The organism is Bacillus sp. ISL-46 (assembly GCF_018613205.1).
In genome coordinates, this window is the sequence record NZ_JAGGQR010000004.1 from 1 (window position 1) to 115,343 (window position 115,343).

Annotated in this window: 106 protein-coding genes and 2 pseudogenes (1 of these 108 running past the window's edge); 31 read left to right on the forward strand and 77 right to left on the reverse strand. The window is 40.5% G+C overall.

Going from position 1 to position 115,343, the window contains the following annotated elements; genetic code table 11:
- Positions 1-117 precede the first annotated feature (117 nt).
- Complete coding sequence (gene speE / locus J7E67_RS01415; protein ID WP_214730737.1) at positions 118-945, reverse strand: spermidine synthase; 828 nt, start codon at positions 943-945, stop codon at positions 118-120.
- Positions 946-1,160: 215 nt separating this feature from the next.
- Between speE and J7E67_RS01420 the strand changes: the two genes are divergently transcribed.
- Entirely contained in the window at positions 1,161-3,230 is a 2,070-nt protein-coding gene (locus J7E67_RS01420) for a transglycosylase domain-containing protein (protein ID WP_214730738.1), read from the forward strand.
- Between the two features lie 122 nt (positions 3,231-3,352).
- Here J7E67_RS01420 and J7E67_RS01425 read toward each other — a convergent pair whose 3' ends face one another.
- Both J7E67_RS01425 and J7E67_RS01430 read right to left on the reverse strand, forming a co-directional pair.
- Positions 3,353-3,862 carry a YwhD family protein gene (locus J7E67_RS01425; RefSeq protein ID WP_214716057.1) on the reverse strand — a complete coding sequence of 170 codons (510 nt, stop codon included), beginning with the start codon at positions 3,860-3,862 and terminating at the stop codon, positions 3,353-3,355.
- 15 nt (positions 3,863-3,877) lie between these two features.
- Positions 3,878-4,528 (reverse strand): site-2 protease family protein, encoded by a 651-nt coding sequence (locus tag J7E67_RS01430; protein WP_214716059.1) that lies wholly within the window; start codon positions 4,526-4,528, stop codon positions 3,878-3,880.
- Between the two features lie 203 nt (positions 4,529-4,731).
- Here J7E67_RS01430 and J7E67_RS01435 point away from each other — a divergent pair, with 203 nt between their 5' ends.
- A complete protein-coding gene (locus J7E67_RS01435) occupies positions 4,732-4,917 on the forward strand; it encodes a 2-hydroxymuconate tautomerase (protein WP_088084780.1) in 186 nt (61 codons plus the stop codon).
- A 192-nt stretch (positions 4,918-5,109) separates the two neighbouring features.
- Here the strand turns inward: J7E67_RS01435 and J7E67_RS01440 are convergent, their stop codons facing one another.
- The 3 genes from J7E67_RS01440 to J7E67_RS01450 all read right to left on the reverse strand — a co-directional run bounded on the left by J7E67_RS01440 (position 5,110) and on the right by J7E67_RS01450 (position 7,364).
- Positions 5,110-5,613 (reverse strand): YwgA family protein, encoded by a 504-nt coding sequence (locus tag J7E67_RS01440; protein WP_214730740.1) that lies wholly within the window; start codon positions 5,611-5,613, stop codon positions 5,110-5,112.
- A gap of 60 nt (positions 5,614-5,673) precedes the next feature.
- Positions 5,674-6,972 (reverse strand): HD domain-containing protein, encoded by a 1,299-nt coding sequence (locus J7E67_RS01445; protein WP_214730741.1) that lies wholly within the window; start codon positions 6,970-6,972, stop codon positions 5,674-5,676.
- Positions 6,973-7,142: 170 nt separating this feature from the next.
- A complete protein-coding gene (locus J7E67_RS01450; RefSeq protein ID WP_066248771.1) occupies positions 7,143-7,364 on the reverse strand; it encodes a YuzB family protein in 222 nt (73 codons plus the stop codon).
- A 273-nt stretch (positions 7,365-7,637) separates the two neighbouring features.
- Here J7E67_RS01450 and J7E67_RS01455 point away from each other — a divergent pair, with 273 nt between their 5' ends.
- On the forward strand, positions 7,638-8,429 hold the full coding sequence (locus J7E67_RS01455; protein ID WP_214716068.1) for an RsfA family transcriptional regulator: 792 nt from the start codon (positions 7,638-7,640) through the stop codon (positions 8,427-8,429).
- Between the two features lie 82 nt (positions 8,430-8,511).
- On the opposite strand, the gene lipL is transcribed toward J7E67_RS01455, so the two are convergent.
- Together lipL and pta are read right to left on the reverse strand one after the other, a co-directional pair.
- The gene (gene lipL, locus J7E67_RS01460; protein ID WP_214730742.1) at positions 8,512-9,342 is read right to left on the reverse strand and encodes an octanoyl-[GcvH]:protein N-octanoyltransferase; all 831 of its coding nucleotides are present in this window, start codon (positions 9,340-9,342) and stop codon (positions 8,512-8,514) included.
- A 272-nt stretch (positions 9,343-9,614) separates the two neighbouring features.
- Positions 9,615-10,586 carry a phosphate acetyltransferase gene (gene pta / locus J7E67_RS01465; RefSeq protein WP_214716070.1) on the reverse strand — a complete coding sequence of 324 codons (972 nt, stop codon included), beginning with the start codon at positions 10,584-10,586 and terminating at the stop codon, positions 9,615-9,617.
- A gap of 248 nt (positions 10,587-10,834) precedes the next feature.
- Between pta and hemQ the strand changes: the two genes are divergently transcribed.
- Positions 10,835-11,578, forward strand: a complete 744-nt coding sequence (hemQ, locus tag J7E67_RS01470) for a hydrogen peroxide-dependent heme synthase (protein WP_168241325.1) — start codon at positions 10,835-10,837, stop codon at positions 11,576-11,578.
- A gap of 232 nt (positions 11,579-11,810) precedes the next feature.
- Entirely contained in the window at positions 11,811-12,296 is a 486-nt protein-coding gene (gerQ, locus tag J7E67_RS01475) for a spore coat protein GerQ (RefSeq protein WP_251026500.1), read from the forward strand.
- A 99-nt stretch (positions 12,297-12,395) separates the two neighbouring features.
- Here the strand turns inward: gerQ and J7E67_RS01480 are convergent, their stop codons facing one another.
- From J7E67_RS01480 to J7E67_RS30990, 9 genes are all read right to left on the reverse strand, one after another.
- A complete protein-coding gene (locus J7E67_RS01480) occupies positions 12,396-12,770 on the reverse strand; it encodes a DUF423 domain-containing protein (protein WP_214730743.1) in 375 nt (124 codons plus the stop codon).
- 19 nt (positions 12,771-12,789) lie between these two features.
- Positions 12,790-13,110 carry a YwdI family protein gene (locus tag J7E67_RS01485; protein WP_214730744.1) on the reverse strand — a complete coding sequence of 107 codons (321 nt, stop codon included), beginning with the start codon at positions 13,108-13,110 and terminating at the stop codon, positions 12,790-12,792.
- Positions 13,111-13,285: 175 nt separating this feature from the next.
- A complete protein-coding gene (locus J7E67_RS01490) occupies positions 13,286-14,305 on the reverse strand; it encodes a thiazole biosynthesis adenylyltransferase ThiF (protein WP_214730745.1) in 1,020 nt (339 codons plus the stop codon).
- Between the two features lie 183 nt (positions 14,306-14,488).
- Positions 14,489-14,722, reverse strand: coding sequence for a molybdopterin converting factor subunit 1 (gene moaD / locus J7E67_RS01495; RefSeq protein ID WP_214716074.1), 234 nt, complete (start codon positions 14,720-14,722; stop codon positions 14,489-14,491).
- Positions 14,715-15,179, reverse strand: a complete 465-nt coding sequence (locus tag J7E67_RS01500) for a molybdenum cofactor biosynthesis protein MoaE (protein WP_088084792.1) — start codon at positions 15,177-15,179, stop codon at positions 14,715-14,717. Before J7E67_RS01500 ends, moaD begins: the two co-directional genes overlap by 8 nt.
- 5 nt (positions 15,180-15,184) lie before the next feature.
- Positions 15,185-17,116 carry a molybdopterin biosynthesis protein gene (locus tag J7E67_RS01505; RefSeq protein ID WP_214716076.1) on the reverse strand — a complete coding sequence of 644 codons (1,932 nt, stop codon included), beginning with the start codon at positions 17,114-17,116 and terminating at the stop codon, positions 15,185-15,187.
- A 13-nt stretch (positions 17,117-17,129) separates the two neighbouring features.
- Positions 17,130-18,362, reverse strand: a complete 1,233-nt coding sequence (locus J7E67_RS01510) for a molybdopterin molybdotransferase MoeA (protein WP_214716077.1) — start codon at positions 18,360-18,362, stop codon at positions 17,130-17,132.
- Positions 18,363-18,379: 17 nt separating this feature from the next.
- Positions 18,380-19,009 (reverse strand): molybdenum cofactor guanylyltransferase, encoded by a 630-nt coding sequence (gene mobA / locus J7E67_RS01515; protein ID WP_251026501.1) that lies wholly within the window; start codon positions 19,007-19,009, stop codon positions 18,380-18,382.
- Between the two features lie 12 nt (positions 19,010-19,021).
- On the reverse strand, positions 19,022-19,330 hold the full coding sequence (locus J7E67_RS30990) for a hypothetical protein (RefSeq protein ID WP_251026502.1): 309 nt from the start codon (positions 19,328-19,330) through the stop codon (positions 19,022-19,024).
- Between the two features lie 157 nt (positions 19,331-19,487).
- On the opposite strand from J7E67_RS30990, the gene pdxK reads away from it, so the two are divergent.
- The 3 genes from pdxK (at position 19,488) to bshB2 (ending at position 21,554) form a co-directional block, all read left to right on the forward strand.
- Complete coding sequence (gene pdxK, locus J7E67_RS01525; protein ID WP_214730747.1) at positions 19,488-20,330, forward strand: pyridoxine/pyridoxal/pyridoxamine kinase; 843 nt, start codon at positions 19,488-19,490, stop codon at positions 20,328-20,330.
- A 193-nt stretch (positions 20,331-20,523) separates the two neighbouring features.
- The gene (locus J7E67_RS01530) at positions 20,524-20,856 is read left to right on the forward strand and encodes a YojF family protein (protein ID WP_098932519.1); all 333 of its coding nucleotides are present in this window, start codon (positions 20,524-20,526) and stop codon (positions 20,854-20,856) included.
- 29 nt (positions 20,857-20,885) lie between these two features.
- On the forward strand, positions 20,886-21,554 hold the full coding sequence (gene bshB2, locus J7E67_RS01535) for a bacillithiol biosynthesis deacetylase BshB2 (protein WP_214716080.1): 669 nt from the start codon (positions 20,886-20,888) through the stop codon (positions 21,552-21,554).
- A gap of 40 nt (positions 21,555-21,594) precedes the next feature.
- Here bshB2 and J7E67_RS01540 read toward each other — a convergent pair whose 3' ends face one another.
- Complete coding sequence (locus J7E67_RS01540; protein WP_214730748.1) at positions 21,595-22,338, reverse strand: Crp/Fnr family transcriptional regulator; 744 nt, start codon at positions 22,336-22,338, stop codon at positions 21,595-21,597.
- Positions 22,339-22,582: 244 nt separating this feature from the next.
- Here J7E67_RS01540 and J7E67_RS01545 point away from each other — a divergent pair, with 244 nt between their 5' ends.
- The 7 genes from J7E67_RS01545 (at position 22,583) to J7E67_RS01575 (ending at position 29,235) form a co-directional block, all read left to right on the forward strand.
- On the forward strand, positions 22,583-23,026 hold the full coding sequence (locus J7E67_RS01545; protein ID WP_214730749.1) for a cytochrome c: 444 nt from the start codon (positions 22,583-22,585) through the stop codon (positions 23,024-23,026).
- A gap of 17 nt (positions 23,027-23,043) precedes the next feature.
- Positions 23,044-24,909: a Sec-dependent nitrous-oxide reductase gene (nosZ, locus tag J7E67_RS01550; protein WP_214716099.1), complete on the forward strand. Its 1,866-nt coding sequence runs from the start codon at positions 23,044-23,046 to the stop codon at positions 24,907-24,909.
- An 81-nt stretch (positions 24,910-24,990) separates the two neighbouring features.
- On the forward strand, positions 24,991-25,560 hold the full coding sequence (locus J7E67_RS01555) for a hypothetical protein (RefSeq protein WP_214730750.1): 570 nt from the start codon (positions 24,991-24,993) through the stop codon (positions 25,558-25,560).
- Complete coding sequence (gene nosD, locus J7E67_RS01560) at positions 25,561-26,901, forward strand: nitrous oxide reductase family maturation protein NosD (protein ID WP_214730751.1); 1,341 nt, start codon at positions 25,561-25,563, stop codon at positions 26,899-26,901.
- Complete coding sequence (locus J7E67_RS01565) at positions 26,865-27,662, forward strand: ABC transporter permease (protein WP_214730752.1); 798 nt, start codon at positions 26,865-26,867, stop codon at positions 27,660-27,662. Before nosD ends, J7E67_RS01565 begins: the two co-directional genes overlap by 37 nt.
- The gene (locus J7E67_RS01570) at positions 27,659-28,336 is read left to right on the forward strand and encodes an ABC transporter ATP-binding protein (protein WP_214730754.1); all 678 of its coding nucleotides are present in this window, start codon (positions 27,659-27,661) and stop codon (positions 28,334-28,336) included. Before J7E67_RS01565 ends, J7E67_RS01570 begins: the two co-directional genes overlap by 4 nt.
- Positions 28,333-29,235, forward strand: a complete 903-nt coding sequence (locus J7E67_RS01575; protein ID WP_214716111.1) for a FixH family protein — start codon at positions 28,333-28,335, stop codon at positions 29,233-29,235. The genes J7E67_RS01570 and J7E67_RS01575 overlap by 4 nt, the downstream gene beginning before the upstream one ends.
- Before the next feature lie 61 nt (positions 29,236-29,296).
- Here J7E67_RS01575 and J7E67_RS01580 read toward each other — a convergent pair whose 3' ends face one another.
- The 3 genes from J7E67_RS01580 to J7E67_RS01590 all read right to left on the reverse strand — a co-directional run bounded on the left by J7E67_RS01580 (position 29,297) and on the right by J7E67_RS01590 (position 31,977).
- On the reverse strand, positions 29,297-30,367 hold the full coding sequence (locus J7E67_RS01580) for a PQQ-dependent sugar dehydrogenase (RefSeq protein WP_214730756.1): 1,071 nt from the start codon (positions 30,365-30,367) through the stop codon (positions 29,297-29,299).
- Between the two features lie 15 nt (positions 30,368-30,382).
- Positions 30,383-31,237, reverse strand: a complete 855-nt coding sequence (locus J7E67_RS01585; RefSeq protein WP_214730758.1) for a Cof-type HAD-IIB family hydrolase — start codon at positions 31,235-31,237, stop codon at positions 30,383-30,385.
- Positions 31,238-31,308: 71 nt separating this feature from the next.
- Positions 31,309-31,977 (reverse strand): DNA alkylation repair protein, encoded by a 669-nt coding sequence (locus J7E67_RS01590; RefSeq protein WP_214730760.1) that lies wholly within the window; start codon positions 31,975-31,977, stop codon positions 31,309-31,311.
- Between the two features lie 138 nt (positions 31,978-32,115).
- Here J7E67_RS01590 and J7E67_RS01595 point away from each other — a divergent pair, with 138 nt between their 5' ends.
- Positions 32,116-32,271 carry a hypothetical protein gene (locus tag J7E67_RS01595; protein ID WP_214716119.1) on the forward strand — a complete coding sequence of 52 codons (156 nt, stop codon included), beginning with the start codon at positions 32,116-32,118 and terminating at the stop codon, positions 32,269-32,271.
- Positions 32,272-32,365: 94 nt separating this feature from the next.
- Here the strand turns inward: J7E67_RS01595 and J7E67_RS01600 are convergent, their stop codons facing one another.
- The 5 genes and pseudogenes from J7E67_RS01600 to J7E67_RS01620 form a co-directional block, all read right to left on the reverse strand.
- Positions 32,366-32,932, reverse strand: coding sequence for a hypothetical protein (locus J7E67_RS01600; RefSeq protein WP_214730762.1), 567 nt, complete (start codon positions 32,930-32,932; stop codon positions 32,366-32,368).
- A 99-nt stretch (positions 32,933-33,031) separates the two neighbouring features.
- Positions 33,032-34,135 (reverse strand): PRK06851 family protein, encoded by a 1,104-nt coding sequence (locus tag J7E67_RS01605; RefSeq protein WP_214730764.1) that lies wholly within the window; start codon positions 34,133-34,135, stop codon positions 33,032-33,034.
- A gap of 100 nt (positions 34,136-34,235) precedes the next feature.
- Positions 34,236-34,712 carry a Cys-tRNA(Pro) deacylase gene (ybaK, locus tag J7E67_RS01610; protein WP_214730766.1) on the reverse strand — a complete coding sequence of 159 codons (477 nt, stop codon included), beginning with the start codon at positions 34,710-34,712 and terminating at the stop codon, positions 34,236-34,238.
- 129 nt (positions 34,713-34,841) lie between these two features.
- The gene (locus tag J7E67_RS01615; RefSeq protein WP_214730768.1) at positions 34,842-37,301 is read right to left on the reverse strand and encodes a S8 family serine peptidase; all 2,460 of its coding nucleotides are present in this window, start codon (positions 37,299-37,301) and stop codon (positions 34,842-34,844) included.
- Positions 37,298-37,435, reverse strand: a pseudogene (locus J7E67_RS01620) (response regulator transcription factor); the annotation flags it as partial. The gene J7E67_RS01615 and the pseudogene J7E67_RS01620, both read right to left, overlap by 4 nt.
- An 845-nt stretch (positions 37,436-38,280) precedes the next feature.
- Here J7E67_RS01620 and J7E67_RS30995 point away from each other — a divergent pair.
- Together J7E67_RS30995 and J7E67_RS01625 are read left to right on the forward strand one after the other, a co-directional pair.
- A complete protein-coding gene (locus J7E67_RS30995; protein WP_251026504.1) occupies positions 38,281-38,598 on the forward strand; it encodes a hypothetical protein in 318 nt (105 codons plus the stop codon).
- A complete protein-coding gene (locus J7E67_RS01625) occupies positions 38,583-40,088 on the forward strand; it encodes a B12-binding domain-containing radical SAM protein (RefSeq protein WP_251026505.1) in 1,506 nt (501 codons plus the stop codon). The genes J7E67_RS30995 and J7E67_RS01625 overlap by 16 nt, the downstream gene beginning before the upstream one ends.
- 42 nt (positions 40,089-40,130) lie before the next feature.
- Here J7E67_RS01625 and J7E67_RS01630 read toward each other — a convergent pair whose 3' ends face one another.
- From J7E67_RS01630 to J7E67_RS01680, 11 genes are all read right to left on the reverse strand, one after another.
- Positions 40,131-40,838, reverse strand: coding sequence for an ABC transporter ATP-binding protein (locus J7E67_RS01630; RefSeq protein ID WP_214716131.1), 708 nt, complete (start codon positions 40,836-40,838; stop codon positions 40,131-40,133).
- Positions 40,838-41,617, reverse strand: coding sequence for an ABC transporter ATP-binding protein (locus J7E67_RS01635; protein WP_214716133.1), 780 nt, complete (start codon positions 41,615-41,617; stop codon positions 40,838-40,840). Before J7E67_RS01635 ends, J7E67_RS01630 begins: the two co-directional genes overlap by 1 nt.
- Positions 41,614-42,567: a branched-chain amino acid ABC transporter permease gene (locus J7E67_RS01640; RefSeq protein WP_214716135.1), complete on the reverse strand. Its 954-nt coding sequence runs from the start codon at positions 42,565-42,567 to the stop codon at positions 41,614-41,616. The genes J7E67_RS01635 and J7E67_RS01640 overlap by 4 nt, the downstream gene beginning before the upstream one ends.
- A gap of 15 nt (positions 42,568-42,582) precedes the next feature.
- Positions 42,583-43,461, reverse strand: a complete 879-nt coding sequence (locus tag J7E67_RS01645; RefSeq protein WP_214716137.1) for a branched-chain amino acid ABC transporter permease — start codon at positions 43,459-43,461, stop codon at positions 42,583-42,585.
- Positions 43,462-43,648: 187 nt separating this feature from the next.
- On the reverse strand, positions 43,649-44,821 hold the full coding sequence (locus J7E67_RS01650) for an ABC transporter substrate-binding protein (RefSeq protein WP_214716139.1): 1,173 nt from the start codon (positions 44,819-44,821) through the stop codon (positions 43,649-43,651).
- A gap of 319 nt (positions 44,822-45,140) precedes the next feature.
- A complete protein-coding gene (locus tag J7E67_RS01655) occupies positions 45,141-46,346 on the reverse strand; it encodes an MFS transporter (RefSeq protein WP_214716141.1) in 1,206 nt (401 codons plus the stop codon).
- Positions 46,347-46,817: 471 nt separating this feature from the next.
- Positions 46,818-48,632: an ABC transporter ATP-binding protein gene (locus tag J7E67_RS01660; RefSeq protein ID WP_214730840.1), complete on the reverse strand. Its 1,815-nt coding sequence runs from the start codon at positions 48,630-48,632 to the stop codon at positions 46,818-46,820.
- Between the two features lie 50 nt (positions 48,633-48,682).
- Positions 48,683-50,413 (reverse strand): ABC transporter ATP-binding protein, encoded by a 1,731-nt coding sequence (locus J7E67_RS01665; protein WP_214716143.1) that lies wholly within the window; start codon positions 50,411-50,413, stop codon positions 48,683-48,685.
- A 178-nt stretch (positions 50,414-50,591) separates the two neighbouring features.
- Positions 50,592-50,942, reverse strand: coding sequence for an ASCH domain-containing protein (locus J7E67_RS01670; protein ID WP_214716145.1), 351 nt, complete (start codon positions 50,940-50,942; stop codon positions 50,592-50,594).
- 76 nt (positions 50,943-51,018) lie between these two features.
- A complete protein-coding gene (locus J7E67_RS01675; protein ID WP_214730770.1) occupies positions 51,019-52,734 on the reverse strand; it encodes a GMC family oxidoreductase in 1,716 nt (571 codons plus the stop codon).
- A 17-nt stretch (positions 52,735-52,751) separates the two neighbouring features.
- Entirely contained in the window at positions 52,752-53,492 is a 741-nt protein-coding gene (locus J7E67_RS01680; protein ID WP_214730772.1) for a gluconate 2-dehydrogenase subunit 3 family protein, read from the reverse strand.
- Between the two features lie 131 nt (positions 53,493-53,623).
- Between J7E67_RS01680 and J7E67_RS01685 the strand changes: the two genes are divergently transcribed.
- Positions 53,624-54,328, forward strand: a complete 705-nt coding sequence (locus J7E67_RS01685) for a hypothetical protein (protein ID WP_214730774.1) — start codon at positions 53,624-53,626, stop codon at positions 54,326-54,328.
- Between the two features lie 38 nt (positions 54,329-54,366).
- On the opposite strand, the gene J7E67_RS01690 is transcribed toward J7E67_RS01685, so the two are convergent.
- The 4 genes from J7E67_RS01690 to J7E67_RS01705 are packed head-to-tail and all read right to left on the reverse strand — an operon-like array spanning position 54,367 to position 57,513.
- The gene (locus J7E67_RS01690; RefSeq protein ID WP_214730776.1) at positions 54,367-55,167 is read right to left on the reverse strand and encodes an ABC transporter permease subunit; all 801 of its coding nucleotides are present in this window, start codon (positions 55,165-55,167) and stop codon (positions 54,367-54,369) included.
- Positions 55,168-55,190: 23 nt separating this feature from the next.
- On the reverse strand, positions 55,191-55,988 hold the full coding sequence (locus tag J7E67_RS01695; RefSeq protein ID WP_214730778.1) for an ABC transporter permease subunit: 798 nt from the start codon (positions 55,986-55,988) through the stop codon (positions 55,191-55,193).
- 4 nt (positions 55,989-55,992) lie between these two features.
- The gene (locus J7E67_RS01700) at positions 55,993-56,877 is read right to left on the reverse strand and encodes an ABC transporter ATP-binding protein (protein WP_214730780.1); all 885 of its coding nucleotides are present in this window, start codon (positions 56,875-56,877) and stop codon (positions 55,993-55,995) included.
- Positions 56,878-56,889: 12 nt separating this feature from the next.
- A complete protein-coding gene (locus J7E67_RS01705) occupies positions 56,890-57,513 on the reverse strand; it encodes a TetR/AcrR family transcriptional regulator (protein ID WP_214730782.1) in 624 nt (207 codons plus the stop codon).
- A 220-nt stretch (positions 57,514-57,733) separates the two neighbouring features.
- Between J7E67_RS01705 and J7E67_RS01710 the strand changes: the two genes are divergently transcribed.
- Positions 57,734-58,666, forward strand: coding sequence for a nuclease-related domain-containing protein (locus J7E67_RS01710; protein WP_251026506.1), 933 nt, complete (start codon positions 57,734-57,736; stop codon positions 58,664-58,666).
- 221 nt (positions 58,667-58,887) lie between these two features.
- Positions 58,888-60,120, forward strand: a complete 1,233-nt coding sequence (pepT, locus tag J7E67_RS01715) for a peptidase T (RefSeq protein WP_214730784.1) — start codon at positions 58,888-58,890, stop codon at positions 60,118-60,120.
- 83 nt (positions 60,121-60,203) lie between these two features.
- Here pepT and J7E67_RS01720 read toward each other — a convergent pair whose 3' ends face one another.
- Positions 60,204-61,145: a phosphotransferase gene (locus tag J7E67_RS01720; RefSeq protein WP_214730786.1), complete on the reverse strand. Its 942-nt coding sequence runs from the start codon at positions 61,143-61,145 to the stop codon at positions 60,204-60,206.
- A gap of 162 nt (positions 61,146-61,307) precedes the next feature.
- On the opposite strand from J7E67_RS01720, the gene J7E67_RS01725 reads away from it, so the two are divergent.
- Positions 61,308-61,433: a DUF4023 domain-containing protein gene (locus J7E67_RS01725; protein WP_214716164.1), complete on the forward strand. Its 126-nt coding sequence runs from the start codon at positions 61,308-61,310 to the stop codon at positions 61,431-61,433.
- A 64-nt stretch (positions 61,434-61,497) separates the two neighbouring features.
- Here J7E67_RS01725 and J7E67_RS01730 read toward each other — a convergent pair whose 3' ends face one another.
- The 3 genes from J7E67_RS01730 to J7E67_RS01740 all read right to left on the reverse strand — a co-directional run bounded on the left by J7E67_RS01730 (position 61,498) and on the right by J7E67_RS01740 (position 65,722).
- Positions 61,498-62,103 (reverse strand): hypothetical protein, encoded by a 606-nt coding sequence (locus J7E67_RS01730; protein ID WP_214716165.1) that lies wholly within the window; start codon positions 62,101-62,103, stop codon positions 61,498-61,500.
- Positions 62,104-62,116: 13 nt separating this feature from the next.
- A complete protein-coding gene (locus J7E67_RS01735; RefSeq protein WP_214716166.1) occupies positions 62,117-63,292 on the reverse strand; it encodes a ParM/StbA family protein in 1,176 nt (391 codons plus the stop codon).
- A gap of 1,242 nt (positions 63,293-64,534) precedes the next feature.
- Positions 64,535-65,722: a L,D-transpeptidase family protein gene (locus J7E67_RS01740; RefSeq protein WP_214730788.1), complete on the reverse strand. Its 1,188-nt coding sequence runs from the start codon at positions 65,720-65,722 to the stop codon at positions 64,535-64,537.
- 404 nt (positions 65,723-66,126) lie between these two features.
- On the opposite strand from J7E67_RS01740, the gene rluF reads away from it, so the two are divergent.
- Together rluF and J7E67_RS01750 are read left to right on the forward strand one after the other, a co-directional pair.
- Positions 66,127-66,834 (forward strand): 23S rRNA pseudouridine(2604) synthase RluF, encoded by a 708-nt coding sequence (rluF, locus tag J7E67_RS01745; RefSeq protein ID WP_168241370.1) that lies wholly within the window; start codon positions 66,127-66,129, stop codon positions 66,832-66,834.
- Positions 66,835-66,878: 44 nt separating this feature from the next.
- The gene (locus J7E67_RS01750) at positions 66,879-67,418 is read left to right on the forward strand and encodes a helix-turn-helix domain-containing protein (RefSeq protein ID WP_214716169.1); all 540 of its coding nucleotides are present in this window, start codon (positions 66,879-66,881) and stop codon (positions 67,416-67,418) included.
- A gap of 86 nt (positions 67,419-67,504) precedes the next feature.
- On the opposite strand, the gene J7E67_RS01755 is transcribed toward J7E67_RS01750, so the two are convergent.
- On the reverse strand, positions 67,505-69,052 hold the full coding sequence (locus J7E67_RS01755) for a flavin monoamine oxidase family protein (RefSeq protein ID WP_214730790.1): 1,548 nt from the start codon (positions 69,050-69,052) through the stop codon (positions 67,505-67,507).
- A 330-nt stretch (positions 69,053-69,382) separates the two neighbouring features.
- Between J7E67_RS01755 and J7E67_RS01760 the strand changes: the two genes are divergently transcribed.
- Together J7E67_RS01760 and J7E67_RS01765 are read left to right on the forward strand one after the other, a co-directional pair.
- Positions 69,383-70,300 (forward strand): aldo/keto reductase, encoded by a 918-nt coding sequence (locus J7E67_RS01760; protein ID WP_214730843.1) that lies wholly within the window; start codon positions 69,383-69,385, stop codon positions 70,298-70,300.
- Positions 70,301-70,665: 365 nt separating this feature from the next.
- Positions 70,666-71,445 (forward strand): LysM peptidoglycan-binding and 3D domain-containing protein, encoded by a 780-nt coding sequence (locus J7E67_RS01765; RefSeq protein WP_214716173.1) that lies wholly within the window; start codon positions 70,666-70,668, stop codon positions 71,443-71,445.
- A 104-nt stretch (positions 71,446-71,549) separates the two neighbouring features.
- Here the strand turns inward: J7E67_RS01765 and J7E67_RS01770 are convergent, their stop codons facing one another.
- The 5 genes from J7E67_RS01770 to J7E67_RS01790 all read right to left on the reverse strand — a co-directional run bounded on the left by J7E67_RS01770 (position 71,550) and on the right by J7E67_RS01790 (position 78,441).
- A complete protein-coding gene (locus J7E67_RS01770; RefSeq protein ID WP_214730791.1) occupies positions 71,550-72,317 on the reverse strand; it encodes an IclR family transcriptional regulator in 768 nt (255 codons plus the stop codon).
- 165 nt (positions 72,318-72,482) lie between these two features.
- Positions 72,483-73,670 carry an amidohydrolase gene (locus J7E67_RS01775; RefSeq protein WP_214730792.1) on the reverse strand — a complete coding sequence of 396 codons (1,188 nt, stop codon included), beginning with the start codon at positions 73,668-73,670 and terminating at the stop codon, positions 72,483-72,485.
- Between the two features lie 278 nt (positions 73,671-73,948).
- Positions 73,949-75,547, reverse strand: a complete 1,599-nt coding sequence (locus tag J7E67_RS01780; protein WP_214716177.1) for a glucose PTS transporter subunit IIA — start codon at positions 75,545-75,547, stop codon at positions 73,949-73,951.
- Between the two features lie 369 nt (positions 75,548-75,916).
- A complete protein-coding gene (locus tag J7E67_RS01785; protein WP_214716179.1) occupies positions 75,917-77,395 on the reverse strand; it encodes a tagaturonate reductase in 1,479 nt (492 codons plus the stop codon).
- A 161-nt stretch (positions 77,396-77,556) separates the two neighbouring features.
- Complete coding sequence (locus J7E67_RS01790; protein WP_214716181.1) at positions 77,557-78,441, reverse strand: AraC family transcriptional regulator; 885 nt, start codon at positions 78,439-78,441, stop codon at positions 77,557-77,559.
- A 196-nt stretch (positions 78,442-78,637) separates the two neighbouring features.
- On the opposite strand from J7E67_RS01790, the gene J7E67_RS01795 reads away from it, so the two are divergent.
- From J7E67_RS01795 to J7E67_RS01805, 3 genes are all read left to right on the forward strand, one after another.
- Positions 78,638-80,143 (forward strand): UxaA family hydrolase, encoded by a 1,506-nt coding sequence (locus J7E67_RS01795; RefSeq protein WP_214730793.1) that lies wholly within the window; start codon positions 78,638-78,640, stop codon positions 80,141-80,143.
- Positions 80,144-80,214: 71 nt separating this feature from the next.
- Positions 80,215-81,228: a zinc-binding alcohol dehydrogenase family protein gene (locus J7E67_RS01800; protein ID WP_214716184.1), complete on the forward strand. Its 1,014-nt coding sequence runs from the start codon at positions 80,215-80,217 to the stop codon at positions 81,226-81,228.
- A gap of 153 nt (positions 81,229-81,381) precedes the next feature.
- Complete coding sequence (locus J7E67_RS01805; protein WP_214716281.1) at positions 81,382-82,647, forward strand: MFS transporter; 1,266 nt, start codon at positions 81,382-81,384, stop codon at positions 82,645-82,647.
- Positions 82,648-82,777: 130 nt separating this feature from the next.
- On the opposite strand, the gene J7E67_RS01810 is transcribed toward J7E67_RS01805, so the two are convergent.
- From J7E67_RS01810 to J7E67_RS01845, 8 genes are all read right to left on the reverse strand, one after another.
- Complete coding sequence (locus tag J7E67_RS01810) at positions 82,778-83,479, reverse strand: GntR family transcriptional regulator (RefSeq protein WP_214716185.1); 702 nt, start codon at positions 83,477-83,479, stop codon at positions 82,778-82,780.
- Positions 83,480-83,704: 225 nt separating this feature from the next.
- Complete coding sequence (locus tag J7E67_RS01815; RefSeq protein ID WP_214716186.1) at positions 83,705-84,718, reverse strand: sugar kinase; 1,014 nt, start codon at positions 84,716-84,718, stop codon at positions 83,705-83,707.
- On the reverse strand, positions 84,718-85,368 hold the full coding sequence (locus J7E67_RS01820) for a bifunctional 4-hydroxy-2-oxoglutarate aldolase/2-dehydro-3-deoxy-phosphogluconate aldolase (protein ID WP_214716187.1): 651 nt from the start codon (positions 85,366-85,368) through the stop codon (positions 84,718-84,720). Before J7E67_RS01820 ends, J7E67_RS01815 begins: the two co-directional genes overlap by 1 nt.
- Before the next feature lie 81 nt (positions 85,369-85,449).
- A complete protein-coding gene (locus J7E67_RS01825; RefSeq protein ID WP_214730794.1) occupies positions 85,450-87,087 on the reverse strand; it encodes a mannitol dehydrogenase family protein in 1,638 nt (545 codons plus the stop codon).
- Entirely contained in the window at positions 87,053-88,165 is a 1,113-nt protein-coding gene (gene uxuA / locus J7E67_RS01830) for a mannonate dehydratase (protein ID WP_214716190.1), read from the reverse strand. Before uxuA ends, J7E67_RS01825 begins: the two co-directional genes overlap by 35 nt.
- 21 nt (positions 88,166-88,186) lie before the next feature.
- A complete protein-coding gene (locus J7E67_RS01835) occupies positions 88,187-89,209 on the reverse strand; it encodes a zinc-binding alcohol dehydrogenase family protein (protein ID WP_214716192.1) in 1,023 nt (340 codons plus the stop codon).
- 168 nt (positions 89,210-89,377) lie between these two features.
- Complete coding sequence (locus J7E67_RS01840) at positions 89,378-90,640, reverse strand: MFS transporter (protein ID WP_214716193.1); 1,263 nt, start codon at positions 90,638-90,640, stop codon at positions 89,378-89,380.
- Positions 90,641-90,981: 341 nt separating this feature from the next.
- The gene (locus J7E67_RS01845) at positions 90,982-91,950 is read right to left on the reverse strand and encodes an SIS domain-containing protein (protein ID WP_214716195.1); all 969 of its coding nucleotides are present in this window, start codon (positions 91,948-91,950) and stop codon (positions 90,982-90,984) included.
- A gap of 223 nt (positions 91,951-92,173) precedes the next feature.
- On the opposite strand from J7E67_RS01845, the gene J7E67_RS01850 reads away from it, so the two are divergent.
- The gene (locus tag J7E67_RS01850) at positions 92,174-92,902 is read left to right on the forward strand and encodes a UTRA domain-containing protein (protein WP_214716196.1); all 729 of its coding nucleotides are present in this window, start codon (positions 92,174-92,176) and stop codon (positions 92,900-92,902) included.
- Between the two features lie 137 nt (positions 92,903-93,039).
- Here the strand turns inward: J7E67_RS01850 and J7E67_RS01855 are convergent, their stop codons facing one another.
- From J7E67_RS01855 to J7E67_RS01940, 18 genes and pseudogenes are all read right to left on the reverse strand, one after another.
- Positions 93,040-94,008 (reverse strand): SIS domain-containing protein, encoded by a 969-nt coding sequence (locus tag J7E67_RS01855; protein ID WP_214716197.1) that lies wholly within the window; start codon positions 94,006-94,008, stop codon positions 93,040-93,042.
- Between the two features lie 54 nt (positions 94,009-94,062).
- Positions 94,063-94,908, reverse strand: coding sequence for a fructoselysine 6-kinase (locus J7E67_RS01860; protein ID WP_251026508.1), 846 nt, complete (start codon positions 94,906-94,908; stop codon positions 94,063-94,065).
- A gap of 11 nt (positions 94,909-94,919) precedes the next feature.
- On the reverse strand, positions 94,920-95,642 hold the full coding sequence (locus J7E67_RS01865; protein WP_214716198.1) for an amino acid ABC transporter ATP-binding protein: 723 nt from the start codon (positions 95,640-95,642) through the stop codon (positions 94,920-94,922).
- Complete coding sequence (locus J7E67_RS01870; protein WP_168241379.1) at positions 95,629-96,291, reverse strand: amino acid ABC transporter permease; 663 nt, start codon at positions 96,289-96,291, stop codon at positions 95,629-95,631. The genes J7E67_RS01865 and J7E67_RS01870 overlap by 14 nt, the downstream gene beginning before the upstream one ends.
- A 110-nt stretch (positions 96,292-96,401) precedes the next feature.
- Positions 96,402-97,211, reverse strand: coding sequence for a transporter substrate-binding domain-containing protein (locus tag J7E67_RS01875; protein ID WP_214716199.1), 810 nt, complete (start codon positions 97,209-97,211; stop codon positions 96,402-96,404).
- Between the two features lie 518 nt (positions 97,212-97,729).
- Positions 97,730-98,086 (reverse strand): MaoC/PaaZ C-terminal domain-containing protein, encoded by a 357-nt coding sequence (locus J7E67_RS01880; RefSeq protein WP_214716200.1) that lies wholly within the window; start codon positions 98,084-98,086, stop codon positions 97,730-97,732.
- Positions 98,083-98,478: an FAS1-like dehydratase domain-containing protein gene (locus J7E67_RS01885; RefSeq protein ID WP_214716201.1), complete on the reverse strand. Its 396-nt coding sequence runs from the start codon at positions 98,476-98,478 to the stop codon at positions 98,083-98,085. Before J7E67_RS01885 ends, J7E67_RS01880 begins: the two co-directional genes overlap by 4 nt.
- Positions 98,475-99,569 carry an acetyl-CoA C-acyltransferase gene (locus J7E67_RS01890; protein WP_214730845.1) on the reverse strand — a complete coding sequence of 365 codons (1,095 nt, stop codon included), beginning with the start codon at positions 99,567-99,569 and terminating at the stop codon, positions 98,475-98,477. The genes J7E67_RS01885 and J7E67_RS01890 overlap by 4 nt, the downstream gene beginning before the upstream one ends.
- Positions 99,565-101,031, reverse strand: a complete 1,467-nt coding sequence (locus J7E67_RS01895) for an AMP-binding protein (protein WP_214716203.1) — start codon at positions 101,029-101,031, stop codon at positions 99,565-99,567. The genes J7E67_RS01890 and J7E67_RS01895 overlap by 5 nt, the downstream gene beginning before the upstream one ends.
- Positions 101,032-101,078: 47 nt before the next feature.
- Complete coding sequence (locus tag J7E67_RS01900) at positions 101,079-101,657, reverse strand: biotin transporter BioY (RefSeq protein WP_214730796.1); 579 nt, start codon at positions 101,655-101,657, stop codon at positions 101,079-101,081.
- Positions 101,658-102,192: 535 nt separating this feature from the next.
- The gene (locus J7E67_RS01905; protein WP_214730798.1) at positions 102,193-103,041 is read right to left on the reverse strand and encodes a BglG family transcription antiterminator; all 849 of its coding nucleotides are present in this window, start codon (positions 103,039-103,041) and stop codon (positions 102,193-102,195) included.
- A 33-nt stretch (positions 103,042-103,074) separates the two neighbouring features.
- Complete coding sequence (locus tag J7E67_RS01910) at positions 103,075-104,535, reverse strand: glycoside hydrolase family 1 protein (RefSeq protein ID WP_214730800.1); 1,461 nt, start codon at positions 104,533-104,535, stop codon at positions 103,075-103,077.
- A gap of 19 nt (positions 104,536-104,554) precedes the next feature.
- Positions 104,555-106,399, reverse strand: coding sequence for a beta-glucoside-specific PTS transporter subunit IIABC (locus tag J7E67_RS01915; protein WP_214716212.1), 1,845 nt, complete (start codon positions 106,397-106,399; stop codon positions 104,555-104,557).
- 264 nt (positions 106,400-106,663) lie between these two features.
- Positions 106,664-107,245 carry a zinc-binding dehydrogenase gene (locus tag J7E67_RS01920; RefSeq protein ID WP_214730802.1) on the reverse strand — a complete coding sequence of 194 codons (582 nt, stop codon included), beginning with the start codon at positions 107,243-107,245 and terminating at the stop codon, positions 106,664-106,666.
- A gap of 161 nt (positions 107,246-107,406) precedes the next feature.
- Positions 107,407-108,486, reverse strand: a complete 1,080-nt coding sequence (locus J7E67_RS01925; RefSeq protein WP_214730804.1) for an iron-containing alcohol dehydrogenase family protein — start codon at positions 108,484-108,486, stop codon at positions 107,407-107,409.
- A gap of 710 nt (positions 108,487-109,196) precedes the next feature.
- Entirely contained in the window at positions 109,197-110,981 is a 1,785-nt protein-coding gene (locus J7E67_RS01930; RefSeq protein ID WP_214730806.1) for a response regulator, read from the reverse strand.
- Positions 110,953-111,788, reverse strand: a pseudogene (locus J7E67_RS01935) (CheR family methyltransferase). Before J7E67_RS01935 ends, J7E67_RS01930 begins: the two are co-directional and overlap by 29 nt.
- Before the next feature lie 39 nt (positions 111,789-111,827).
- Positions 111,828-114,512 (reverse strand): response regulator, encoded by a 2,685-nt coding sequence (locus J7E67_RS01940; RefSeq protein ID WP_214716216.1) that lies wholly within the window; start codon positions 114,510-114,512, stop codon positions 111,828-111,830.
- Between the two features lie 291 nt (positions 114,513-114,803).
- Between J7E67_RS01940 and J7E67_RS01945 the strand changes: the two genes are divergently transcribed.
- A protein-coding gene (locus tag J7E67_RS01945) for a circularly permuted type 2 ATP-grasp protein (protein ID WP_214730808.1) crosses the window boundary here: on the forward strand, positions 114,804-115,343 show its start. Its footprint extends 975 nt past the window's final position; only the first 540 of its 1,515 coding nucleotides appear in the window; it begins with the start codon at positions 114,804-114,806; its stop codon lies off the right edge, out of view.

The window sequence follows — 115,343 nt, forward strand, 5'->3', positions numbered from 1 at the left end:
AAGGCTTCTTTTTCTTCGAGTTCGGTCGATTAGAGACTTTATTGGCGACACTTTGATGCTTTTTTAGCCCCTTTTTGTCTCCAATAATCTCTATAACGGGGACTGCCCCCCTCGATATTACTTCAATAAATCGCCAACAAATTTAGGCAGTACGAATGCTGCTTTGTGAAGTTCTTTTGTGTAGTATTTTGTTTCGATTTCGTGGAAGCGGTCTTCGCTTACTTCTAATGGATCGTATTTCTTTGATCCGATCGTGAAGGCCCATAAGCCGCTTGGGTATGTTGGGATATTTGCAACATATAGACGTGTAATTGGGAAGATTTCACGAACATCGCGCTGTACGTTGCGAATTAAATCCGCTTTAAACCACGGATTATCAGACTGAGCCACAAAGATTCCGTCTTCTTTCAACGCCTTCGAAATTCCTGCATAGAATCCTTTTGTAAATAGGTTAACCGCTGGTCCGACTGGTTCGGTTGAGTCAACCATAATAACGTCATACTCATTTTCGCTGTTGGCAATGTGCATGAATCCGTCGTCGACTTGGACATCCACGCGCGGGTCATCAAGCATCCCGGCAATCTCCGGAAGGAATTTCTTTGAGTACTCAATTACTTTGCCATCAATATCAACAAGCGTTGCTTTCTTCACGCTTGGGTGCTTTAACACTTCACGAATCACACCGCCATCACCGCCGCCGACAACAAGAACGTTCTCAGGGTTCGGGTGTGTAAATAAAGGAACGTGTGCCACCATTTCATGGTAAACAAACTCATCGCGGACAGAAGTCATCACCATGTCGTCTAATAACAGCATGTTGCCCCACTCTTCTGTTTCAATCATATCGAGCTTTTGAAATTCCGTTTGTTCTGTATGTAAGGTTTTATTTACTTTCATAATGATTCCAAAGTTTTCGGTTTGCTTTTCTGTAAACCAAATTGACATGTTCATCTTCCTTTCACTTCATTCTATTTAAACCTCTAGTTAATTACAAAGTAATCACTTCAATTTTATAGTACCCAAACTATTGAATTACAATCACACCAAAAAGTCTAGCAAAATTTAAATAAATCCTACATTAAATGTTTAAAATGACTCTATTTTTTCAATACTATTACTATCTATTTTTTTAAAATCTGGAAATATGGTGGTGAGATATAGTGGAAATCATGACTGATCAAGGGTTTCGGAAGACGATTAAATATTTGCGGGCAGCTATTATCATCAGTTTGATAGGCATGATTTGTATGCTAATTCTCTTCCTTGGGATTCTGGCCTATGCAAAAATCCTCGGTGCACCGCCGCTCGCCGTGCCGCAATCGACACTTTTCTTCGCGGATGACGGGACATTGATTGGTGAAAGTAATAGTGGCCAAAAACGGTATTGGGCCCGGTTAGAGGATATTTCACCGGATATTGTCGCGGCAACGATCTCGATTGAGGATAAAAATTTTTACGAGCACCATGGCTTCGATTTTAAGCGTATTGGGGGTGCTGTCCTAGCCGATATTCAAGCCTTCGCAAAGGTACAGGGGGCAAGCACAATTACCCAGCAATATGCCCGAAATCTATTTCTCGAACACGATAAAACGTGGACACGGAAGCTGCACGAGGCTTTTTATACGATCCGCATTGAGATGAATTATTCAAAAAAGGAAATTCTCGAAGGCTATTTAAATACGATTTATTATGGCAACGGTGCCTATGGTGTACAGGCGGCCAGCCAATATTATTTTGGAAAAGATGCAGCTGACTTAAACCTCGCGGAAGCGAGCATGCTCGCTGGAATTCCAAAGGGGCCGGGAATCTACTCTCCGCTTGCCTCGATGGAACATGCGAAAAAGCGCCAGACGATTATTTTGAAAAGCATGGTGACGAATCATTACATCAAGAAAAAGGAAGCAATAGATGCTGCCATGCAGCCGCTGACAATTGTCGGCGCTCATAACACACAAAAAGTGAAGGTAGCTCCTTATTTTCAGGATGCTGTCAGAAATGCCTTAAAAAATCAATTACATTTAGATGACCGCACGATTGCCCTTGGCGGATTAAAAGTCTATACCACGCTTAATCGCAAACAGCAGGAGGCAGCTGAAAATCAGGTTCATAAAAATGTCGCGAATCTCTCGGAAATTCAAGTGGGACTCGTGGCAATGGATCCAAAAAACGGTTATGTGAAAGCGATGGTCGGCGGCAGGGATTATGAAAAGAGCCCATTTAACCGCGCTGTTCAGGCGATCAGGCAGCCAGGCTCCACGATCAAGCCGCTGCTTTATTACGCAGCCCTTGAGCAGGGGTTCACTCCATCCTCGACGATGCGCAGTGAGTTTACGACCTTCCATTTTGACGATGGCCAGGCTGATTATACCCCGCATAACTTTAACAATAAGTATGCCGACGGAGAAATCACCCTCGCCCAAGCGCTCGCTGTTTCTGATAATATTTTTGCCGTCAAAACGCATTTATTTTTAGGAGAAGAGACCTTAATTGAAACGGCTAGGAAATTTGGCCTTTCATCAAAAATGGCTCGTGTTCCCTCACTCGCATTGGGGACTTCAGGAGTACGGGTTATTGAAATGGCGAATGCCTATAGTCTATTGGCAAACGGTGGGAAAAAGGTGAATCCAACCTTAATTACCAGAGTGGAAGACTACAATGGCAATGTCATTTTTGAAAAAGAAAATGAGACGGAAAAGGTCTTGGACCCAGCAAAGGCCTTTGTAATGACGCAGATGTTGACGGGGATTTTTGATCCGAAGTTAAATGGCTATGCCAAGGTAACCGGCAGCACGGTCATTAAGGATATTTCGCGCCCCTATGCAGGTAAATCAGGCTCAACGGAAACGGATAGCTGGATGATCGGCTACTCGCCGCAGCTGGTTACCGCCGTTTGGGCCGGCTACGATATGGGAAAACCGATTGAGCTGGTCGCAGAAAAAACATACGCCAAGAATATCTGGGCAAATTTTATGGAAGAAGCCTTAAAAGGGAAGCCCGTGAAGGCGTTTAAAGCGCCGAAAGAAGGTGTCAAAGGGGTGTATGTCAATCCAGAAAATGGCAAACTGGCGACAAATGATTGTCCAGTGCGCCGCTTTACCTATTTTGTCGCTGGAACGGAGCCAACCGAATACTGCACGGAGCATCTCAACCATCATGAATCCGCGCCTGCAAATCATAAGGACTCTAACAAGAAAGTGCCATGGTATAAAAAAATCATGCCATGGAGTTAAACAAATCTAAATATAGAAAAGCTCCGGAAAATTTTTCCGGAGCTTTTCTTGTCCTAGTTTTAAAGCGTTTTTACACTGCTTATAATACTATACCTTTTGAAAAAACTACAAGCATTTATTTTTTATTCGGCCAATAAACCACGTTTTAGCTCATCCGTCGAGTTGTTCCACAAGACCTCATTGTGACTGCGTAAGAAATCGGCTAACACCTTTTTCGAATTCGCATCCATGTCGTCCACAATGATATGGCGTTTCAAAGACTTATCCATGCGGTTCACGTGTTCAGGCAAGGATTTGTAGCCGCGCCGAATCTCCCGGTCAACCGTCATAAAGCAGGCCGTCACACCGGCGTAGTACGGACCTTCTTGCTTGCGGTCAATCGTTACCCACACAAGCCAATACGGTTTCCCGTTCGGAACCTCTTCTTGCGTTTTCAAAAATTTAATTCCCTTTTCCACGACGCTGCGGGCATGCATCGCACCGACATCAATCTCAGCTTCACCTGCATCGACATCAATTATGACCGGCGACACATTATCAAGGCTCAAAGCACCTTTTCCATAGCCTTTATGGCCATCCGTCGGGTCACTTTTTATAATATTAAAACCAAGCTTCTTCTTTTTTTCATCCATTAAAACGCAAGCCTCCTAAAAAAACAACATACTAAAGAAATTACTTAACCCATCCCACACCCAAGGGATGACCACCCCAAAAATAGGCTCAATTGTAAATTTATCAAGGGGTGTAAAAACTAAAATTAAGAAGATCAACGCACCGTACTGTTCATACTGGGTCATTTTTGCCCGAACATGGGTGGGGGCTAAATCCTCAACAATCCGGTAACCATCGAGCGGTGGAAAGGGTAACAGGTTAAAAATAAATAGAACAATATTAAGCCGGATAAATATTTCGAGGAAATCATAGAAACTATCTGGTGCGATGACCCCGGATCGGTTTAATCCAAACGCAACAATGAAGCCTAACGAAGCTAAAATAAGATTGCTGAGCGGCCCTGCAATGGAAACGAGAATTCCTGCCAGGCGAGGCTTTTTAAAGAAAAAGCGATTAACCGGAACCGGACGAGCCCAGCCAAAGCCGGCAATGAAAATTAAAATCGTTCCAATCGGATCCAGGTGCTTGAGTGGATTCAGCGTCAAGCGTCCTTGGTTTTTTGCCGTCATGTCCCCGAATTTATAGGCAACAAACGCGTGAGCAAATTCGTGAAACGTAAAGGCAATCATCAGGGTTATTGCCAAATAGGGAATCATGCTAAGTGGATAGGCAAGAAAATTTTCCAACGCGTATCTCCTTCCATCTCTAACGGATGGCACACTTTGTATGGTGCACAAACTCCGTTTTTCTATCTAAACTATATTCCTTTTAGTATACATGAAACCGTTTATAAAAAGAAAATCAAAAGCGTCATCTATTATTGCACTTTTCGTCGAATTATGGAAAACTAAAATAGAAAAGCGAAAGCGTTATATAGGAGGAAAAAAACATGCCATATGTTACCGTAAAAATGCTTGAAGGACGTACCGATGAACAGAAGCGTGAACTTGTTTCAAGAGTAACCGAAGCAGTCAGCGAAACAACAGGAGCACCCAAAGAAGCCATCCACGTAATGATCGATGAAATGAGCAAAAGCAATCTTGGAATTGCCGGCGTCAGAAAAAGCGACCAATAAAGATAGCGGTGTCAGGCACCATGTGAAAATCTCACATGGTGCCTGACACCTTTTTGGTTCGGACCGGTTCCGATGGACAAAACCTCAAAAGTGAACAGGTGAAATGTCCTTCGAAAGGTTCTTCCGAAGGACTCAAAAAAACACCCCCCGGACCCCCGTGCACGCAGCTGTCCAAGCGGTGTTTAACATAACTTATTGAATTTTACCTTTTAAGGATTCGATATATTGATAGGCCTCATCGATTTCCGCTTCCGTATAGCGCTGACTTGCTTTTAATGTAAACACCTTGTTCGATACTTCTTCTTTTGAAAGATTATCAAAATATAAAATCGTGGAAACTAACTCCAAGAATCTAGCATTCTGCTCATTCATATCCACCAGGAAATCCTGCAAAAACGGCATCTCAACCTCATTCACACTTAAAAATTCTTTTCCCGGCTCCGTCAATGTATAGCGATACTGAAAATAACCGCCCTTTTTCTCCTTCACCTCATTGAGAAATCCCATATTACATAGCTCTTCGACCCGTAACGTCAATTCCTCTGAGTAGGGGCCATAAAAATGAAACTGGAACCGCTCATGAAAAGGGAATGCCACCTTTTTGGCAATATATATCATCTTTTGCAGCTTTTTTCGTCCGATAATTTCACCGGAAACCATAACCGCCTGCATCAGCTTCGCGTGATCATTTAACAACGTTCGTCATCTCCTACTCCATCTCAACAGATCAATATTGGGTGTCAGGCACCAATCGTTCTATAGCTCTAAAAGGGCACGGATTTGCTTTTTGACATTCTTTTTGGACGAGTCATCCTCTAGGAAATCAGCCGGGTAATAGAGCTTGTGATCCGTTCTTCTTTTCCCCGAGATCGCATCAACGATCTCTGACTCTCTAGAAAGCTCCTTCAATTCCCCATTATGCATCAACAAATGAATCGGCAGCCGTTCCTCTTCCTCTCCAGGACGGTAGAAATCATACGGCAAATCCGACGAGGAATCGACAACTAAATAGTATTCAGGATCAATCCCTGCCTTTTTGAATAAGGAACCTAATTCGGCGAGCTTTTTGTATTCTTTCGCAGGATCAAATTCGGCATACTTAAATAGATTGCGATTCACAAACCGCCGGCAGAGGTCACTTATAATCGGGTCAGTTTCCTCTTGCCAAATTTGAAAATAATATAAAATCACGGATTCATCTAATTTTAAATAGTCTTCTAAGGTTACTTTTTCATTGAAGATCGAAGTAAAGTGGATCGGTTCATATTTAAAAGAATAGTTTTCTTCAAATAATTGCTTGGCGCGGTGGAGAATTTTTGTCAAAATAACCTCCGCACTGCGCGAAACCGGATGAAAATAGACCTGCCAATACATCTGGTAGCGGCTCATTATATAATCTTCCACCGCATGCATCCCGCTTTTTTTGATCACCACTTGATCCTCGCGCGGCCTCATCACCCGCAGGATCCGTTCCATATCAAACTGACCATAGCTGACACCCGTAAAATAGGCATCTCGCTGCAAATAATCCATCCGATCGGCATCAATTTGACTGGAAATAAGGCTGACTACTAGCTTTTTCTCTGAAGTTTTCCCAATCACTTCTGCTACTTTTTCAGGAAAATCTTTACCAACCTTCAACAGTACCTTATTCACTTCGGTGTTTCCTAAAATAATCTTCCGGGTGAACTCCTCATGATCGAAATCAAACACTTTTTCAAAGGAATGAGAAAACGGTCCGTGGCCGAGGTCATGGAGCAGGGCCGCGCATAGGGTCAACAGGCGTTCGTCATCGTTCCATTCCGGCCTTCCCGCAAACACATCATCAATGATACGGCGGACAATTTCATAGACACCTAGTGAATGGTTGAAGCGGCTGTGCTCTGCGCCGTGAAAGGTTAAAAAAGTGGTTCCGAGCTGTTTGATGCGCCGCAAGCGCTGAAACTCTTTTGTGCCAATTAAATCCCAGATGGCCAGGTCACGTACATGGACGTAGCGGTGGACGGGGTCTTTAAATACTTTTTCTTCACTTAGCTTTTCCGCCGAATATGCCATAGACTTCCCTCTTCCTCGTATACTAGTTCCTGGCGCGTAGGGCTTCCAGAGCCCTTCGCCTATATATTTCCTATTATATCCCAAAAACCACCCAGTTTTCAGCAAAATTCAACAGGATTTTTCGACATTGATGAGAAAAAAAATCACCTAAGTTTATTTGACAAAGGTGACTATTTTATCTTTTTATTCACTTTTTCCATTAATTCCTCTTCCGTTAATGCGGCAACCGGGCGGTTATTAACGAAGGCAAAGGTCTTTTTCCGGCCTGGTCCGCAATAGGATTGGCAGCCAATTTTCACTTCAGCATCCGGATCCAGTTCTTTCAACCGAGGGATTAATGTCTTCAAATTCACGGCCTGACAATCATCACAAACGCGAAATTCATTGGACATTTGTTACAACCCTTTCTTTTGTCACTCTCTATCTATATTTTATCCAGTATGGATTACTTAAAACAACCGATTAACTCCTATGGTATTTTACATTTTCTTGTTTTCGAATGCAAGTTGCAATCTTTACTAAACTCGCGAAAAAAATCTACTATCCTTGCAACCATTTTGGTATAAAGGCTCATAAACTTGTCCATCCTAAGACTAGAACTTTTAAAAACTCGTCAAGATACATTGGCGGGTTCATCAAAAAAACTATAATAGGGAGTTGAAAATATGAAAGTTCGTCAAGATGCATGGACAGATGAGAATGATTTGCTTTTAGCCGAGACTGTCCTTAGGCATGTAAGAGAAGGAAGTACCCAGCTGAACGCTTTTGAAGAAGTGGGCGATAAACTGAATCGTACTTCTGCCGCGTGTGGGTTCAGATGGAACGCTGTCGTCCGTCACCGCTATGAAAAGGCATTGCAGTTAGCCAAAAAGCAACGGAAACAAAGACAAAGAGTTTTAGGAAAAGATCAGGGCGGCAAGAAGAAGCTGCTGTATAGTCCGCCGCTCACGGGAACACCGGAGTTTGAAACGATGCCAATGGAAGTTGAAATGCCGCTCGAAACTTCGTTTGAACTGCCAGATATGACGGCAGAAATGGCAGAAGAAACTTATGTAAAGCCTGCTGCTTCCGTCCAAACACAAGCGCCAGTTCAAGCACAGGCACCCGTTCAACCATCCGTCCAAACGTACCGGCAGGCAAATACCACAGGGCTTTCGCTTGATTCCGTCATTACTTATTTGCAAAACTTTCATCATGCCAATCTGCAAAATGAAGCATTAAAAAGTGAGAATGAAAGATTGAAAAGAGAGCTGGCTGAGGTAAGGCGTCACAATGAAGAAATGTCAGCAAAAATCGCGGGGCTTGAGCAGAATACCGAAACAATTCAGGAAGATTACGAGACCTTAATGAAGATTATGAACCGCGCCCGCAAGCTTGTTTTATTTGAAGAAGAAGAAAGACCAGCGACTAAATTCAAAATGGACCGTAACGGGAATCTTGAAAAAGTAGCAGAATAAATAGAGAATAGGGAGAAGAGCAAACGCGCAACATCTCTTTGAAAAAAAGCCGCAATTCCACTCGGGTGGGATTTGCGGCTTTTTACATGGCGGCGATTTTTTCATTACGATCAATGACCCTTTGATAATAACCGGGAAATAACGCCAGCTCATAGTCATTCAATGGCCCAGCATATAAAAATTCACTATTTTCCTTTAACTGGTTTAATAGACGGAGCATTACATCGCCGATAGTCAAATCGGTCCCGAGCAATTCCGCAAGTGATGCCATGACAGAAGGGACAATTTCCGGATAGGCAAATTTTGTTTCCTCCTCTTGTTTTGCTAGTTTGTAAAATTGCCTGACCAGCTCGGCCCGTTTTTGGCCGCTGCCATTCACACAAAGATAGATCTGAACGGCAACCCCTTTTTTAAGGCGGCGCTGAGAGATACCGGCAAACTTTTTCCCATCGATACTCAGGTCGTAACTTCCTGGGCAATATGAGCCGATAATTTCCCTGGCCTCAATCTGGTGCGGGAAGTCCGCAAACATGTTTTGAATGAGCTGCCACATCGTCTCATAGCCGCGATTAATATCAATCCCTTTTTCCGCCTCTGGAAAAATTAACGAAACGTTGAGGACGCCTTCATCCAGGACGACAGCGAGGCCGCCGGAATTTCTAACAATTGATTGATAACCTTGCTCCTGTAGAAATTGAATGCCTGCTTGTAAAAATGGCAATTTGGTATCCTGGATGCCGAGGACGATGGTATTGTGGTGGACCCATGTCCGTGCGGTTGCCGGTGCCTGCCCCGATCCGACCGATGCACACAGGGTATCATCCGTTCCAAACGATTGTAATGCTTGAAAATGAATGCCCACAGCTGATTGATCGATGATTCGCCATTGCGGTTGACGTAGTAACCCTTCCATTTGAGTAACTCCTTACTGATTTGATAGACTTATTTTAACAAAAAGAAGGAAAATAAAACAGATTGGACCTCGTTCGGTCACTAAAGCGGCTTTTCATTTACCGTTAGAGCTATTTTTTTCTCCTTTCGGTAAATGTAACCCTTTTTCATTTACCGTTAACGCTCTTTTTCACTCTTTTCGGTAAATGCAGCGCTCTTCTTTTATCAATAAAGTATTTACAATCACTAAAAAAAGCCAGTCCACCACCCGTGGACAAGCCCTTCTCAAACCTCTTATAATCCTTGCGCCGCTGTAATTAACGCCAGTTTGTAGACGTCTTCTTCATTACAACCGCGTGATAGATCGTTTACTGGTGCATTTAAGCCCTGTAAAATCGGTCCGACCGCTTCAAAGCCGCCTAAGCGCTGTGCAATTTTATAGCCGATATTTCCTGCTTCAAGGCTAGGGAAAATGAACACATTCGCATCCCCTTGCAGCGGTGAATTCGGTGCCTTACTTTTTGCAACAGACGGAACAAACGCTGCATCAAACTGAAATTCTCCGTCCAAGACAAGTGATGGGTCACGACGCTTGGCTTCTTCTACTGCCGCTGCCACTCGTTCCGTTTCCGGTGATTTTGCTGAACCCTTCGTCGAAAAACTGAGCATCGCAATGCGCGGTTCGATATCAAACATATTGGCTGTCTTCGAGCTTTCAATCGCAATTTCAGCTAAATCATTGCTGTCTGGTGCAATATTAATTGCACAATCGGCGAACACATACTTTTCATCCTCACGAACCATGATGAACACACCCGACGTTTTCTTGACGCCTTCTTTTGTCTTGATAATCTGTAACGCAGGGCGCACCGTATCCGCTGTGGAGTGGGCCGCACCGCTGACAAGGCCGTGTGCTTTATTTAAATAAACAAGCATCGTGCCGAAATAGTTTCCATCGAGCAAAATTTTCCGGGCATTCTCTTCGGTTACTTTCCCTTTGCGGCGGTCCACAAACGCAGCCACCAACTCGTCCATGCCCGCATAGCTCGCAGGGTCATAAATTTCCGCATCGTCGAGCGATACGCCAACCTCTGCCGCTTTGGCCTGAACCTGTTCGATGTTGCCAATCAAGATCGGTGTCATTAATTTTTCTGAAGCCAAACGACCTGCAGCTCTGACAATCCGTTCGTCTAATCCTTCTGGAAAAACGATTCTCAAATCACGTCCAGAAACTTTTTGCTTTAATCCTTCAAATAAATCACTCACGACTAAAATCCTCCCTTAATAAACCTACCTAATTAGCATACTTAACCTTTTTTAAATTTCAAGGATATCACTCACACCAGCTAAAAGTTTATCTTTTCAAAAAATTACACTCTAGGTTTTAGAATTTACTTTTTCCCATAAAAATATCCATTTGCCTATTTAGAAAGGTTTATTCGCACGCCACTGGGTCAAACTATGATATAGTAATGAATGTAAATAAGAAGAATGATTATTTAGGAGTGATTATAATGAGTGAAGCAGCAGTAACGCTTGATGGCTGGTATTGCCTCCATGATTTCCGTACCGTTGATTGGACAACTTGGAAAATGCTCCCTAGTGATGAGCGCCAGGCAGCCATCCACGAGTTTTTAAGTCTCGTTGAGAAGTGGAATGCTACACAGGAACGTAAAGAAGGCAGCCATGCTTTATATACAATTGTTGGTCAAAAGGCAGATTTTATGATGATGATTCTGCGTCCAACAATGGAAGAACTAAACCAAATTGAAACCGAATTTAATAAAACAAGATTGGCTGAATTCACGATGCCTGCACATTCTTATGTTTCAGTGGTCGAGTTAAGTAACTATTTACCTGCTGGTGAGGATCCATATCAAAACCCGCAAATTTTAGCCCGTCTGTACCCGACGCTGCCTAAGACCAAATATGTCTGCTTCTATCCAATGGATAAGAAACGCGAGGGCAACGATAACTGGTACATGCTGCCGATGGAAGAGCGCAAAAGTTTAATGCGCAGCCACGGAATGATTGGTCGTACATACGCTGGTAAAGTAAAGCAAATTATCACTGGTTCCGTTGGTTTTGATGATTATGAATGGGGCGTTACTTTGTTTGCGGAGGATGTCCTTCAATTTAAAAAGCTTGTCTATGAAATGCGTTTTGATGAAGTAAGTGCTCGATACGGAGAATTCGGCTCGTTCTTTGTTGGTAACCTGCTAGAAGAAGAACGCGTGGCAAATTTCTTACATGTGTAATATATAAAAGTCCTCAGCTTCGGCTGGGGACCTTTTTGCTGTTTCCCCCTCATTAGCTAGTCATATTTCGCCCTGTGTGCTCATACTATTTAAACAGCGAGTCTAAGAAAGAACACCACTAATCTCAAGGGGAAAAAAGTTTATTTTCCCCCGTTGGCACATATTTGGGATTAAGGGAGTATTAATAGGATGTTGGGCCACTTGTTTTATTCACTTTTTAGGAGGGAAAAAGATGAATCAATACTACAATCCACAGGGATATCAGCCTTTTACTGGAGCTGCAGGGCAACAACAGGGAGCTCAAGGGATGCCGGGGGGCGGGCAAAGCTTTTATCCCGCACCTGGTGCACAAGGATTCCCACAATTTCCACCCGCCGGGGCAGGAGCAGGAGCAGGGGCACCATCTGCACCGCCATCGCAAGCACCAGGCATGCTGCCAATTGAGCAGTCGTACATCGAAAATATTTTACGCTTAAATAAAGGGAAATTGGTAACTGTCTTTGCCACATTCGAGGGGAACAATCAATGGAATGCTAAGGAATTTAAAGGGATTATTGAAGCAGCAGGAAGAGACCATGTTATCTTAAGTGACCCACAAACCGGGGCCCGTTACCTGATCCCAATGGTAGCCGTCGATTACGTCCAATTTTCTGAGGAAATTGAGTATGAATACCCTTACGGCAGCGCTCCGCCATTAGCTACTTACCCGCCAAGATAAAAGAATACACGTGAACACCAATTGTCACCCAATTGGTGTTTTACTTTTTCTGGCCTAAAAAAAAGTCATTGGGAGCGTTGCCCAATGACTTCCTTTCCATTACAGATGTTTTACCGCACCGATTACCATGAGGATCCAGGCGGCTAAGAAACATACCCCGCCGATTGGTGTAATCGCCCCTAAGATGCCAATCTTCGTCAAGCTCAATACATACAAACTGCCGCTAAAAAAGATAATACCGGCCAGCATTAACCATCCTGACCAGGTGAATTGCGGACTGGCGGCGGCTACTTTACCAATCAGCAGTCCGATCATTAATATACCTATCGCGTGGAACATTTGATAGGTGACCCCTGTTTTCCAAATATCTAAATAATGTGCATCCAGTTTGTCTTTTAACCCATGGGCACCAAAGGCACCCAAAGCAACCGCTATAAAGGCGTTGATGGCTCCTACTATAATAAATACTTTCATCTATAAATCTCCCCCTTTGTTAAAAATCAAATAACGAATCCCCGTTTGCTTCGTCTTCCATGTCAAGTTTTTTCGGTTGCTGTAATGTTGGTGCTTGTTGAACGATTGGTTGGTTCATTACAGGCTGTTGGTAAGCCTGGAACGAGATGGCAGGTTGAACTGCAGGCATTGGGGCCGCCGGAACCTCGCTTGTCTGTGACGGTTTTTCGTCTAGCAGCAACTCGCATAATATTTTAATAGAGTAAACTTTTTCCCGCAAGCTTTCTTCCTTCGTGCTGGTTTTCGCCAGCTTCAATTCTGCTTCTATTTTCGTTAATAGTTTTTGGACGGATATATTCACTTATCAAGCACCTCAAATTTCAGTCTCGTTTCTATTCTACATGAGTATGACCTTTTTTTCGAAAAATTAGCCCGAGAGATTGACAGACACTTCGACATAATCTCTATTGTTTCACGTGAAACACCTCGAATGTTGACAAAGAAAAACCCGTACCACTAAAGGTACAGGTCATAGCTTATCCTAAGATCCGCTGGTAAATCGATTTGGCATGGGTCAAATCCTTTGTCCCGTGAATAAGGGCACGGCAATCTTGAAAAATAACCATCCGTTCTTCGCCCATTTCAACCGACACCAAATAGGGGTTTCCCTTCACCACATAACCAAGTGTACTAAGTTGTCCAGCAAGGCGCTCCAACGATATCTCCCCTTTGGTCGAAGGGCGGATTTGCACCGTATCACGGCCGCACAGTACCGTAGTTTTCGTCATATTTTCACGATCAAGATATGGATACGTCCGTTCCTCGCCGCACGACAAGCAGCCGGCAAACTTTGCCTTAGACATCTTTAAGCTTGTATATTGATTTCTCCATAAATCAAAGCTGACAAACGAAGTCCGCACCGCATCCCAATCCTCGACTAGCATCTTCAGCGCTTCCGCTGTCTGATGGGCGATTACCATTTGCACGGCAGGAGAAATAATCCCGCCCGTATCGCAGGTCATCCCCTGAAGCGGAACCTGGCGCAACAGACAATTTAAGCACGGCGTTTTTCCTGGGATCATTGAAAACGTCATTCCAAAGCTGCCGACGCAGGCCCCATAGATCCACGGGACCTTGTATTTTTGTGAGACATCATTCATCGCCATCCGGGTTTCGAAATTATCCGTCGCATCGATCATCACATCGACACCAAGGATAAGTTCCTCCAGCAATTCAGGTGTGGCATCACCGATGATCGAAACCACTTCCACATCGGAGTTAATCGCCCGCAAGCGTTTTTCCGCCGCTGCAGCTTTCGGAAGTTTCTCGGCGACATCTTCTTCGGTATAGAGCTGCTGGCGCTGCAGATTGCTGGCCTCAACATAATCTCGGTCAATTATCGTAATCTTGCCAACGCCGGCCCGGGTCAACACCTCAGCACTTCCTGACCCTAAGGCCCCTGCGCCGATGATCAGTATATGCTTGCGGCTAATCTTAGCTTGTCCTTCTTTACCAATCCCAGGAAAGAGGAACTGCCGTGAATACCGTTCGTTCATGATTTTCCCCTTTCTAAAAGAAAACCCGCCAATCAGCGAGCTATTTACGAATTTCCCCTTTTTATTTGCGCATTGAAAGGTTTTATTTGCGGATTGAGGAGCTTTATTTGCGGATTGAAAGGTTTTATTTGCGCATCAAAGGGTTTTATTTGCGCATTCAAAAATCAACCCTCAAATTGATGCTCATCCCCCGCTTACTGGCGGAATAAAGGCAATTTCATCACCATCTCTAATGACTTCATCGTTCGAGGCAAATTCTTCATTGACCGCAGTCATCACGGTGTCCATTTTCGGCAGGTTATATTTAGCCGATAACTCCGCTTTTAATTCTGCCACCGTTTTTCCACTGGCATCGACGGAAAGAAACTCTTCGCCGACTGCGTCACGTAAATGGGCAAAAAATAGTACCTTATTCATTTAAGTCACTCTCCTCAGGCTTGCCGCTTGGGTAGGCGACGGTTTCCAGCTGATTGCCCATCCATGCTTCGCCTTCTTCCCAATGCTCTTTCTTCCAGATCGGGACGATTTCCTTGATCCGTTCAATTGCATAGCGGTTGGCTTCATAGGCATCAGCACGGTGCGGCGTCGAGACGGCAATGACCACCGCTACATCGGTTATATCTAAACGGCCGACCCGGTGGGTGATTGCAACGCATGAACCTTCCCAGCGCTGTTCAATTTCCTGGCCAATCTGCTCGAGCTTCTTCACAGCCATCGCTTCGTACGCTTCATAGATTAAAAACAACGTTTTTTTACCCTTCGTTAATTCCCGAACGGTACCGATAAACGTCGTAATCGCACCAGCTTCGCGCTGGACCACCTTATCAATTACTGCTTGAATATCGATTGGTTCCTTTGATATTTGATACATCATCCTGATTACACCTCTACACCCAAGCACTTAAGCTCTGCATTTTCGACCACTTGGTAACCGCCAATTTTTTCGACTTGTTCTTTAAACGCATTCGATTGGATTATTGCCATTAGCAGCTTGCCGCTTTCGCTCTCATAAAAGCCTCTCGTCATCAGCAAATCATATTCTTCATCAGCAACAGGCACAAAATCTAGGTCCATAGCTTTTGCAGCAGGATAAATCCCGAGACCTGCCCCGTGCGCATCACCGTTCACTTCCGCTGCTACCGCTAAATGAGAAAACATTTCCCGGTCATAACCGGTAATATCTTCTGGTGTCAGGCACCCTTCCTCGAGTAAAAGATCAAAGAGGATTCGGGTTCCCGCTCCTTTTTGACGGTTGACGTAATTCGCGTTCACACGGGCTAAGTCAGCCGCTGATTCAATGCCAAGCGGATTGCCCTTTGGAAGGATCCAGCCTTGCTTTCTTTTTAAAAATGGATACAGAACGACGTCTTGACCGGCTAATAGTTTGTTTATATAGGAGATATTATATTCTTTTGTACTTGGGTCAAGCAAATGAATACCGGCTACATGGGCCTCTCCTTTTCGAATCGCCATGATGCCTGCCATACTGCCGACATGGGAAGAGACAATTTTCATGTCGGTCCGCACCTGTTTTAAGCGTGACGACAACAGGTCAATCGTCAAATCATGGCTGCCGCAAAACACAATCGCCTGTTTGATTTCCTCAAGCGGACGCATAAGTTCTACTTCGGCTAGATCCCCTTGTTCGTAACCAATAATGTTAGCTGGGACGATTAACAGGCCATCTGCCCTGACATACGACATGGCCACTCCTGCCGCTCTTGTCAGCGGATTGGCAACGAACTGTCCATTCACATAGCCGATATTCATTCGTACGAAGTCCTCCGCACCCATGGACGAAACGATGCGGCGCCCTAGCTTGACGGTCACGGTCTGCCTTTTGGGTTCAGGGATTTGCAGGTACTTGCAGATAAGCGGTCTGACAAACCACTCGAGCGCCAAATAAGCCGAGACTGGATAGCCCGGAACTCCGACAACGATCTTCCCATTTATTTTTCCTAAAATGACAGGTTTGCCTGGCCGTGCGGCGACCCCATGGGTAAAGACTTCGCCGATTTCGCCAATAATGTGGACCGTGTAGTCCTTCGAGCCTGCTGATGAACCCGCATTAATGACGATGATATCAGAGGTCTCAGCTGCTTCTAAAAGTACTTCTTTAATTTTTTCCGGTTCGTCCTTCACAATCGGAAGGAGGTTCGGTTCTCCGCCCCAATCCTTAATGAAGCCAGCAAATACAGAGCCATTAAATTCAATGATCTGTCCAGGTGCTAACTCTGCATTGGCTTCAACCAGTTCATTCCCGGTCGGAATAATCGTCACGACAGGCTTTTTTGCAACAGGAATGACGGTTTGCTGTCCTGCTAATAGGACACCTAAATCAGCTGGCCTGATGATATGCCCTTGTGGAAAAAGCATTTCCTCTTGAACCACGTCTTCGCCAATCGGACGAATATGCTGCCAAGGGGTTGCTGGCTCGATAATTTCAATCGTTTCCTCATCAAGACAATCGACATGCTCAATCATAATGACGGCGTTAAACGGTGAAGGGATCGCGTTCCCCGTATCAACATAACAAAATTCTTCGCCCCGTTTCAGACGAAGTGGATTTTGCTCATGGGCTGTATAGGTATTTTCAGCCATGACCGCAATTCCATCCATTGCGCTGGCATGGTAATGCGGCATCGAGACCCGTGCAAAGATGGGTTCAGCTGTCACACGGCCCAACGCGTTAATCGTTGAGATTTCTTCCTTTTCAGGGGTCAGGACATGAGCTGCGAGAATTTCCTCTCTAGCTTGTGCTCGGGGTTTATCTTCTAAATATATTTTTCGTTTAAAGTTTTTATAATTCACTGCTTAGCCCCCCTTATCGTGAGACAAACACAGGTACGTATTCCCCCTGTGAAATTCCCTCTTTTTCTGAACTAATCTCAACAATTCCATCGCTTTTGACCAAGGTTGTAATTAAACCGGACTTGCCAATAATCGGCTCAGCCCACCATTCCCCTTCTTTTTCAAATAAACGGACCCGAATATAATCAGACCGTCCTGGTGAGGAAGGAATATTTTTTGTGATTCTAGCAAAAATACGCTCCGGTTTCCGCCGCGAGTCCTCGCCCTTTAATTTTCGTAAAATTTGCTCGCCAAACAGCTTAAAGATAATCATCGCAGAGGCCGGATGACCTGGCAGTCCTATCACTGGTTTCCCATTAGCCATTGCCAGAATCGTCGGTTTCCCCGGCTTAATCGAAATACCGTGGACAAAAACTCCCGGGTCGCCTAAAGACTGGATGACATCCGTGGTATAATCCTTTGCGCCGACCGAGCTTCCGCCGGAAAGGATTAAACAATCTACCTGATGATAGAGTTCACGGGCCTTTTGTTTAAACTCCTCAAAATCATCACGGACAATGCCTCCATATAAGACATCCACATTCCATTCGCTCGAAGATCCTGAAATCGTCAAATAGTTGATATCGCGAATTTGCCCTTCTACTAGTTTTTTTGTTTGATAGGGAACAATTTCATCACCCGACGAAAGGTAACCGACTTTTACTTTGCGGTAGACCGTTACAGTCGTAACCCCTAAAGAAGCGAGTGCCCCTAGCTCCTGCGGACGAAGTTTCGTGCCTGCCGTAAGAAGCGTTTCGCCTTCTTTAATATCTTCCCCAGCCCGAATCACGTTTTCTCCGGGTGCAATCTGCTTGTATGTATTTAATAGTGTATCGACCTCTTCACAATGCTCAATCATGATAACGCTGTCACTTCCGATCGGAAGCATCCCGCCCGTTGGCACATAGACCGCTTTACCTGGGCCGGCTTGTGCAGTTGGAACCTCACCCATTTTCACTTCCCCTGTAACCGTAAGGAAGCCTGGCATGGATTCGGAAGAACCATACGTATCCTTGGCACGAACAGCATATCCATCCACCGTTGAACGATCAAAACTCGGCACATTTTCCTGTGCAATCACTGGTTCAGCGAGGATATAGTGAAGCGCCTCTTCGAGCACCCGTACTTCGGTTTGCTTGGTTGCCGGTATTTTTTCCTCGATTAAGGCAAATGTTTCTTCCACTGTTTTTACTTTGAAAAATTGCATGGTTCCCTTTTTCCCCCTTATACTTCCTTGTTCTGCCCGTTAAAGCGGGGAAAATCCGCTTCAGCCCACTTTTTGGCGTCTTCATACTCGTTTGGGTGATTCATATTAAAAAAGACTCGTTCTAAGTCAATACTGTTTGAGTGAAGGTCTTTTTCTGTTACATATAAAACGTTTAAGTGATCGAGCAAATGCTTCATCCGGAGACGGTCCGCTTCGATCCTATCTGCAACCTCATCTGCCACCCTCTTTTGGAAGACGGCAAATAAAGGGTGCTGGATTCCATTAATAACGGGGATAACCGCATCATAATCGCCGCATTTTTGAACGAGCACCTCTGCAAGTTCTCCTGAAACAAATGGCATATCACAAGCTACAATAAAATTCGTATCATAATTGGAAGACAGCAAGCCGGCATGAACCCCTGCAAGCGGTCCTTTATCTGGATAATAATCCGAGACCATCTTCAATCCTAAAAATTGATAGTCTTCAGGATGATTGGTTACAAGAATTATATCATTAAAGGACAACTTTAGCGTATCGGCAATTCTCTCAATGCTGGTTTTTTCGTTTATTTTTAAAAGCGCTTTATTGGTGCCCATCCTGCTTGATTTTCCACCTGATAAAATAATAGCCGCTGCCTTCATCATTCGAGCACCCTCTTAATTCAAATCTTTCTTCTCGCCCACCGCATGATAGCCATTTTCCTGTGCAACATAATCCAAGTGGATCGAGTTTAAATCTAGTAAGGCTGCTGATGGTTTTTCAATATATTGTCGTATATCAATAATTTTAATATAGCCATTACATTTTTCGCAAACTTGAATTTGGGAAACAGCATCGCCCATAGAAAACAAATATCCATATGTCCAATCGTCTAAGTTGTAATTTGTTAGTTGAAAAACGGCGATTTCGTAGCCGTTAATAATCAAGGAAATGGGATATTCATCGGGACAACCTTTACGGTTCATTGTTTTCCCTCCTCTTCAGGAAATACTTCATAAAATGGCATTGAGGTACTATTTCTTTTAAATCGATTTACCAAGTCTTGCCCTCCAGTGAATTCTGTTAAATTTATAAAATTGTTCTATAATAAGTAGGAGGTTTTAGATACGAAGGAGGATACATATGACGATCAAAAAAGTAATGACGATTGCGGGCTCTGATACAAGCGGCGGCGCAGGAATTCAAGCAGACTTAAAGACATTTCAGGAGCTTGGCGTCTATGGAATGACGGCGCTGACATCGATTGTGACGATGGATCCGAAAAACAATTGGCACCATAACGTGTTTCCGATTGCGGTTGATACCCTTGAGACTCAATTAGAAACGATTCTTTCTGTTGGAATTGATGCAATGAAAACGGGCATGCTTGGTACGGTTGAAATTATCGAATTAGCGGCGCGAAAAATAGATGAAAATAAACTGGAGCGTGTCGTCATTGATCCGGTTATGGTTTGCAAAGGGGAAGATGAGGTCTTAAATCCAGAAACGACCGATGCGATGCGCGAGTTTCTCTTACCACGCGCGCTAGTGGTTACTCCCAATTTGTTTGAAGCCGGACAGCTTGCAGGAATGAAGACTCCGCGTACTGTTGCGGAAATGAAGGAAGCAGCGGTAAAAATCCACGAGCAAGGGGCAAAATTCGTGTTGATTAAGGGCGGCGGTAAACTCCAATCAGAAGAAAAAGCAATTGACCTGCTTTATGATGGAAAGGACTTTATGCTGTATGAGTCTGAAAAGTTTGCAACTACCTACACGCACGGAGCAGGCTGTACCTACTCATCAGCGATTACTGCTGAATTAGCCAAAGGGAAATCCGTTTATGATGCTGTCGATGTCGCGAAAGAGTTTATTACAGCCGCCATCCAGCAAGGCTTCAAGCTAAACCAATATGTCGGTCCAACCTGGCATGGTGCCTACCGCAGTGGACTTTCAAAAACAGAGTACTGTGAAGATTGTGTTGAATAACCATAGAGAAAAGAGCCGGTCGATTGATCGGCTCTTTCTTTTGATGTCATCTTTTGGTGTCAGGCACCGAGCATTGATTTCGCATTTTTTTCCTGATTCTAGTATGATAGTTACATTATTAACTAAAATAGACATTAGACTTAATCATTCTATTTATGAAGGGAAAGGAGGTTGCACTTTGGAACCTATTGATATGAAAGGCGCACAGGCTGCGATTACGAGCTTTGCCAATAAAGATGTCTACATTCACCTTGAAACGACAAACGGTGCCTATGCATCACATAACGACCAATCATTTTTTTCCGCTGGTGCATTCATCCGCAATGCGCTTGTCCGTTATGAATTAGGAAAAATAACAGGGAATGGCCCGTTTCGGGTTGGTTTGAAGATCAACCTTGGCTGGATTTATGCAGAAGGGATTACACATTACGAAATAGACGAAGACAATCACCTCCTGTTAGCCGGTCATGATAATGCAGGAAAACTGGCGGTTGCCTTGGAGATTTCCAGCACCCCCTTTGAATAATGAGGCAAGGCCCGAAAGGAGAATGATTTATGGAAAAAGAACGTCACCTCTTGGTCGTTTTTCCGCACCCTGATGATGAGGCATTTGGTGTGTCCGGGACGATTGCGACCCATGTACAGAATGGCACTCCTGTCACCTATGCGTGTTTAACCTTAGGAGAAATGGGACGAAACATGGGGAATCCCCCGTTTACCAATCGTGAAAACCTGCCGAAAATTAGGAAAGAGGAATTGAAGGAAGCGGCTCGGGTGTTGGGCATTCAAGACCTGCGCATGCTTGGATTCCGTGATAAAACGATTGAATTCGAAGACGAAGAGAAACTCGCCAACAAAATGTTAGCTTTGATTGAGGAAGTCAACCCTTCCCTTATTATTACCTTTTATCCAGGCTATTCCGTTCATCCTGACCACGATGCCACCGGTGCGGCGGTTGTTCGGGCAGTTGGGAAGATGCCTGCTGCCGTGCGGCCAACCTTACACTGTGTCGCCTTTTCGAATAATTGTGTAGACGAAATTGGGGAACCAGACATCGTCAATGATATTAGCCCCGTCGCAGAAACAAAACTGGCTGCCATCCAAGCTCACCGGTCGCAAACCGAGCAGATGTTTATTGGTATGGAAGAGAAGTTGAAAAATCAAGACCCGCAAATGATGAAGTGGATCAACAACGAACGATTCTGGACGTACAAATTTGATTAGCAAATGAAAAGCCCTTCATAGCGAAGGGCTTTTTTCAATGTTAATATTCCCGGTGCAGCAGTGTACAAAGCGTGCACCAATCCCGGATAATAATCTTCCTAGACTTCATATCAATAATCCCATCTTTTTTTAGCTTGGAAAAAACACGGCTTACGCTTTCTCTCGTCGTGCCAACGACGGTTGCAAACTCTTGAATCGTCAAGGGAATCTCAATATCCCATCTGTTTAGACCATTATTAAATTTATTTCCCAGGCGCTCTAATGTCTTCACTGTCTTCGCATAAACATCGAGCAAGGCAACATCTCGTAATTGTGAGGTCATTTCCCGTAAGGCATCGCTCATATAACTGATCATTTGCATCGACAGCTCTGGGTGATTGAATAAATCCCGTTCTAATTCCAACTTATCCAAAAAGAAGGTCTTTCCATCCTGGAGCATAGTCGCTGTCGCTGGATAAAACGCTGTCCGCTTTGTAAACAAACAGGCCTCTGCAAACACATCCCCTTTTTGCTTCACACAGACAATAATTTCATTGCCATTCTCATCCTGTTTTGTCAGCTTAACAGCACCTGAATGAACAAAATACACCCCCTTGGCCACCTCCGCCTCAGAAATGATCTGTTCCCCTTTTTTCAACTCCAGCGTTTGAATCCTCTTTTCAATAATCGAAAGCGACTTTTGTGATAGATCTTTAAAAATAACAATTTTTCGAAGTAAATCCGTTTGTATTACTTCTTGATAGACTCCTAGATGCGGATCTTTTAAACAATCGACTCGATTCATCCTTCTCACCACCCCTTTATAGAACTCTACTTTTGATAAATACTTACCATCTATTGTAAACAACTCCATCCGCTGATGTAGTGACGAAATTCACAAAATGTTCATTGTTATAAAGCCAATTGAAACAATCGGTTTCACATAACGTTCAAAATCTACTAAAAAGGTGTGAGGTAGGTCACATTTTTCTCCCTCTTGAGCGATTAGGATGAAGGTGTTCATTTTATATAAAAAGGGAGGGAAAAAAGTGAATAAAGCCATTATTAGTTTTGTAGTCTGTGCATTACTTGGCTTTGGACTTGGCTACTTAGTGTTTGGCGTGCTCATGGGGGATTCCGAAAAACAACCTCAGGTGGCACAAACAGAAACTACAGAAACTGCTGCTGCCAAAGAAGAAAGTACGGATGCAAAGGAAGCAAAAACCGTTTCAGCTAATGAGGATAACATCCTTAACAAGAAGGGCTGTCTTGGCTGTCACAGTGTTGAAGCATTAAATATTAAGGGCGGTGCCGTAGGACCCGACCTTTCCCAAGCGTTTGCTAACGTGGAAGGGAAACATGGAAAGCCGATTGAAGAATTCCTGAAGGAGCCTACTTCTGCCGTTATGTCAGGCGTTATTGGCAAAAATCCATTATCAGATGAAGAACGCAAGCAAGTGTTAGAACTACTTAAACAAGCTTCTGAAAAATAATAAGGTGGTGTAATTAGATGAAAAAATGGATTCCGATTGCATCGGGTCTCTTAGCCGGGTTTGTAGCAGCAACGATCTCTTTTGCCGATTTCTCAGCAAAGACGAATACTGAAGCTTCTTCAAGCACTAAGAGCGATGCAGAAAAGGTGTATGTGCCATTCGGTCAAAAGGATGATTATTACCTATTTGCCTCTGGCGGTCACTCCGGCCAAATGTTTATTTATGGGGTTCCGTCGATGCGAAAAATTAGAACGATTCCTGTATTCTCCCAAGATTCCGCAACAGGTTACGGTTTCGATGAGCATTCCAAAAAAATGATGGGCGACTATACATGGGGCGACCTTCACCATCCAGCCTTTTCAGAAACAAAGGGCGACTATGATGGAAAATATATGTTTGCTACTGATGTAGGAAACAGCCGTGCCGCTGTTGTAGACCTTAAAACATTTACGACGAAAGATATCATTCAAGTTCCGAACACTGCCGGCCCACACTGTGCAGCATTCGTGACAGAAAATACAGAGTACATGTTCCTGCCAACACGTTTCGCCGTTCCGCTTGGCCAGAAGTATGAATCTCTAGATGACTTCAGCACACAATACCGCGGTGTTATGTCTGCTGTAACCTTTAATGAAAAGAATCAAAAACTAGGTATTGCTTATCAAGTGGCTCTTCCGCCATGGTCCTATGACCTATCTGATGCTGGTAAAAAAGAATCAGCAGATTGGGCGGTAATGACAACTTATAATACCGAAGAAGCGACTACTAATCTTGAAATTAATGCATCACAAGCTGACCGTGACTATATTGTTCTTTTTAACTGGAAAGAGCTTGCTAAAATGGTCAAGGAAGGCAAGTACGAAAATGTTGGCGGTCAAAAAATGATTTTCCCTGAAAAACAAAAAGGCGGAATTTATTTAATTCCTGTCGCTAAATCACCACATGGTGTCGACGTCACACCAGATGGAAAGCAGTTCATCGCTTCAGGAAAATTAGCACCGACAATGACTGTCTTCTCGTTTGAAAAAGCGTTTAAAGCGGTCGAAAACAAAGACTTCGCTGGTGAACGGAACGGGATTCCAGTTCTTAATTACAAATCAGTAATGGAAAGAGAAGTAAACCCTGAAAATGCTTTAGGACCGCTTCACACTCAATTTGATGACAAAGGCATGGCCTATACAACGATGTTCATTTCTTCTGAAATCGTGAAATGGGATCCAAATACAGGTGAAACATTAGACCGTGTGCCTGTTCAATATTCCCCGGGACACTCTGTTGCCGCAGAGGGTGATACCGTTGCACCAGATGGAAAATGGATTATTGCTTTAAACAAGATTGCTAAAGACAGCTACTTGTCTGTTGGACCTTCCCATCCTGAGTCGATGCAATTGATTGATATCAGCGGTAAGATGAAGGTCATCCAATCTTCACCAGTAGACCCTGAACCGCACTATGCCCAAATGATTAAAGCAGATAAGATTAAAACGATTAATGTATATCCTAAGGATGTCAAGAATAAGGAAGCCGTTTACAAGCAGAGTGATACGAAAATCGTCCGCAATGGCAACAAAGTTGACGTATACGGTATTGCGATGCGTTCGAAATTCATCTTTGATGCAAAAGCAAAACGACCAGACGTCATTGAAGTGAATGAAGGAGATCACGTCACCATCCATCTGACGAATATTGATTTCGATGAGGATATTACACACGGATTTGCCATCAACAGCTATAACTTAAACATGGAAGTTCAGCCTGGACAAACCAACACAATGGAATTTGTCGCGAATAAAGCGGGAACCTACCCACTTTATTGTACAAACTTCTGTTCTGCGCTCCATCAAGAAATGAACGGTTACTTCCTTGTAAAACCTAAGAAATAATATGTTGGAGATGGGTATCAATTAAATAGATTGATACCCATCCCTGTTTAACGATGATTTCATAATAAAGGCGATGTTAACATGAAGGGTAAAACTAAGAAATTATCAGTAGTTTCTTCATTATTAATAACTGCTTCAACTATTTTAATTATCCTCTCTTTGTTTTTCCCATGGTGGAAAATGGTCTTTGTTGCACCGCAATATCCCGAAGGGTTGAATATCATTGTTTACCCAAATAAGCTTGAGGGCGAAATCGATATTGTCAATGGTCTTAACCACTATATCGGTATGGCGAACTTCAGCGAAAAAAACTTCCCTGAATTATCGTATTTACCCTATTTGGTAGGAGGATTGGCTGCACTAACACTAATAACAGCCCTTCTACGAAAAAAATCTGTTCTATATGGCTTAATCAGCCTATTTGTGATTGGCGGCGGGTTAGGAGTCTATGACCTTCAACATGCGCTGAAAAAGTTTGGCACCAATTTAAGTCCTGATGCACCAATAAAAATGGATCCATTTGTACCGCCTATATTAGGGCATAATACAGTGGCGAATTTTCAAACCAACAGCCTGCTTGGCCTTGGAACATATTTGGTGATAGCAGCGTTTATCCTATTATTAATTCCGTTATGGAAGGAACGAAGGTAAATGAAAAAACTTGCGCTCTTATCTTTCATTTTTTCTCTATTTCTACTGATGAGCCCTGAGAAAAAGCTGGCCGCCGAAAATTTACAAGCAACCATCGACAGCCTGAAAGATGGGGCGGTATTACAGCTTGAAAACAAAACATATCAGGGCAATATTGTCATCAACAAAGCAATGACGATTATTGGCTCACCTAAAACCGTCATTAAGGGCGACGGAACGGGAAATGTCATTTCTATTAAAGCTCCCCATGTGAAGCTGAGCCATCTAACAGTAATGCACGGAAGTATGAACCGGAACTCTGCTGAAGAATACGCCGCCATCAAGATTTATACAAACAGCAACGTTGTCGAACATATCAACATCCGCGACTCCTTTCACGGCATATATTTAAGCCAGGCTCACGATAATACGATTCGTGCAAACCATATTAAGGGAATGGGCAAGGGCAAAGTCGCCGAGCAGGGAAATGGAATTCACGTTTATTATGCAAATAATAATCTGCTTGAAAAGAATACGATTGAAGGCACCCGGGACGGGATGTTCTTTGAATATGCCAACAACAATCACAGCTATGAAAATAATATTAGCCACACAAGATATGGACTGCATTACATGTATTCCGACGAAAACATTTTTAAGAAAAATACCTTCACGATGAATACCGGCGGCGCAGCCATTATGAACTCCAATCATTTGAAGCTCGAGGATAATCAATTTATCGTTAACTACGGCAACCAATCATTTGGCCTATTACTCCTCCAAGCCAATGATAATTTTATCGCCAATAATACCTTTTACATGAACCAGCGTGGTTTGTATATCGATCAAGCGACAAGAAACGAATTTCGTCACAATAAAATTGTTCAAAACCAAATCGGGATTGAACTATGGGCGAGTTCAAATGATCAAGTATTTACATTAAACCAAATTTCCGAAAATACGATTCCTGCGGTAACTCTTGGCGGCAATAGTGAGAATAATTCCTGGAGCAAGGATGGCAAAGGGAATGACTGGGGCAGCGCGTTCCCGATCACTGATTTAAACCAAGACCGCATTGGGGATTTTCCAATAACCTATCGTTCCTCTTTATATCAATTAATGGAGGACCAAGAATTATCCTATTTATTTTTAAAAAGTCCGGCCCTGAAGATATATGAAAAAATGAATGCCGCACTTACAAACGAAGCCATTATGTTTAATGACCCACACCCATTAACAGCGTCAAATGGAACACATACGAAAGTTATTTTCCTTATTGTCGGCTTACTAATTGTGGGGATTTTAATAAAGGGGAGACACCTACTATGCATTACATTTGGAAGGAATGGAAGGAAAATATAAGAGGAAAAGGACTTTGGCTAAGTCTAAGCATTATTGTTCTCATTTCAATTGCGATTTTATTTCGTTCCTCAGCCCTTTCATTTGATAAAGGCTTTTATGTGCTCTTAATCAACTTGTTTGATACGATTATCTATTTTATTCCGATTCTATGCCTATTTATCGGGGCCTTCTCGATTTTTCAAGAAAAGGAACAAAAAACATTGATCATGCTGCTGACAAAGACAGACTCTTTCGGAAGCTTCCTAATTAAAAAAAGCCTTGGGCTTTATGCAGTCGTCCTTGTCCCGCTGATTACGTGGTTTTTCATCTATTTGTTCCTATTAAAATTTAATTTCCAACTCGATATAAAGGGCTATTTTATCTTTGTGGCAGCAATCGTTTGTATGAGTCTCGTCTTCCTGCAAATAGGTGCGGCCATCGGTAGTTTTAGCCGCTCGCGGATGCAGATTTTAGGGTTTACGATCTTCGTCTGGTTTTACTTTTTCTTCTTACATGATTTTATTTTGCTGTCGTTCTTACCTGATGTCACCCATGAAAATGTGAAACTATTTTCTTCCGTCTACTTTTTAAATCCGCTTCAAGCGATTCGAATGTTTCTAGAAACAGGCACGGGGGTATATTCCTTTGGCCATATGTCAAGGCTCTTACAAGCATTTATGTGGACAAAACCTGCATTCTTCCTGCTCGGAAATCTGTTGTTCTGGCTTATCACTTCGTTTTTAACAGCGATTGTTTTCAACCGTAAGGAGGGGTACGAATGATCAAAGTAACGAATTTAAACCAATCGTTTGGAAAAAAAAATGTCTTAGATTCCATCAATCTAGACATTAACCCAAACGAAATATGTGCCCTTGTTGGCCGAAATGGGGCCGGAAAATCAACGTTCATCAATAGTCTGCTTGGGTTACTGCCAGTGAAGCAAGGGGAAATTTTGATTAACGGGACTGCTGTTAACAAGAAAAATGATGAATGGAAAAAGACGATTGCTTATTTGCCGGAAAAATTCATGCTATATCCGATGCTGACCGGTCTTGAAAATATCACCTTCTTTGCAGAAGCTGTGACAAAGACGGCCAACCAGGAACGGATCGAGCAGGTGCTTCGCTCGGTCAGCTTGTGGGATGACCATGATGTTCAAGTGAAGAAATATTCCAAAGGGATGCTGCAGCGCCTTGGTTTAGCAATCACCCTTTATCAGGATTCAAGCCTGCTCATTCTGGATGAACCGACGAGCGGCATCGACCCGCTCGGAAGAAAAGAAATTTTGGAGGTCCTTGGTTCCCTTCATGATAAAACGATTCTGCTGTCCTCCCACCATCTCGATGAAATCAAGCAGATTTGCACCTCTGTCGCCTATTTGGACAATGGAAATATGGAAAAGTTTACAGTAGATGAATTTTTACAAACTCATAATTTAGGAGGAATCAGTTCATGAAGACACGGATCATCTTTGGCTTCCTTCTGCTGATTGCCTTAATCACGGGATGCAGTTCCGCCCCTGACTATAAGGTAACTGTCACGAAGGACCTTTATTTCGTCAAGGACACAGCGATGCCATTTGAAATAAAAGTAACCGAAAACAACAAGGCCGTGAAAGGGCTGGAGGTCGCCGCACAATTATCGATGACCAATATGGACCATGGCAGCTATGATGTTAAGCTTGTGGAAGGCAAAAGTGGGACCTACTCCGGCAAAGTGAATCTGCCGATGGGCGGTAAATATGAGGCCGCGTTTACATTAGAAAAAGACGGCAAAAAGGCAGAGAAAGTCATCGATCTACATGTGACCAAGCCAAAAGGTGTCGCCATCATCAACGGCGAATGGATTACCAATGAAGATGTCAGCTTCTATAAGTTGATTAACCAGTTACAGCTGGAAATCAACCGTGAGAGCGCGCAGAAAGAATACACGGGTAAACAGTTAGAGGAAGAATTGGCTTATTTAGATACTCAGGAAAAAACACTTGAGGATCAAAATCAATTATTAACGCAAATTATTCGCCTCCGTGCGATGGCCTTACTGGCGGATGAAAAGGGCCATAAAGCAGCTGAGACGGAAGTGGATGCAGCCCTCCTCAAAGCGCGCGAACAATATAATCAGTTCGAATCCGCTGAAAAGCTAATCAATGAGTACGGCGCAGATAAATTTTGGGCGACGGAAAAACAGCAATATCGAATGATTGTCATGTCGCAGAAGGTACAAAAGGACTTAATTGATAAAGTCAAAAAAGAAAACCCAAAAGCCGGCGAACAAGAAATCTACTACCAAGCCCAAAAAGAATACGAAGAACTCCTCGTTTCTCAGGTGAATTCACTAAAGATTGAGATCCTCTAGAAAAAGAAGGGTGTCAGGCACCATGTGAAAAATTCACATGGTGCCTGACACCCTTTTCGGTTTATAAATCTCGTAATAGCACACGATATAGTTTATCGTCTTTTTCGTCCGGATTTCCTCTGCCGTCGGTGTTGTTGCTGACAAAGTATAGGTAGTCGCCGTCGACATACAGGTCACGAATTCGCCCCAGACTTGTAATGACGGGTTTGGTAATCTTCTGACGCAATCCAAATTCGCGGACGGCATTGCCTCTTAATGTTGCTGCAAAAAGCTTCCCATTCGCCGCAGCCAGCCCGGACGGTGCCCACGTTTCATCACCGGACTGATACAATGGGGTTACCATCCCCGCTTGCTGTTCCGCGCCTTGAATTACCGGCCAGCCATAATTCTCCCCTGGGGTAATCCGATTGATTTCATCATGAGCCGATGGCCCATGCTCACTAGCATATAAATTCCCGCCAACCCACACTAATCCCTGCGGATTGCGATGGCCATAACTGTAGACATATGAGTTTGGAAAAGGATTGTCCGCAGGAATCGTTCCATCTAACTTCATTCGTAAAATTTTCCCATTTAACGTTTTCAAATTCTGAGCCGTTTCCGGAGTGGTCGCATCACCTGTGGTGATGTACAGCATCCCATCCGGACCGATTTTCAGCCTGCCGCCGTGATGATAGGCAGCACTCGGAATCCGATCAAGCAGGATTTTCTCCTCGGACCACACAGAACCGTTCGTCCTTAGGACAATCATCCGGTTAAATTGCCCCTTGCCATCATCACTATAGGTATAATAGGCGTAAGCCTTGTGATTATCTAGAAACTGAGGATCAAGAACAAAGCCTAGCAGCCCCGCTTCAGCCGCCTTGGCAAGCGGCTTTTCTAAACGAACTGGCTGGCGTTCTATTTTACCATTTTCAATCTTAACGATATTTCCGGTTCGTTCACTGATGTAGAAAGATTGATTCACCCGATCAATTGACCAAGGCACTTGCAATTTTTCAGCCAAAACTTCTATATTTGGCTGATTCACAACGACCTCTTCCTCTTGGATCCTGTCGTCCTTTTTTTCAAAAAGAGAACAGCCCGAAAACATGACAACCATCATTAGTAAAATAGAACACGCTTTATTCATTTACTCCTACCTTTCTTAAATTACCTCAAGAATTGCCTTCCCTACGCCACTTTCTTCATTCGTAACCGTAATCACATCACAAAGAGACTTTATGTAATAATCGGCATTCCCCATTGCGACCGATCTTCCTGCTTTTTCAAGCATGGAAACATCATTATAATTATCGCCAATCGCCATGGTTTCCGCTAAATCAATCCCTTTTAATTTCACAAACGACTCCAGGGCAATCCCCTTTTGAGCCTGTGTATTGGTAATTTCTAAATTATCATGGCCAGACGTTGAAACGACGATTCCTTCTAGCTCTGAAATGGACTCGTTTGCTGACTCCAGTCGGTCTGCATCAAAGGAGAAGGCAAGTAATTTATAGATTTGGTAGTTTTCATCGGCAAATAAAAGTTCATAATCTTCGATCTTATGTATTAGGCCATCACGCAATCTAGCCCCAGCAGCCTCTGTAATCTCTTCTCGATTTACTTCGGGATTGGCACTCATAATGATGTCAACGAGAATGGATATCGCCTTGTCGGCATCCATCGTGAAGGCACCTTTGTTTGTGTATACTTCGAAATAAACATCCTTTTCCCTTAGCCTTGCCGCTACCTCTCTTGCCATTTGTTTGCTAATTGGTGTTGCTGAAAGAACGACTCCTTCCTTGGAGCGTACCTCTGCTCCATTCGCACATATAACCGGGCAAGTTATGCCAGCTTGAGCTAGGACGTAAGTTGCTTCTTGATACGATCTTCCCGTTGCGACCACAAATTCAATTCCTTGCGCTTGTGCTTTTACGATCGCTTTCTTATTTTCCTCGCTGATTAATTGACTCGAATTCAATAATGTTCCATCCATGTCTGATGCAATACATTTAATCATGTTGTCCACCCTCTATCCATTTTCATTATTGCCATTTTAACATGATTACCAAAACATTATCTCCCTTATGCTCATGCTAAATACTTACTTCCTTCGCGAACACTTAACGGTGCTAACTTTGTTCCTTCAATAAATCCCTTTACAGAGGCGGGATTTGTCTTCGAATATTCCCGTAACACCCAGCCAATTGCCTTTTGGATAAAAAATTCCTTACTGTCCGCATTTTGCTGTATGTATTGATAAAGCAATTCTTCATTCGTTTTTCCCTTATATTTTAATTGAAAAAGCAGTGCCGCTCTTCGCAGCCATAGATTATCATCAATGGCCCAGCCATTAATTGTTTCAGCCACCACTTCAGGGAATTTCTCGGCAATTTTTCCAACCGGCTTGGGAGCAATCGCATCAACCGTATCCCACCAAGACTTGGTTGTAATCAGTTCCTCCATAAATGGCAAATCCGTTTTCTCGAGCTTATTCAACGACTTTTCCATATAAACCAATGCTGTATATTGGTATTCTCGTTCTTCCTTCTCCCAAAGTTCTCGAATCAAATCTTGGTTAAACGGCTCTTTTAAGATCCCTGTCTCTTGAAAAAATTGCTTTTCCTGCACACTGCGCTGTGGTTTCTTGATGCCCAAGAAGGGGAAATGATCTTTCATATATTTCTTCATCGGTTCGGCATTTGCTTCATTGCGATTTTCTTCAAATAGTTGTGTTAACAGCGCAATATTTGGCGACATCCAATTCCACCCTTTCAAAAAAAATACCCATTAAATCAATAGTAATTCTCTTACCTCCCAATATTTCCTTTATTTTTTTCGAATAAACCACTTTCCTGAAACCAAACTAAACCATAGTAGAAAAGGAGGGATATTACCATGACCAAGAAATACAACAAGGGCAGCAACAATCAAAACTCCCCGCAAGCAGGGAATGCGGAGGCTGAATTTGCCAGCGAGTTTGTGAGCGGTGATAACAGTAAGGGCAATAAACGTAACAAGGGGCAAAAAAGCAAAACGAATCCAAACCCATAAAAAAATAAATGCACCCGAAACATCTTCAGAAGACCGTTCATTTGAATGGCACCAAAAGAAAGAACTGCCCCATTTCAGGACAGTTCTTTCTTACTTAGTGACAACTAAATGAACGGATTCTGTTTAAATCCATTCCGTAATATTCCCAGTGGTATCCGCGCCAGCGATACCCGGCGATCGAGGTTCTGCCTACATAGGTTGGATAATACCAGAAGCTTCTTCCATTATTCAACCAAACATAGGTATAACGGTACAGACAGTGCCTAATTCCACCTGGGTCAACCGCATATAATCCAGCTGTTTCATGAGGGATGTAGGTTGGCGGCGGTGCAGTCGGGGCACCTCCATAATGCGGGCCACCTCCAAATGGTGGATGATGTCCTCCCCCGTGCGGCGGCGGGTGGTGCCCTCCACCGTGCGGCGGTGGATGATGTCCTCCTCCATGCGGCGGTGGTTGATGCCCTCCACCGTGCGACGGTGGATGATGTCCTCCTCCATACGGCGGTGGTTGATGCCCTCCACCGTGCGGCGGTGGTTGATGCCCTCCACCATGCGACGGCGGTTGATGTCCTCCACCATGCGGCGGTGATTGCCGCAGGTTGTTTTCATAAGAAAAATTAGGCATAATACCGTGACCCTGAGGGTAATTGAAGTGATCCAAGGCTTTAGTCCCCTTCTATTTATATTCCCTCTAATGTATGCGCCCCGCCTAATTTGGTGAAAAGCTATTAATATATATTAGTGATATTCGAACGTTTGGTTATTCTACCTTGCTCGCTGCTAACTCCCTGATTTCCTCCGCAATTTTACCCTGGATCCGTTCGACGACTGAAAAATCCATGGCGGCAATATAAATTTCCTCTAACTCATCATGAAGTTCCTTTGCCTTGGCCAAATAAGAAGTAGCCTCAAGCATTTTATTTTTGTAATTGGTCGAGATTTTAGTGATGATATCTGCAAAAATTTCATCAGTCCCGGATGCAATCAGTAATTCATACATATCAATGATTTCATCCCCATCTCTGCTTGGGAAATATTCATGTGGTGCGGTACTATCAAAGATAGCAATGCCCAGTTCCCTGAAAATCACCATATCAAGGCTGTGCGGGTCAAATCCGCAATGATAGACTTCTACATCGACCCCTCTTACTTCGGCCGCTGCGGCAAGCTTCTTCAGCATCGTTGATTTCCCAGAACCCGGACGCCCTTTAATGAAATAACGTTTTGGAATTTCTTCGGTTAGATTCGGGACATAGTCTACCGGCCCTTTTGGCGTAGCAGCACCTAAAAAGCGGTGGCGGATATCAGATTTTTTACTGAGCTTCATTTTTCCAAAAAAGGTGTCAATTAATTTATTGGTTAATTGATCGGCTTTCTTAAAGTCCATGCTGTTGATATAAATATTTTCCCAATCATCGTGGATATCCAGCGCTTCTTTATAGGTATCATACGCCTTATGAAAGGATTGACTAATCTGATTGGTTAACTTCAGGATCGTATTTTTATGGATGGCCAGCGCACGGGCATCCCAGGCTTCACCAAGGTTAATGTATTCGTCAACCGCTCCAGGTGCTTTCGGTTCAATCACATGCGGAGCGGTACCATCGACAATTCCCACCTTTAACTCTGGGATCAACACTCCATCAATGGAATTGTTATCAGAAGAACAATGTAAAAATTCAATATCATAGCCCTTTTCAAGCCACTCATTACCGATTTTTTTCATTAATGAGGATTTACCTGTTCCAGGACCGCCTTTTAAAATAAATAACCGGTCGAGACCTTGAAGATTGGAGTCATATAAATTATGAAAGCCTCTCGCTGTATTCCCGCCTGCAAAGTAATTTTTGATTTTCCCTGCCACTCATCAACACTCCCTTTTATAGTGACAATCGTAAGATAAATTCAATTTCACCCTATCTTATGCGATTGTCTTTTATAGGTGAGTGCCTAGGGAAAAAATCTTACTTAATGATGGGGACAATGTCAGCTTTTGTGACCTCTTGCAATAGAACAGGGTCTAATACGATTTGAACCCCAATTTTCCCGCCACTTACAATGATTGAATCGATCGACCTACAGCTTTCATCCATAAAGGTCTTATATTCTTTTTTCATGCCAATCGGTGAGCAGCCGCCGCGGATATAACCAGTCCATTTCTGAATATCCTTTACCGGAAGCATTTCAATATTCTTTTCACCAGCGGCTTTGGCAGCCTTTTTTAAATCCAATTCCTCAGCCACGGGAATGACGAAAACATATACGTTCTTACTCGCGCCCTGTGAAACCAGCGTCTTATAGACTTCCTTTGGGTCCTTGCCTATTTTCTCAGCAACAGACACACCATCGATTTTCCCGTCTTTATTATCGTATGTATGCATTTCAAAGCGAACTTTTTTTGCATCAAGAATGCGCATTGCATTGGTTTTTACTTGTGCCATTATAACCATCCTTTAAAACAATTTTTATAAAGGCATTATATCAAAAAACTAGGTCTAAACGGATTAGCAAATAAACTAGCAAAAGTAAGAAGGAGAGCCTGTTAAAAGGCTCTCCCTACTAATAAAAAATTACTGAAACCATGCCTGGTAGTATCGGGTGGTCGCAACAGCATAATCACCTCTAGTTACTTTCTTATTTGGCTCAAAACTAGCTTCAACAGTTGGTACTAGATCATATGGTCCTTGTTTTACTGCAAAATTAGCATTAAGAATATTGAGGTCAAGTGCTAATTGGACATATCCTTTAAGCGAAGCCGGAATAGAGCCACTATCCTTAACTGAAATCCGCTCATCTTTATACTGAACGGTTACATCTTCAGTAATCTCCTGTACCTGCTTCTCTAGACCAAGCGCTTGAATTAGCGAGTAGGCTAGCTCCGCGCGGCTCACCTCACCGTTTGGATTAAAATTACCGAAGGAATTGAGCTGCATAACGCCGCTGTAAGTCTGGAACCCATCGCGGATAGCAGCACCTTTTGATAACACTGCTTTGGCAAATGGCAGGTCTACTGCCTGAACATCCTTCACCGTAGGGGCCTGACTTTGGCGAATTCCTGCCCCCATGACTAAATAGTGGGCTAATTCTTTACGTAATAAATATTGATTAGGCTTAAAATTACCATCAGAATAGCCGTCAACAAGCTTTTCACCTACAGCCATTTGAATAGCTGATGCTGCTGGATTTCCTGCAATATCATTTAGGCCTGAAAAACCGCTAACCTTTGAAAAGGAGAGAGTCCCATCAATCGTTTCAGGTAATCCAATACCGACTGGATTTGCTTTATTATAGTGAAGGCCATCGATTTTAACCTGCCATGTCCCAGCCTTAGGTGAATTGACGGTTGCAGTTCGATCAGGGTAAAGTGTGAACAATAAACTAATCCCTGAACTGTATTCCGTGCCGTCTGGAGCAACTAATATAAGGTTTAATGGATTTCCTGTTTGACTCAGTAAGCCATAAGCATTAATTCTCGCTGACAATTGGGATACTCCATCTGGTACTTTAAAAGAGTAACTGTTTGAAGATGAAAGCAATGGATTATAGTCTACATGAAAGGAGGAACGTTCGACTGTTGAATTGACATTGCTATTAAATTTTTGATTAGCGTTTACTGTCTTTCCGTATGTGTTTCCAAACAGGACAGCATCTAATGCATCATAGGCATTAACATAGCCTGTTCCAACTTCCCATGTCTCGTAACCAGGCATATTTGTAGCCGTATCCTGTAAAACCTTCTTGATTTCATCAGGTGTTAGCGTTGGCTTGGCTTCAAGTAGAAGAGCCACAATCCCGGCAACATGCGGTGTTGCCATTGATGTACCGCTCATCGTTGTATAAAACGGCAGGTAGGCCGGTTCAATCAGTTCAGCATCACTAGTTGCACCGAGGCTAGAAACTGGCGCAAGTACGCGTGTTGAGATAATATCGACACCTGGAGCCGTAACGCTTGGTTCATCCTTCCATGTCCACGTCGTACCATCTATTTCAAATGTGCCGCCGACCCCTTTTGTTCCTCTTGAAGAAAAATCTGCCAGCGAGCCATTCTTTTCACCGGCAGCGACTGAGATGACCCAAGGAGCTTTGGCGTATGGATTGTGGGTGTTTTCGCCAGGGCCTTCATTTCCAGCAGCAAATAGAACCGTTATACCGCGGTCATAGGCTGCTTTACTTGCTAGATTAATAGGATCGTTCGGGTCAAAATCACCTGAAGAACCCCAGGAGTTTGTAATGACACGAATATTATATTGAGCTTGGTGGGTAATCGCATAATCAAAGCCGCCAATTCCGTCGAGAACAAACAGGGCCGCACCGGAACCGTAGCCGATTAGGTCAGCACCAGGAGCAACTCCTTCATATTTTCCGTTTGACATTGCGCCTGTGCCGCCAACAATACCGGCGACATGGGTGCCGTGTCCGGAATTAGAATCGGTATTAGGAACGTTTTCCATGTAAGTAACCGGCAGTAGGCTTGGCTCCAGTGCGTTTAAATTTAAACTCGCTGAGACATTTTGAACGAGGTGGGTGCCATACTGGATGTCCTTATGCGTTCCGTCAACCCCGCTATCATTAATAACGACACCAACCCCTTTGCCTGTTATCGGCAAGCCGCCATTTGCCTTTTGCATTTCTGCATCGGTGCGCGCCTTATCCACGCCCGTTACATTAGTAGCATCCGTATTATAATATTCCAGCTTCTGATTTAAATAAATCGATTTGACTCCGGGAGAGGCGGCAAGCTTATTAATTTGCTCCTTTGTTGCGAGAACGCCTGCAATCGGTAATGCTTTCATCGTAATTCCTTTGGAAATTCCTAAGCCCTTTAACAAATTCAAATTGTCTTTTGTAGGAGCGCCTTGACCATCAAAGCTTACGATGATCTGTAATGGCTCAACAGATTTCTCTAGTGCTTTGACCAATTGACTATCAAGGACAGCAGATGTGACCTCTGCGTTTGCTTTTGATAGACCTGGTATAACGAGCGAATATATTAAAACTAGTGCAAGAAAGCCTGATAACCACCTTTTCACATTCCATTCCCCTTTTCTATTAGCATTTGAACTACTTGTGATCGACTTTTAACACCAAGCTTCTTAAATAAATTACTAACATGGATTTTTACTGTTTTGTCACTTATAAACAGGCTTTGAGCAATTTCTTTGTTATCCCTTTTCCATAGAATCCAAGCATCGACATCAATAAATTCTGGTAGATTATTAGCAAGAAGGGTTAACCAATCTGGCGAAGCAATTCTTTTATTTAATTCCGAAGATATGCTAAAAAGGGCCTTTAATTTGGACTTCTCCTTCTTTAGATTTGCAATGATTGAACTCAATAATGGCAAAACAGGAAACACTGCTTTGTTAATTAAATTTGCCATAAAGAAGCTGACAATTAGCAGTGCAGGGTTAAAAAATACAATACGGAGAGGACGTCTTTTAAAAAGATTAATAGCAGCAACAAGCAGTAATATCCATCGGTTCTTCCCAACATAACAATATTATAATTTTCTGTTAATAATTATTAGTTTAATGGATATTAATTAACTGCACAAACGAGAGAGTTATTCCTGATAACGTAAAACTATAAAATTTTCCCAATCTTATCTACAGCAAAAATTAAAAACCCAGACCGGTCCAATGAGCTACACTGACCGATTCTGGGGCAAACCGTATTCGGTTTGTAATAATATTATTTTATAAACAGCCTAATTTTCCTATTTGCTAAAAGGATTATTCTGCTTTACTACCTTTGTATTAAAAGCAATTACACAAAATCACCCAAATTCTGTCACCCGTTTGTCACTCTATTAAACAATTATTATAGTACACTAAAATTAACAAGATTTAATTACATACATTCCCAAAATAGATAATATCTTCAGTATTACTATTCAGAAATTGCTTATGTGAAATTCCCCACAAATATGATTTTGAAATAAGCTACATTTAATCATACATAGAGAGAAAGAAGTTGCTCATCCAAATTAATCTACTTGAGGTGGAATCAATGAAACACGATTTAGTGCTTTTGCATGCACCAAGTGTTTATGACTTTCGAAAAAACTCCCTGCTAGCCGGCCCCATCAGTGATGTTGTGCCATCCTCACCTGTTTTTGAAATGTACCCCATCGGAATAACGAGTATTGCAGAATACCTTGAAAGGTACGGTCTTCGGGTCAAGATCATTAATATCGCCAATCGAATGCTGATGAGTGATAAGTTTGATGTGGAAGCAAAGCTAAAGAATATGAACACCAAGGCTTTCGGCATCGATCTTCTTGGCTTCCGCATGCACACGGCAGTATCGAGTTGGCGAAAATTGTAAAAAAACTACATCCCGATATTCCAGTAATTTTTGGCGGACTATCTGCCACTTATTATCATAAAGAGTTAATTGAATATCCTTGCATTGACTTTGTTATGCGCGGTGATTCAACCGAAAAGCTGATGCTGTTATTGATGAATAAAATTGAACAAGGGAATACCCACTATGCGGACATTCCCAATTTAACCTGGAAAAAAGGGAGCGACATTGGCTGCAATCCGCTTACCTATGTACCAAAGGATTTGGATGACCTTGACGTTCCAGGTTATCGTTATGCGATCCGTTCTGTTTTTAAATATCGGAATTTCCTTGACCCGCTTCCGTACAATGGCTGGCTGCAATATCCAAATACCGCTTTACTGACAGCGAGAGGCTGCTCACAAAACTGTCTCATCTGCGGCGGTTCTAAGGATGCCTATGATCAAAACTGTAACCGAAGCTCCCTTGCCTTACGGTCGCCCGAAAAACTAGTTGAGGACATTAAATTCATTTCACGCTTTAGCCGGGCACCAATTTTTATCCTTCATGACCTGCGCCAGGGTGGACGTGAATACGTGAAGGAATTTTTTAGCCGGCTGAAGGAACTTCATCTTAAAAATGAGGTCGTCTTTGAGTTATTCCAGTATGCAGACGAAGAGTTCTTTCAACAGCTGAATGATAGCGTTCCGAAATATAGTATTGAAATTACCCTGGAAACACACGATGAAAAAATCAGACGCTACAACGGGAAATTTAACTGTACGAACCCTAAAGTAATCGATACGCTTAATTTTGCCTTAAAGCATGGCTGTAAAAAAATCGATTTATTCTTCATGGTTGGGATTTCAGGACAGACCTATGACAGCGTGTTAGAAAACATTGATTTCTGTGAAAAAATCCATCTTGCCTGCAATCAAGACAAACGGATATTCTACTTCGTCGCACCACTTGCACCGTTCCTAGATCCTGCAAGCCCAGCGTTTGAAAATCCAGAACTCCATGGCTATAAAAAGTTCTGCCACACACTTGAGGACCACCGCAAGGCGATTACCCAGCCTTCGTGGAAACATATGCTTAGCTATGAAACAAAGGATATGACACGAGATGACATTGTAAATTCAACCTATGAATCGGCACAACTACTAAATGATTTCAAATTAAAATACAGCCTGATTGATGAAGGAGATTATCTAGAAATCAAATGGAAAATTGAGAAATCGATGGATTATATTGAAAAAATTGATTATGTTCTCTCTCTTCCAGCAGAGCAGCAACCTGGTGAACTAGCAAAGATTCGTGAAGAAATTGAAGAGTTAAATAAATATAGTATTTGTGGAAAGAACGAGTTAAAGTGGGAAGTTCAAAAGAATTACGCTAACTTCTTTTCACTAACATTAGTCGGACTCGAACAGCTTTATGAAGATTATGCGAACAAAATTAGACATCTATTAAGTCCGAAAAGACGACAGCAATTCCAGCTAGATACCGAACAGAGAAAAATGAAATATTAAAAGGAGTTGGGGGATTCCCAACTCCTCTTTTATAGCCAAGGCTTAGTGACCGCCTAAATAAGCATTTCTAATTTGATCGCTTTGATTTAGCTCTTCAGCTGTACCTGAAGCAACAATTTTTCCGGTCTCAATGACATAGGCACGATCGGCAATCGATAACGCCATATTAGCATTTTGCTCTACCAATAAAATGGTTGTCCCAGTTTTATTGATTTCCTCAATAATCTTGAAAATAGTTTTTACTAATATCGGCGCAAGACCCATGGAAGGCTCATCTAATAGTAATAGGCGCGGTCTAGCCATTAATGCGCGGCCCATGGCGAGCATTTGCTGCTCTCCCCCTGAAAGGGTACCAGATAACTGCTTTCGGCGCTCCAGCAAGCGAGGGAATAGCTGATAGATCTTTTCAAAATCTTCTTGAATGCCTTTTTTATCTTTCCGTAAATACGCACCTAATTCTAGATTTTCCTCAACCGACATGTTTGAGAAAACACGGCGGCCTTCTGGTACTTGTGAAATCCCTCGTTTAACAATTAATTGAGGAACCTTGCCCTCCACATGTTCATCTTCAAACAATACTTCACCATTTTTCGGTTTTAGTAAACCTGATATGGTTTGTAAAAGTGTACTTTTCCCAGCACCATTGGCGCCAATCAGTGTGACAATTTCTCCTTGATTGATCTCGAGAGAAACTCCCTTCAATGCATGGATATTTCCATAATAAACATTAATATCATTTACTTTTAGCATTAGGAGACCTCCTCTCCAAGATAAGCTTCGATGACTTTTGGATTATTTCTAATTTGTTCAGGTGTACCATTGGCAATTAATTGACCATGGTCAAGCACATAAATTCGCTCACAGACCCCCATAACGAGAAGCATGTCGTGTTCAATTAATAGGATCGTTAACGAAAATCTCTCACGAATTAACGCGATTAAATTCATCAGTTCTTCTGTTTCCTGTGGATTCATGCCGGCAGCCGGTTCATCCAGAAGCAATAATTTAGGATTAGCAGCTAATGCCCGGGCAATTTCAAGGCGACGCTGCTGACCATATGGTAAGTTTTTTGCTTTTTCATGCATCACATTTTCGAGCTTAAAGATTTTTAAGAATTCAATCGCCTTTTCTTCCATTTCCTTCTCACCGGAAAAGTGGGAAGGGAGGCGTAAAATAGAGCTCAGCATCGAATGCTTGGCCAGCGAATGATAGGCTACCTTTACATTATCGAGAACCGACAGTTCACTAAACAAACGAATGTTTTGAAATGTCCGGCTGATTCCTTTTTTGGTAATTTTATACGGCGCTAAGCCATTTAGTTTTTCGCCATCTAGCGAAATGCTTCCCTCGGTTGGAACGTAGACACCTGTAAGCAAGTTAAAAAACGTCGTTTTCCCGGCACCATTTGGGCCAATTAAACCGACAAGTTCACCCTGATTTAATTCCAGGTTTACATCCGAAACAGCCTTTAAGCCGCCAAAACGGATCCCGGTATTTTCTACTTTAAGCAACTTTGTTTTTTCGTTCATTTTTGCACTCCTCCTTTAGCGGCTTTACCAGCTTTAAAGAATGAGGTAATCTCTCTCGTTCCTAGCAATCCTTGTGGTCGGAAAAGCATCATTGCAATTAAGACAAGACTGTAAACAACCATCCGAACCTCTGGATAACTGGAAAGGTAGGTCGAAATAATTGTTAATAGGACCGCTGCAATAACCGCTCCAGACATACTTCCAAGCCCGCCTAATACAACAAAAATTAAAATATCAAATGATTTCAAAAAGCCAAAGTTAGTCGGCTGAATGATATAAAAGTTATGCGCATATAAGGCACCGGCAATTCCGGCAAAAAAGGCACCGATGGCAAAAGCTGTAACCTTATAAAAGGTTGTATTGATCCCCATTGCATCTGCAGCTATTTCATTTTCTCTAATTGAAACACAAGCTCGTCCATGTGTCGAGTTGGTAAAGTTCACAATCACAATGATGGTTAGCAATACACAAGCAACCAGCCATGGCCACGTTGTTAAGTGGGAGACTGTCATCCCGCTTGCCCCACCGACATATTCAATATTTAAAAAGACTATTCTTACAATCTCTCCAAAGCCAAGCGTGGCAATGGCAAGATAATCTCCTTTTAATCTTAGTGTCGGAATCCCTATAATGAGCCCCGCCACTGCGGCTGCCAATCCGCCAACAAGGATGGCCACTGGAAAGGGCAGGCCCAATTTCATGGTCATGATCGCTGAAGCGTAAGCTCCAACGGCTAGGAAACCAGCATGTCCAATTGAAAATTGCCCTGTAATCCCAATAATTAAATGGAGACTTGCGGCAAGGATAATATTAATTCCGATAAAAAATAGTGTGTTTACATAAAACTGGTTCAATGACCCGCCAGTTATTAAAAATTGCATGACGATTGAAAATATAACGGCTAGAACGATTGAGGTCCAGAAAAACTTCGCTTGTTTTAAAATTGCCATCGCTAAAAGACCCCCTTAAACCTTTTCCCTGATATTTTTACCAAATAAACCTGCTGGACGGAAGATTAAGATTAAGATAAGAACGACAAATGCTACGGCGTCACGCCATAGGGAGTAGCCTGCTGCACTAACAAGTGACTCGATTACACCCAAAACTAAACCGCCAGTCATCGCCCCAGGAATACTCCCGATTCCGCCTAAAACTGCGGCAACAAACGCTTTAAGTCCTGGGATAATTCCCATCAAAGGCTCAATTTTTGTATAGTAGACACCAAAAATAACTCCGGCTGCACCAGCAAGGGCAGAACCAATCGCAAAAGTTGCTGAAATCGTGTTATTCACATTGATTCCCATTAATCTTGCGGCATCCATATCGTGTGATACGGCTCGCATGGCTTTACCAATTTTTGTTTTATGAACGATAAATTGTAGTAAAATCATTAAAATTAACGAAGTTCCTAAGATAAGTAAGGACTGACCGCTAATTTTTACCCCAAAAAGCTCTAAGCTCTTTATTGGAACGATTCCATCCGGATAGGCTTCCGGCTGGGCACCACGAATATAAATGGTACCATACTCAATAAACAACGAAACCCCAATTGCGGTAATAAGGGCCGCAATTCTAGTTGCATTTCTAAGAGGCTTATAAGCAATCCTCTCGATTAAAACACCAAAGATGGCACAGGCCACCATGGAAATAAGTAATGCTGGGAAAAATCCTAAATCTAAAATAGTAATGGAATAAAACCCTATAAATGCACCAACCATGAATACATCTCCATGGGCGAAGTTAATCAGTTTTACAATACCATAAACCATTGTATACCCTAGAGCAATTAATGCATAAATACTGCCCAAGGATATTCCATTTACAAGCTGCTGTATTAATTCCATCTGTCTTACACTCCTTTGGACCGACTTCACGTATCTTTTTTTAAATACAATTAAACAAAGTTTGCATGTTGGGAAACTTGCATTTCTTTTATAAAGTGGAATAGGGAGACATCACGCTCCCTATCCCTCTGGCAAACTATAAAATTTTGCTAGCTAAAGTGCCTAGACAAGGCGCTTCCGCTTTTCTTTAAGGATTGATCTTTGTCTTAAATTGTTGTTCTCCGTTTTTGTACTCAAGGATAACAGCGGCTTTGATTGGATCATGGTTTTTATCAAGCTTCACTTTTCCAGAAACAAGTTCTAATCCATCTGTTTCAGCGAGTGCCTTCTGAATTTTGTTAGAATCACTGCTTCCAGCACGTTTAATCGCATCCGCAAGGAAGTATACTGTGTCATAACCTAGAGCTGTAAAGGCATCCGGAGATTTACCGTCGTATTTTGCTTTGAACGCTGCAACAAAGTCTTGAACCTTCTTTTCACTATCACCTGATGAATAGTGGTTTGTAATAAATGTGTTATTCAGTGTATTTGCTCCAGCGATTTCTACTAGTTTAGGAGAGTCCCAACCGTCACCACCCATGATTGGCACATTTAAGCCAAGCTCACGAGCTTGTTTGATAATTAAACCTACTTCTTCATAAAAGCCAGGAACGAATATATATTCTGGTTTTGCTGATTTTATATTTGTTAAGGTTGCACGGAAATCTGTATCCTTCGCCACATAGGCTTCTTCTTTAACAATTTTTCCGCCATTTGCCTCAAAATTCTTTTTAAAAGACGCAGCAAGACCTTTAGAGTAATCGCTTGAACTATCAATCAGAACAGCCGCACTCTTAACCTTTAAATCATTGGAAGCGAAATTTGCTGCAACTGTACCTTGGAATGGGTCAATGAAGCATGTACGGAAGACAAAATCATTTACCTTTCCATCTTTATTTGTGATCGTTGCGTTTGTTGCCGTTGGTGTAATTAATGGAATTTTATTATCTTGAGCAATCTGCACTTGTGCTAATGTGTTTGTACTTGTTGCCGCACCGATCATCGCAACAACTTTATCCTGAGTGGCAAGTTTTAGAGCACCATTTGTAGCCTCTGCTGCATCTGACTTATTGTCAACTGTCACTAATTCTAATTTTTTGCCATTAATACCTTTTTTGTTGATCTCTTCGATTGCTAACTCAATACCTTCTTTGGCAGATTGGCCATAAGAAGCTACTCCACCCGATAGTTCTAGGTTCGCACCAATCTTAATTGTGCCTCCTTTTTCCCCATCGCTACTAGCACTTGAATTACATCCTGCCAACACACCTGCCGCAACCATAAACGACATAAAGATACCAGCCAATTTCTTTTTCCTCATGATTTACCCCCTGTTTTTTGAAAAAATTTTCCCAATCGCCTTTGTCTAACTGTTTTAAAAAAAGATAATATTCTGAAAACATTGTACAAAATATTTGGGGGTTCGTCTAGTGGTATTATACATTATTTTAAGATAATTTGCAATATAGCAAATATATGGATTTTACCCACTCAAAAGACTTTATTGCACTAAAGTTAAAAAGGATTTATATGAAAAGGGAAAATAAATTTTTTTTTAAAAATATTTTGGTTAAATATGATTCAATGTTCTATATATAAAAAAAGAGACTCCGCTATAAAGAATCTCTTTAGACTATTTATTATGCTAGTTCTGTATTTTTTGTTTCTTTTCCCAATACGAAAACGGCGATTGCTCCAATTAAGACAGAAATACAGAAGATCATAAAGATGGTTGAAATCGATACTTGCTGTGCGACAAGATTACCGACTAATAAGGGTCCTAACACGCCGCCAACTCTTCCAATCGCTGCTGCCATACCAGAGCCTGTACCACGCATGATGGTTGGATATTGTTCAGGGGTATAAGCGTAAAGACCTCCCCAAGCACCTAGGTTAAAAAATGATAATAGAATTCCTGAAGTCATCAACAGAGCAGTCGATTCTGCTGCCCCAAAGAAATAGGCACTCACTGCTGTACCAATTAAATAGACAACTAAAACGAACTTACGGCCGAATTTTTCAATAAACCAGGCAGCTGTAAAATAACCGGGGAGCTGCGCTAACGTCATAATTAGCACATATTCAAAGCTTTTAATTAAGCTGAATCCTTTCATAATCATTACACTTGGAAGCCATAAAAACATTCCATAATAGGAGAAAACTACACAAAACCATAAGATCCAAAGCATCGTTGTTTGGCGCCTGTAATCCTTTGAAAATAAATTCCTCATGCTTTGGAAGACTGAAATTTTTTCCTTGTCCTTTACTGCCGTAAAACGGGGTGAATCCGGCAGCCCCATGCGTAGGTATAATGCATATAAAGCTGGAATGGCACTAATAAGTAATGCCACTTGCCAGCCAAACTTTGGAATAATGAAATAAGAGATAACTGCAGCAACTAGCCAGCCTCCTGCCCAAAAGCTCTCAAGCAGAACCACAATCCTGCCGCGCTTTTCGGCGGGGACACTTTCTGATACGAGTGTGGAGGCAACAGGAAGCTCTCCTCCTAAACCAGCGCCGATGAAGAATCTAAACACTAAAAAGGCGGTTAATGTGGTGGTCATTGCGGAAAGCCCGCTCCCAATGGAAAATAATAATAACGTGATGATAAATACATTTTTGCGTCCAACTTTATCTGCCATTAAGCCAAAAATAAGTGCACCAACGGCCATCCCAATGGAATTGACACTTCCAATCCAACCCATCTGCCCAGGAGTCAGCTCCCATTCTACTTTTAAGGCTGCAATGATAAAAGAAAGCATGCCGACATCCATGGCATCAAACATCCAGCCCATCCCGGCAATGCCAAGCAATCTTCGGCCTGAAATTTCCTTTTTGTTTTTCATGTGGATCCCCCTAAGTTGTAGCTATTTTTTTACATTATTCCCTAATTTTCTTTACTTTAGGTATGAGAATAATCGATTAACCATAAGTATTCTAGCAGGTGTCTTTACAGTTGTCATTAATAATTTACTTTATTTTGGTAGAGGGGGGCGTCCTTTGCTAGAAGAGTACATTGAGGTCGTTAGATAACGTTATAGCAAGTTTCCATTTACCCTAAAGCATAAAAAGGCGCTCCCTCGGTAAATGAAAGAGCGTTACATTTACCCTAAAGTATAAAAAGGCGCTCTCTCGGTAAATGAAAGAACGTTACATTTACCCTAAAGCATAAAAAGACGCTCTCTCGGTATATGAAAGAGCGTTACATTTACCCTAAAGCATAAAAAGGCGCTCCCTCGGTAAATGAATGAACGCCCATCAACCATATGTATTGACTAAAAGAAGAGACTGAACCTCCCCAGTCTCTCCTTCAATACCTAGCCATCCAAACCCGTTTCCACATTTTTGAACTGATTAAAAAACATATTGTAATATTTGCCTTGCTGCCTCATTAATGTATCGTGGTTTCCAGTCTCGATAATTTCCCCATGGTCAATGACCATGATGGTGTCAGCATCGCGAATTGTATTGAGGCGGTGGGCAATGATAAAGCTGGTTCGGTTCTCCATCAATGTGAGCAGGGCTTCTTGAATATGGAGCTCAGTCCTGGTGTCAATGCTGCTCGTCGCTTCATCTAGGATCAGCAGGGCGGGCTTAGCTAAAATGACTCTCGCAATCGCCAGCAGCTGCCGCTGTCCTTGGCTTAGATTGCCGCCATTTTCAGACAAGACCGTTTCATATTGGTTAGGAAGCCGTTTGATAAAACTATCGGCATTGGCCATCTTCGCCGCGCGTTCCACCTCATTGTCCGTTGCCTTCGTATTTCCATACTTAATATTTTCCTTGATCGTCCCTGAGAATAAATAGGTATCCTGGAGGACAAATCCAAAGCATCTTCTTAAGCTGTCCCTTGTGTATTCCCGAATATCATGGCCATCAAGGAGAATTCTTCCGTCTGTCACGTCATAAAATCTTGTCAGGAGATTTACAATCGTCGTTTTTCCAGCGCCGGTTGGTCCGACGAAGGCCGTACTGCTGCCGATATCCGCTTCAAAGCTGACATTTTTTAGAATCGGCACTTCCGGATGGTAACCAAAACTTACATTCTCAAATATGACATGTCCTTTTGGGTTTTCTAAGGCGATTGCCTCTGGCAGATCTTCTGGCTCCTCTTGTTCATCGATGATTTCAAAGACACGTTCGGCCCCAGCAACGCCAGACTGAAGAATATTGAAAATATTCGCCAGGTCATTAAGCGGCCTGACAAATTGCCTGGAGTAGGTGATGAAGCTGGCAATTGCCCCAATCGTGATGATGCTTTTGACCGCAAGGATTCCTCCAACCACCGCGACCACTGCAAAGCCAAGGTTATTAATGACGTTCATGATCGGCATCAAAAATCCGGACCAAATTTGCGCCTTGAGGCCGACCTCACGCAGCCTCGTATTGACCACTTCAAATTCTTCGATGACCTTTTCCTCGTGATTAAAGGCTTTGACAATTTCAATTCCAGAGATTGTTTCCTCAATATGGCCATTTAATATTCCCAGCTCCACTTGCTGGTTTTTAAACAGGACACTCGTCCGTTTGGCAATCGTTTTTGTGAGTAAAAAGACAAGCGGTACGGTTATTAAGCTTGCTAATGTCAAGATAGGGCTCAATAGTAACATCATCATTAATGACCCGGTAATGATGACCACCCCGGACATTAATTGCGTCGTTGATTGCGAGATTGTATTACTAATATTATCGACATCGTTTGATAGCCTGCTCATTAACTCACCGTGTGAACGAGAATCAAAAAAGGATACGGGCAGCTTTTGTAATTTTTTAAAAAGGGCATCCCTTAAGCTTTTGACAATTCGCTGGGAAACGCCGGCCATCAGCCATCCTTGTAAAAAGGTTAACAGGCTGTCAGTCAGATACGCTGCGACCAAGATCCAGATCATCATCTCAAGAAATCCAAAATCTACTTTTCCACCATTCATTCGCATCGCATCTATCGCTTTTCCAATCAGTAAGGGGGCAAGCAGCATCAGGGCTGCGTCCATTACAATAAAAATAAAAATAACCGTGAGCATTTTTCGTTCTTTGCCGAAATATTGCCAAAGTCTTTGCAATGTCCCTTTAAAGTTCTTAGGCTTGACAACAGGCCCACGGCGTTGGGCTCCGCCAAAACCGCCTGGTCTCATCGGCGGCGGGGCAGGGGGAGTATTCCCAGTCTGTACGTTTCCCTTTGACACTACGGATGCACCTCCTTGCCGACTTGAGATTGGTAGATTTCCTGATAAACACGGCAATCCTTCAATAGTCCCTGATGTGTACCAACCCCAACAACTTCGCCGCGGTCGAGGACGACGATTTTATCGGCATCGATAATCGAGGTGATCCGCTGGGCAATCAATAAACAGGTAAGCCCTTTAGCATATTTCTTCAAGGCCTCCTTGATTTTCGCCTCGGTTGCGACGTCAACGGCACTTGTACTATCATCTAATATCAAAATTTCTGGTTTCTTTACTAAGGCTCTAGCAATGGAAATCCGTTGCTTTTGTCCGCCGGAAAAATTGACGCCCCCTTGGCCAATCCTTGTTTGGTAGGCTTCCGGTGACCTCTCAATAAAATCATGTGCCCCGGCCATTGTCGCGGCCGTAACCACTTCTGCATCGGTTGCCTCTTCATTACCCCAGCGAATATTTTCCGCGACACTCCCCGTAAACAAAATATTCTTCTGGGGCACGATCGCAATTTTCTCACGTAATTTCTTCGGACTGACCTGTTTACTATCAACACCGTCTACTTTAATCGTACCGCCCACCGTATCGTAGAAACGGGGGATGAGTCCGACAAGCGTGCTTTTCCCTGATCCTGTTGAGCCGACGATTCCTACTGTCTCTCCAGGCAGGATGGTAAGATTAATATTTTTTAAGATTGGCTCGCCTGTTGCTTGTTCATAGGAAAAAGAAACATTTTCAAAGTCGATTCGGCCTTTTTCAATAGAATTTAACCTAAGTTCCTCATTCCAAGAAACGTTATCCGCTTGAGAAAATACCTCATCGATTCTCCCTGCCGAGGCCTTTGCTCTGACAAACATCGTAAAAACCATCGAGATCATCATCAATGAAAATAGTATTTGCGTCATATAGTTGATAAAGGCAATAATATGGCCGACCTGAATACCGCCCGTATTCACACCATTGCCGCCGATCCAAAGGACAACAACAATCCCAAGATTAACGGTGAGCATAATGGCTGGACTGAAGGAGGACATCAGTCGATTTGCTGAAATGGCTTGATTTTTATATTGGTCATTTACCTTCGTAAACTTACCAACCTCGACATCAAAGCGATTAAACGCTTTCACAACTCGGACCCCGGATAGGTACTCCCGCATGACACTATTCACCCGGTCCAATCCATTTTGAACACGGGAAAAGAGGGGAAAGCCCAATCTCATATTAAAGATGATTAATAGCGCAACAATTGGAACCACAACCGCCAGGACCACGGAAAGCTGCAGGTTTAACCGTGTGGCCATAATCAAACCGCCAATGGCTAGCAACGGGGCTTTGACAAAAACCCGCATCAATCCATTAACAAACACCTGAACTTGGGTCACATCATTCGTCAATCTGGTAACAAGGGAGGCGCGGTCAAATTTATCGATGTTTTTAAACGAAAGTGTTTGAATTTTTTTGAATAAGTCCGACCTTAACTCCGTCCCGAAGTTTTGTGAAACAATACTAGCGACTACACTTCTGGTGGAAGCAGCGATTGCTCCACAGGCCGTAATCAGCAGCATCAATCCGCCCATTTTCAAAACATAACCTATATCCTTGTTGGCCACACCTTCATCAATAATTTTCGCCATTATGGTTGGCTGCATCAAATCACTAATCGCCTCAATGGTAAGGAATAAAACCGCTATGCTAAAAGATTTCCAGTACTTCTTTATGTATTTTGATAAAAACTTCATTCGCTCACCCCAGCCTCTCGGAAATCCTCTCTAGGAATATTATAATTTTTTTACTTCGATTAACCAACTAATTGACCTGCAAACGTAAAGGGTTATTTCGAAGGCTTTTTTGGGATTAGCATCGATTATTCCATAAAAAAAGGGCCCACTTTTGAAATGGGCCTCGAGCATTTATAGACTATTTTTGAACCGGGCTAAACTCATGAACCCACACGCGCATTTGCGGCAACCATGGCATTCCAGGATGAATACTTAGAATCGATTGTTTATAGGCTTCCACATTTTCGAAGCCCTCACGGCGTGCATCTTCATCCGTTAATTCACCTAATGACTGGGAATAGACACGGTCTACCACAAAGTCACGGCCTTCCAATGTCATGATTTCTCCAGGATCCGCATAGCGGCCATTCCGGCGCGTCGCTGTTTTTTCACCTGAAAGTACCTTCTTTACATCTCCTTCAAGTGTGACTAAGCGTTCCACAGAACAAGTCTTTGGCGGCAAGGTATTGTTTTCATTTTGTGTTGTCATTCGCTTCTCCTCCTATTTCTAATTCATTTACCTATATTATCACTATCGTTATCATTAAATCCATTTTCAAGGAGAATTAAACAACCTGTCCGCCTTTATCATGGTATTTAATAATTCCTTCAGCCGCACGGTAGGCTAAGGCACCAACGGTATCTGTCGGATTATAGCCAGAGTTATGCGGAAATGCGGATGCTCCCACCACGAACAAATTATCGACGTCCCACATTTGCAAATAATTATTGACGGCCGAGGTCGTCGGATCATTCCCCATAATCACACCGCCCGTGTTGTGGGTGGATTGATAGGTGGTGATATCATATGGACCTAAATCTTTCATCGCATCGATATGGTCTGCTCCCATTTCTTTAAGAATCCCTTCACATTTGGAGGCAAGGAACTTGGCCAGCTGCCGATCTTGATTTTCGAAATCAAACGTAATCCGTATTAAAGGGTCCCCATAAGCATCTTTATAACTTGGATCAAGGTCTAGATAGTGATGTTTAAAAGGCATCGAAGAACCTTGGGCACCTACTGATAGATAGCGGTTGGCATATTTGACTGACTTTTCCTTGAACTCTTTCCCCCATGTAGGCTTGCCTCCAGGAACTGGGTTATTTTGAATCGGTCTTAAACCTGTTTGACTGAGAGAAACCATCCCTCCATGAATAAAGCCAACCTTGGAGTGATCAAAATTATCACCATTATAATCATCCAATACCATTCCGAGCGAACCGGCCCCTGCAAACGTATTAAATTCTTTATCATCAAAAAAGCCAATGGCATTCCCTTTGATTACTTGATAGGCATAATTTTTTCCAATCACGCCTTTTCCTGTGCCTGGATCGTAAGGATTGCCCACATTCGACATTAATAACAGGCGAATATTATTGAATACATAGCTTGTTAAGACGACAATATCAGCTGGCTGTTCAATTTCCTCACCTGTGGTCACATCTGTGTACATAACGCCGGTGACCTTATTCCCTGTTTTTAAAATTCTTCTAACATTGGAATGGGTTCTAATTTCAAAATTCCCCGTTTTGTTCGCGACAGGAATAACGGTTACGACCGGATCGGCCTTTGCTCCATATTCGCAGCCAAAGCGCTCACAGTATCCGCAATATTGACAGGCTGATCTTGCGATTCCATCTGGATTTGTATAGGATTCAGAAAGGTTAGCAGACGGCATCATATAGGGATGGAGTTTCAATTTTTTCGCAGCCTCCTCAAACATTTGCAATGGAGGCGACTTTTTCATCGGTGGAGTTGGATACTTACTTGATCGTTTTCCAGCAAGCGGATTTTCCTCCCCTGAAATACCAGTAAGTTTTTCAAATTTATCATAATAGGGCTCGATTTGATCATAGGTAATTCCCCAATCTTGAATCGTCATTCCTGCAGGAATTTTATTTTTGCCATACCTCTCAACCGTCTTACTATAGATTTCAAAATCATACGGCAAAAAACGAAAGGTCTGCCCGTTCCAATGGACACCCGAACCCCCTAATCCATCTCCAAGCAGAAACGAGCCATATTGTCGCATCGGAAGTGCGCGGATTTTTTCATTTCCTCGGAAAGTAATCGTTTCTTTAGACAGATCTTGCATCATTCCATAGCGCAATGCATACCGTAGTTCATCATGGACCATAAAGTAATCTTCCGTTTTTCTTTCCTTACCTCTTTCCAAACCGACCACTTTCAGTCCTTTTTTGGTCAGTTCAGACGCAATGATTCCGCCTGCCCACCCCACGCCAATAATAACTACATCTACCTTTGGTAATTTCCTCACCATCGTTTCCACCTACTTTCTTAGTGATTCATATGGGATTTTAGACTTTGCGGTTTAACTTCCTTAAAATCCTTGTCAATAATGTCTGTATATGCCATTTGACTGCCAGGATATTTCTTCATTTTCCAGCCGTCCATATTTTTATTTCCACCGTATAATGGATCACTATAAGCGCCTTCTAGTGTGGCGCCCCTAAGCATTTGAAAAAATCCACTCGGAGAAATTGTTGTTAAGTTTACTTTATCCTCCTCAAAATCTTTCAGAATAGCATCCTGTTCTTCTTCTTTTAACTCAGTGAAGTTTTTCTTATAGACGGTCATACTGTGATTTTGAAGTTCCCTCAGCCCAATATCAAAAATATCTCTGCGCCTTAACCGTCCCTGGTAGCCTTGAACCTTTTCACCTTTGAAAAAGGGTGCCTGCATATATTCCCTTGCATTAAAGCCCCAATCACCTGCCAACTGATGGTCTATAAAAAAGGCCACGCCAAGCGCCTTTGCTCCCGGTCCATGGTCATCCTCTGGAAAAATCCGTTCTGTTGCTGCTTCGGTCATTCGAAATTGTTCAGGCGTAAAATACATTAAAGCCTGATTAAAATTTTCTGCTTTTGTCTGTGTTACTTTTTCCTCTTTTTTACGATTTAAAGGGAGCAGACTGCCCAAGACACCACCAACAGCTAGACCACCCACGGTGAAACCGGTATTACGAATGAATTTCCTTCTAGATAACGATTCTGGGTTTTCCTTGTTTTCTTCAGCCATCTTTTATACCTCCAGTATTTTCAACATTATTCTCTTTTAATAAATACTTTTCTCAATATGTTCCGAAATATTCCATTCATAATTAGAAAATTCATGGGGAAAATACATTTTAAAAAAGGAGGCTATTTTTTATGTTTAAACAAAAATGGAAAATCTGGGGGTTACCGTTTGCTGCCTTATTATTGTTGTCGGGATGTTCAGCCCAAAACGGAGTGAACGGAAATGAGGTCGGGGCTGCAGAAAATCTTGACTATCATGATCCGGCTGTTAATAAAAATGGGAATGTCCATGAACATCAGAATAGTCCAAATGTCGTTCCAAGTGTGGACAGAACTAAGAAGGAAACCACAAACAAAAATGGTCAAACAACAGGAGGGGTTGGAACGAATGTCTATAGCTTGATTGGCAGTTCCAGCCTCCATGACGGCGGGATTTCCTCCCATTTGGAATCCCGATTATCTGGTGAGGGGATTCCAGGTATTAAGGTATTTGTCTTAGATGACACCATTATTCTGGCAAGAGCACAACCGGAAGTGACCTCGACTCGCTATGATGAATTACAAAGCAAGGTGTTAAAAAACACCGCTGGAGAATCTGGAACCGGTAATCTCGATGGGGTTGACCCTTCGAAGTTGAATAACGATGACAATTTAGATCGAGCCAAAGAATTGATGGATAAATCCTTTAATGGCCATGTTCAAATTTTAACAATTACAAACCCAAAAGCATTGCCGCTCATTGATGGAATAAAGGCAAATATTAAGTTAGATACTCCTTCCTATAGCAAGCTTTCAAGCGATATCAATACCCTTGTTAAAATGACGCGGGAAAAATAGTCTCAAAAGGAAAGGCCTGACAAAAGTCAGGCCTCTCATTATGCATTTAAATCCTTCTTTTTATAAAAAGTGAAGGTCACTACTAATAATGCGGCAATGATAATCGCGGATATGACGATGAAAATCGCCTCGAGTCCACCGCCAAACATCACATTTTTTGCATCAAAATATTTAAAGGGGGTGAAGTATTTCATGCCTTCAATGTTCTCATTCAAATCAATCGCAATCGATAACATATACGTAAGTAGAAGGATACCAGTTGCTAGAGATGGAGCCGTTTTCGGTTTCTTTTTTACAGCCGCAAGCGCGCTCCCGATGACCAGAAACAAGACCTGTAAAATAAACATGCCTGCCATGGTAAGGGCGATATCACCATTAACCGCTTCACCTGTGCGGTTGTATTTCCCTACCAAAATAATCAACGAACCCCAGGTGACAAGATTGAAGATGACAATATTCGTGAAGGCAGCCAATAATTTTGCGCTAATAATGGTATTTCTGGAAACTGGTTTGACAAAGAGAAACTCCGCTGTTTTGTCTCGTTCTTCTTTGGCAATAATTGAAGCTCCGAGCATTGCTGCATGGATCGTCGCCATTAATAATAAATAAATATACAGCAAGGAATAATAACCGCTAATCTTCGATAAATCGACGACACCGAAACCCATGACTGCCTTCATCGATTTAGGCAGATCTGCAATCAGATCATTGATCGATTGGCCCGATGAGGAATAGGCCTCATATTTAGCCATGCCTGATGCCACCATGAGGAAGACACCAATGCTCCAAAATATCAGCGACTTTCGATAAGATTTCAGTTCTTTTAAAAATATATTCATAACCAAACCCCTCCATTTCGCAGCTATACAGCGTGGATATCCTTTTTGAGATAAACAAAATAACTCGCCGCGATGGCCAGAATGATAATAACGGCGCCAGCCACTAAAAAGGATGCTTCATAGCTTTCATGTTTGATGATATAGGTGGTGTCAAAATACTTAAACGGCGAAATATAGCGTTTTGCTTCCTCACCTGTTGTGGTGCTAAACATCCCCAGAAAATAGAACGCAAAGACGGTTGTAAGGGAGACGGTCAATACCGACTTAATCTTAGGGACAATCACCGACATAATCACCCCTAAGGCTAGGAAAATCAGCTGGATAAAAAACATCGTGAGTGAAAGCATAATAAGTACCTTCAGGCTAAAGTCATCTGTCTTAACTTGAAATGCCAGGATGATGGTTACAGCTAGATAGATAATATTAGTAATGATGATCGAGACAAAGGCTGCCATCAGTTTCGCTGTTAGAGCAGTCTTCCGGGTAACAGGCTTCGTTAATAAAAAATCGGCTGTCTTTTCGCGGACTTCCTTACTGACAATGCTCGTGCCAAGATTCATCCCCTGAATTGCCCCACATAACGTAATGAATGACAACGGGAAGCAATAGAAACCTAGAATGGTAAAGAAATTCCCAAGGTTAAACCCGATCGCATTCCTGATAGCTTCCGGATAACCCTCCATGATTTTTTGGAAATCTTCTGCATCCTTAGCAAAGGCAGGATAGAAGGACATAAATAGAGCGATGATCAACACTAACGATACAGACCAAATAATCGTCGACTTCCGATAAGCCTTCAATTCATGAAAAAAGATATTCATAGTCTTAGGCCTCCTTTTCGTAGTAATGCATAAAGATCTCCTCAAGGTCTGGCTCTTCAATCCACAGATTCACAAGTTCAATGTCAGCAATCTTTTTCAAGATGGCATTGATGTTTCCTCTAAATAAAAAGCTAGTCGTCGTGTCCTTAACTTCTAAATTATTGACGCCGCTGATGTTGAAGCAGCTTGGATCGAGCGGTGCTTTCGTTTCAATTTTGAACTTTTTATAGTTGTTTTCTTGTAAGGTACTAATCTTTTCAACCGTGACGATTTTACCTTCTTTAATGATCGCAACACGGTTACATAAGCGTTGAACCTCGCTAAGGATGTGAGAGGAAAAGAGGATCGTCACCCCTTTTTTGTTCTCTTCCTCTAAGAGTTCAAAGAATTTTTGCTGCATGAGCGGGTCGAGTCCGCTCGTTGGTTCGTCAAGGATAATCAACTTTGGCTCATGGAGAAGTCCCTGAACAATGCCAACCTTCTTTTTATTTCCCAGGGAGAGATCATCAATTTTTTTATTGAGATCCAAATCCATAATTTCCGCCAATTCCTTGATTCGCTTACTGCAATCCTTTTTATAAAAACTAGCTGAATATTTTAATAGGTCCTTTACTTTCATATTGTCATAGTAAAAAACTTCAGAAGGCAAATAACCGATTTCTTTTTTAATTTCAGGTGCAAATTGAACACAATCTTTGCCAAAAATAGTCGCGCTGCCGCTGGTTGGGTAAATGAGAGACAAAAGGGTCCGGATCGTGGTTGATTTACCGGCGCCGTTTGGCCCAATGAAACCAAAAATCTCGCCTTCTTCGACATGAAAGCTAATGTCCGTGATCCCCCTTGACTTGCCATACGTCTTTGTCAGATTGTTTATTTCAATTACATTCATCGTGACAGCCTCCTATTTGTAGAAACATTTAATCAAAACCTCAAAATACTCCTCTGCTTCGGCTTGGATCGCTTGATAATTAATCTCGTGGGTTGGCGACAACTTGGCTTTTTCAATCGCTTCATCACTCATCTTTTCAAACGTCCAGTTGATGATTTTTATGATTTTTGTCAGATCGACATCATCTCTAAATTTGGAAAAATCAATCCCCTCATACGCTTTTTCCATATTGATATGTGTCAGTTCTGATTTTTTTTTATCAAATTCAACCTTTATTTCAGAAGATTCCTCCAAAAATACCTCTTGGATAAACTTAAAGATATCTGGATACGTCCCAAGCATTTCCGCTTTGATCTTGATGGCATGCCGCATACGCCTAAAAAAGTCAGTCTCTTGGAAATTAATTTTTTTGTAAAATTCGTCGGTAACGAGTTCGTAACAATAATCAAATAAAAATAAGAACAACTGCTTTTTGTTCTGAAAATAATGAAACAGCAATCCCTTTGAAATACCCGCCTCTTTGACGATTTCATTGGTCGATGCTCGGTCATATCCTTTCTCAGCAAATTCCTTTATGGCAGCATTTATGATTCGGTCTTGTTTTTCTTTATCTAAGTTGAGAAATTTTGAAAACATTGTCGTGGCCCTCCTTTTTCGGCTATTGACCACATCAGTCAACCACATTGTACGACCGTTGACTCATTCGGTCAATATCGGTTAAGCCCTATTTTTTTACAAAATTATGAAATAGTTGTTTGAATTATAGTATGACCTTTGGGGACGTGCTACGATGCAAGATGACGGGTAGATTTTAAGGAGGTGATCGAAGATTATTATTAAAGACAGAGATGGATCATTGACGTTAGAAGGTTTGCTTGCAGCTCAGCAGCGGTTATCAGCTGGCCATTCGCTCCAGCCAGTACTGGCAGCTAAACGAGCATCCGTTGAGGCGGGTATTGGCGGGGAGGAAAGGGTAGCTGACGTCTTCCGGAAGCACCCATTTTCAGCTGAACACCACATTTTCCACGACTTATCTCCCGCATGGTCCGAAAATTTTCAAATGGATACGTTTGGGCTGACTCCTTGGGGTGGCGTGGTTTTAGAGGTAAAAAATATTGGCGGAAGCCTGGAGTTCAAGGACAATCCTCCTCAATTAATCCGAACACGGGAGGATGGACACAAGGATGGTTTTGAGAATCCTGTTGTCCAATTGGAAAGAAATCGTGGGTTAATTAGTGATTGGTTTCTGAATCGAAACATCTTGCTCCCAATCTACGGGGCAGTCGTTTTGGCTTACCCGAAACAAATGGTTACCGTTCCTCCTGCAAAGACTAAAATCTTGTTCCCCAGCTTAATCCCCTCATTTATGAAAAGCACCCCACAACAAGCAAATAAGTTGGACCAAGAAACCTTTCATTGGCTGTCTGCCGAACTCCTAAAAAGTCATCAACCGTTTATCCCAAAACCGATATGCGCAGCCTACGGTATTCCTTTCGGGGATTTTCGCTCTGGGGTGAGGTGCTTGACATGCGGTAGGTTTGGCATGGTGAAGCTGCCCCGGACCTGGTGCTGCCCATATTGTGGAGCGAATGATCATCTTGCCCACCTTAGGACTTTACGAGAGTGGTTTTTGATTTGTAATAGGACCATCACGAATAAGGAATGCCGGGAGTTTTTGGGGGTTGATGATATTTACACAGCCAATCGTATATTGAAGGGTATGAATCTGATGAACACAGGAGGATTTCGGTACCGTTCCTATGAAATGGATTTTAGTAAAAATAGGTAAATGTTACTCAAAAGGGCTTGGGGACCCTATCTGCAAGTTAGAGCACTCTATCCGCAAGTTGGGACTCCATCCGCAAGTTGGAGCACTCTATCCGCAAGTTGGCTCACTCCATCCGCAAGTTGGCTCACTTGCGCCTTCGATCTAATTTGAAAAACGTGTAACCGCTCTCTCATAGTGATATGATAATCATGAATTCATCCAAAAAGGGGAGTGTAGTGCAATTGAAAAACGAACTCATTGAAAGATTTACTTCCTATGTAAAAGTGGACACACAATCCAATGAAAACAACGAAAATTGTCCATCAACAGAGGGGCAGTGGACATTAGCCCGCATGCTTGTCGAGGAATTACAAACAATCGGGATGCAAGAAGTTACCATCGACGAGAACGCATACGTGATGGCGACCTTACCGTCAAACACAGAAAAAGAAGTGCCCACCATCGGCTTCCTGGCCCATGTCGACACTGCCACGGACTTTACCGGAAAAGGAGTTAACCCGCAGATCGTCGAAAATTATGATGGCAACGAAATCGTCTTAAACGAGGCGCTAAAAGTTGTGATGTCTCCGAAGGATTTCCCAAGCCTACCCGACTATAAAGGCCACACCCTAATCACAACAGACGGAACCACATTGCTTGGAGCGGACAACAAAGCTGGCATCACTGAAATCATGACAGCAATGGCGTACCTGATTAACCATCCGGAAATTAAGCACGGTAAGGTCCGCGTTGCGTTCACCCCAGATGAGGAAATTGGCAGAGGTCCACATAAGTTTGACGTTGCGGCCTTCCATGCGAAGCATGCTTATACCGTCGATGGCGGTCCGCTAGGGGAGTTAGAATACGAGAGCTTCAACGCGGCAGCGGCGAAAATCACGATCAAAGGCAACAATATTCACCCCGGTTCCGCAAAAGACAAAATGGTCAACTCCATGAAAATTGCGATGGAATTACATAGCCAACTCCCAGCACAGGAAGCACCAGAACATACTGAAGGATACGAAGGCTTCTTCCATCTGCTATCATTCAATGGAGATGTTGAACTAACAAAACTCCACTATATTATCAGAGATCATGACATGGAAACTTTCAAGTCGAGAAAAGTGTTGATCGAAAACATCGTCAATGGACTCAAGGCCAAATATGGCACAGACACCATCAACCTCGAACTGAACGATCAATATTACAACATGGGTGAAAAAATCAAGCCGGTCATGGAAATTGTCGACATTGCCCATGAGGCGATGGTGAACTTGGACATTATGCCAATTGTCAAACCAATCCGCGGCGGCACCGATGGCTCCCAGCTTTCTTACATGGGACTGCCAACACCAAATATCTTTACAGGCGGCGAAAATTTCCACGGCAAATTTGAGTTTATCTCCGTGGATAATATGATCAAAGCTACCAACACCGTCATTGAAATCATCAAATTAACAGAACAAAAAGCGTAAATCACACAATAAAGCTAACCTTACATGAACCATGCTTAATTTACACAAAAAAGCTAACCTTGCATGAACCAAGGTTAGCTTTTTCATAAAAGAAGAGCTGCTCCGCACTGTTGAAGACTAGAAACGGTTTCTTCAAGCTGGGTATTCAACTGCACAACAGACCATTTCCCGCCGTTCTCCACTAGGTCCTTCTGAATCAGCAGGATCATCCACATCGAAAACACGGTCGCAAATAAATAATACTCTTTGAAAAAATAATCCCGATTGATCTCAAACTTAACCAGATTTAGATAGGACTCCAAGATTCGATCCCGAAGTGGACTCGTTATTTTTTTCGGGAAGAGGGGATGTGACATATCAATGAGATGGTACAAATCCCAGTACGGTGAATTAAGATGGGTATGCTCCCAGTCCAAAATCTTCAACTCATCGCCGACGATTGCAAAATTCCCCGTATGTAAATCGCCATGGGTTAACACCTTTTTCTCTAAAAAATCCAGGCGATTAAGTTGTGGAAAAATGGCATCGATGAGCTCTTCCTCGATTTTTAACGAAGGCAATAATCGGTAAAACTCATCCTTCTTCACACAAACAGCTGATACTATTTCCTCTATTTTTGGCTTCAATCCTGTTACCGGGACATTTCCCAATTCCTCAATGGGGAGTGAATGCCACCACGCCACCCATTTGATCACACCCAATACACTTTCTTCATTAAATTCGTGGGAGAGTGGGCCAAGATCCTCAAGAATCATCCAGTTTAAATCAGTCCGTTCACTTATTGAATAGGAGATAATTTTTGGATAAATCGTTGGAAATACGGGGAGAATATGTTCATGGACCCAGACCTCTTTACCTAATTGGCCATCGTTTGTTAGTGGTTTAAAAATATAGCTAGTTGATGGAGTTAGGTAAAATCTCTCCACAAATCTCCCATTCATCCCCTTATAGAGGATTTCCTTTTTAAAGATGATCTCCTCATTTAAATTTCCATCGGCCCGGACAATATTGTTAAGCAGTTCCATGGGCTCACCACCGCATCTATTAATAGTTTCATAGATTTATTTATTTTCAACTATGACTATAATGTTTATTCTTATTCACAACAAATGAAATGCATTACAGAATATTTCCAACCTGTTTGGTCAAAATAACATTGGTTCGATTTTTCAAGGAGGTTAAGCAGAATGGATAACAAAAGTACACACGAATTTGTAGAACAGCTTCATGAAAAACAGGAAAAAGATAAGAAAAATAAAGAACGTCAAGCAACAGGCCAAAAAAGTCAAAGGATGCCTAATAAACAGCATTAATTATGAAAAAGGGCCAAACCTCTCAGCCGCGCATAGGCGGTGTGTGAGGTCTGGCCCTTTTAAATTACTTATTCATGTTTGCAAGAAATCCGCCAAGTAAGTCGTCAATATCCGGCTCGACTTCGTTTTCCTCTTCTTCAATTAACGGCTGCTTTTCTTTTGCACTTTCCCAATCAAACTCACTGAGGTCATCTTCCATGTCACTTAAATCAATAGGGGAGGGCGGGACCTCCTTAGCTACAGCGACCTGCAGATAACTTTCATCTTTTTGAAGTTCCTCGGGAAATACTTCTTCCTGAAGGTATAAAGCTTCATCGATATCGATCGAATGACTATTCAATGAGGCAAGCAGAGAAGTCGAGCGAACCGGGTCAGATATCAGCTGAAAGAGAATACTTCCAAGTAATGCTTCAGAATGTTCATGCTTTAACCAATTCCGCTGGGCTTTCGTTAACTTCTGGGGGAGGGGGATTGTAATTGTCTCCTTTTCCCTCGAAACAGAACTACTCACACCTTGCATCACAAACTCGGCAATTTTACTGGAAAAATTCCTTCTTTCTGTATCCTTCAACTTTTGTAAATGCTTTAAGATATGGTCAGGTGTATCAGAGGGGATACGAAAGGATATTGCTTGACCCCTCTGAACCTCATTTGAGGCTGCTTTTTTCATATAATCACCTTATTTAGCTTTTTACAGGTTCAACTCTAACTGGCTTTTGTTTCTCTGCTTTACGAACAAAGTCGTTGATGAGTTTATAATATGCATTGGCCATCATCCAAATACTCTCTTTCTCATCTTCAAAGAAGTCAATATTATAACCGTCTAAATTGTTATTTAACGTTTTAAGATATTCCTTTAAGACATTGGCTCCGCCACCCACAAAGTAGCAAATTTCCGTTTGCGAATTTCTCTGCCAAACATTACGTAATAAACGGTATTGCTTTTTAGCTAAATCAAGCAGGATTCGGTCGGTAATATCATGAACGCTTGTCCGGCTTCCTTTAACCATAATATGATTACGATCGCTTTTCTTAGTGATAATCTCAACGACATCACGGCGGCTATCAAGTTCGACTCCATGCTTTGTTCTAATCTCTTCGCGAATGGCTTCTAATGATTCTGAAACCCCTAGATTAAACCCTTGTGCTTTATCATCATCAACATTACGATTTTTGATGACTGCAATATCAGTTGATAATCCGCCGATATCTTGAATTAAGATGCGCTTATCAATAAGTTCCTTATTGATTATTTTCCCGCTGTTGTCCAAAACAAGGTTAATAAATGCAGCGAATCCTTCAGGATATACCTTTACTTCTTCAAATTTAATATTTACTTTCAATCCTTGGTACTTTGGTGTGACAAGGAATTCAACTTGATGAACGGAACCAACTAATTTAGAACGATAGCCAGCATCCTTGCCTTCTTTTACTTCACGAAGGGGAAGACCTGTTCCCAATGTGTAGTTAGCATCAATCACATTTTTTGTACGCGGAAAAGCATGTGAATTATTTTCCTTTACTGCGTCTAAAGCTAATGTTGCAAAAAGCATAATTAACGTTTGATCTTCCTCTGACTTGCTGCTGCCAGGGTCTAGTTCAGTGGCGTTAATACTTTTAGTAGCTAAATTACCAATACGATAAATTCCGTTGTTCTCTTTTAAAGCAGGGGAGTGGACTTTGATGTGAATTCCATCCAATGGATTTTTATTATCAAGTTCTTCAATCCCAATAACAGGTCGATCTTCTGTATCCCTAGCAATAATGTTAGGAATATTCAATTCATAGTCTAGTTCTCCGAAAATGGCCTTAATGGAGTCATTCCCAACATCAATAGCTGCAACTCTGGATTTAGTCATAAACATCATTCCTCTTCATTTATAGATTTATTTTTATAGTAGTTATGTAATTTTAGTTACACCTTTAAGGGTATAGAAGATTGATAGATTCTTCAATGATTTATAAGTAAAAAAAATATAACTGTAAAAATGTAAACAACATGTAAACTTCAGAAAGATGTAAACATTATTGTATACAACGATAACAAATTTGTAAACATCGCACAATCCCAAAATGTATACAGTTTTGTATACGTGTAAACGCTTCTGTAAACACAAAGTATACAAATTGTATACAAGTGCACATAAACTGTAAACTTGTATACTAAAATGTATACAAGTAACCAAATAACGTAAACATGTATACAAAATTGTATACTTGCCAATGCCCCCCTGTCCGATCCACCCTTTTTTGGTCAATACTTTTCTCAGCAAAAAAGCACACATCAAGGTATGCTTTAACTATTAATTTATCAAGAGGGAGGAAGAAGGAAACAGTCCCCTACTCTTCACTCATCGAACTGGCAACCGTATCTTTTCCTACATATAAGCACTACCGTTTCTCCTTAAAATTTTACCAGCCCGTCACTACTTCATTTTTACTATTAAGTTTGTATTCCTCTAAAAATTGGAACTATTTGAATCAACAGCCTCATCTATGTCGAGATAATCCCACTGACTGTTGCTGGCAAAAGCTTGAGGATTATTATTCATGTTATATCATCGAGAACGCATCTTCTGCCTTCAGAGCTTATCTAGTCAGTCTTCATGAAGCGACAAGTATCCAGACAACAACATTCCCCACCGTCCGCTAGCTAGCCTGTTTTCAGGTGTCGCTGTTATCAAGTTTTTGTAAACAACGATATCAAACATGTATACACTGCGTCATTACGCGATGTGTACGATTTCGTATACATGTTTACGCCTTTGTAAACACAAAGTATACAAAATGTAAACATGTATGCAGAAATGTATACATGCTGATGATCCCCCAATATCCGATCTCACATAAATTTAAGTGCCCCTCCCCTCTTCTAAAATCGTTAACTAATAAACTATTAAACCAGCCTTCTTGTAAAACATTAATCTATGAATATGTTACCAATTAGCGAAGAATAGTGGATTGTCACTAAGCTTCTGAGGGTAGGTTTTTGCTTGTTTATATCCCTTCAAATACTCACGGCTTCACAGCAAAAAAGCGCCTTCTAGAGGCACTTTAAGCTATCTATTAATCTATGAGGCAATTATATCCTGCCAACCTATTTACCCTTCACTCATTGCGCTAGCAACCATGTCAGCACCTACATACAGGTAATACCATTTCTCCTTATAGTTCAACCAACCAGTCACTACCGACTCTTGACTGTTAAGTTTGTATTTTTCCTCTAATAAATTGGACCGGTCTGCCGTTACGTCCTCATTTTTGTCGAGATAATCCCACTGACTATTGTTGGAAAGAGCCTGAGTATTTTTCAAGACACCAGTATCATTGAGATAGTACCAGCGGCCTTCAGAATTGATCCAGCCCGTTTTCATCAATCCTGTATTATCGAGATAGTACAATTCTCCAGCATCCGCTAACCAGCCGGTTTTCATAGCTCCGCTGCTATCAAAATAGTACCGATTTTCGGCGATAGATAACCAACCGGTTTTCATCACACCTTTGTTATCAAGATAATATTCCTTCCCACCGTCTGCGATCCAGCCCGTTCTCATCGTACCTGTATGATCGAAATAATACCTATTTCCACCATCGTCCAGCCATCCCGTTTTCATTTCACCTTTGTAATCGAGATAATATTTCTTATCACCCTGGGTTATCCATCCGGTTTCCATCACACCAGCGTCATCAAAGAAATACCTTTTTCCTTCTATCGACTGCCAGCCCGTTTTTACTTGGCCATCCACGTAATAATACTTGTTGCCGCTAAGTTCCACCCAACCACTGCCATAACCGTTGGCCTTTGCTATCGAATCAAAGCTGCTGTTTGAATGGGTGATGATTACCAATGTGTAATTATTGACATGGCTATAAAGCCAACGTACTTCCGAATTGTGCATCCGTACACAACCTGAACTTGCATAGGTACCAATCGAATTTTCATTTGCATTCCCATGAATAGCATAGGTGGTACCATAGGTGCCCCGTGCTTCTAATCCCAGCCAACGACTACCAAGCGGGTTGCGAGGATCTCCGCCCGGAATTTTCAATTTATAATAGGGGCGATTAACGATCTTAGTTACAATTCTAAAAGTCCCTTCTGGTGTAAGTGACCTCGATCTTCCAGTAGCAACGCTGAATGTTCTAACTAATTTACCACTATCATAGAATGCAAGGGTATTTGTCTTTTTGTTAATAATAATTAACTGGGACCCACCACTTGCATCTGCTTGGCTCGTAAATAAGAATACACTGAACAGCAAAACAAAAATAATAGATAGTTTTTTCATCGTAATCTCCCCAATTAAGTAGTTATTACTAAAAGTAACATATGTAATCAGAATATTTTGTCAAAAACTGGAGATAAAATGGTGATAATTTCCTGCCATTTTAGAAATTTAGTTTGTAAGTCTTTCCCTTTTCGACAATTTTCTACTGCAGTTTTTCTAAAAACAATCTATGTCCTTGGCTATTGGTTTACTCGGGTTTGTAGCAGTTCAGTGATATTTAATGCCGTTTCACAAATATTCTCTTTTTCCGCCATTACTTGTTCCTTAATAATGCCTCAGGTTCGTAAACTACATGGCCTATTGAGTAGCTTTTGTAATATTTTAGTGTCAGGCACCGAAGACTTGAAAAAAAGGCAGCAGTTGGGTATGGTAAACTTACAATTCTCCACTTAAGGGTGTGTATCATGCGTATTAATAAATTTATTAGCGAGTCTGGCAAGGCATCTAGAAGAGGAGCAGATAAGTTAATTAGTGAAGGAAGAGTTACGATTAATGGAAAAGTTGCGGTGATCGGGAGCCAAGTTGAGCCCGGGGATGATGTCCGTATTAGCGGCAGCCCGATTAAAGTGGCTAAAAACTATGTCTATATCGCTTTAAATAAACCCGTTGGGATTACCAGCACAACGGAAAGACATATAAAGGGAAATATCATTGATTTGGTCAATCATCCCTTACGGATTTTCCATATTGGCCGCTTAGATAAAGAATCAGATGGGTTAATTCTCTTAACGAATGATGGAGATATCGTTAACGAGATTTTGCGTGCCGAAAATAAGCACGAAAAAGAATATATCGTGACAGTCGACAAACCGATCACACCTGAATTTTTAAAGAGGATGGCAGCGGGTGTGGAAATTCTAGATACAAAGACATTACCATGTAAAGTAACGCAATTGTCTAAATATGTATTTCAAATCATCTTAACACAGGGTCTAAATCGGCAAATCCGCCGAATGTGTTCTGCCCTTGGCTATGGAGTTGTCAGGTTGCAGCGGACGCGAATCATGAATATTCATTTAGGCAATCTACCGATCGGACAGTGGCGCGACCTATCTAAGAAAGAACGCAATCAATTGTTTGCAGACTTAAACTATCAGCCGAAAGAATGGTAAAATAGAATTATGTTTTTTATTTGGAAACCTTTGAGGTGAATCATTTGGATATTGGATCGAAAATCCGTGCAATACGAAATAGAAAAAAAATCACCATTGCGCAAATGTGTGAGGGGACTGGACTTTCAAAGGGATTTATCTCAAATGTCGAGAACAATAACACCTCACCATCGATTAGTACTTTGCAAACCATTGCAACCTTTCTTGATATCCCTTTACCTTATTTATTATTAGAAAAGAAGCAGCATATGCGCGTCGTTCGAAAGGCTGAAAGGACTCACTCCTCCTTTAACAATTTGAAGGTTGAGCATCTAACCTCCAAAGGTGGATTAAGAATGATGCTGGTCGAATTCCCTGCTGGTGCTTCCATGGGTGAATTAAATGCCCATGAAGGAGAAGAATGTCATTTGGTTTTGGAGGGAAAAGTCTTGGCCGAACAAGGCGAAGACTCGATGATCATTGACGAAGGCGATTCCTTCAGTTGGAACGCAAGTGTCCCGCATTTCGTAAAAAATATTGGTGATGGTAAAGCAGTTGTGTTAATTTCCATCTATTCTGATAGCGAACTAAATGACATTTTCTAAACACTGTTAGCTTTCCCTTAGAAATTCACAATAAAAAATGCTGACAAAAAGGAACAACAGATTCCAAATTTGTCAGCATTTTTTTCCTAATCTACTTTTATATCATTGATTACTTCATGTGCTGCCCTCTCACCAGTCTCGACCGCACCATTTAAATAACCAGGAAACTTAATCGAAGTGTGCTCACCGGCAAAGAGGATATTGCCTTCCCGCTCTCCCAAAATTCCAGCAAATTTCGTATATTGGCCAACTTTCCAATAGGAATAAGCGCCTTTAGTCCATTGGTTACTTAGCCAATGGTCTACGGTTGCTAAACCATTCCATTTATTATTACTTCCAGGCAATGCAGGTTCAAGCTTGTCCAAAAATTCTTTCGTCTTCTCTACTAATTCTCGATCTGTGTAAGCAAGCAGTTGCGCCGCTGTTTCACCTCCTAGGAAGTTAACAAGAATTCCTGAATTACCTGGTTGAGATCGAGAGGATTCAAAGGTCTGTTGATAGCCTGTATCCGCAAATGTTTCACCATTATTTCCGAGCACATTCCAGAACCGATTAACAAATTGTACATGGAGTTTTGTGTTTACCCCCATTCCAAGCTCTTCAATTGCTGTTTCTTTTAACGGACGAAATCTTGCATTCTCATAATCTATCGTTCTTAAAATACTAAAAGGGAGAGCAAGAATAATTTTATCGGCTAAGACCTTCCATTCCTTTTCTTTATTTCGAAAAACGAGCGTTATTTTATTTTGAACGGACTGTTCAATCTTAATCAATTGGGCATTAAATACGATTTGCTCCTTAAGTTTTTTTGCTAATAAAGCAGGGAGCTGGTCATTCCCGCCCCTTATATGAAAGCATTCATCTGAATCACCGTACATTCGAAAGGGCTCATTTTGTGCAAACCCCAACATATAAAGTAGATTTAAGGCACTTTGCTGGTGAGCATCAGCTCCATTTTCAATGGAATAGGCAAGTGCAAGTAATTTACCAAATCTTGAATGGATGCCTTCTTGTACGGTTTCATTGATATAATCTACTATAGACATATGATCAAGCTCAAATCCTCGCTCAGTATAACTATTATAAAGGGTCGTTTCACCCACTGCTTTCAGATCCTTTTGTAGTTTAGGGAGGATTTTTATAAAATCATTAGTTACTTCATCAAAGGAATAAGGGCGTTGATCAAAAAAATAAAATGGTTTGGTGTGAACGGGTTCTGCCATGATTAAATTATCTAATTCTAATCCCAACTCTTTGGCGAGTTCTTGAATTTCGATATGGCAGGTATCTATTAATTCTCCGCCACGCTCGACAATTTGCTCGTCGTTGAAGTACCCTCTTCTTGTCCAACAACGTCCCCCAACCCGATCGGTCGCTTCATAAATAGTTGATGTGATCCCAGCCTGTTTAAGTCGATAAGCACTTGTTAGACCTGCCAATCCCGCTCCTACAATGACGATTTTAGGAGCAGCCTTTCCACCCTCATTCGTATACTTTTGTGGCGTGAGTAGAGCATTCTGTAAATTATTATTATCTAGTGTAATAGCTTGTCCAGTACTTAATGGTTTCTTCAGTTCAGTACCTGCCAACAAAAATGATTTCTGCAGTATACTTGCCAATGGCGTTCGTGCCAAGCAAAACCAGCCCCTTTATGCAAAAATAAAACCATGCTAAATGATCGATTAACTATCGTGTAATAGTAATTACCAATAAAATATGCATGGTCTGTTGATTTGCTTGAGGCAAGAAGCCTGTTTCCAGATTTATTTTTTATCGCTACTTCGATATGGATGTAACGGCAGCTGTTTAAAAATTGCCTATTACTAAACCCATGTGTCAAAATAGGGAAGAATAGGGAAAAATAGTTTCACTCATTCTGGTAATGTGGTTGGAAGAAATAGTCGAATATCCGCATTACCAATTGACATCGTTCGCCAAGTATAACAAATTGGAGGAAACAAATGATGAGAACCATTAAATTAGGAAGCAGTTCATTAGAGGTGCCTGTCGTAGCAGTTGGCTGTATGCGTATTAACTCGCTAGAAAAAACAGAGGCTGAACGCTTTATCCAAACTGCTTTAGAAGAAGGGGCTAACTTCTTCGACCATGCGGACATCTATGGCGGCGGAACATGTGAAGAAATTTTTGCAGATGCCATCCACATGAACTCGGAAATTCGTGAAAAAATCATCTTGCAATCCAAATGCGGCATTCGCAAGGGAATGTTTGATTTTTCGAAAGAATATATTTTAGAATCAGTCGACGGAATATTGAAACGGCTGAACACCGAATATCTTGACGTTCTCCTTCTGCATCGCCCGGATGCACTGGTCGAACCTGAAGAGGTGGCAGAGGCCTTTGATAGCCTTGAGAAATCGGGGAAAGTGCGCCATTTTGGTGTCTCCAATCAGAATCCGATGCAGATCCAACTGCTCCAGAAATTTGTGAAGCAGCCACTTGTGGCTAACCAATTGCAATTAAGTATTACCAACGCCAACATGATTTCTAATGGAATCAATGTAAACATGGAAAATGATTCTGCAATTAACCGAGACGGCAGCATCCTCGATTTTTGCAGACTAAATGATATTACCATTCAACCTTGGTCTCCATTCCAATATGGATTCTTTGAAGGAGTATTCCTTGGAAACGACAAATTCCCAGAATTGAATCAGCAGATCGATGAAATTGCCGCCAAATATGAAGTGGGCAACACGACCATCGCTACCGCCTGGCTTTTACGTCATCCTGCCCACATGCAGCCTGTGATCGGAACGATGAATATCGACAGGTTAAAGGACTGCTGTAAGGCAAGCGAAGTTCAGTTAACACGTGAAGAATGGTACCGAATCTATCGTGCAGCAGGCAATATTCTACCGTAAATAAACACATCAAAAAACAAGGCACAGCGAATGTTGTGCCTTGTTTAGATGGGAAATTAGTTTTTAAATCGAAAAATAAATGGTATTTAAGGAAAATAATAGGATAATATAAACTTTAAATTCATTTTATGTAACACTATTGTAAAAATAGAAGTAACGCGCCCAGATAGGACTACTACTGGGTCTTTTTCATTTTAGGAGCCTTGAGGGGTTCTATTTTCAAATTATTAGATGAATTTAGAAATATTATCGCAATAATATTGCCATGGATGTAAACGATTTAACATCTCCCTGTTCTTTGTGTCAGAAAATTCTATGTTACGATGATGAAAACTTAGCAACCAAAGAACATGGAGGGTAAAAGAATGCTTAAAAGAATTATATCAATAATAGCAGTTGCTGTACTCTCAGTAACTGTAAGTGCTAATGTACAAGCCGCAACAGTAACAGTACAAAAAGGGGATACCCTTTGGGATCTATCACGCGCAAATAATACATCTTTAGAAAATATACAAAAGTTGAATCATCTTACTACGGACCTTATTCACCCTGGAGATGTACTAACCATTGCACCGGAAAAACATTATGCTGTTAAACAAGGTGACACTTTATGGGACATATCCACGAATTATCAGGTAACTGTTTCGCAACTTAAAGAATGGAACAAATTAACTACCGATCTCATCCATCCTGGATTAAATCTATTAATCTATGAAGGTTTAAATACGACTAATACTACTGTAGCAGAAAAACAAACGAAGCCTGCTGCACATACAACATCAGCAAAGCCTGCAGCGCAAGCACCAAAGGAAAGTGAACCAGCGGTTGAAGCTGCATCAACTACTAATATAAGTTCAAGGGAAATTACAGTGAAAGCTACAGCCTATACAGCTTCGTGTGAGGGTTGTTCCGGCACTACGGCTACTGGAATTAACCTTATTGATAACCCAAATAAAAAGGTCATCGCCGTTGACCCATCTGTTATACCGCTTGGCAGTAAAGTTTATGTAGAAGGCTATGGTGAAGCAATCGCTGGGGATACAGGTGGAGCCATTAAAGGGAATCGAATTGATGTCTTTATTCCTGCTGAACAAGATGCCATCAATTTTGGGGTAAAACAATTAAAGGTAACCATTTTAAACTAACATACCCGTATGTTAGCCAGAAGATTCAAAGGACCCGAAATATCATTTCGCGGTCCTTTTTCATTTTAGTCATAACGAAGATCAATGATGTCCATTCTTCAATATTAGTTATTAAAGTGCTGGTTAATTGTTTGACATGTATGAAGGAGGGCAGCCGCTAGCTTCTCTTCATTGCCATAAAAACGAATGGAGGGGAGCGGAATCGAGATAGCGCTTAAATTTCCCCTTCGATCAAAAATAACTGCGCCCACTGCACAAATTCCTTGAATGTGCTCTTCCCTGGCAAAAGCTACTCCCTGTTTACGAACCACTTCTAATTCCTTTAACAGTTCATACCGGCTTGTAATTGTCTGATCATTGAACGGTTGCATGTCCAACGGTATCAATTTCTCAACCTCAGCTATAGGTAAGGAGGCCAGTATCGCCTTTCCGTTTGCCGTGCAATGTAATGGAAAAGACGCACCAGGTTGTGAAGTTGCTTGCAATGGATGCGGTGCGATTATTTGATCCACAAAAAGCACCTTACTGTTATCTAAAACGGACAGGTCTACCGTTTCATTAACTTGACGTGATAGTTCTATTAAAAATGGCCTGACTTCTTCTCTTAAATCACTCTGGACCGCAGCCGCTAGCAATGAAATCTCTGGCCCAAGACAGAAACCTTCATTAGCGGAAGCTGCTGCAACTAACCTCTCCTGTTCAAGAGCAGTCACAATTCTTTGAACCGTCGATCTGGCCAGACCTACTTCTTTAGCAATTTTCGATAGGCTTAATCCTTTTGGATGGTCTCTAAGAGCCCTTAGTATTTTAGCCGCACGAGAGATCACTTGAATATTGGATGTTTTCGTTTGATCCTGTTTATCGTTGTTCAAAAATATGAACTCCTTCCTCCAATCTATTCATTCTATTATAACTGAAATTGGTCAAATGACATCCAGTTTCTACAAAGGTGGTACTAATATTGTGTCACTGTCCATACAAAAAAACCTATCACATACTGAATCTAATGGCGGATGTGATAGGTTTTTTTAAATTTTTTAATCTAATTGATAATAACTGCAAACCACTTGTCCAACAGCTTTAGCAGCTACTAGGAGTGCATCTTCATCGATATCAAATTTTGGATGATGATTGAAGTAAGGATTTTCTACTCCTTTTGGTGTGCATGCGATGTAAAAGAAGCAGGCAGGGAATTTTTCAGCATAATAAGCAAAGTCTTCGGATGGAGACATAGCCGGAAATTCTTTAACTTCTTTTATATCTTTATCATTCATGCTTCGTAAACTTTCTGCAACCATTGCCGTAAGCTCAGGGTTGTTGTATAAAGGTGGATAATCTGGAGCATAAGTAAGCTCACATGTTACGCCAAATTCTTCTTCAATTCCTTTTACAATCCGTTTAACTTCTTTCTCAATCGTTTCTTTTGTTTCTACTGTCATATACCGAATATCACCTTCAAGTTCGACGCTGTCCTTGATCACGTTGAATGTACCTTTTCCATCAAAAGATCCGATTGTGATCACACCGACATCGAATGGACTTAATCTGCGGCTAACAATGGTTTGAGCAGCTGTAACAAAATGTGCAGCAGCAACAATGGCATCGTTAGCTAAATGAGGAGAGGAACCATGTCCACCTCTTCCTTGAACTTTCAATTTCATGTAAGCTCGTCCATTGAAGGAATACCCCGCATGAAATCCTACTGTTCCCGCAGGTCTCATTGGTAACAAATGAATGCCATAAATGGCATCTAAGTCATCAATCAAGCCAGATTCTACAATACTTTTTGCTCCTCCTGGCGGAACTTCTTCTGCATGTTGGTGAATGATTTTGATGGTACCTGGGATGGAGTCTTTTAATTGAATTAAGCAATCAGCCAAAACTAACAGGTATGCCGTATGTCCGTCATGTCCGCACGCATGCATGACACCTTCATTCTTTGACTTAAACGGCACATCCGCTTCTTCTGCAATAGGAAGTGCATCAAAATCAGCACGAAGACCAATGGTTTTTCCAGGTTTTCCACCTTTAATCGTTACGATCATACCATAACCATTTCCAACATTCGTTTGAATGTCAACATCTTTCCCTTTATAAAAATCTGCAATGTACTGAGCCGTTTTCACCTCTTTAAAAGAGATCTCAGGATTTTCATGTAAATGGCGGCGGATTTCAATTATTTCTTCCTTACGTGATTCTAACATGCTTATTAATTCACTTTTCATCCTGTTCGTCTCCTTTTTTGATGGCATAAAGAGTCGGAATAAATATAGCGAGCTTTATAAATCCTATATACAATAATCTAGAGAACAAACTTACGAGGAGGGAAAAATCTATGTAGATTCAATTAATACGCCAAACACTTGCACTGGTTCCTAATGCTCTTAACCATCATTTAAATAATCCTTTATCTTCATTGCCGGTCAAACTGGCGAACTTGAGTCCTCCCAAACAATAAAAATGTGAACCGTCTTACCGGACATTCCAATCGGCAAGTTTTCATTTATACAACCAGCATGATTAATTCATCTTTTGCCTGGACTTTCCCATCTATGGCTGGGACAACATCAACATATTGATTGGTATTAGTGATGACTACAGGAGTTTTTACATCAAAGCCTGCAGCTTTAATTTTTTCAATGTCAAATTGAATTAGCAAGTCGCCCTTTCTCACTTTATCCCATTGTTTTACTTGAGAAGTGAAAAATTGACCTTTTAAATTAATAGTATCAACCCCAATACAAATTAAGATTTCAGCCCCATCTTCTGATGTAATGCCAATGGCATGCTCGGTTGGAAATAGAGTGGTAACCGTTCCATCAACGGGCGAGATCACTTCGCCGTTTGTGGGTTCAATCGCAATTCCTTTACCTACCGTCTCTGTTGAAAAAAGCGGATCGCTAATTTCACTTAATGGAACAATTCCCCCGCTTAATGGACTTAAAATGGTTTCTCTCTTTACATTCGCTAGTCGAAATTCTTTCACCGTTTTGGCAGGGACTGCGTCGCTTTTCCCTTCATATCCAAATACAAGTGTCAGAACCAATGCGATAACTAAAGCCGTTAAAGTCCCCATTAAATATAGTCCGATTGGTGTAAATACAGGAATCGACAAGAAACTTGGGAGAGCAAATGCCGTCCCTTTTACTTCAAATGCCCCATTTATCGCTCCGCCAATAGCTCCGGCTATTGCAACAAAAAGCATCGTTCGTTTGTAACGTACTAGGATACCGTATGTGATGATTTCTGTTGTACCTGCCAAGGCACTAGGGATAAGCCCTGATCCAGCTAGCGTTTTCAAATTTTTATCTCTCGTTTTAAAGAACACCCCAAGACCCATCCCGATTTGAGCGAAAGGAGCTGCTGATATCATCGCACTAAGCGGATCACCACCAGTCGCAAGATTTGCAATAAATATTGGAATTATGGCCCAGTGGAGGCCTAATATAGTCAGGAATGACCATGCAGCTCCCATCACCGCTCCAGTTAACATTCCACTTTTTGAACTTAAAAATTTGATAACCACTGCTAAGGCCCCGCCCACATATGTACCAAAAGGACCAAATACGAGTACGGTTAAAGGAACAATCACCATTAATGAGATAAGTGGATTTAGAAACATTTGTAAGTCTTTATAAATTACTTTTTTCAAAAACTTATCTAATACGGAATATATGGAAACAGCCATTAATATTGGAAAAACGGTTGAAGAATAATTTGCTAATATAACCGGAATCCCCAAGAAATCTACGTTTTGAGCATTTGCTTCAACTAAACCCGTATAATGCGGTTCCAAAAGTGCTGCACCGATCGCACCACCAACATAGCCGTTGGCTCCCAGTTTTAAGGCTAATGTAATCCCTAGAAAAACTGGGAAGAAATAAAAAACAGCATGTCCAGCTGCAGAAAGAATGGCATAGGTTCCGCTTTTAGCAGATAACCATCCTAATGTCGATAAGATGGATAATAAGGCTGAAATTAATCCGGATCCAGCAAGTACCCCTAAAATAGGCGCGAAGCTTCCACTGATTGCTCCTAAAATTTTATTCATGACCGTTTCTTTTTTTTCTATAGAAGCATCATTCGTATTAATCGCATTCATTTTTTTGATCTCCTTGTTTGAAATTTCACCTTAGATAAAACGATTTTTTATAAGCAGAAACCTTATCTTATGATTTCCGAAAAGGTAGAATTCAAACGAAGATAATCCTTTTTTGAAAATTTTTTAAATATATAAAAGAACCTCTCTTTACCAAACGAGAGGCTCAAATTTTCGCAGTTATTTATCGCTGGGTGTGCATCTTACGAAGAAAATTCTAAGCACATTATTGTTCCATTATGGGTAGCGATAGAGACTTTTGATTTAGGTACGCTTCAAAGAATTTGTCATTATGCTAGTAGAAAAATAAAAGTATGAGAGAAAGTAAAGTTCCCCTTGCTTCTCACTCAGGTAACATTCTCCTTAGAAGGATCAGTCAACTTCAATTGTAGCATTCATTTTAGTAACCTCTTTAATAGCTTCTTTCATCCCATCATTTTCAATTTTAATGAGATAATTCGTCACAGCCTCTGTTAACATTGGCACATTATTTAGGTCCATACCCCAAACTTTTTCATATGCAAGTACAGATGTAACAATTTGTTTTATACCACTCTCTGTATTGTCATAGTTTTCCCATAAGGATTTATATAAATCTAAAATATCTTGATCATCCTGCAGTTGTATTTCTTCTTCCCCTCTTTTTCCTTTGTAGAAACTAATTAAGGCGCTAAGGGAGAATGTTAATTTTTTTGGAAGTTCCTTCTTCTTGTCCAGATATTCGAGCAAAGACGGTAAATCCCTTGTTTTAAACTTAGACATTGAGTTTAAGGCAATACTAGTTAAATAGTGATTTACAAATGGATTCATAAACCTTTCAAGCACAGCTTCTGCAAAAAGCTTCAATTCTTGTTCCGGTAAATCTAAAACAGGAATAATTTCTTCATAAATTAACTCTTCCACAAACTTCTTGGTTATTTCATTTGTAACGGCTTCACCCACTGTGTCTAATCCGTATAAATAAGCGACAGGAGTCATGGCAGAATGAGCACCATTTAGAATCCTGACTTTTCTTGATCGATATGGAGTCATATCGCTGACGAATTTAACATCAAGACCTGCTTTATCAGTTGGAAACTCCTCTTTAATCCAATCTGGACCTTCAATGACCCATAAGTGGAATTGTTCTCCTACGACAACAAGATCATCTTTATATCCTAATTCTTCCGTGATTTCATTAATGGTATCTCTTGGATAACCGGTAACAATTCGATCGACAAGGCTGCAGCAGAATGCATTGGCTTCATGAACCCAATTAACAAATTCTTCTCCCAAATTCCATAGTGCCGCATGTTGAAGGACGATTTTCTTCAGTTTTTCGCCATTTCGATCAATTAACTCACAAGGAATAATGATAAATCCTTTGTTTGTATCGCCATCGAATGCTTTAAATCGGTGGTATAAAAGAGCAGTTAATCTACCCGGATAACTTTTCTGCGGTTGATCTTCCAATTTATCATTTTCCTCAAAATAAATTCCAGCCTCGGTTGTGTTGGAAATGATAAATCTTAATTCAGGGTTTTCTGCCAGCTCTAAATACTGGGAGTAATCTGTATAAGTGTTAATTCCCCTGCTGATACAATTGATCACGCTATGCTCTCTAACAGCCTGCTTATTCTTGATTCCTTGCAGGTAAAGTGTGTATAACCCGTCTTGTTCATTTAATTTATGAACCGTTCCATGTTCTCTTGGTTGAACGACTACTACACTGCCATTAAAATTTGCTTCTTTATTCATTTTGTCTATTTTCCAATCAACAAAGGCCCTTAAAAAATTTCCCTCACCAAACTGTATTACCTTTTCTGGATATTCCCTGTAATCAGCCCATGTTTCCTTTGTTAATTTTTGCATGTTATAAAGCCTCCTCTTAAATCTCTATGAAAACGTTAACATGTTTACAAAAATATTGTATCATCAATAAACGGAATAAAAATCACAGTTTTTGCTATATTTATACCTTATTTTGATACTAAAACACCACAGGATATTTTGATCCTGTGGTGTTTTGATTTTTAAATGTTCGGAGTGTGGAACATTTTATTTTCTTTTCGATAATTAGCTGGAGTCATATCCATATATTTTTTAAAGATTCTATGAAAATGGGTCATGCTTTCAAATCCACATTCTTCGGCAATAAAGGAAACTGTATGATTCGTTTCCAATAAAAGTTCTTTGGCTTTAATGACTCTTTTATTATTTATATACACGGTCAAGCCCATTCCGGTTATTTGTTTAAATACTCTACTAAAATGAGAGGTACTGACAAGGGCCTCTTTAGCAAGTTCGGTCAGGGCTAATTGATGACTTAAATTTTGATTAATATAGACTAAAATTTCTTTGACCCAATCTGGTCCATAGGTATTCGTTTCGATTAAGTGCTGTTTATTATCCGTGTGGGCACGATATAAGTCAAGTATGATCTGATGAACGAATAGCAATGAGGCATGTCTAGATCCCAGTTCATTTTTTACCGTTTCTTGAAAAATATTTAAGAGTTGTTCTTCCATCTTCTTTTGATTCTCTAGTTCCAGGGATATTTTATAAGTTTTCATTTTTTTTGCCATATCAAACAAATTTAAATAAGAGAAAGAATCATCAAGTAAGACATTATAAATTAATGTTGGGCTGAAAAAAATAATGGTCGATGTTATAGGTTCATCCTTGTCAGGCATGGCACGATGAATGATATTGTTCGGGATAAGGAATACATCACCTTGTTTCATGTCATAAAAAATATCATCGATGAAAAAAGTCCCTTTTCCACTATATACATAAACAATTTCATAATAATCGTGAATATGGTCAGCCAGTTCTTTTTGTGGACTTTTGGTATCTTGATAAATAAAAGAAAAAGGAAACAGTAAGTTACTGTTTGAAATTTTTGTTATCGTTTTCATATAGCTCATCACCCAATTGTATCTTATATCAAAAAAAGGTATAAATGAAGCAAAAAATGTAATTTCCATTTCAAATATTGATGGTAAGATTAAGGAAATTGAAATTGAAAGGGTTTTCTTTTGTTATATGTTCGTTAATATGACGAACGATTGTTAATACATTGTACTAACAATTAAAAAGGTTGGAGGAAATGAAATGAATAATGTAGTTCAATTGAATGCAAAAGATGACGTTGTTATTTCATTGCAAGAAATCCGTAAAGGGGAAAACATTCAGATTCAAACGGAAGAAAATGAAATACTAAATATCAATGTTTTAGAGGATATTCCAAAAGGGCATAAAATTTTAATCCGCCCTGTAAATAAAGGGGAGGATGTTCTCAAGTTTGGTTATTCAATTGGTAAGGCAAAGAGGAACATTTCTGTTGGGGAATGGGTACATACCCACAATCTGGAGACTGGTTTAAAGGGAATCTTGGATTATACCTATCAACCTATCAGCCAACAGGAAGTCAAAAAAGAATCGGAGCATACATTCCAGGGATATCTTCGTGAAAACGGGGAAGCTGGAATCCGCAATGAAATCTGGATTATCAATACGGTAGGCTGCATCAATAAAACATGTGAATTACTCGCCAAAATGGCTAGTGAAAAGTTTAAGGATCGCGGAGTGGATGGAATCTATCATTTCTCCCATCCATTCGGATGTTCCCAATTAGGGGATGATTTGTCTAATACACAAAAGCTGTTAGCTGCTTTGGCCCAACATCCAAATGCAGCCAGTGTCTTGATTGTTGGGCTGGGATGCGAAAATAACCAAATTGAATCTTTTAAAGAGGTTATTGGTGAATATCCTCCAAATCGCATGAAGTTCATGAAGTCCCAGGAAGTGGAAGATGAATTAGAGACTGGTTTAAGTTTAATTGAAGAATTAGTGGAGTATGCAGAACAATTTAAACGCCAGCCAGTACCCGTTTCAAAGCTAAAAGTAGGACTGAAATGCGGTGGTTCTGATGGCTTTTCTGGTATTACAGCCAATCCTTTAGTTGGGGCAGTATCTGATTTAATTGTTGCAGATGGTGGAACAACAATTTTGACAGAAGTCCCTGAGATGTTTGGGGCGGAAACAATCTTGATGAACCGAGCGGAAAATGAGGAAGTCTTCAATAAGATTGTTCACTTAGTAAATGATTTTAAAGAATATTTTATTCGTCATGATCAGGTCATTTATGAAAATCCATCACCTGGAAATAAAGCAGGCGGGATTAGTACACTAGAGGAAAAATCGCTTGGTTGTACTCAAAAAGGGGGACACGCTGTCGTTGTCGATGTAAATCCTTATGGTGAACGAGTAGCAAAACCTGGATTGAATTTAATCAACGCGCCCGGAAATGATCTTGTCTCTGTTACAGCATTGGCTGCAGCTGGGGCTCATATAGTATTATTCACGACGGGTAGGGGAACACCATTTGGTGGACCGGTACCAACAGTAAAATTAGCGACAAATTCTGATTTAGCCAAACGCAAAAAGAATTGGATTGACTATAATGCTGGACAGTTGATCGAGGGAAAAACTATGGATGAACTGAAAGTTGATTTATTCCGATATATTCTGGATCTCGCATCAGGAGAGAAGAAGACCAATAATGAGAGGTTTGGATTTAGAGAAATTAGTATTTTCAAAGACGGTGTAATTCTATAAATAATAGATTGGAAAAAATTTAAGATTTTTATAGTTAAAATAATTAGATAAATTGAAGGAGTGAAAGTCCAATGAAAAGTATTGTCTGTGAACAACCAAATCAATTTAACATGGTTGAAGTTGAACGGCCTGGGCTTAAAACGGGAGAAGCTTTAGTCCGCATCCGCCGCATTGGTATTTGCGGGACTGATTACCATGCGTACAGAGGAAACCAGCCTTTTTTCAGCTATCCTCGTACACTCGGTCATGAACTTTCTGGTGAAATTGAATCGATCGGTGAGAACCCTGCTTGCTTAAAGGCAGGGGATCAAGTATCAGTCATTCCGTACATGGAATGTGGTGAATGTATTGCATGCAGAAATGGAAAAACGAATTGCTGTACAGATATGAAAGTCTTGGGTGTTCACATTGAAGGCGGAATGAGTGAATGGATTTCGGTTCCTTACAATCATTTAGTTAAAACAAATGGGCTTACACTAGACCAATCTGCTATGATAGAACCTTTAAGTATAGGAGCACATGCAATTAGACGTGCTGCACTTAAACAGGGGGAATATGTTCTTGTAATCGGTGCAGGTCCAATTGGTTTAGGTGTCATGGCTTTTGCCAAGCAAGAGGGAGCAAATGTAATTGCAATGGATGTAAACGAAGAACGTTTGGAGTATTGTCGTAAATGGGCCAAAGTGGATTATACTGTAAACGCCTTGGAAAACCCGATTGAGAATTTAAAGGAAATTACCAATAGAGAAATGCCAACAGTTGTATTTGATGCAACAGGTAATGCTAAATCTATGTCTGATGCGTTTAACTATCCAGCTCACGGCGGAAAATTAATCTATGTTGGTTTAACCAAGGGTAATATTTTGTTCGATGACCCTGATTTCCATAAAAAAGAACTTACATTAATGGGAAGCCGCAATGCTACTCGGGAAGATTTTGAATATGTGGTGAAGACAATACAAACTGGCGGTGTAGATATTGATACGTACATTACACACCGTGCTAGCTTTGATAAGATGATCAATCAATTTGAAGAGTGGTTAACCCCAGAGGCCAAAGTAATTAAAGCTATTGTTGAAGTGTAAAAGGTGATCTGGGGGTGCAAATGATTCCCATAAGGAATGATTTGCACATGATCAAGTAAATTAGGTAATCATTTAAAAGAATAAGTGGAAATTAATTAGATATTACGAGAAAGCGTTAACAAAATTTTAGGGGGTAAATCAATGTTATCAAAAATGTTCACAAAAGATAAATTACCTGTAATGATTTTATTATTCATAGCTGGCGTAATCAATTATTTAGACCGTTCTGCATTGTCCATTGGTGCTCCATTTATTAAGGAAGATTTATCATTATCAGCAACACAAATGGGAATCATTTTTAGTAGTTTTTCTGTTGGATATGCCATTTTCAACTTTATTGGGGGAATGGCTTCTGATAAATACGGTGCGAAACTTACTTTGTTTGTTGCCATGATCGTTTGGTCATTATTTAGTGGTGCTATTGCATTAGCCGTTGGATTTACAAGTTTAATTGTCATTCGTGTTTTATTTGGAATGGGTGAGGGCCCGCTTTCGGCAACCATCAGTAAAATGGTCAATAACTGGTTCCCAGCTGACCAACGTGCGTCTGCTGTTGGTTTAACGAATAGTGGCACACCTCTTGGTGGAGCCATTTCAGGACCAATTGTAGGCTTTATCGCCATTACATTCAGCTGGAAGATATCCTTCCTTTTTATTATGGTTTTAGGTCTTGTTTGGGCAATATTTTGGTGGAAATTTGTTAAAGAAAAACCTGCTGCTTCTGCGGAAAAGTCAACTGTTGTAAAAAACAACAAGGTTCCACAACAAAAACGTCCATTAACCTTTTATTTGAAACAAAAAACAGTATTATTCACAGCATTTGCATTCTTTTCCTATAACTACATTTTATTCTTCTTCTTAACTTGGTTTCCAAGTTATTTGATAGATGCTCGTCACATGGATGTTAAGGAAATGAGTGTTATAACCATGATTCCATGGGTTGTCGGATTTATTGGACTAGCCTCTGGCGGATTTGTTTCAGATTTTGTTTTCAAAAAATTTACAAATAAAGGTGTATTGTTCTCAAGAAAAGTTGTGCTTGTAACTTGTCTATTTACTTCAGCTGTTTGTATCGGAGGGGCTGGTCTTGTAACAACAACAGTCAGTGCGGTAACATTGGTTGCGTTTTCAGTATTTTTCCTATATTTGACAGGGGCAATATACTGGGCAATCGTCCAGGATGTTGTTGAGCAAAGCAGTGTTGGATCTGTAGGTGGATTTATGCACTTTTTAGCGAACACAGCTGGAATTATAGGACCGGCTTTAACTGGATACCTTGTTGATAGATCCGGTTCATTTACATCTGCGTTTTTATTGGCAGGCGGATTGGCAATCTTTGCTTCCTTATCTGTAATCCGTTTTGTTCGTCCCATTAAGTATCCCAGCACTAACACGAAATCCGTAAAAATGACTGTTTAAATTTTATAGTTTTAGTTTCTATCTTTTTGAAATTAAGCGCTTTAATGTTTTAGAGGATGACTCAACCGGTTAATAAAACGGCCTGAGTCATCTCTTTTTGTTTGTAGTTTAATCTATCTTACTCACCTAGTTAAGAAGTAAAATAATCTGAATACAGTTCAATTAATTTTGGTAAATCGTCTTTTTTATGAAAATGGTGTCGCAATAATTCCTCTGTTTTCACTTCATTATTGGAGGAAATGGCGTCAAAAATGTTTTGATGTTGACTTACCACATTTTCCATATGGTTAGGTGTCGTAGACTCTAAATAGCGCACCCGGTTCAAATGACCTCTCATTTGTGTAACAACAGAAATTAATGTTTGGTTTTCCATTAGTTCCAAAAAAACGGAATGAAATAAATCGTCTAACTGCAAGAATTGAATATATTCTCCCTTTGTAGCTGCTATATGTTGTTTTTCTAATAATTCAATAGCTTTTTTTTGACTTTCTTTATAACGTAAATCATCGGAATTCCAGTTTCTGGCTACAGATTTCAAGGCACTTATTTCTAAACTTTCCCTTACAAACCTGTTTTCTTCAAATTTCTTTACTGATATTAATGCAACTCGTGCACCTCGCTGTGGAATTATATCAAGTAATTCATCATGCAGAAGCATTAAAAAAGCTTCACGAATAGGTGTACGACTTACTCCTAAAGTAGCAGCCAGTTCACTTTCAGACAACATTTGTCCTGGCTTAAAGTTTAACGTAATAATTTCTCCCCGGATTTTAGTATAGGCTTTTTTTCCAAGTGTTTTTCTGTCATTTGTAGTGATACTATTAAGACTCAATATAAAACCCCTTTATTCTTTTGTTATTTAGTATACTTATATACAAAATTTTACTTCTGTAAGTTACTGAAGTCAACAGGACTCTTATCCAATAAACGATTATTCATTTTATGTCGATAGTAAACTATTTAATTATCGATTTGATAAAATAAATTAAATAACCTACTTCACCCCAAGAAGTGAAATAGGCATTTTGATAATCCTTCGATAAATTGATTTCAACTTTTAGCGGACAATTTTCCCTGGACCATTGTTTGCAAAAGCAGCAACCTCATCTACTGAAAACTCATTACAATCACCATGTATTGTATGTTTTAAGACAGATGCTGCTGTCGCAAATGTGATTAGTTCCTGGGAGGGCTTATTTTCTAAGATTCCATGTAAAATACCTGCCGCAAATGCATCACCGCCGCCTACCCGATCAACGATGTGATCAATCTGGAAAATCTCTGATTGGTATAACTCCCCGCCAGTGAAATAGTTTCCTTGCAGCGTATTGGTTGAAGCAGAAATAATAGTTCGGAACGTTGAACTGATCGACCGAATGTTTGGATACAATTCAATCATTTTTGAATAATAATATTTCAACTTATCCTCTTTGGACAAGGAATGATCAGCTTGATCTAGGCCGAGAATATAAACGGCATCCAATTCACCGAAGGAGCATATATCAACAAATGGAAGTAATGTTTTAAACGTATCTGCTGCTTCTTGCTGGCTCCAAAGTTTTGCCCGGTAATTAAAATCAAAGCTGGTAAGTACCCCTTTTTCCTTCGCTTTTTTAAGCGCAAGCAACGTAAGTTCCTTTAAGCTTGGGGATAGTGCCGGGGTAATTCCGGTAACATGAAAGAGTACAGCCCCTGAAAAAACTTCATCAAAATCGATTTCATCTGGTCTAAGCATCGAAAAACTGGAGTACTTCCTGTCATACGTCACTTGGGAATTTCTTTGTCCTACTCCAGTTTCCAGATAGTAGGAACCTAACCGTTCCCCGCCTTTAATCAGATAGTCAGTATGGACATCGTAAGATTTCAATTGTCTCTCAACAGCTATTCCCAATGGATTTTTCGGTACTTTACTAACAAAATAGACGTCATGTCCAAAGTTTGAAAGTGAAACGGCTACATTTGCTTCTGCACCGCCATAATGCATCCTAAGCTGATCAGCTTGAAAAAGCCGTTCACCGTTATCTACGGAAAGGCGAAGCATAATTTCTCCAAGTGTAACTATTTTTTTCATCAGTAGTTCCCTCTTGCTTCTTGTACCTTTTGGACATATTGCTTTGCATATTCAGTAATTTTGTCATAATTCCCTTGTTTGGCTGGTGCAACTAAATTTCCACCCACACCGACAGCCACACAGCCATTTTTTATCCATCTATCCACATTATCTAGGTTGACTCCGCCAGTCGGCATAATGTTCACTTGTGGAAGAGGAGCTTTTACCGCCGTTACAAACTCAGGACCGAATGCATTACCAGGAAATAGTTTAACAATATCGACCCCGGCTTCTAACGCATGCTTCATTTCAGTGATAGTCATGCATCCCGGCATATATGGAATTTGATAGAGATTACATAGTTTGGCCGTATCTCCATCAAATCCCGGACTAACGACAAATTGTGCACCGGCAAGAATAGCGATCCTTGCTGTCGTTGCATCAAGAACCGTTCCGGCTCCAATGACGACATTTGAATTCTCTCCGTAAATAGAAGCTAATTCCTTGATGACTTCATCTGCACCTTTTACAGTGAAAGTAACCTCAATCCCTTGAATGCCGCCTTCTACACATGCTTCTGATATCTTAATGGCTTCTTCCTTGGAATCTGCTCTTACAACAGCTACTACCCCACATTCGGATATTTTCGTCAATACGTCTAGTTTTTTCATTATTTTCTCCTCCTTTAATTTATTCCTTTTCCAATGGTAATAGGAAATGGGCATGAGAAACTTCTCATAGCCCATCCGCTCCTAACCAACCGTGATTTTTTTCTTATCTGAAAGACAATACTTCTCCAAAGTACGGCGGACGGCACCGGTACCTGCAAGCATGTCATAAAACATGGACTCAATCTTTTCGCCCAACCCTATCTCATACAAATTGACTCCAAAGATAGCTTGATTGGACAGGATTAATTTTATGTTAGATGTTCGGTCACCCAAAGCAACACCCTCAAGAGCCGCTTTCAGAGTCTCAAGCTGTGGATCAGGACTTAGAGTAAAGGGCTTTCCTTCATCATCAATGCCCAGGAGATAGCGGCACCACGTTGCAATGGCAAGCGGGATAGCTTTCAAATCAGCCGGATTCAGGTCCTCTCTTTTTACATAGGACTTCAAAGTTTCACCGAAGCGGATTCCTACTTTTAGGGATGTGTCGCACGCGATGCGCTGCGGCGTATCCGGGATATAAGGGTTGGAAAAGCGTTCGTTCAAAACTTCATCCAGGAAGGCTTTCGGGCTGATAATTTCAGGGTTGACCACTACCTTCAATCCTTCTTGATAACCGATCATTTCTACAAATTTTCTCAGTGTTTCGTCTTTCATTTCATCTGCAATCAAAGTATAGCCAAGCAGGCAGCCGGAAACAGCCAATGCTGTATGAAGCGGATTCAGGCAAGTGGTAACCTTCATCGTTTCAATTTTGTTCACTGTTTCCCTGTCCGTAAAAATAATTCCCGCCTGCTCCAAGGCCGGACGGCCATTCGTGAATTTGTCTTCTATGACAAGATATTCACTTACTTCTGCATTGACGAAAGGCGCCGTATACGTATTTTTGGGTGTGACAATGATGTCCATGCCGATAATCCCTTGGTCAAGAAGCGCTTCTTTCACCTTTTCAGATGGCCTTGGCGTAATTTTATCAATCATGGTGAAAGGGAAGGTGATCTTGCCTTCATCCTCGAGATAAGCAATGAAGCCTTCCTCCACATGTCCCCTCTTGAGCCATTCCTTTGCTATCGTTAAGACGGCAGCTTTGAGCTTGTCGCCATTATGGGAACAGTTATCCATGCTGACGAAAGTCATGGGATATTGTCCTTTCATATATCTGTGGTAGACAAGTGCTGTTACAATGCTCATGGCATGGACCGGGCTATCCAATCCAGTTTCAAATTCTTTCTCAACCATACCTATAAATTGCCCGGATGGATTCGTCAAGGTATAGCCTTTTTCCGTAATCGTAAAGCTGGCCATCTGCAGACTTGGATTTTCGAAAATCCCGACAAGCCGGTTGAATTCATCTTTCCTGTTGTAATCAGCTGCAATAGTGTCGACAATGCTGTTAATGACGGTCTTCTCAAAAGAGCCGTTTGCTTTCATGGTCACAAGCAGGGTCAGGTTATCATACGGCTTATTTAACCGGTCGATCATTTCAAAATCATACGTTTTCGCTGCGATAATTCCGGTCTCCGCTTGTCCTTGGTTTAACAGTTTTTGATGAGCATTGGCAACAAAGCCCCTGAAAATATTTCCGGCACCAAAGTGTACCCACTGCGGCTTTTCGATCGTACTTTTGGCAACCTGGTTAAAATCAAATTGCGGAAGTTCGACTCCGATTCCTTTCCATGCTTCAGCTTCATTTACTATACTGCTTCTCTTTAACTGTAGCACTTAGCTCTCTTCCTTTCTCTTTTTCCAGGCTGTCCCAAACACCTAGCATATACATGATTCCAAGCGCTCTGTCATACAGCCCATAACCAGGTCTGCAATGTTTCTCTTCGCCCCAAAGGTGACGACCGTGATCCGGGCGGACATAACCCGTAAATCCATTTTCATGGTACGCTTTGATGACTTCGGCTACATCGACGCTTCCATCCTGGCCGCGGTGAGAGACTTCAATAAAATCGCCATTTTCAAAAACCTTTACATTACGGATATGTGCAAAATGGATTCGATCATGAAATTCGCGAATCATTGCCGGTAAATCGTTTTCAGGATTGGTTCCTAATGATCCTGTGCAGAAGGTTAAACCGTTGTATGGACTATCTACAAGATTAAGGAATCTTCTGATATAATTCCGATTGCGAATAATACGTGGCAATCCGAAAATCGGCCAAGCGGGATCATCCGGGTGGATCGCCATTTTCACATCATATTCTTCACATACAGGGATCACTCGTTCAAGGAAGTATTTCAAGTTGTCGAAAAGAATGTCTTCGGTCACTCCCTCATACGCTTTAAACAATTCGTCCAACTTAGCCATACGTTCCGGTTCCCAGCCCGGCATGGTAAATTCACCGACGCCGCCCAGGATTTTTTCAACCATATCTTTTGGATCATCGGTAACCGCAGCTTTTTCATAAAACAGGGCATTGGAACCGTCAGGTAACTCCTTATATAGGTCCGTTCTTGTCCAGTCAAAAACCGGCATAAAATTGTAGCAAATCACTTTCACTCCGACTTTAGAAAGCTTCTTAATTGTATCGATATAAATATCGATATACTTATCCCTAGTAGGCAATCCGATTTTGATATCATCATGAATGTTTACGCTTTCTACTACAGCCGGACTGAATCCTTTGCTTCGAATTTGGTCCGCAACCTCCTGGATTCTTTCCATTTCCCATTCTTCCCCTGCAACCTTATCATGCAGAGACCAAACGGCTCCCATTACACCCGGAATTTGCCGAATATGGTCAAGTGTAATCGAGTCGTTCCCTTCACCATACCATCTCCATGTCATTTGCATCGATATCCACTCCTTCTTTTTTTATCGTGAAAAATCTAAATGAACTTTTCTTACTGCATCTGGATTTGTTTCGATTAATTGGATCGCTTCTTTCACTTGCTCGAAAGGAAACGTATGCGTTACAAAGCTATTTATATCTATTTTTCTATGATTAAAAAGATCGATTACTTCTGGAAACTGGTTCGTTTGCAATCTGGATCCACTGACTGTCAGTTCTTTTTTCGTAATCTCCAGCTGCGGAATCCCTGACTTTTCTTCACTAAATCCTAAAACAACAATTCTTCCAGCAACCGATGCTAGTTGGACAGCTTGTTCGAATGTTTTTGTTGTACACACGGCATCGATGACAACATTCGCTCCCATTCCCTCGGTTAATTCATTTATTTTTTTGAAAGTATCTTCTTTCAACGGGTTAATTGTAAAATCGGCACCAAGGCTCTCGGCATAGGACAGCTTTTCTTCACTTAAATCTGAAATAATACATGTTGCCCCTCTATACTTGGCAACCTGCAAGGCACAAATCCCAATCGGGCCGGCGCCCATGATAAACACAACATCTCCCTGCCTGACATCCCCACGCCAATTGGCTTGTGCCCCAATTGTAAAGGGTTCCACTAAAACCGATTCTTTCCAATCTAGTGTTGGGTCAACTTTGTGAGCCATTTTTTCAGGGACAACTACATACTCTTGGTAACCACCATCAATGTGAACCCCAAAAACCTTTAAATTCTGACAGACATTTTGCCGTCCAGATCGGCACGCATAGCATTCTCCACAAGTGAGAATCGGTTCGATGACAACATGATCATCTACCTTAAGGGAGGTAACGTCTGCGCCAGTCTTTACTACTTGGCCAGTGACTTCATGTCCGATTACTCGCGGATAGGTAGCGACTGGTGAGGTTCCATGATAGATATGGACATCTGAACCACAGATACCAGCCATCTTCACTTGAATCAGAACCTCATTTTCATGTTTGATTTGAGGCATTTCTTTCTCAATTATTTCAAGCTGCCCTGGTTTAACCACTTGTATCGCTTTCATTAATTCATACTCCTCAATACCCTTTTTCTTTTAAATACTAGTATACAAGGATAGGGATAAAAAAATACAGGATACTAGTATACAAGATAGGGCGTAAAATTTGATTCATTTGGTATAGCTTGATTATATTATACTTGTATACTAGCATACAAGTTATCTCACACGCTATTACATCGCTTTCTCTGTCAACTCAGCCTTATATTTTTTAGTAATAGGTTTAACAAACTTAATTACTGACAATGAAGCAAAAACCGCTAACCCTCCGGCCAATAAAAATGCGGCGGTGTAGGTGCCGGATTTCTCCACAAGAAAACCAGTTAATGTAGGACCAATGATTCCAGCGGTATTAGCCAAAAAGTGCATGAATCCTCCAACAGATCCTACGTTCTTTTGGTCGACAACGTCTTGGACGATCGCCCAGTAAATCGCACCTGTCAAATATAAGAAGAAAACTGATAATGCTACCAAACTTACAGCAGCCACTGTGGTCGTAACGAGACCGGCAATCCCAATACAAACTGCAGATGTAAACAGACAAGATACCAATACTACTTTACGAGCAAATAATGCTTTTCCTACTTTTTTATACACAAAATCAGAAACCATACCGCCTGAAGCTAAACCAATGAAACCCAACACCCAAGGAATAACGGTTACGACACTCATTTCTTTAATACTTAGGCCGCGTGCATCGGTTAGGTAACTTGGGAACCAAGTTAAGAAGAAAAATAGAATATAGTTATACGCGAAGAACGCAAAAGCAGTAAATAACACCGTTTTTTGTTTTAAATAGTAAGTCAAAGGTATTTTTTCACCTGACTGATTTTGACCTGGCTTTGCAGAGCCATTACTTTGGTTACTTTCCCCAGCAGGTTTATCTTTAATAAAAATCCACCAGCATACTGCCCACACTAATCCAATTAACATAATGAGGACGAAAGAGATTTTCCAGCCATAATTCAAGGCAATTATCCCAACGATAGGACCGGCAATTGCTCCACCCAACGGTGTGCCACTATTGGCTAACCCTATCGCAGTGGCCCGTTTATCTGAAGGGAACCAGTTATTGACCATTTTATTGATTGTTGCCGACAACGGACCTTCGCCCATTCCAAAAAGTACCCGAATAACAATCAAGCTGGCAAGGCTGAATACTAGCGCAATCGCACCGCTGAATAGAGACCAAACAACCATGGCTACGAACAAAGTAAGTTTTGCCCCGTATTTATCAGACGCCATTCCGCCAATAAAGTTGAAAATGGCATACCCAACAGAGAAGCTACTAAAGACGATTCCCAATTGTGTCGGTGATAAATGTAAATCTTCGGTAATAAAAGGTGCCGCTATAGAGAGAGCAGATCTGTCTAGGTAGTTCACCACGCCTGCCAAGAAAAGCATTACTAATACAACAGTTTTTCCCTTTGAAAACATATTTTTACCCCCTTGTTATGTTTTGGATCGAATGCAACCGTTTACTTTTAATGATAAAAAAATATTAATTTCTTATATTTTAGTTTATCACTCCTTTTAGCAATAGAATGTAAGCCCATACAAAAAGTCTACATAGAGATATTAACACATTCATATACTAGTATACTAGTATCTTTTGAATTTTATTTTTGCCTTTTTTTGACATAAGCACTTTAACGGAAAATTAACAGTCAAATGCTAACCAATATAAAATAAAAAAGAGATCCATTCATAAAAAAATATAAAAACTGGTATTAAATATTAATACCAGTCTCTTGGAAAATTACAACAAATATATCAGGTTAGTATTCTAACTTCCACATGTATCTTCTTTTTGTAAGTGGATGATTTCTAACTATAGCTAATTGTTCTGCATACACACGTAATACACCTGAGATTAACATTGGGTTAAAGTAATCAACTACTTCTTTTGCAATGGCAGAACCTAAGCCAAAGTCTTTTGCATCTACGACAGTTGTTTTAGCATCGAATCTATTTAGGAACTCAAGTGCGCGTGAATCCATATCCCTTGTTCTGCCATCATTCATCAATAGTAGGAATGGTACATCTTTGTCTACGATTTCGAATGGACCGTGGAAGAATTCACCACCGTGGAATGTTCCTGAGTTGATCCATTGCATTTCCATTAGTAAGCAGATCGAGAAAGAGTATGCTACTTCATGAGTTGCACCGCTGCTCATTACATAAATGGTTTGATCATCTTTGTAAGCATCTGCAAATGCCTTTGCTTGTGGAAGCACAGAGGATACGGCATTTTCGATTAAGTCATAGATTTTAGAAAATCCATCTTGCATTTTGCTGTAGTGCTCATAGCCTTCAAATTGATTCAGGATTTCAGCTGCTAAACCTAATACCTTGGTCATCTTCTCCATTTTCGCTGCATAATTAGCTGCCCAGCCATGGTAAACAACATAATCCGCATCTTTTGTAATCGCAGAACCTTCTTCATATGTAACAGCAATTACATGTGCGCCTAATTCTTTTGCTTTTGTCGTAGCAGCAACAGTTTCTGGAGTAGATCCACCTAGAGAACAAGTAATAACAATGCTGGTGTCATCCACAGATACTGGAGTAGCATAATTGAATTCATTTGCTGTGAATAAGCTGACACGAAGTTGTTTCGCATTAGCCTCTAGGAAATACTTTGCAGGATATAATTCTGCTTTAGAAGCACCGCAGCCTACAAAATGAACACTCTTTATTTCCGGTTGTTTTTCCTTAATTTCTGAGATGATATAATTTAATTCCATTTTTCTCCTCCATTAAGTTATATTATAGGATATAACGTTATATAACATTATAATAAGACCAAACTGTAGAAATGTCAACTATAATTCTGAAAATTACTAATTTAAAATTCAAAGGGTTATAAAAGTTAATATATTTTAAGAATATTAAATCAATATATACATTAAAATCATTTTTGTTATATAATATTATATAACGACTTATTGTTTGAAAGGAACATATACAATGAAATTAAACAATTCTATTTCAACACCTTTATATGACCAATTAAAACAAATCATTAAGGATTCGATTTTGCAAGGAATTTATAAACAAGGTGAGAGGCTCCCTAACGAAGCAGAATTATGTGAGATCTATGGTGTCAGCCGAATAACAGTTAGAAGAGCCATTCAGGAATTGACCGAGGAAGGTCTTCTAGAGCGCAAACAAGGAAAAGGTACATTTGTCATGCGGACTAAACTCGCAAGGGAATTAGTTTCAGTTGATGGTTTTACTGACTTTAACAAACAATTAAGAAAAAGTCCTTCAAAGCGGATTCTTGTTTGCGAGGAAATTAAAGCTTCTCCTGAAATAGCGGAATCTCTTCGAATTGCCATTAACGCACCTGTATTAAGGCTCGTCCGACTAATGTTTATGGATGACTACCCTTTTACCCTTGATGAAACTCATTACTCCTTAGAGCGCTTCCCAGATTTAGCCGGTCACTTCCTTGAAAATATTTCAACCTATGATGTATTAAAAAATATATATAACGTTAACATGAGTTCCGCTTCTACCCATAAAATCATTACGGTTGTCCCGGCTACAGGTCATGAGGCCGAATATTTAGATTGTGAAATTGGTGATACATTATTTAATAACGATAAAATCGTTTACGATGAAAACAAAGTCCCGATTCATACTTCTAACTTTAAAACACGGACTGAATTAATTGCTTTAACCATCACAACTTAAATGGATCTGTAAACTTCTCTGTCAATGGCGGAGAAGTTTCCTTATTCCCATAGAAAAAATTAGCTTCTGTTCACTTATTCCATTCAACAAAACAGGTATCGTTTATAACGATACCTGTTTTGTTGAAGATTTATAGATTAATATTCCAGTTTCCACATATATCTTCTTTTTGATAGCGGATGGTTACGGGCAATTGCCAATTGTTCTGCGTATACACGGATCACACCAGTGATCAGCATTGGGTTAAAGTAATCGACTACTTCTTTTGCAATCACAGAGCCTAAGCCGAAGTCTTTCGCATCAACAACAGTTGTTTTTGCATCAAAGCGATTTAGGAACTCAAGTGCTCTTGAATCCATTGCTCTTGTACGGCCGTCATTCATCAATAATAGGAATGGTACGCCTTTGTCAACGATTTCGAATGGTCCGTGGAAGAATTCACCGTCATGGAAGCTTCCAGAGTTGATCCATTGCATTTCCATTAGCAAGCAGATAGAGAAGGCGTAAGCTACTTCGTGAGTCGCCCCGCTGCTCATTGCATAAATGACTGGCTCATCTTTGTATGCATCAGCAAAAGCCTTTGCCTGTGGAAGAACAGTCGCTACGGATGATTCAATTAGATCGTAAATATTTGTGAAGCCGTCCTGCATTTTGTTGTAATGCTCATAGCCTTCAAATTGGTTAAGAATTTCAACCGCAAGCCCTAAAACTTTTGTCATTTTTTCCATTTTTGCTGCATAGTTTGCTTCCCAGCCATGGTAAACAACATAGTCAGCATCTTTCGTGAGGGCAGAATCTTCAACATGTGTAACTGAGATCACGTGTGCGCCTAATTCTTTTGCTTTTGAAGTGGCTGTTACGGTTTCTGGAGTTGTTCCTCCTAAAGAACATGTGATAACAATACTAGTTTCATCAACAGAAACTGGAGTTGCATAGTTAAATTCGTTTGCTGTATATAGGCTTGTACGAAGTTGTTTCGCATTTCCTTCTAAGAAATACTTGGCAGGGTATAAATCTGACTTTGATGCACCGCATCCTACAAAAAATACACTCTTGATATCTGGTTGTTTTTCCTTAATTTGTCCCACGATATAATTTAGTTCCACTTGTTTCTCCTCCAATAATCTTTTTTTTTATAAAACCTTTACATTAATGGGTCCTTACTCATACACCTTTCCGTAACCAAAGGAGCCGTCAACCAGGCATTGCTGGGATGAGAAATCAGCTGCTTTCTCCAGGCTCTCTGTAATGATTTGGTCTTGATCTAAAATGCCTTCTTTGATTTTGCCTATGTAGTTCACCATAAAGCAAGTGATGAAAGAATCGCCTGCTCCCATTGTGTCGATTGCTTTAACAAGCTTTGGTTCCTGCACGTAGAATTTAGCGCCATCGAATAATAGAGCTCCTTTTTCCCCCATGGTGCATAGCACCAATTTACAGCCCATTTTTGTCACCTTTAACATCAGATTAAGCATCTCATCTATACTTAAATGACTGCAGGAAAAATAAGCATAATCTACAAATGGAACAATTTCATTCACTTGATTTTCTGTAAAATCGGATGAAAAGTCGAAGCCGATGGGGACACCCAATTGTTTAAGCTTCGGCAATTCCGGTTCTGTAAATCCATAAAGGCCTGTGTGGACTAAATCAAATTCTTTGATATAGTTCAAATCAGCAGCGGTTAAATTTAATCCATGTTCCCGTAATACACCGCAGCGGTTGCTTCCTAAAAACACCCGGTCTCCGTCTTTTAAGGTAACTCTTGCACAGCCATTCTCTCCGTCATAAACCTTACAATGAATGATATCCAATCCAATTTGCTGGATACTTTCCTGTACGTGTACTGCTTCTCGGTCTGTTCCAAATGCACCTAGAAAGGCCGCCTCCACTCCATGCCTTTTGGCATAGACGGCAAAGTTCAGTGCATTTCCTCCTGGATACATGGTACGAATATGTTCATATTTATCTACGACATTGTCACCTAAACCAATTACTTTCATCATTAAAACCTCACTTATAACACCTTAGATAAGAAATCAATAGTCCTAGGGTGCGTTGGATTTTCGAAAAATTCCTTCGGGTTATTTTCTTCCATAATCTTACCTTGATCAATGAACAGAATTCGATCACCCACTTCTTTTGCAAATCCCATTTCATGTGTGACAACGACCATGGTCATTCCTTCTTTGGCAAGGTCTTTCATTACAGCCAAAACCTCTCCAACCATTTCAGGATCCAAAGCAGATGTAGGTTCATCGAATAACATGACCTCAGGCTTCATCGCAAGCGCTCTTGCGATGGCAATTCGCTGCTGCTGGCCGCCGGACAAGGAAGATGGATAAGCGTCTATCTTTTCCAATAAACCTACCTTTTTTAGTAGTTCTACCGCTAATTCCTTTGCTTCGGCTGACTTCATCTTTTTTACTTTAATGGGAGCGTGGCAGATATTTTGACAAACGGTTTTGTGAGGAAATAAATTAAACTGCTGGAATACCATTCCCATTTTTTCCCTCACCTTGTCAATACTGACATTCTTAGTTGTAATATCTTGTCCATTCACCACAATACTTCCGCCTGTTGGAGTCTCCAATAGGTTGAGACATCTTAGGAACGTACTTTTACCTGAGCCTGAAGGACCAATGACAACCACTACTTCACCCTTTTTGATCGTGACATCGATTCCTCTTAAAACTTCATTTTTTCCAAAACTCTTATGTAAATCCTTAACGGTTATCACTAGTCTTCAACCTCCTTTCAACAATCCCCAGTAATCTCGACAAAGTAAATGTCAGTACTAGGTAGCCAAGAGAGGCTACGAGGATTGGTTCCAATCCTAATGCCGTATTTCCTCTAACGATGGTTGTTTTATACATCAGCTCAGCCACACCGATAACAGAGACGATAGAAGAATCCTTGATGCTTCCGATAAACTGATTACCCAGGGCTGGTAAAATGTTTTTAAATGCTTGAGGCATAATAATATCGAACATCGCTTGTCTTTGATTCATCCCCAAACTTCTGGCCGCTTCCATTTGACCCTTGCTAACCGCTTCAATACCGGAGCGAATTGTTTCAGAAATATAGGCAGCAGCATTAAGCGATAAGGCGATTGCACCTACCGCCAAATCCGGAATATCACTTCCATTAAAAAGAGCAGGTACTCCAACATAAATAATATAAATTTGAGCAAGAAGCGGTGTACCTCTTACAAATTCAACATAAATGTCCCCAATTAACTTAACGATTTTATATCTGGAACGTCTTAAAAGGGTTAAGGCAACACCAAGGATACTTCCTAATACCACCGCAATTACAGCTAGGATGATGGTTATATAGATCCCTGTTAAAAAAAATTGATAATAGGTTCCAAGAAATGAAAAATTCAATTGACTCCCCCCTTTTAAAATGGTTTTTACGATCCACCAAACCGATATAATACAAAGGTAAGAAATAAACTTTCTTTTGTATCATATCGTGGCAGCTATTTAGAACACCATTAATTTTGTTTTACTTTTGACATTGCGTCTGTTAACCACTTTTCATATTCAGGTTTTGTTCTTTCAATCGTCTTATTAATCTGATCCATAACTTCTTTATCTGTACCATTAGGCATGGCAATAGCCGCCCCTGCTGTATCGTCATCAAATAGTAGTTCAGTTAACGCTAAGCTAGGGTTGCTTTTAATAAGAAGTTTAGCAGTTGGGCGATCCACCAGGACTGCGTCTACTTTGTTAGCTGCCAAATCCATAGCTAATTCAGTAGATTTTCCTAATAATTTTAACTTCGCATTTGGAAATTCTTTTTCTACTATTTGTTCTTGTACAGAAGATTTAATCGCAGCAATTCTTGCTTTCCTCAAATCATCATTTGATGTAAACTTGTCCAATTCTTTTTTACGGACTACCATTACGTGTCTATCTTTATAGTACACATTCGTGAAGTCTGCATTTTTTTCTCTTTCCTCTGTTGGACTGATAGCCGAAACAATCATGTCAATTTTTCCGGCTTGAAGAGCTACTAATAAACCATCGAAATCCATATCTTTAATTTCATATTTAACACCTAAATCTTTTGTTACTTCATCGATTAACTTAATATCAGAACCAATAATTTTATCTTTTCCACCGTCAACGGCGTGAAACTCATATGGAGGTGTAGCGGCCATCATACCAACAACAATTTTCCCTTTTTCCTTTATTCCTTCCTTTGCTTCAGCCTTTTCAGATGTTCCACAACCTGCTAATGAAATAGTGAGAAGAGCACTTAATGCGATCCCAGTTACTGATTTTAAAATTCCCTTTTTCATTTTTTCCATCCTCCTTAGTATTTCTCTTCAATTTTTTTACTATTATAGAATATTAATATAATTCATAAAAATTAATAACGTTATATAACATTATATTAATAACTTAGTCGAACAATGTCAATAATTATTCTGAAAATTATTAATTAAAAGTCTTGTAAGCGTTTTGTTTTTAGGTATTATCTCCTAAAAAATACCACAATGACCAAAAAAACTTTCAATTTTGTGGGATCATCTTATATTTTTCCGATATATAGAATAAATTAGTAAATATATTAATTCTCACTCAATGATATAATCTCCCGTTATCTATGTTTCTATTTTTGAAAAAACCTCATGTTCTTATGGTTATAATTATTATTAAAATAACAAACGAATTAAAGCAAAATTAAAAGGCATGAGCCTGGTTCAATACCATACTCATGCCTTGACAGCTGCTTAATACATCCTGTCTGACTTTTCGATTCAGATCCACTTGGGGGCGTCTATTTTATAATTACACATCTATCCGGTATAAATCATCAAGGGTTTCCTCTAACTACTTTCAAACATCCTTTTACGACTATCTTTTCTCCACATTTTCCTTCTACTCTTATTTTATGCTCCGCTTGTTTGATAGTCAGTGTTACTAGATCTCCCACATAAACAGGGGAGATAAAGGTAAATTCATACTGACTCAACAACTCTTGAGGAATGAGAGATTCATTCGAAAGTACACTTAACACTTTGGCCGCTGTTAACATTCCATGGGCAATTTTATTAGTGAATCCTTGTTGTTTCGCTGCCTCCATATCTAAATGAATTGGATTATAATCACCGGAAATGACAGCATATTGTTCAACGTCCTTTTCGGTAATTTGAAAGGTAATCATATTCATGACAAACCACCCAAAATCAAATCAGATATTCCTTCAAAACAAAGTTTTCCATCCCTATTATATAAATATAGAGTTTGTTTAATAAAAGTAAGGTTTTGACGTTGAAATTGATCTGTAACTTCAACTATCGCTCTATAGACCTCATCAATATACATTCTCTGATGCTGGATACATTTCTGTTTTCGATGAATAATAGGATGATGCAGCTCCCAAGGAAGGGCAAGCCATTTATAAGCCATCATTGGCATTGTTGGAGGAAGAGGAATCGTTTCGAAACCATAGTCTTTTGCCCTCTCCGAACTCTGATAGATAGGATTTCGATTTCCAATCAATTGGACAAGTTGTTGCACATCTTCTTTATTAAAAATAATCTCATGTTCCTTAGTTTTCATGTTACCACCTCGAATAGGACTGCTACTCCAACTCCTCCACCACTCCCAATCGCGGCCAGTACATATTTGATATCCTTCCGTCTTTGTACTTCGTAGAAAAGCCTCGTGATCATGATACTTCCCGAAGCTCCATAAGGATGTCCTAGCGTTAAAGCTCCTCCGCCAACATTTAACTTGTCATAAGAAATGGAAAGTTCTTTTGTACAGGCAACAATCTTAGAGGCGAAAGCTTCGTTTATTTCAATTAGGTCAATGTCCTCAATGGTTAACTGGTTTCTTTTTATTAAGGCTTGAATAGCCGGAATAGGGGCTTCTCCTGGATAATTCGGAAGTACACCTGAGACTTCACTATCCAAAAATCGTAAAATAGGCTGGAATCCATTATTTAATGCCATGCTTTCTTCCATGACAAGTACAGCTGAAGCCCCGTCATGTATCCCACAACTGTTCGCTGCAGTAACCGTACCGTTCTTTTTAAATATAGGCTTCATCCTATTTAAAAGTACTTCCATCTTTCTTTTCTTAAAAAATTCTTCATCTTGGTGGAGATCCCCAATTTGAATGATCTCTTGATTAAAATATCCTTTATCGTAAGCTTCCCAGCTACGTTTATAACTTAATAGCGCATATTCATCCTGCATTTCCTTTGAAATAGCATATTTTTCAGCCACATATTCTGCTGCAACGCCCATATCTGGATCGCCAATTTTTTCAGGAGAAAATCTTGCTCTAGATGGAAACAGAGAGGTACTCGTACTTTCTACACCACCAGCAATATAACAACGGCCAGCTCCGCCTTGGACAAAGTAACATGCCATTCGAATCGCTTCTAACCCTGCACTACATTGACGGTCGATTGTGATTCCCGTTACAGAAAGAGGAAGTCCTGCTTCTAATGCAGCAACTCGAGCTACGTTTCCACCTGGTCCAACTACATTTCCCAAAATAATGTCTTCTATTTTTTCTTCCAATCCATTCGCTAAATGTTGGAGGAGAGGAGCTGCAAGCTCATGTGGCTGAATATTTCGTAAGATTCCACCCATTTTTCCAATTGGTGTTCGTTTCGCTTGGGCAATTACCGCTCTTTTAATCACTGACCACCTTGCTTTCCATTCGTTTTATTAGCTCAGCACGAGCTATCTTGCCACTCGTTGTATACGGCATTTCAGATAGAAAAAACCACTTACGTGGAATTTTATAAGAAGATAAATGCGTCTTACAAAATCTTTTTAACTCTAATTGGCTACCCTTTCCTTTCACTACCGCAGCAACAACCTGACCCCAATACGAATCTGATAGGCCTATTACAGCAACTTCTTCGACATCTGGATGTAAGGAAATCACTTTTTCTATTTCTTCAGGAAAAATATTTATTCCTCCATATAAAATCATACTTTGTTCACGACCTACAATATATAAAAAGCCATCTTCGTCAACATAGCCCATATCATGGACCGTGGTCCACCCCTCTTCATCATGAATAGTATGAATGGTACTTCCCTCATAATCAAAGTACCCATTTATCACAAATTTGCTTCTTACATATATTTTTCCGGTCTCATTTAGCTTTGCTAATTTCTGATCTGGACGCCGTATTTGTACCTCAACTCCATAGCAAGGCTTTCCGACAGATGTTGCTTTCTGAATACCTTCTCTATCAGAAAGTACAGTAATAAAGCTCAATTCACTAGCTCCATAAAACTCGTACATGGTCATATTAGGAAACATATGACGGATTTCTAGTTTTGATCTTTCAGACCATTTTGCACCAGATGAAAGAATTTTTATAGTCTTATCGATTTGGATTCCTACTTTCAGGAATGCTTCTACCATAGTCGGAACTACATATATGGTTGTAATAGGTAAGGACTGTATCCATGTAAGTGCTTCAATAGGAGAAAACTTTTCTAAAAGAAAAACAGTTCCACCTAAATACAAGGTGCTAATAGCTCCATACAGAAAATGAGAATGAATTAAGGCACCTGGAATAAGAACGTGATCGGATTCATCTAATCCGAAATCAAAACGATTGCAATCAAAGCTAGCCACCCATGAATCTTGAGAGCGAACAAAAGCTTTTGGGATACCTGTCGTACCAGAAGTAAATCCAATGTAAAAAGGCATATTTTCTTCCGTTTTTCTTACAGTTGAAGAATCAAATTGAGAGATTTCCTGTAAACAATCATCCAAGATCGTTACATTAGGAATGATTTGTTTGATTTGAGAGTAAATTTCTCTAGTTGTGATAATGATAGAAGGGTGGGAAAGGATGACCCTTTTTTTCAATTCGGATATATTCCATTTCAAATCATATGGAACAGCAATCCAACCAGCCTTAGATGCTCCTGCAAAGAATTGTAGGAAAGGGATACCGTTTGGCAAAAGGATTCCTATTGTTTTATTTTCTGAATAAAGAGAGTGAAGCCAGTGCGCTGTTTGATTAATTAATTTATACCAATATTGATAACTAATTTGCTGATGATTTGTATGGATCGCTATTTGGTTGGGGGATAATTTTGCGAAAGTCTTATATGAATCTGTAATATTTCCCATGATATATCACCTTTTAAAAAAAGACACATCAAGGTGTCTCTTAAGATTTAGATATTTTTAGTTAAGTTATTGGAATAACTTGTTGCTAATGAGCGTGAAAAAAACGGGTGCTTTCTTAGTCTGTAAACTAAAATAGAGGCTAAAATAGCTTTTAACATATCCCCTGGTATATAAACTAAACTTAATTTTGCAGCTTCTAAAACAGGAATGTCCATCATAAATGCTTGAGCAGGAATTCCAATTAAATAGATTAATAGAATTCCAACTGTCAAATTAATCATTAATACATGTTGTAATTTTAAATTTTGAAAACGTGATAGTAAATACCCAATACAAAAAGCCGTAATAGGCCATGAAATTAAATAACCAACACTTGGTCCGACAAATACACTTAGTCCACCTCGTCCTCCAGATAGAAGAGGCATTCCAGCAGCGACAAGTAATAAAAAGATGGTTTGGCTCATCGCCCCTAATCTTGCTCCTAATACTCCTCCCGCAAGAAGGACACCCAGAGTTTGTAATGTAATGGGAACTGGTGTAAAAGACAGCATAATAGGCGGAACTACTCCTAGAGCACCCATGACAGCGGCAAACACTGCCACAAAGGTAATTTCTTTAATTTTCATTCTTATCTCTCCTAATAATCAATATGTACTATTTACAACTATGATAATAATGAATCTCAAATTAATTGTCAACCTGGTTTTAAATCTGGTTTACATTTAAAACGTTATTATTCAAAATAATATGGATTTTTTATTGATAGTAAATTTACAAGGAAGGTAATTCAGTATTCATGTAAAAAATCATACAAGATAACATACAAACTTATAGTGATTCACTAATTAGTTTTCTTCTATTTCTCTAATTTTTTTCTTGAAATTACAGTATAGCGAGACTTTTGAATGTGCTGCTTACGTTGAATAAAGCATAAAAAAATGGCTTGGAAAGCTTACCAAGCCATGAGTTCATCCTATTGGTAAACCTCACCTACTTATCACACGGTTCAATAATGTTAAAATAATAAACCGCCTCTATTTATGTACGGTTCACCTTAAACACCTCCATAGGCTCATATAATGTAATATGAAGAGAATTCTAAAAAATGGAAACTAACGCAAAAAAAGCCACTTGCAAAAAATAAAGCAAGTGGCATTATTATTATCCAAGCTGATTATAAGAAATTAACCTGTGTATATGCACGGCAAGATAGGCCAGTTCATCATTCGGAATGGTTTTTCCATGAACTTGTTTAATATATTCCTTAACTTTAAAAGCACCATCCATCGCCTGTGGATACAAGCTGGCGATTTGCTCAAACAGTACATTGTCTTTTTCCTCAATCATCTTATCGGTATAGAAACGTTCTACAAAAAATTTAACATGGGTGATAAACCGAGTATAATGAATGTTTTCCGTATCCATGTTGATATTCAACGTATACCGGACCAAGTTGACAATGCTTCCAATCATTTTGGCAAACTTCATGCCATTTTTTGATTCTTTCTTTTCCCCTTGAGCGTTTATTAAATGGAAAGCGATATTGGCCGCTTCCTCAATGGGTAATTCTATATTGAGCTTTTCATTCATTCGCTTTAGGGCATATATTCCAATATCAAATTCCTCTGAATAATAATTTTTAATCTCCCAATATACGCGGTTAGTGATGTTGATATTTTTTTTATATCTTTCTACGGCGAAATTTAAATGATCCATTAACGTAAAATAGATACCCGTATTGAGCTTCGTGTTCAGCTTTTCTTCCGCAAAATTGACAATTTGCTGAGTCAGCTCAATAAATACAGGTGGAATGGTATCCAATAAACCAAGAAACTCTTTCACTTTGATATTTTCAACTGGTAGGAACATTTGATCAGCTTTGTGTTCCTCAATAATATTACCAGCTTTCTGTCCATAACCAATTCCTTTACCAAAAAGAATGTATTCTTTCTTTTGTTCATTTTCTACCAATACTACGCTAGAATTTAGGACTTTTTTAATTTTAATCACCGTCATCACCTTCCCATGCGAAAAGTTGGAGTACTATTCCAAATCTTCTCCATTGCTTTCAATTACTTTTTTATACCAGTAAAAGGAATCTTTGCGGCTGCGATTTAACGTGCCATTTCCTTCATCATCCTGGTCTACATAAATAAAACCGTATCGTTTGGACATCTGGGATGTTCCTGCGCTGATCAGGTCGATTGGTCCCCAGCTTGTATAACCAAAGAGGTCGACGCCTTCTTCAATTGCTGCTTTCATTTGTTTAAAGTGTTCTCTAAAGTAATTCATTCGATAGTCATCATGGATGGATCCATCACTTTCAACCTTATCAAATGCACCCATACCATTTTCTACAATGATAAGTGGCTTTTTATAACGATCATACAATTCAATTAAGGATATCTTTAAGCCGACAGGATCAATTTGCCATCCCCAGTCCGTTGAAGGCAAATATGGATTCTTAACGCCCATTATAGTATTTCCAGCTGTCTTTTCCAATCCATCTTTAGCAGACTCTGTTAGTGACATATAATAACTAAACGAGATAAAGTCAACCGTATGTTTGCGGAGAATTTCTCGATCATTAGGTTCCATTTTAATCTGGATATTTTTCCGTTCAAACATTTTCTCAATCATGACTGGATATTCCCCGAAAACCTGAACATCCGAGTAAAAATAGTTATGAAGATTTCTTTTAAGGGTAACTTCTACGTCTTCTGGGCTGCACGTATTAGGGTAAGTCGTAAGCTTTGTCAGCATACAGCCTACCTGGCTGCCCGGAATGATGCGATGGCAATCTGCCGTAACTAGAGCAGATGCCACGAATTGGTGGTGCAATGCCTGGTAAACGAGTTCTTCTTCCTTGCCTTCCGGACAGCGGCCCGGAATGATTCCGGCTGTTGTGAACGGATGGCGGTTGATACTGTCAATTTCATTAAATGTCAGCCAGTATTTTACTAGGTCCTTATAACGGTTAAAACAAACATTCGAGAACCTTACGAAATGGTCGATTACTTTTCTTTCCACCCAGCCATTATATTTCACACTTAAAGCGAGAGGCATTTCATAATGGGAGAGGGTAACAATCGGTTCAATTCCCAGTCTTCTCATTTCAGTAAATAAGCGATCATAGAATTGTAATCCCAACTCATTTGGCTCTTCCTCTTCTCCAGTAGGGAAAATTCGGCTCCACGCAATCGAGACACGCAAGGTTTTGAACCCCATTTCCGCAAATAGCGCCAAATCCTCTTCATAACGATGATAAAAATCAATCCCTCTCCGTTTTGGATACAGTTTATCATCTTGATCAGCCATTGCTTTTTCAATCACTTCAGATGAAATGGAAACATGGCCCTCATAATCATCTAATTTTAAGTTAGACTTATAGGTAGCCACATCGGCTACCGACAGTCCTTTTCCATCTACATTCCATGCGCCTTCTACCTGATTGGCGGCTAAAGCGCCGCCCCATAAAAAATTCTCTGGAAATCCTTTAGTCATATCAATTCTCTCCTCTATTCTAGTTTCCTAATGCCGTTACAAACATCAATGTATCTTTATGATCAACATTCTTTAAATCAGCCACTTTTACCGAGTACTTGTCTTTATTCGTCACGACAGCCATTGTGACTGGATCATATCCTTCTGCCACAATCTTATCAATATTAAACTTTAACAATAAATCTCCAGCTTTTACTTCATCACCAACCTTCACTTGCGGTTCAAAGTGTTTTCCACCTAGTCGGACAGTATCAATCCCTACATGGAATAAAAGCTGCGCTCCATTTGCCGTTGTCATTCCCAATGCGTGGTTTGTATCAAAAATCATTTCTATTTTGCCGTCAACAGGTGCGTATAGTTCTCCTTTTGATGGAATAACAGCGATTCCTTCACCCATGATCTTTGATGAGAAGACTTCATCCTTTACTTCTGATAGTGGAATCATTTGCCCAATAACAGGACTTTTGAACTCTTTTTCAGCCGTTAAATTCGAAATTAAATCTTGCTGTTCTTCTTTTACCTTTTGGTCTTTTCCTAAGATAAATGCTGCTAGAAATGAAATTGCAAATGAGATAACCAGCCCGATGACGGCATTGATGATATTTTTTGGCAAATCTTCAGAAATAAACATCGATAAGCTCGCTAACCCCGGTCCAACAAGTACGAACGCCTGCAAGCCAACGATTCCGATAAATGTACCGCCAACAAAAGAACCGATCATAACGCTGCCTAACACCTTTTTATTTTGGAGAGTGACCCCGTATAATGCTGGCTCGGTAATACCAAATAGGGCGGAAATACCTGCAGAAATGGCTGTGGATCTTAATCTTTTATCCTTTGTTCTTAAAGCAATGGCAAAACAAGCACCACTTTCCGCAATATTATGTGCGAGTGAAGCAGGTAAGTAAAGGACTTCTTTACCGGCACCCATTGCGGTCACTGCATAAGGGACCATCGCTTTATGCATTCCTGTAGCTACCATAAACGGTAATACGGTTGCTAAAATAGCTACGGCAATCCAACCAACTTTTGCGAATACTGCTAAAATGACTGCTGCGAAGCCTTGGCCAAGTGTAAATCCAAGTGGTCCTAAAATCAGTAAAGAAATCGGAACGGTAATTAAAAGTGACATCATTGGCACAAAGAAGATCCGAATCGCTTTTGGTGAGATTCGAGTAAACAATTTTTCTACCTGTGCAAATAGAAGAACTGTTAAGATAGCCGGGAATACCTGATAGGCGTAAGGAATATTCTTCACTGTGAAGCCAAACAAATGAGCGCCTTCTCCCAACATGGCTGTCATATTTGGTAATATTAAAGCACCAACAGAAGCAAGAGCGACCAGTGTATTTACCTTCAGTTTATTTGCTGTCGTTACTGCTACCAAGATTGGAAGAAAATATAAAGGAGCATCTCCAATTTGGTTTAAAATCTTATACGTTTGACCATTTGTATCAAGTAAACCTATTAATGAAAAGAGCAATAAAATCGATTTTAAAACTCCTCCACCGGCAATGGCAGGTACTAGCGGCTGGAATACACCCACGATGAAGTCCAATATAACGCTTCCAATTTTTTGCTTCTCTTTTGGTTTATTTGCGGATCCAGTGTTTGCTGCAGGGGATCCAATCATATCAATGACTTCATCATAGACTTCGACTACTTCATTTCCGATGACGACTTGGCATTGGCCAGTCATTTTTACTGCTATAACACCGGGAACGCTTGTTAACTTTTCAACATTGGCTTTGCTGGTATCAATTAAGGAAAATCTTAATCTTGTCGAACAATGTTCAAAATGGGAAATATTTTCTTTGCCGCCTACATACTTCAAGACTTCAGCTGCAGTGTGTTTGTAGTTCATCTTGATTCTCTCCTTTTTTAGATTGGTGAAAGGGCAGCAGATTTTGGGCGAAAAAAAAACAGGACCTAAAACGACAAATAATATTATTTGCCAATTTTAGATCCTGCCTGCATTACCAGTCACATGTCTATGTTTGTGTATTTGATTTGTTTTGATTATATAACCTGTTTATGAAAGCGTCAACAACTTTTTGATATTTTTCAACTTCCCAATTTTATACAAGAAAGAGGGAGGACCTTGTTCTCGCGTGACATAAATATTCTACTATGGGTAAAGTAATACTTTCATTGCTTCACCGGTTGAGGCAACACGGAATCCTTCTGAAAAGTCTTCAAATTGAAAGCGATGAGTGACAGCGGGTGCAACGTTTAGTTTGGTTTGAAGGATTAAGGTCTCCATCAAATTCCACGTATCCCACATCTTTCGCCCATGTATACCTTTGAAAGTGGCTTCTTTAAATACCAGGTCGCGTGAGAGATTAACAGAAACTTCTTCACGGAAAAGACCAGCCATCGTCACATTTCCACCCTTACGCAAATAGGGAAGAGCATCTATAAGTGAACGCTCACTTCCAGTCGTTTCAATAATCACATCCGGCGCATTGGATCCTAATACAGTTGATGCCGGTGTTTCCAAAGGATTCCAAGTAGTCATATCTCCACATGAGTAAGCAAGTTCTACCCTAGATTGTTTTAAGTCGCTAATACTAACAGTACGGGCTCCTAATGCTAAACTGGCACAGGCTGAGAATAAGACAATAGGACCTGCGCCAAGAACGGCTACATGTTTCCCATGGACATCTGATACTTGAGCAGCGTGTACGCAAACTTCAATCGGTTCCAACATCGTAGCGATTTCGTCGGGAATTGCGTCCGGATCTTCACTCGAACTAGTACTTCCCCTTTTCCCGGTACAGGAATATCCCAGGTGTTTTTTAAAGTTAAACCTGGGGCGGCGGTCTCTTTTATTAATGCCTTCATTGTCATTAGATTGAATCTCCTAAACTCCTATTTTTTTATTAATAGACTTTCCAATTGTTTAATCGCCTCGATTATGCCCCTATCACTATAGGACCCCAGTAACTGCAAGGATTCTTCTGGTTTGATTGCATGGGCAGCAATGAGTTTCATGGCTTGCTCTTGATGATGGGTAATACCCAAATCTTCAAAGTTGGTCGGGAAGCCCAGGTCTTTGTAAAAAGGAAGGAGATCCTGGACTTCCTCTGTTCGGTTTTCAAGGATTAGCTGAACTAAAATCCCATATGCCACCTTTTGACCATGGAGAATGCTGTGCGTTTCCTCAATAAAGCTTAGTCCATTATGAATCGCATGGGCTCCAGCCATTCTGCCATAGCGTCCGCCATACCCACCTACCGTTCCTGCTAAGGTAATGACCGCCTCTAAAATTTTTGTAAAGGAAGGAGAGATGGTCTTTGTTACTAGGCTTTGAATCGCATTTATCCCCTCTTCTAATAGAATGGCTTTTATGAAAGAGGAGTTGTTTAATCCCGTTTGCACCATAATAGAAAATAGGTCGTTGTTTATATTGTTGCGAATGATGGCCTCGGCTTCATACCATTTAGCCAAGGTATCACCAATGCCGCTTTTAAAATAATCTGCAGGGGAGGAAAGTAAGAATTCAGGATCTACTAGTGTTAGATAACTTGAGCGTTTATGGTAGTCGACTCTAATAAATGACCCATTGTCATCATAAATCACACTTAGAGGGGTGGAGGCAGCGCATGTGCCTACAACTGTTGGGATTGTTATGACTTCAATATTTAAACGGTCTGCTACTGATTTGGCCGTATCAAGGATTACGCCCCCGCCAATCCCAATAATCACATCTGCCTGACTAGCACCTGCTGCTATACTATTTACCGCGGTATCTGAGCTGTATCTATCAGACTGAATGACCCGAACATGAGGAGGTAGGTTAGTATAATTTAAGAATGCTTGATATGATTTGTGTCCTGTAACTACTACTGGTGAATGAAATCCATCTAAGTAATAAGCGATGTCTTTCAGAATTCCTTCTTTGCAAATGTATTGATTTGGTCCACTTCTAACGATATCCTCTGGTCTCATAAGATCTATCTCCTTTTTATTATGATGAAATAAAAAAGACCTAAATTGAGCAGCATAAAACACACTACTCAATTTAGGTCCTGCCTGCATTACCAGTCACATGCCTGAAAATTATTAAAATATATTATTATTTTAGCAATATTCTGTTTAAATTAAAAGTTTTTTTAAAAATATATTTAAGGAAGAACAAAATCTTTTGGAAAGATTGCCAAAATTACAAAGTGCATTAGAAATGATGAAATTTTATATTGGGAAAAACCAGCTAATAACTGGGGATGTAAAAAAGCGGAGAACCTTTTTAAAATAACAGAAATGTTACATAAGTTAATCACCACCACCTTTATCAATAAAAATTTAAGTGTTTTCCAAAATTATTTGGATGAATTATCAGAACTTAAAAGCCCTTTCCAGCAATAATGGTTTTGAAAGAAAGGTTGAACCCTTGCATACCAATGGCTTTCAACCTTTTATTTCCGGCAAATTTCGGACATGGCTGTCACCACTTGCAAAGAAATGGGAGGGATTAACTTGAAAACTTGTTCAATAACAACTCGTAACATAAACACTTTACTTATACATTTACAAATTATTCAAAAAAACCGCCTTTATTTATGGTAAGGTTCACCGTAACAGTTCTAACGGCGAAAACAATTATAGTGAGAGTACCCTTCATTCTTCAAACTGAACAAAAAACAATGTTCTACCCTTTATTATTCCTGCAGTCGGAATCGAACAAGAAATATCGTTCCTTGCCGGCTAGTTTTCACCTTGATTTCTGCATTATGCCTGGCAGCGACACTATGGGATACGGATAAACCCAGCCCCGTACCATGTACCTTCGTACTAAAGAAAGGAGTACCGATTTTTTCAAGCAGCTCTTCCTTGATTCCGCATCCTCGATCCTGTATCTCCAGTACAACCGCACACTCTTCGCGGTATGTTTTTATGGTCAGTCTTCCGCCGGCAGACATCGCCTCTATTCCGTTTAACGAAAGATTCAAGATCAACTGGCGAATCTCTTTCTCATCCAATTTTAATGGGGGGCATTCACCCAATTCAAGACTGATATCGTTATTAGAGCACATGGCCTTCGCCTGGATGAGAGGAAATAATATTTCGATTATAGAATTAAGATCCTTCAATTTTCGTTTAGTTGGATTAGATTTAGAAACCGAAAGGAACTCCGTAATGATGTTATGGGCCCGATCCAATTCCTCAATCATGATATCAATATATTCGGGTAAGGGGGAATCTTTCGACATTTGTAAAAAGCCGCGAACTGTCGTCATCGGATTACGGATCTCATGCACAATACCCGCAGCCATTTCTCCCATTATGTTCAGACGATCAAAACGGACCATTTCCTTCTCCAAGGACACTCTATCCGTAATATCCGTAATCACGCTGAGAAGGCATTCCTCCCCATGTATTTTAACGATTTCAGTCGATAATAGTCCTTCCCGCAGGTCTCCGAACTTGGTCAAAAAGCTTATCTCCGCATTTTGAACCAGATTTTTCATTCCAATTTGCCCGGAATCCATTTCCCACATTTCATCTGAATCGATAATATACTGCAGTACGTCTGATGTTTGATTAATCACTTCATCATAATGATATCCGGTATTATTAAGCCAGCTTTCATTCACATTTATGTATCTCTGATCCCTTAGCGACCTTAAGGCCACCAAACATGGAGTGGCATCAAATATTTTACGAAAACGTTTTACCTCCGTCAGTTTCCGTTCGGTAACATCACGAATAGAACAAACGTAGATGTGTCTGCCTTCAATCCTTGCCTCTCCGATTTGAATGTCAACTGGTAAACTGCTAGTATCTTTTCGTAAAGCAAACGTTTCAATGGTCTTTGCTAACCCTAATTCATCTAAGTCATTCATAAACAGCCCAGGAACAATTATGTCGATATGATTCCCAATTATTTCCTCTGCCTTATAACCAAACATATCTGCCATTGCAGGATTGACAGTTAATAGCCATCCTTTTTCATCAAGAGTAGCTATCGTATCTATCGAGGTTTCCCCAATCACTTTCAGCAATTCATTTTGGAGCTTAATTTGCTCCTGGTATTGATGCATCATCACGAAAGCTTTAACCTTCATTTTCAGCGTTTCCGAATGAAACGGCTTAAAAATATAGTCAATGGCACCTGCTGAATACCCTTGTTTAACATGCTCTATGGCCTGACTAATTGCTGTAATAAAAATAATCGGAATATGTTTTGACTTTTTCCGTGATTTGATTAACCTAGCTGTTTCAAAACCGTCCATTCCCGGCATTTGTACGTCGAGCAAAATAACGGCAAAATTTGTAGTCAGCACATGCTTCAACGCTTCCTCACCGGAATAGGCAGTGATTAAATTATAACGGGGGGTGGATAGTAAACTTTCGAGTACAAGCAGATTTTCAGGACGATCATCGACGAGTAATATATTGACTTTTTGTGTAGCGCTACTTAATTTTTCGGTATAGTTTTTCATTGGAATCTATCTCCTCATAACACTTTTTCTTGCAAGTAAAGACAATATCTTCTTTTTGTCCTATTCCTAGAATTCCGGATACAATCAAACTTTCATAGAATAAGTCATGGACACGATTTTGGAGCTCCGCATTAAAATAAATCATCACATTCCGGCAAATAATCACGTGAAATTCATTAAAGGAGTGATCGACCGCTAAATTATGTTGAGCAAATACAACATTTTCGCACAAAAATGAGTGGAAAGTCGCCTGTTCGTCTTTAACAGTGTAATATTCGCTGAATGCTCTCGTACCCCCAGCCTTTAGATAATTCTTTGTATAGATTTGCATTTTCTTTAATGGAAAAGCCCCCTGTTTAGCTTTTTTTTAAACAGACTCATTCATATCTGTCGCATAAATTCCCGTTTTTTCATGCAAGCCTTCCTCATATAACAAAATAGACATCGATACACCTCTTCGCCTGAAGGACAGCCTGCATGCCAAATGCGAATAGAAGGGTATTCCCTCAATACCGGTATTACTTTTTGACGAAAGGTCAGAAAAAAACTTGGATCGCGAAATATCTCCGTTATATTAATGGAGAAATCCTCCAATAATTTCTTCATGGTTCGGGGATCATGAAGAACTTTCTCCTGTAGACCGGATACGCTGGTCAGATTTTCAGCTTGAATTCGATGCCAAATTCTTCGCCGAATGGAGGAGAATACATAGTTTCGGAAGTCAAATCCATAATGCCGGTATATCCCTTCGAGCAAAAGCTTGATTTCGATTTGCTCCAACTCGTCAACAACTTCTGTTTCACACATTAGGGTTCTGTCTAAGGATTCGCGCAACATTGATTCCACCTATCTGTACAACCAAACCTGCATGAGCGAGAAAAGCTGCTCCAAATGAACAGGTTTGCTTATGTAATCGGACGCACCAGCCTCAATGCATTTTTCCCGGTCATTTTTCATCGCTTTAGCCGTAAGCGTAATAATCGGTAAATCTTCATATTGAGGTATTTGTCGAATGGCGCTAATCGCCTCATATCCATCCATATCGGGCATCATTATATCCATAAGGATGAGATCGATGTCCGGATTCTCTTGTAAAACCATAATACCCTGTCGCCCATTTTCTGCAAAAACCACTTTCATTTTCCGGTTCTCTAGAGCCGTAGTTAGTGCAAATATATTACGCATATCATCATCAACGATCAATATTTTCTTGCCATTCCAAAAAGGTTCACTATTTTGTAATAAAGGGGTCTCTTGCTCCATTGTTGAGGATTCGGCAAGCGCCGCAGCAGCCTCTAGCTTGAAGATTCCGGTTGCTGAAATAATATCCACTACATCAATGGGCAAAAACAGTGTAAAAGTGCTTCCTATCCCTTCGATGCTTTCAAAATGAATAACCCCGCCTAATAATTGGGCGATTTCCCTGCTAATCGAAAGTCCTAATCCTGTACCTCCGTATTTTCGGCTGGTCGTCCCGTCCCCTTGATGAAACGCTTGAAAGATAAGGCTTTGTTGCTCTTTGGGAATCCCTATGCCTGTATCTGTTATAGAAAAGGCCAAGGCTGTATCTATATTTTTCAGTTCAGAATGCTTGGATAAAATTTCTTTGCCCGCTTTGAAAATATGCATCAGGACGCTGCCTTGTTTGGTAAATTTAAAGGCATTGGATAGCAAATTTTTTAATATTTGAAGTAAACGGTATTCATCCGTAAAGATGGCATCCGACAGTCCTGACTCCAGCTGTACAGTAAGTTTAAGACCTTTCTGACGGGCCACCGGGAGGAATTGACCCTCCAAAGAAGTACAAATACTCATTAAGTTCACTGCATCAGGAATGATATCAATTTTTCCCGACTCCACTTTCGATAAGTCCAAAATGTCATTGATTAACTGAAACAGGTCATTGCCGGATGAATAGATCGTACGTGCAAATTCCACTTGTTTCTCCTTTAAATTTCCATCCTCATTGTCAGCAAGCAGGCGGGCCAATATCAGCAAGCTATTGAGAGGAGTCCGCAGCTCATGTGACATATTAGCGAGAAATTCCGATTTGTATTTCGAACTGAGAACAAGTTGCTCTGCATTTTCTTCCAGTTCTATTTTTGTCTTTTCTAATTCTTTTGACTTTTGTTCGGCGTTTTTATATTGTTCCTCAAGCTTTTCGTTAATGCTTTGTAGTTCTTCCTGCTGGAGCCGCAACTCTTCAGACTGACTCTGAAGTTCTTCCGTTAATACCTTCGATTCTCTTAGCAGATTTTCTATCTGCATGCGGCCAACCACACTGTTTATCGTAATCCCAATATGATTCAGTATCTGTTTCAGCAGCGTTTGCTGAATTGGGCTGAATGGATTGAATGATGCCAATTCAATGGCAGCAGTGACTTGCCCTTCAAATTCTACCGGTATGATGATAATGCTTGACGGTTGGGCCGCCCCTGTTCCTGAGGAGATTTGAATATATTGTTCCGGAATATCGGTAAGCAAAATCATTCTCTTTTCCAATGAGGCCTGTCCGACTAGCCCTTCTCCGAAGCAAAAAACCGGCGAGCCAATGTCCTGACCATTATAAGCATATGCTGCGAGCCTATGGAGGCGTTTTCCATCCCCAGAGCCCTTTTTGATATAGAAAACACCGTAACTTGCTCCCATCATCGGCGTAATCTTCGTGATGAATTGCTCCGCCAAGTTCTGTAAATCATGAATTCCTTGGTACATGGTAGCCATTTCTGTAATTTTCGTCTCTAACCAGCTTTGTTCCTGAAGGGCTTTAGCCATTTCATTAAAAGCTTGGGCGATATCGCCGATTTCATCTTGGGAAGAAACCTCAATTCGCGGCAATGGTGTCGCTGCTTTAAAATCGGAGGTAACGCCAGCGATCACATTCGTTATTTTAAATAGATTACCGATAATATTCCGTGACAAAAGCAGCCCAATCAAAATGGTAGAAATAATAGATAAAACACTTAAAAGGATGGTCGTTGCCTTTACCTTTTGGACCAGCTCTGTATTCCTTTTTATCCCTTCATCCATTAATAGTTGATTGCGATCTGTAATGAATTTCGCTAGTGGCTGCAACTGTACGCCTATGGGTAAAATTTCTGTAACAAAATAATCCAAAGCCTCTTTTTGGTCCTTGTGATTTTGATAGTTTGTAAGTAATTGTTCATATTTTTTCTGGAATTCTTTATTGAGCCCTTCTAACTTTGTTACGGCATCTTTCGTTTCAGGTTGAGTGACCAAATATTTGGTTTCATTTATAAGGTCATTCGAGCGTGTATTCGCTGTTCGCAAGTCAATTAAGAAATCCGGGCTTTGAGTCAGAAGATAGCCGCGTAAACTACTGGTTTGTTGTAATGAAACCACTTGAATATCTTTTGCGTTCGATAAAATCTGCACCCGCCGATTCATTAAATTTGAATAGGAGTCGTTTACTTTTGTTATGTAATAGTAAAAAATCAGACTTATGCTACCAAAAAAAATAGCTACTGCCAGAAAACCAATGATCAATTTTTTGCCGATTGTAAACCTCACTCATACCCCCGCCCATATCCATTTATTTCTTATATTTTTCGAAATAATCCGTCTTTTTGTTTTATATCACATTATGTGTCACAAAATATCACATATCTATTTACATGTCATTTATCATAACACTTTGTTTAAAATTTGAAAAGTTCACAAATTTGTCACAAATTTGTCACAAATTCAGGAGCTATTTCGACAAAACGCAGTTTATAGGTGTCATATAATAATCCGTGTTCATGTTAGGAAACATAACATTTAACAATTAGTAAAATAGTTGAATTTTAAGGGGTTGCTCTAATGTCTATACCTTTATTAAAAACTGTACAAACACATTCATTTTCCAATTACACAAAATCTTCTTATTATGATGAGATGTTTGATCAATTTGGTACAGTTCGAACACCTTATGAATCTGTCTTTCAACGATTTTCAAAAATGGGGGCAAATGAGTTAGATAATCGAAACTCTTTTTTGCAATCACAAATGATTAAACAAGGTATCACCTTTACTTTGTATAATGAAAATCCGAATGATTCATCATTAGAAAGAACCATTCCCTTTGATATGATTCCTAGAATTGTAACATCAGATGAATGGTCACTTTTAGAAAAAGGATTAAAACAGAGAATTTGTGCATTAAACCAATTTATTTATGATGTGTACCATGAACAAAACATACTTAAAGACAATATCATTCCAAGGAACATGGTTATTACTAACCCTTATTTTTGTAAAGAAATGACAGGAATGAATATTCCAAATAACGTTTATATACCAATATCCGGTATTGATTTAATTCGGAGTGAGACTGGAGATTTTTATGTATTAGAAGATAAT

Excerpts from the sequence above, each read along its gene's own strand:
- speE (WP_214730737.1), bottom strand. The coding sequence starts at position 945 with ATGTCAATTTGGTTTACAGAAAAGCAAACCGAAAACTTTGGAATCATT.
- J7E67_RS01425 (WP_214716057.1), bottom strand. The coding sequence starts at position 3,862 with ATGGATGAAAAAAAGAAGAAGCTTGGTTTTAATATTATAAAAAGTGAC.
- J7E67_RS01435 (WP_088084780.1), top strand. The coding sequence starts at position 4,732 with ATGCCATATGTTACCGTAAAAATGCTTGAAGGACGTACCGATGAACAG.
- J7E67_RS01445 (WP_214730741.1), bottom strand. The coding sequence starts at position 6,972 with ATGGCATATTCGGCGGAAAAGCTAAGTGAAGAAAAAGTATTTAAAGAC.
- J7E67_RS01450 (WP_066248771.1), bottom strand. The coding sequence starts at position 7,364 with ATGTCCAATGAATTTCGCGTTTGTGATGATTGTCAGGCCGTGAATTTG.
- J7E67_RS01455 (WP_214716068.1), top strand. The coding sequence starts at position 7,638 with ATGAAAGTTCGTCAAGATGCATGGACAGATGAGAATGATTTGCTTTTA.
- lipL (WP_214730742.1), bottom strand. The coding sequence starts at position 9,342 with ATGGAAGGGTTACTACGTCAACCGCAATGGCGAATCATCGATCAATCA.
- hemQ (WP_168241325.1), top strand. The coding sequence starts at position 10,835 with ATGAGTGAAGCAGCAGTAACGCTTGATGGCTGGTATTGCCTCCATGAT.
- gerQ (WP_251026500.1), top strand. The coding sequence starts at position 11,811 with ATGAATCAATACTACAATCCACAGGGATATCAGCCTTTTACTGGAGCT.
- J7E67_RS01480 (WP_214730743.1), bottom strand. The coding sequence starts at position 12,770 with ATGAAAGTATTTATTATAGTAGGAGCCATCAACGCCTTTATAGCGGTT.
- J7E67_RS01490 (WP_214730745.1), bottom strand. The coding sequence starts at position 14,305 with ATGAACGAACGGTATTCACGGCAGTTCCTCTTTCCTGGGATTGGTAAA.
- moaD (WP_214716074.1), bottom strand. The coding sequence starts at position 14,722 with ATGAATAAGGTACTATTTTTTGCCCATTTACGTGACGCAGTCGGCGAA.
- J7E67_RS01500 (WP_088084792.1), bottom strand. The coding sequence starts at position 15,179 with ATGATGTATCAAATATCAAAGGAACCAATCGATATTCAAGCAGTAATT.
- J7E67_RS01510 (WP_214716077.1), bottom strand. The coding sequence starts at position 18,362 with ATGCAATTTTTCAAAGTAAAAACAGTGGAAGAAACATTTGCCTTAATC.
- mobA (WP_251026501.1), bottom strand. The coding sequence starts at position 19,009 with ATGATGAAGGCAGCGGCTATTATTTTATCAGGTGGAAAATCAAGCAGG.
- J7E67_RS30990 (WP_251026502.1), bottom strand. The coding sequence starts at position 19,330 with ATGAACCGTAAAGGTTGTCCCGATGAATATCCCATTTCCTTGATTATT.
- pdxK (WP_214730747.1), top strand. The coding sequence starts at position 19,488 with ATGACGATCAAAAAAGTAATGACGATTGCGGGCTCTGATACAAGCGGC.
- J7E67_RS01530 (WP_098932519.1), top strand. The coding sequence starts at position 20,524 with ATGAAAGGCGCACAGGCTGCGATTACGAGCTTTGCCAATAAAGATGTC.
- bshB2 (WP_214716080.1), top strand. The coding sequence starts at position 20,886 with ATGGAAAAAGAACGTCACCTCTTGGTCGTTTTTCCGCACCCTGATGAT.
- J7E67_RS01540 (WP_214730748.1), bottom strand. The coding sequence starts at position 22,338 with ATGAATCGAGTCGATTGTTTAAAAGATCCGCATCTAGGAGTCTATCAA.
- nosZ (WP_214716099.1), top strand. The coding sequence starts at position 23,044 with ATGAAAAAATGGATTCCGATTGCATCGGGTCTCTTAGCCGGGTTTGTA.
- J7E67_RS01555 (WP_214730750.1), top strand. The coding sequence starts at position 24,991 with ATGAAGGGTAAAACTAAGAAATTATCAGTAGTTTCTTCATTATTAATA.
- nosD (WP_214730751.1), top strand. The coding sequence starts at position 25,561 with ATGAAAAAACTTGCGCTCTTATCTTTCATTTTTTCTCTATTTCTACTG.
- J7E67_RS01565 (WP_214730752.1), top strand. The coding sequence starts at position 26,865 with ATGCATTACATTTGGAAGGAATGGAAGGAAAATATAAGAGGAAAAGGA.
- J7E67_RS01570 (WP_214730754.1), top strand. The coding sequence starts at position 27,659 with ATGATCAAAGTAACGAATTTAAACCAATCGTTTGGAAAAAAAAATGTC.
- J7E67_RS01575 (WP_214716111.1), top strand. The coding sequence starts at position 28,333 with ATGAAGACACGGATCATCTTTGGCTTCCTTCTGCTGATTGCCTTAATC.
- J7E67_RS01580 (WP_214730756.1), bottom strand. The coding sequence starts at position 30,367 with ATGAATAAAGCGTGTTCTATTTTACTAATGATGGTTGTCATGTTTTCG.
- J7E67_RS01585 (WP_214730758.1), bottom strand. The coding sequence starts at position 31,237 with ATGATTAAATGTATTGCATCAGACATGGATGGAACATTATTGAATTCG.
- J7E67_RS01590 (WP_214730760.1), bottom strand. The coding sequence starts at position 31,977 with ATGTCGCCAAATATTGCGCTGTTAACACAACTATTTGAAGAAAATCGC.
- J7E67_RS01595 (WP_214716119.1), top strand. The coding sequence starts at position 32,116 with ATGACCAAGAAATACAACAAGGGCAGCAACAATCAAAACTCCCCGCAA.
- ybaK (WP_214730766.1), bottom strand. The coding sequence starts at position 34,712 with ATGGCACAAGTAAAAACCAATGCAATGCGCATTCTTGATGCAAAAAAA.
- J7E67_RS30995 (WP_251026504.1), top strand. The coding sequence starts at position 38,281 with ATGAAACACGATTTAGTGCTTTTGCATGCACCAAGTGTTTATGACTTT.
- J7E67_RS01630 (WP_214716131.1), bottom strand. The coding sequence starts at position 40,838 with ATGCTAAAAGTAAATGATATTAATGTTTATTATGGAAATATCCATGCA.
- J7E67_RS01635 (WP_214716133.1), bottom strand. The coding sequence starts at position 41,617 with ATGAACGAAAAAACAAAGTTGCTTAAAGTAGAAAATACCGGGATCCGT.
- J7E67_RS01640 (WP_214716135.1), bottom strand. The coding sequence starts at position 42,567 with ATGGCAATTTTAAAACAAGCGAAGTTTTTCTGGACCTCAATCGTTCTA.
- J7E67_RS01645 (WP_214716137.1), bottom strand. The coding sequence starts at position 43,461 with ATGGAATTAATACAGCAGCTTGTAAATGGAATATCCTTGGGCAGTATT.
- J7E67_RS01650 (WP_214716139.1), bottom strand. The coding sequence starts at position 44,821 with ATGAGGAAAAAGAAATTGGCTGGTATCTTTATGTCGTTTATGGTTGCG.
- J7E67_RS01655 (WP_214716141.1), bottom strand. The coding sequence starts at position 46,346 with ATGAAAAACAAAAAGGAAATTTCAGGCCGAAGATTGCTTGGCATTGCC.
- J7E67_RS01660 (WP_214730840.1), bottom strand. The coding sequence starts at position 48,632 with ATGAGACCAGGCGGTTTTGGCGGAGCCCAACGCCGTGGGCCTGTTGTC.
- J7E67_RS01665 (WP_214716143.1), bottom strand. The coding sequence starts at position 50,413 with ATGAAGTTTTTATCAAAATACATAAAGAAGTACTGGAAATCTTTTAGC.
- J7E67_RS01670 (WP_214716145.1), bottom strand. The coding sequence starts at position 50,942 with ATGACAACACAAAATGAAAACAATACCTTGCCGCCAAAGACTTGTTCT.
- J7E67_RS01675 (WP_214730770.1), bottom strand. The coding sequence starts at position 52,734 with ATGGTGAGGAAATTACCAAAGGTAGATGTAGTTATTATTGGCGTGGGG.
- J7E67_RS01680 (WP_214730772.1), bottom strand. The coding sequence starts at position 53,492 with ATGGCTGAAGAAAACAAGGAAAACCCAGAATCGTTATCTAGAAGGAAA.
- J7E67_RS01685 (WP_214730774.1), top strand. The coding sequence starts at position 53,624 with ATGTTTAAACAAAAATGGAAAATCTGGGGGTTACCGTTTGCTGCCTTA.
- J7E67_RS01690 (WP_214730776.1), bottom strand. The coding sequence starts at position 55,167 with ATGAATATATTTTTAAAAGAACTGAAATCTTATCGAAAGTCGCTGATA.
- J7E67_RS01695 (WP_214730778.1), bottom strand. The coding sequence starts at position 55,988 with ATGAATATCTTTTTTCATGAATTGAAGGCTTATCGGAAGTCGACGATT.
- J7E67_RS01700 (WP_214730780.1), bottom strand. The coding sequence starts at position 56,877 with ATGAATGTAATTGAAATAAACAATCTGACAAAGACGTATGGCAAGTCA.
- J7E67_RS01705 (WP_214730782.1), bottom strand. The coding sequence starts at position 57,513 with ATGTTTTCAAAATTTCTCAACTTAGATAAAGAAAAACAAGACCGAATC.
- J7E67_RS01720 (WP_214730786.1), bottom strand. The coding sequence starts at position 61,145 with ATGGAACTGCTTAACAATATTGTCCGGGCCGATGGAAATTTAAATGAG.
- J7E67_RS01725 (WP_214716164.1), top strand. The coding sequence starts at position 61,308 with ATGGATAACAAAAGTACACACGAATTTGTAGAACAGCTTCATGAAAAA.
- J7E67_RS01730 (WP_214716165.1), bottom strand. The coding sequence starts at position 62,103 with ATGAAAAAAGCAGCCTCAAATGAGGTTCAGAGGGGTCAAGCAATATCC.
- J7E67_RS01735 (WP_214716166.1), bottom strand. The coding sequence starts at position 63,292 with ATGACTAAATCCAGAGTTGCAGCTATTGATGTTGGGAATGACTCCATT.
- J7E67_RS01740 (WP_214730788.1), bottom strand. The coding sequence starts at position 65,722 with ATGAAAAAACTATCTATTATTTTTGTTTTGCTGTTCAGTGTATTCTTA.
- rluF (WP_168241370.1), top strand. The coding sequence starts at position 66,127 with ATGCGTATTAATAAATTTATTAGCGAGTCTGGCAAGGCATCTAGAAGA.
- J7E67_RS01760 (WP_214730843.1), top strand. The coding sequence starts at position 69,383 with ATGAGAACCATTAAATTAGGAAGCAGTTCATTAGAGGTGCCTGTCGTA.
- J7E67_RS01765 (WP_214716173.1), top strand. The coding sequence starts at position 70,666 with ATGCTTAAAAGAATTATATCAATAATAGCAGTTGCTGTACTCTCAGTA.
- J7E67_RS01775 (WP_214730792.1), bottom strand. The coding sequence starts at position 73,670 with ATGAAAAGTGAATTAATAAGCATGTTAGAATCACGTAAGGAAGAAATA.
- J7E67_RS01780 (WP_214716177.1), bottom strand. The coding sequence starts at position 75,547 with ATGAATGCGATTAATACGAATGATGCTTCTATAGAAAAAAAAGAAACG.
- J7E67_RS01785 (WP_214716179.1), bottom strand. The coding sequence starts at position 77,395 with ATGCAAAAATTAACAAAGGAAACATGGGCTGATTACAGGGAATATCCA.
- J7E67_RS01790 (WP_214716181.1), bottom strand. The coding sequence starts at position 78,441 with ATGAAAACGATAACAAAAATTTCAAACAGTAACTTACTGTTTCCTTTT.
- J7E67_RS01795 (WP_214730793.1), top strand. The coding sequence starts at position 78,638 with ATGAATAATGTAGTTCAATTGAATGCAAAAGATGACGTTGTTATTTCA.
- J7E67_RS01800 (WP_214716184.1), top strand. The coding sequence starts at position 80,215 with ATGAAAAGTATTGTCTGTGAACAACCAAATCAATTTAACATGGTTGAA.
- J7E67_RS01805 (WP_214716281.1), top strand. The coding sequence starts at position 81,382 with ATGTTCACAAAAGATAAATTACCTGTAATGATTTTATTATTCATAGCT.
- J7E67_RS01815 (WP_214716186.1), bottom strand. The coding sequence starts at position 84,718 with ATGAAAAAAATAGTTACACTTGGAGAAATTATGCTTCGCCTTTCCGTA.
- J7E67_RS01820 (WP_214716187.1), bottom strand. The coding sequence starts at position 85,368 with ATGAAAAAACTAGACGTATTGACGAAAATATCCGAATGTGGGGTAGTA.
- uxuA (WP_214716190.1), bottom strand. The coding sequence starts at position 88,165 with ATGCAAATGACATGGAGATGGTATGGTGAAGGGAACGACTCGATTACA.
- J7E67_RS01835 (WP_214716192.1), bottom strand. The coding sequence starts at position 89,209 with ATGAAAGCGATACAAGTGGTTAAACCAGGGCAGCTTGAAATAATTGAG.
- J7E67_RS01840 (WP_214716193.1), bottom strand. The coding sequence starts at position 90,640 with ATGTTTTCAAAGGGAAAAACTGTTGTATTAGTAATGCTTTTCTTGGCA.
- J7E67_RS01845 (WP_214716195.1), bottom strand. The coding sequence starts at position 91,950 with ATGGAATTAAATTATATCATCTCAGAAATTAAGGAAAAACAACCGGAA.
- J7E67_RS01850 (WP_214716196.1), top strand. The coding sequence starts at position 92,174 with ATGAAATTAAACAATTCTATTTCAACACCTTTATATGACCAATTAAAA.
- J7E67_RS01860 (WP_251026508.1), bottom strand. The coding sequence starts at position 94,908 with ATGATGAAAGTAATTGGTTTAGGTGACAATGTCGTAGATAAATATGAA.
- J7E67_RS01875 (WP_214716199.1), bottom strand. The coding sequence starts at position 97,211 with ATGAAAAAGGGAATTTTAAAATCAGTAACTGGGATCGCATTAAGTGCT.
- J7E67_RS01880 (WP_214716200.1), bottom strand. The coding sequence starts at position 98,086 with ATGAATATGATTACCTTTCAAATTACCGAAAAGGACGTTGAACAATAT.
- J7E67_RS01885 (WP_214716201.1), bottom strand. The coding sequence starts at position 98,478 with ATGAAAACTAAGGAACATGAGATTATTTTTAATAAAGAAGATGTGCAA.
- J7E67_RS01895 (WP_214716203.1), bottom strand. The coding sequence starts at position 101,031 with ATGGGAAATATTACAGATTCATATAAGACTTTCGCAAAATTATCCCCC.
- J7E67_RS01900 (WP_214730796.1), bottom strand. The coding sequence starts at position 101,657 with ATGAAAATTAAAGAAATTACCTTTGTGGCAGTGTTTGCCGCTGTCATG.
- J7E67_RS01910 (WP_214730800.1), bottom strand. The coding sequence starts at position 104,535 with ATGACTAAAGGATTTCCAGAGAATTTTTTATGGGGCGGCGCTTTAGCC.
- J7E67_RS01915 (WP_214716212.1), bottom strand. The coding sequence starts at position 106,399 with ATGAACTACAAACACACTGCAGCTGAAGTCTTGAAGTATGTAGGCGGC.
- J7E67_RS01920 (WP_214730802.1), bottom strand. The coding sequence starts at position 107,245 with ATGTTGGAACCGATTGAAGTTTGCGTACACGCTGCTCAAGTATCAGAT.
- J7E67_RS01925 (WP_214730804.1), bottom strand. The coding sequence starts at position 108,486 with ATGAGACCAGAGGATATCGTTAGAAGTGGACCAAATCAATACATTTGC.
- J7E67_RS01930 (WP_214730806.1), bottom strand. The coding sequence starts at position 110,981 with ATGAAAAACTATACCGAAAAATTAAGTAGCGCTACACAAAAAGTCAAT.